99 protein-coding genes, 1 tRNA gene and 2 pseudogenes (1 of these 102 running past the window's edge) are annotated in these 115,343 nt (G+C 51.8%); 45 read left to right on the top strand and 57 right to left on the bottom strand.

The window, feature by feature from the left end; genetic code table 11:
• Positions 1-747: the 5' portion of a fused PTS fructose transporter subunit IIA/HPr protein gene (fruB, locus tag OGY71_RS13735; protein ID WP_003834546.1), read on the bottom strand. 384 nt of this gene lie to the left of the window's left edge; 747 of the gene's 1,131 nt are visible here — the first part of the coding sequence; it begins with the start codon at positions 745-747; its stop codon lies off the left edge, out of view.
• 368 nt (positions 748-1,115) lie between these two features.
• Here fruB and setB point away from each other — a divergent pair, with 368 nt between their 5' ends.
• Positions 1,116-2,297, top strand: a complete 1,182-nt coding sequence (gene setB / locus OGY71_RS13730; RefSeq protein ID WP_003834548.1) for a sugar efflux transporter SetB — start codon at positions 1,116-1,118, stop codon at positions 2,295-2,297.
• On the opposite strand, the gene OGY71_RS13725 is transcribed toward setB, so the two are convergent.
• Positions 2,294-2,548, bottom strand: coding sequence for a YkgJ family cysteine cluster protein (locus tag OGY71_RS13725; RefSeq protein WP_286613409.1), 255 nt, complete (start codon positions 2,546-2,548; stop codon positions 2,294-2,296). The genes setB and OGY71_RS13725 overlap by 4 nt on opposite strands.
• A 157-nt stretch (positions 2,549-2,705) precedes the next feature.
• On the opposite strand from OGY71_RS13725, the gene yeiP reads away from it, so the two are divergent.
• Complete coding sequence (yeiP, locus tag OGY71_RS13720; protein WP_003027452.1) at positions 2,706-3,278, top strand: elongation factor P-like protein YeiP; 573 nt, start codon at positions 2,706-2,708, stop codon at positions 3,276-3,278.
• 55 nt (positions 3,279-3,333) lie between these two features.
• Here the strand turns inward: yeiP and torD are convergent, their stop codons facing one another.
• Genes torD through torC form a run of 3 tightly spaced genes read right to left on the bottom strand, consistent with a single transcriptional unit; the run spans position 3,334 to position 7,597 of the window.
• Positions 3,334-3,966 (bottom strand): molecular chaperone TorD, encoded by a 633-nt coding sequence (gene torD / locus OGY71_RS13715; protein ID WP_286613408.1) that lies wholly within the window; start codon positions 3,964-3,966, stop codon positions 3,334-3,336.
• Positions 3,956-6,454: a trimethylamine-N-oxide reductase TorA gene (gene torA, locus OGY71_RS13710; RefSeq protein ID WP_063940529.1), complete on the bottom strand. Its 2,499-nt coding sequence runs from the start codon at positions 6,452-6,454 to the stop codon at positions 3,956-3,958. The genes torD and torA overlap by 11 nt, the downstream gene beginning before the upstream one ends.
• Before the next feature lie 9 nt (positions 6,455-6,463).
• Positions 6,464-7,597: a pentaheme c-type cytochrome TorC gene (torC, locus tag OGY71_RS13705; protein WP_149335138.1), complete on the bottom strand. Its 1,134-nt coding sequence runs from the start codon at positions 7,595-7,597 to the stop codon at positions 6,464-6,466.
• Positions 7,598-7,762: 165 nt separating this feature from the next.
• Between torC and pdxR the strand changes: the two genes are divergently transcribed.
• Entirely contained in the window at positions 7,763-9,235 is a 1,473-nt protein-coding gene (pdxR, locus tag OGY71_RS13700; RefSeq protein ID WP_286613407.1) for a MocR-like pyridoxine biosynthesis transcription factor PdxR, read from the top strand.
• A 45-nt stretch (positions 9,236-9,280) separates the two neighbouring features.
• Here the strand turns inward: pdxR and uxuA are convergent, their stop codons facing one another.
• Positions 9,281-10,471, bottom strand: a complete 1,191-nt coding sequence (gene uxuA, locus OGY71_RS13695) for a mannonate dehydratase (protein WP_063940532.1) — start codon at positions 10,469-10,471, stop codon at positions 9,281-9,283.
• Positions 10,472-10,673: 202 nt separating this feature from the next.
• On the opposite strand from uxuA, the gene OGY71_RS13690 reads away from it, so the two are divergent.
• The 9 genes from OGY71_RS13690 (at position 10,674) to yejF (ending at position 22,329) form a co-directional block, all read left to right on the top strand.
• Positions 10,674-12,140, top strand: coding sequence for a mannitol dehydrogenase family protein (locus OGY71_RS13690; RefSeq protein WP_286613406.1), 1,467 nt, complete (start codon positions 10,674-10,676; stop codon positions 12,138-12,140).
• 119 nt (positions 12,141-12,259) lie between these two features.
• Positions 12,260-13,246, top strand: coding sequence for a CobW family GTP-binding protein (locus tag OGY71_RS13685; protein WP_003834563.1), 987 nt, complete (start codon positions 12,260-12,262; stop codon positions 13,244-13,246).
• 33 nt (positions 13,247-13,279) lie between these two features.
• Positions 13,280-13,993, top strand: a complete 714-nt coding sequence (locus OGY71_RS13680) for a phosphatase PAP2 family protein (protein ID WP_063940535.1) — start codon at positions 13,280-13,282, stop codon at positions 13,991-13,993.
• A gap of 413 nt (positions 13,994-14,406) precedes the next feature.
• Positions 14,407-14,976 carry a bifunctional murein DD-endopeptidase/murein LD-carboxypeptidase gene (gene mepS, locus OGY71_RS13675; RefSeq protein WP_003834567.1) on the top strand — a complete coding sequence of 190 codons (570 nt, stop codon included), beginning with the start codon at positions 14,407-14,409 and terminating at the stop codon, positions 14,974-14,976.
• A 167-nt stretch (positions 14,977-15,143) separates the two neighbouring features.
• Positions 15,144-16,703 carry a cyclic di-GMP phosphodiesterase gene (locus OGY71_RS13670; protein ID WP_032934501.1) on the top strand — a complete coding sequence of 520 codons (1,560 nt, stop codon included), beginning with the start codon at positions 15,144-15,146 and terminating at the stop codon, positions 16,701-16,703.
• A 100-nt stretch (positions 16,704-16,803) separates the two neighbouring features.
• Positions 16,804-18,618 (top strand): extracellular solute-binding protein, encoded by a 1,815-nt coding sequence (locus tag OGY71_RS13665; RefSeq protein ID WP_063940537.1) that lies wholly within the window; start codon positions 16,804-16,806, stop codon positions 18,616-18,618.
• Positions 18,619-19,713: a microcin C ABC transporter permease YejB gene (locus OGY71_RS13660; protein WP_286613405.1), complete on the top strand. Its 1,095-nt coding sequence runs from the start codon at positions 18,619-18,621 to the stop codon at positions 19,711-19,713.
• Entirely contained in the window at positions 19,713-20,738 is a 1,026-nt protein-coding gene (locus OGY71_RS13655) for an ABC transporter permease (RefSeq protein WP_003834577.1), read from the top strand. Before OGY71_RS13660 ends, OGY71_RS13655 begins: the two co-directional genes overlap by 1 nt.
• A gap of 1 nt (position 20,739) precedes the next feature.
• On the top strand, positions 20,740-22,329 hold the full coding sequence (gene yejF, locus OGY71_RS13650) for a microcin C ABC transporter ATP-binding protein YejF (RefSeq protein ID WP_003834579.1): 1,590 nt from the start codon (positions 20,740-20,742) through the stop codon (positions 22,327-22,329).
• Positions 22,330-22,332: 3 nt separating this feature from the next.
• Here the strand turns inward: yejF and OGY71_RS13645 are convergent, their stop codons facing one another.
• From OGY71_RS13645 to rsuA, 3 genes are all read right to left on the bottom strand, one after another.
• Positions 22,333-22,677: a YejG family protein gene (locus OGY71_RS13645; protein WP_085951589.1), complete on the bottom strand. Its 345-nt coding sequence runs from the start codon at positions 22,675-22,677 to the stop codon at positions 22,333-22,335.
• 333 nt (positions 22,678-23,010) lie between these two features.
• Entirely contained in the window at positions 23,011-24,201 is a 1,191-nt protein-coding gene (locus OGY71_RS13640) for a Bcr/CflA family multidrug efflux MFS transporter (protein ID WP_003834584.1), read from the bottom strand.
• Positions 24,202-24,216: 15 nt separating this feature from the next.
• A complete protein-coding gene (rsuA, locus tag OGY71_RS13635; protein WP_003834586.1) occupies positions 24,217-24,924 on the bottom strand; it encodes a 16S rRNA pseudouridine(516) synthase RsuA in 708 nt (235 codons plus the stop codon).
• Between the two features lie 151 nt (positions 24,925-25,075).
• Between rsuA and radD the strand changes: the two genes are divergently transcribed.
• Both radD and rplY read left to right on the top strand, forming a co-directional pair.
• Entirely contained in the window at positions 25,076-26,836 is a 1,761-nt protein-coding gene (gene radD / locus OGY71_RS13630) for a DNA repair helicase RadD (RefSeq protein WP_286613404.1), read from the top strand.
• Positions 26,837-26,960: 124 nt separating this feature from the next.
• Positions 26,961-27,245: a 50S ribosomal protein L25 gene (gene rplY / locus OGY71_RS13625; protein WP_003027502.1), complete on the top strand. Its 285-nt coding sequence runs from the start codon at positions 26,961-26,963 to the stop codon at positions 27,243-27,245.
• Positions 27,246-27,364: 119 nt separating this feature from the next.
• Here rplY and yejK read toward each other — a convergent pair whose 3' ends face one another.
• Positions 27,365-28,372 carry a nucleoid-associated protein YejK gene (gene yejK / locus OGY71_RS13620; protein WP_149335132.1) on the bottom strand — a complete coding sequence of 336 codons (1,008 nt, stop codon included), beginning with the start codon at positions 28,370-28,372 and terminating at the stop codon, positions 27,365-27,367.
• Positions 28,373-28,506: 134 nt separating this feature from the next.
• Here yejK and OGY71_RS13615 point away from each other — a divergent pair, with 134 nt between their 5' ends.
• The 7 genes from OGY71_RS13615 (at position 28,507) to narP (ending at position 33,916) form a co-directional block, all read left to right on the top strand.
• On the top strand, positions 28,507-28,734 hold the full coding sequence (locus tag OGY71_RS13615; protein ID WP_003027506.1) for a YejL family protein: 228 nt from the start codon (positions 28,507-28,509) through the stop codon (positions 28,732-28,734).
• Positions 28,735-28,765: 31 nt separating this feature from the next.
• Complete coding sequence (gene yejM, locus OGY71_RS13610) at positions 28,766-30,526, top strand: LPS biosynthesis-modulating metalloenzyme YejM (protein WP_286613403.1); 1,761 nt, start codon at positions 28,766-28,768, stop codon at positions 30,524-30,526.
• Between the two features lie 74 nt (positions 30,527-30,600).
• Positions 30,601-30,677: transfer RNA gene (locus OGY71_RS13605), tRNA-Pro, on the top strand.
• 721 nt (positions 30,678-31,398) lie between these two features.
• On the top strand, positions 31,399-31,962 hold the full coding sequence (locus tag OGY71_RS13600) for a hypothetical protein (protein WP_003834597.1): 564 nt from the start codon (positions 31,399-31,401) through the stop codon (positions 31,960-31,962).
• Positions 31,959-32,291: a putative T6SS immunity periplasmic lipoprotein gene (locus OGY71_RS13595; protein WP_003834599.1), complete on the top strand. Its 333-nt coding sequence runs from the start codon at positions 31,959-31,961 to the stop codon at positions 32,289-32,291. The genes OGY71_RS13600 and OGY71_RS13595 overlap by 4 nt, the downstream gene beginning before the upstream one ends.
• Before the next feature lie 2 nt (positions 32,292-32,293).
• Positions 32,294-32,791, top strand: coding sequence for an Hcp family type VI secretion system effector (locus OGY71_RS13590; RefSeq protein WP_286613402.1), 498 nt, complete (start codon positions 32,294-32,296; stop codon positions 32,789-32,791).
• A 477-nt stretch (positions 32,792-33,268) separates the two neighbouring features.
• Entirely contained in the window at positions 33,269-33,916 is a 648-nt protein-coding gene (gene narP, locus OGY71_RS13585) for a nitrate/nitrite response regulator protein NarP (protein ID WP_003834605.1), read from the top strand.
• Between the two features lie 96 nt (positions 33,917-34,012).
• Here narP and OGY71_RS13580 read toward each other — a convergent pair whose 3' ends face one another.
• The 15 genes from OGY71_RS13580 to napF form a co-directional block, all read right to left on the bottom strand.
• Complete coding sequence (locus tag OGY71_RS13580) at positions 34,013-35,062, bottom strand: cytochrome c-type biogenesis protein CcmH (RefSeq protein WP_149335131.1); 1,050 nt, start codon at positions 35,060-35,062, stop codon at positions 34,013-34,015.
• The gene (dsbE, locus tag OGY71_RS13575) at positions 35,059-35,616 is read right to left on the bottom strand and encodes a thiol:disulfide interchange protein DsbE (protein ID WP_286613401.1); all 558 of its coding nucleotides are present in this window, start codon (positions 35,614-35,616) and stop codon (positions 35,059-35,061) included. The genes OGY71_RS13580 and dsbE overlap by 4 nt, the downstream gene beginning before the upstream one ends.
• Positions 35,613-37,568 (bottom strand): heme lyase CcmF/NrfE family subunit, encoded by a 1,956-nt coding sequence (locus tag OGY71_RS13570; protein WP_008785295.1) that lies wholly within the window; start codon positions 37,566-37,568, stop codon positions 35,613-35,615. Before OGY71_RS13570 ends, dsbE begins: the two co-directional genes overlap by 4 nt.
• Positions 37,565-38,044 carry a cytochrome c maturation protein CcmE gene (gene ccmE / locus OGY71_RS13565; RefSeq protein ID WP_003834619.1) on the bottom strand — a complete coding sequence of 160 codons (480 nt, stop codon included), beginning with the start codon at positions 38,042-38,044 and terminating at the stop codon, positions 37,565-37,567. The genes OGY71_RS13570 and ccmE overlap by 4 nt, the downstream gene beginning before the upstream one ends.
• Positions 38,041-38,253 (bottom strand): heme exporter protein CcmD, encoded by a 213-nt coding sequence (gene ccmD / locus OGY71_RS13560; protein WP_003834621.1) that lies wholly within the window; start codon positions 38,251-38,253, stop codon positions 38,041-38,043. Before ccmD ends, ccmE begins: the two co-directional genes overlap by 4 nt.
• Complete coding sequence (locus OGY71_RS13555) at positions 38,250-38,987, bottom strand: heme ABC transporter permease (protein WP_003027538.1); 738 nt, start codon at positions 38,985-38,987, stop codon at positions 38,250-38,252. The genes ccmD and OGY71_RS13555 overlap by 4 nt, the downstream gene beginning before the upstream one ends.
• 76 nt (positions 38,988-39,063) lie before the next feature.
• Positions 39,064-39,723 carry a heme exporter protein CcmB gene (ccmB, locus tag OGY71_RS13550; protein ID WP_003027542.1) on the bottom strand — a complete coding sequence of 220 codons (660 nt, stop codon included), beginning with the start codon at positions 39,721-39,723 and terminating at the stop codon, positions 39,064-39,066.
• A complete protein-coding gene (ccmA, locus tag OGY71_RS13545) occupies positions 39,720-40,340 on the bottom strand; it encodes a cytochrome c biogenesis heme-transporting ATPase CcmA (protein ID WP_003834625.1) in 621 nt (206 codons plus the stop codon). Before ccmA ends, ccmB begins: the two co-directional genes overlap by 4 nt.
• A gap of 20 nt (positions 40,341-40,360) precedes the next feature.
• Positions 40,361-40,963, bottom strand: coding sequence for a cytochrome c-type protein NapC (gene napC, locus OGY71_RS13540; RefSeq protein ID WP_003027548.1), 603 nt, complete (start codon positions 40,961-40,963; stop codon positions 40,361-40,363).
• Between the two features lie 9 nt (positions 40,964-40,972).
• Positions 40,973-41,422 carry a nitrate reductase cytochrome c-type subunit gene (gene napB / locus OGY71_RS13535; RefSeq protein ID WP_003834627.1) on the bottom strand — a complete coding sequence of 150 codons (450 nt, stop codon included), beginning with the start codon at positions 41,420-41,422 and terminating at the stop codon, positions 40,973-40,975.
• A complete protein-coding gene (gene napH / locus OGY71_RS13530; RefSeq protein WP_003027552.1) occupies positions 41,419-42,282 on the bottom strand; it encodes a quinol dehydrogenase ferredoxin subunit NapH in 864 nt (287 codons plus the stop codon). Before napH ends, napB begins: the two co-directional genes overlap by 4 nt.
• The gene (gene napG / locus OGY71_RS13525) at positions 42,269-42,964 is read right to left on the bottom strand and encodes a ferredoxin-type protein NapG (protein WP_003834629.1); all 696 of its coding nucleotides are present in this window, start codon (positions 42,962-42,964) and stop codon (positions 42,269-42,271) included. The genes napH and napG overlap by 14 nt, the downstream gene beginning before the upstream one ends.
• A gap of 6 nt (positions 42,965-42,970) precedes the next feature.
• Complete coding sequence (napA, locus tag OGY71_RS13520; protein ID WP_003834631.1) at positions 42,971-45,457, bottom strand: nitrate reductase catalytic subunit NapA; 2,487 nt, start codon at positions 45,455-45,457, stop codon at positions 42,971-42,973.
• Positions 45,454-45,717 carry a chaperone NapD gene (gene napD, locus OGY71_RS13515; RefSeq protein ID WP_003027560.1) on the bottom strand — a complete coding sequence of 88 codons (264 nt, stop codon included), beginning with the start codon at positions 45,715-45,717 and terminating at the stop codon, positions 45,454-45,456. Before napD ends, napA begins: the two co-directional genes overlap by 4 nt.
• Positions 45,707-46,198, bottom strand: a complete 492-nt coding sequence (gene napF, locus OGY71_RS13510) for a ferredoxin-type protein NapF (RefSeq protein ID WP_003834634.1) — start codon at positions 46,196-46,198, stop codon at positions 45,707-45,709. Before napF ends, napD begins: the two co-directional genes overlap by 11 nt.
• Before the next feature lie 413 nt (positions 46,199-46,611).
• Here napF and eco point away from each other — a divergent pair, with 413 nt between their 5' ends.
• Positions 46,612-47,109, top strand: a complete 498-nt coding sequence (eco, locus tag OGY71_RS13505; RefSeq protein WP_032934607.1) for a serine protease inhibitor ecotin — start codon at positions 46,612-46,614, stop codon at positions 47,107-47,109.
• Positions 47,110-47,205: 96 nt separating this feature from the next.
• Here eco and mqo read toward each other — a convergent pair whose 3' ends face one another.
• The gene (mqo, locus tag OGY71_RS13500) at positions 47,206-48,867 is read right to left on the bottom strand and encodes a malate dehydrogenase (quinone) (RefSeq protein ID WP_003834639.1); all 1,662 of its coding nucleotides are present in this window, start codon (positions 48,865-48,867) and stop codon (positions 47,206-47,208) included.
• Between the two features lie 278 nt (positions 48,868-49,145).
• Here mqo and OGY71_RS13495 point away from each other — a divergent pair, with 278 nt between their 5' ends.
• Complete coding sequence (locus OGY71_RS13495; RefSeq protein ID WP_191222346.1) at positions 49,146-50,393, top strand: SulP family inorganic anion transporter; 1,248 nt, start codon at positions 49,146-49,148, stop codon at positions 50,391-50,393.
• On the opposite strand, the gene mgtE is transcribed toward OGY71_RS13495, so the two are convergent.
• The 6 genes from mgtE to OGY71_RS13465 form a co-directional block, all read right to left on the bottom strand.
• Complete coding sequence (gene mgtE, locus OGY71_RS13490) at positions 50,356-51,792, bottom strand: magnesium transporter (RefSeq protein WP_125112618.1); 1,437 nt, start codon at positions 51,790-51,792, stop codon at positions 50,356-50,358. The genes OGY71_RS13495 and mgtE overlap by 38 nt on opposite strands.
• 105 nt (positions 51,793-51,897) lie before the next feature.
• Positions 51,898-53,541, bottom strand: coding sequence for a multidrug ABC transporter permease/ATP-binding protein (locus OGY71_RS13485; RefSeq protein WP_003834645.1), 1,644 nt, complete (start codon positions 53,539-53,541; stop codon positions 51,898-51,900).
• Between the two features lie 75 nt (positions 53,542-53,616).
• Positions 53,617-54,267 (bottom strand): DNA oxidative demethylase AlkB, encoded by a 651-nt coding sequence (gene alkB / locus OGY71_RS13480; protein WP_003834647.1) that lies wholly within the window; start codon positions 54,265-54,267, stop codon positions 53,617-53,619.
• Positions 54,267-55,331 (bottom strand): bifunctional DNA-binding transcriptional regulator/O6-methylguanine-DNA methyltransferase Ada, encoded by a 1,065-nt coding sequence (gene ada, locus OGY71_RS13475; protein WP_063940546.1) that lies wholly within the window; start codon positions 55,329-55,331, stop codon positions 54,267-54,269. Before ada ends, alkB begins: the two co-directional genes overlap by 1 nt.
• Positions 55,332-55,410: 79 nt before the next feature.
• Positions 55,411-56,463, bottom strand: coding sequence for an FAD:protein FMN transferase ApbE (gene apbE, locus OGY71_RS13470; RefSeq protein WP_155848034.1), 1,053 nt, complete (start codon positions 56,461-56,463; stop codon positions 55,411-55,413).
• A 115-nt stretch (positions 56,464-56,578) separates the two neighbouring features.
• A complete protein-coding gene (locus tag OGY71_RS13465; protein ID WP_003834654.1) occupies positions 56,579-57,703 on the bottom strand; it encodes a porin OmpC in 1,125 nt (374 codons plus the stop codon).
• Between the two features lie 737 nt (positions 57,704-58,440).
• On the opposite strand from OGY71_RS13465, the gene rcsD reads away from it, so the two are divergent.
• Positions 58,441-61,110, top strand: coding sequence for a phosphotransferase RcsD (rcsD, locus tag OGY71_RS13460; protein ID WP_003834657.1), 2,670 nt, complete (start codon positions 58,441-58,443; stop codon positions 61,108-61,110).
• A 16-nt stretch (positions 61,111-61,126) separates the two neighbouring features.
• Positions 61,127-61,777, top strand: a complete 651-nt coding sequence (rcsB, locus tag OGY71_RS13455; protein WP_003027592.1) for a response regulator transcription factor RcsB — start codon at positions 61,127-61,129, stop codon at positions 61,775-61,777.
• 118 nt (positions 61,778-61,895) lie between these two features.
• Here the strand turns inward: rcsB and rcsC are convergent, their stop codons facing one another.
• Together rcsC and gyrA are read right to left on the bottom strand one after the other, a co-directional pair.
• Positions 61,896-64,742 (bottom strand): two-component system sensor histidine kinase RcsC, encoded by a 2,847-nt coding sequence (gene rcsC / locus OGY71_RS13450; protein ID WP_003834660.1) that lies wholly within the window; start codon positions 64,740-64,742, stop codon positions 61,896-61,898.
• A 121-nt stretch (positions 64,743-64,863) separates the two neighbouring features.
• Complete coding sequence (gene gyrA / locus OGY71_RS13445) at positions 64,864-67,503, bottom strand: DNA topoisomerase (ATP-hydrolyzing) subunit A (RefSeq protein ID WP_003834662.1); 2,640 nt, start codon at positions 67,501-67,503, stop codon at positions 64,864-64,866.
• A gap of 158 nt (positions 67,504-67,661) precedes the next feature.
• Between gyrA and ubiG the strand changes: the two genes are divergently transcribed.
• The 4 genes from ubiG (at position 67,662) to yfaE (ending at position 72,590) form a co-directional block, all read left to right on the top strand.
• Positions 67,662-68,390 carry a bifunctional 2-polyprenyl-6-hydroxyphenol methylase/3-demethylubiquinol 3-O-methyltransferase UbiG gene (gene ubiG / locus OGY71_RS13440; protein WP_008785314.1) on the top strand — a complete coding sequence of 243 codons (729 nt, stop codon included), beginning with the start codon at positions 67,662-67,664 and terminating at the stop codon, positions 68,388-68,390.
• A 419-nt stretch (positions 68,391-68,809) separates the two neighbouring features.
• Positions 68,810-71,095, top strand: a complete 2,286-nt coding sequence (nrdA, locus tag OGY71_RS13435) for a class 1a ribonucleoside-diphosphate reductase subunit alpha (RefSeq protein ID WP_286613400.1) — start codon at positions 68,810-68,812, stop codon at positions 71,093-71,095.
• 110 nt (positions 71,096-71,205) lie between these two features.
• Entirely contained in the window at positions 71,206-72,336 is a 1,131-nt protein-coding gene (gene nrdB / locus OGY71_RS13430) for a class Ia ribonucleoside-diphosphate reductase subunit beta (protein WP_003834668.1), read from the top strand.
• A complete protein-coding gene (gene yfaE / locus OGY71_RS13425; RefSeq protein WP_003027609.1) occupies positions 72,336-72,590 on the top strand; it encodes a ferredoxin-like diferric-tyrosyl radical cofactor maintenance protein YfaE in 255 nt (84 codons plus the stop codon). Before nrdB ends, yfaE begins: the two co-directional genes overlap by 1 nt.
• Before the next feature lie 3 nt (positions 72,591-72,593).
• Here yfaE and OGY71_RS13420 read toward each other — a convergent pair whose 3' ends face one another.
• Positions 72,594-73,784 (bottom strand): MFS transporter, encoded by a 1,191-nt coding sequence (locus OGY71_RS13420; protein ID WP_286613399.1) that lies wholly within the window; start codon positions 73,782-73,784, stop codon positions 72,594-72,596.
• Between the two features lie 160 nt (positions 73,785-73,944).
• Here OGY71_RS13420 and OGY71_RS13415 point away from each other — a divergent pair, with 160 nt between their 5' ends.
• Complete coding sequence (locus OGY71_RS13415) at positions 73,945-74,823, top strand: LysR family transcriptional regulator (protein WP_008785317.1); 879 nt, start codon at positions 73,945-73,947, stop codon at positions 74,821-74,823.
• Positions 74,824-74,883: 60 nt separating this feature from the next.
• Here the strand turns inward: OGY71_RS13415 and glpQ are convergent, their stop codons facing one another.
• Both glpQ and glpT read right to left on the bottom strand, forming a co-directional pair.
• Positions 74,884-75,951, bottom strand: a complete 1,068-nt coding sequence (glpQ, locus tag OGY71_RS13410; protein ID WP_003834675.1) for a glycerophosphodiester phosphodiesterase — start codon at positions 75,949-75,951, stop codon at positions 74,884-74,886.
• Positions 75,952-75,954: 3 nt separating this feature from the next.
• Entirely contained in the window at positions 75,955-77,313 is a 1,359-nt protein-coding gene (gene glpT, locus OGY71_RS13405; RefSeq protein WP_003834677.1) for a glycerol-3-phosphate transporter, read from the bottom strand.
• 270 nt (positions 77,314-77,583) lie between these two features.
• On the opposite strand from glpT, the gene glpA reads away from it, so the two are divergent.
• The 4 genes from glpA (at position 77,584) to OGY71_RS13385 (ending at position 82,761) form a co-directional block, all read left to right on the top strand.
• The gene (gene glpA / locus OGY71_RS13400; RefSeq protein ID WP_286613398.1) at positions 77,584-79,212 is read left to right on the top strand and encodes an anaerobic glycerol-3-phosphate dehydrogenase subunit A; all 1,629 of its coding nucleotides are present in this window, start codon (positions 77,584-77,586) and stop codon (positions 79,210-79,212) included.
• Positions 79,202-80,461, top strand: a complete 1,260-nt coding sequence (gene glpB, locus OGY71_RS13395; RefSeq protein WP_003834683.1) for a glycerol-3-phosphate dehydrogenase subunit GlpB — start codon at positions 79,202-79,204, stop codon at positions 80,459-80,461. The genes glpA and glpB overlap by 11 nt, the downstream gene beginning before the upstream one ends.
• Complete coding sequence (glpC, locus tag OGY71_RS13390) at positions 80,458-81,648, top strand: anaerobic glycerol-3-phosphate dehydrogenase subunit GlpC (RefSeq protein WP_048224697.1); 1,191 nt, start codon at positions 80,458-80,460, stop codon at positions 81,646-81,648. Before glpB ends, glpC begins: the two co-directional genes overlap by 4 nt.
• A gap of 183 nt (positions 81,649-81,831) precedes the next feature.
• Positions 81,832-82,761: an Rpn family recombination-promoting nuclease/putative transposase gene (locus tag OGY71_RS13385; RefSeq protein WP_286613397.1), complete on the top strand. Its 930-nt coding sequence runs from the start codon at positions 81,832-81,834 to the stop codon at positions 82,759-82,761.
• 38 nt (positions 82,762-82,799) lie between these two features.
• Here the strand turns inward: OGY71_RS13385 and OGY71_RS13380 are convergent, their stop codons facing one another.
• Positions 82,800-83,996 (bottom strand): nicotinamide mononucleotide deamidase-related protein YfaY, encoded by a 1,197-nt coding sequence (locus OGY71_RS13380; protein ID WP_286613396.1) that lies wholly within the window; start codon positions 83,994-83,996, stop codon positions 82,800-82,802.
• A gap of 79 nt (positions 83,997-84,075) precedes the next feature.
• Positions 84,076-84,618, bottom strand: a complete 543-nt coding sequence (locus OGY71_RS13375) for a YfaZ family protein (RefSeq protein WP_003834693.1) — start codon at positions 84,616-84,618, stop codon at positions 84,076-84,078.
• A 317-nt stretch (positions 84,619-84,935) separates the two neighbouring features.
• Here OGY71_RS13375 and nudI point away from each other — a divergent pair.
• From nudI to arsC, 6 genes and pseudogenes are all read left to right on the top strand, one after another.
• Positions 84,936-85,082 (top strand): annotated as a pseudogene (gene nudI / locus OGY71_RS13370) (nucleoside triphosphatase NudI); the annotation flags it as partial.
• 262 nt (positions 85,083-85,344) lie between these two features.
• Positions 85,345-85,698 carry an As(III)-sensing metalloregulatory transcriptional repressor ArsR gene (gene arsR / locus OGY71_RS13365; protein ID WP_025376942.1) on the top strand — a complete coding sequence of 118 codons (354 nt, stop codon included), beginning with the start codon at positions 85,345-85,347 and terminating at the stop codon, positions 85,696-85,698.
• 47 nt (positions 85,699-85,745) lie between these two features.
• Positions 85,746-86,108 carry an arsenite efflux transporter metallochaperone ArsD gene (gene arsD / locus OGY71_RS13360; protein WP_049015829.1) on the top strand — a complete coding sequence of 121 codons (363 nt, stop codon included), beginning with the start codon at positions 85,746-85,748 and terminating at the stop codon, positions 86,106-86,108.
• 16 nt (positions 86,109-86,124) lie between these two features.
• Positions 86,125-87,876, top strand: a complete 1,752-nt coding sequence (gene arsA / locus OGY71_RS13355; protein WP_031591994.1) for an arsenical pump-driving ATPase — start codon at positions 86,125-86,127, stop codon at positions 87,874-87,876.
• A 46-nt stretch (positions 87,877-87,922) separates the two neighbouring features.
• Positions 87,923-89,212: an arsenic transporter gene (locus OGY71_RS13350; protein WP_031591992.1), complete on the top strand. Its 1,290-nt coding sequence runs from the start codon at positions 87,923-87,925 to the stop codon at positions 89,210-89,212.
• 12 nt (positions 89,213-89,224) lie between these two features.
• Complete coding sequence (gene arsC, locus OGY71_RS13345; RefSeq protein WP_031591991.1) at positions 89,225-89,650, top strand: glutaredoxin-dependent arsenate reductase; 426 nt, start codon at positions 89,225-89,227, stop codon at positions 89,648-89,650.
• A gap of 159 nt (positions 89,651-89,809) precedes the next feature.
• Here arsC and OGY71_RS13340 read toward each other — a convergent pair.
• The 10 genes and pseudogenes from OGY71_RS13340 to pcoA form a co-directional block, all read right to left on the bottom strand.
• Positions 89,810-91,347 (bottom strand): annotated as a pseudogene (locus tag OGY71_RS13340) (IS66-like element ISKpn24 family transposase).
• A gap of 48 nt (positions 91,348-91,395) precedes the next feature.
• Positions 91,396-91,743 carry an IS66 family insertion sequence element accessory protein TnpB gene (gene tnpB, locus OGY71_RS13335; protein WP_021563201.1) on the bottom strand — a complete coding sequence of 116 codons (348 nt, stop codon included), beginning with the start codon at positions 91,741-91,743 and terminating at the stop codon, positions 91,396-91,398.
• The gene (gene tnpA, locus OGY71_RS13330; protein WP_003031976.1) at positions 91,740-92,144 is read right to left on the bottom strand and encodes an IS66-like element accessory protein TnpA; all 405 of its coding nucleotides are present in this window, start codon (positions 92,142-92,144) and stop codon (positions 91,740-91,742) included. The genes tnpB and tnpA overlap by 4 nt, the downstream gene beginning before the upstream one ends.
• Positions 92,145-92,373: 229 nt before the next feature.
• The gene (pcoE, locus tag OGY71_RS13325; RefSeq protein ID WP_004388336.1) at positions 92,374-92,808 is read right to left on the bottom strand and encodes a copper resistance system metallochaperone PcoE; all 435 of its coding nucleotides are present in this window, start codon (positions 92,806-92,808) and stop codon (positions 92,374-92,376) included.
• A 215-nt stretch (positions 92,809-93,023) separates the two neighbouring features.
• Positions 93,024-94,424 carry a copper resistance membrane spanning protein PcoS gene (pcoS, locus tag OGY71_RS13320; RefSeq protein ID WP_286613395.1) on the bottom strand — a complete coding sequence of 467 codons (1,401 nt, stop codon included), beginning with the start codon at positions 94,422-94,424 and terminating at the stop codon, positions 93,024-93,026.
• Positions 94,421-95,101, bottom strand: a complete 681-nt coding sequence (gene pcoR, locus OGY71_RS13315) for a copper response regulator transcription factor PcoR (RefSeq protein WP_001188930.1) — start codon at positions 95,099-95,101, stop codon at positions 94,421-94,423. Before pcoR ends, pcoS begins: the two co-directional genes overlap by 4 nt.
• A 54-nt stretch (positions 95,102-95,155) precedes the next feature.
• Positions 95,156-96,034, bottom strand: coding sequence for a copper resistance inner membrane protein PcoD (gene pcoD, locus OGY71_RS13310; protein WP_229692861.1), 879 nt, complete (start codon positions 96,032-96,034; stop codon positions 95,156-95,158).
• Between the two features lie 55 nt (positions 96,035-96,089).
• Positions 96,090-96,470 carry a copper resistance system metallochaperone PcoC gene (gene pcoC, locus OGY71_RS13305; RefSeq protein ID WP_000025662.1) on the bottom strand — a complete coding sequence of 127 codons (381 nt, stop codon included), beginning with the start codon at positions 96,468-96,470 and terminating at the stop codon, positions 96,090-96,092.
• A gap of 39 nt (positions 96,471-96,509) precedes the next feature.
• A complete protein-coding gene (gene pcoB, locus OGY71_RS13300; protein ID WP_001378118.1) occupies positions 96,510-97,400 on the bottom strand; it encodes a copper resistance outer membrane transporter PcoB in 891 nt (296 codons plus the stop codon).
• Positions 97,401-97,405: 5 nt separating this feature from the next.
• Positions 97,406-99,223, bottom strand: a complete 1,818-nt coding sequence (gene pcoA, locus OGY71_RS13295) for a multicopper oxidase PcoA (protein WP_000925242.1) — start codon at positions 99,221-99,223, stop codon at positions 97,406-97,408.
• Between the two features lie 234 nt (positions 99,224-99,457).
• On the opposite strand from pcoA, the gene OGY71_RS13290 reads away from it, so the two are divergent.
• Together OGY71_RS13290 and OGY71_RS13285 are read left to right on the top strand one after the other, a co-directional pair.
• A complete protein-coding gene (locus OGY71_RS13290; RefSeq protein ID WP_126957221.1) occupies positions 99,458-99,907 on the top strand; it encodes a PcoE/SilE family metal-binding protein in 450 nt (149 codons plus the stop codon).
• A gap of 288 nt (positions 99,908-100,195) precedes the next feature.
• Entirely contained in the window at positions 100,196-100,933 is a 738-nt protein-coding gene (locus OGY71_RS13285; protein ID WP_004388332.1) for a peptidoglycan DD-metalloendopeptidase family protein, read from the top strand.
• Between the two features lie 33 nt (positions 100,934-100,966).
• Here the strand turns inward: OGY71_RS13285 and OGY71_RS13280 are convergent, their stop codons facing one another.
• The 7 genes from OGY71_RS13280 to silC form a co-directional block, all read right to left on the bottom strand.
• Positions 100,967-101,164: a DUF2933 domain-containing protein gene (locus OGY71_RS13280; protein ID WP_004388331.1), complete on the bottom strand. Its 198-nt coding sequence runs from the start codon at positions 101,162-101,164 to the stop codon at positions 100,967-100,969.
• 40 nt (positions 101,165-101,204) lie between these two features.
• Positions 101,205-103,652, bottom strand: coding sequence for an Ag(+)-translocating P-type ATPase SilP (silP, locus tag OGY71_RS13275; RefSeq protein WP_286613394.1), 2,448 nt, complete (start codon positions 103,650-103,652; stop codon positions 101,205-101,207).
• A gap of 126 nt (positions 103,653-103,778) precedes the next feature.
• A complete protein-coding gene (locus OGY71_RS13270) occupies positions 103,779-104,219 on the bottom strand; it encodes a DUF411 domain-containing protein (RefSeq protein WP_126957225.1) in 441 nt (146 codons plus the stop codon).
• Positions 104,220-104,305: 86 nt separating this feature from the next.
• Positions 104,306-107,452 carry a Cu(+)/Ag(+) efflux RND transporter permease subunit SilA gene (gene silA / locus OGY71_RS13265; protein WP_000574029.1) on the bottom strand — a complete coding sequence of 1,049 codons (3,147 nt, stop codon included), beginning with the start codon at positions 107,450-107,452 and terminating at the stop codon, positions 104,306-104,308.
• A gap of 10 nt (positions 107,453-107,462) precedes the next feature.
• Entirely contained in the window at positions 107,463-108,755 is a 1,293-nt protein-coding gene (silB, locus tag OGY71_RS13260; protein ID WP_000157620.1) for a Cu(+)/Ag(+) efflux RND transporter periplasmic adaptor subunit SilB, read from the bottom strand.
• Positions 108,756-108,868: 113 nt separating this feature from the next.
• Positions 108,869-109,222 (bottom strand): cation efflux system protein CusF, encoded by a 354-nt coding sequence (gene cusF, locus OGY71_RS13255; RefSeq protein ID WP_008786772.1) that lies wholly within the window; start codon positions 109,220-109,222, stop codon positions 108,869-108,871.
• 28 nt (positions 109,223-109,250) lie between these two features.
• Entirely contained in the window at positions 109,251-110,636 is a 1,386-nt protein-coding gene (gene silC, locus OGY71_RS13250) for a Cu(+)/Ag(+) efflux RND transporter outer membrane channel SilC (RefSeq protein WP_126957227.1), read from the bottom strand.
• A 189-nt stretch (positions 110,637-110,825) separates the two neighbouring features.
• Between silC and silR the strand changes: the two genes are divergently transcribed.
• From silR to silE, 3 genes are all read left to right on the top strand, one after another.
• Positions 110,826-111,506 (top strand): copper/silver response regulator transcription factor SilR, encoded by a 681-nt coding sequence (gene silR / locus OGY71_RS13245; protein WP_038633715.1) that lies wholly within the window; start codon positions 110,826-110,828, stop codon positions 111,504-111,506.
• Positions 111,499-112,974, top strand: a complete 1,476-nt coding sequence (silS, locus tag OGY71_RS13240; RefSeq protein WP_032433718.1) for a copper/silver sensor histidine kinase SilS — start codon at positions 111,499-111,501, stop codon at positions 112,972-112,974. Before silR ends, silS begins: the two co-directional genes overlap by 8 nt.
• 250 nt (positions 112,975-113,224) lie before the next feature.
• A complete protein-coding gene (gene silE, locus OGY71_RS13235; protein ID WP_000790483.1) occupies positions 113,225-113,656 on the top strand; it encodes a silver-binding protein SilE in 432 nt (143 codons plus the stop codon).
• A gap of 495 nt (positions 113,657-114,151) precedes the next feature.
• Here silE and OGY71_RS13230 read toward each other — a convergent pair.
• Positions 114,152-115,272, bottom strand: a protein-coding gene (locus tag OGY71_RS13230; protein ID WP_136754148.1) for an IS3-like element ISSen4 family transposase whose coding sequence is annotated in 2 segments (ribosomal slippage) — positions 114,152-115,014 and positions 115,014-115,272 — 1,122 coding nt in all. Because the reading frame shifts where the segments join, the coding sequence is not laid out codon by codon here.
• Positions 115,273-115,343: the final 71 nt, after the last annotated feature.

Here is a 115,343-nt window from a genome sequence, read left to right as displayed (position 1 = left end):
CTTCAGTACCGCAACCGGTTGATCGTCATTCATGGCGACGGTCACCAGCAAGGCTGCCGCTTCACCTTGTACATCGAACGCTGTTGCTGCACGACTAACCGCAACGGCGCTACGCACGTTACCTTCAGCACAGTCATTCAGCCAGATCCCCTGACCGAGATTCATCGGTTGCTCATTGATTGCTCTGGCCACAAAGGTGGCGTCAACCGCACCGACTTCTTTCAGCCGTGCCGCGTTGAGTGCCTGCAGCGTCACCAGCGAGTTGGCCACGACATCCAGCGACAGCGTTTCGTTATCAAGCTTCAGCTGTTCACTTTGCTTTTCACCCATCAGCAGCGCACGCAGTTCTTCCGCCGTGGTCGCAGATTTCAGCTGTTCAGCGACGGAGTCATCGCTCAGCACGTGTGTCAGCTGACGCAGTAAACCGAGGTGTTCATCAGAACTTGCGGCGATGCCGATTGCCACATAAGCAACCTGCCCTTCGCCCCAGGTCACGCCCTGCGGAAACTGAAATACCTGCACACCGGTTTTCAGTACCTGATCGCGCGTGTCCGTCGTACCGTGAGGAATCGCAATACCGTTGCCGAGGAACGTGGACGTCTGTTGTTCGCGCGCCAGCATGCCATCGACGTAGCCTTCCGCGACGTTACCCGCCTGCACTAAGGCAGCGGCAACCTGGCGAATAGCCTCTTCTTTATTCCCGGCCTGTTCGCCCGGGTGAATATCCTGAACAGATAACTGGAACATGATTCTCCTCTCCCGCTGAATTGAAACGATTCAGCCAACATGAGAAAAAAGGCGTCACCCGACTCCATCAGTTAAGGCAAGATGACGCTGAAACGTTTCAAGAAGTCTTGCTCTTTTTTCTTCAGCACACAAGTAAAGTTGACAAATTACTTGCTGAATTTAGAGATAACGCACATTTTCTCTGCGGAGGAGAAAAAATTGCTGACGCAAAAACGCCGTCAGCTTGTCAGATTCAGCAACGTCAGCAAGCAGCATTCTTTGACTGAAATGCTATTTTGATTTTTGATGCCGATTTTGATTTGGCTCCCTGTTTATTTTCTGACAAGCGGCGTAAACTCCGCGTCTCTTCACATCATTGATATCAAAACATGCATAACACCCCCGTAGCCGCCACACCCAAGGCGTTTGATTTAACGTCTTCGGCGTTCCTGCTTGTCGCATTTCTGACGGGTATCGCCGGTGCGTTGCAGACGCCAACGCTCAGCCTTTTTCTGACGGATGAAGTCCACGCCCGTCCCGGCATGGTCGGGTTCTTTTTTACCGGTAGCGCTGTGATCGGTATTCTGGTAAGTCAGTTTCTGGCCGGACGTTCAGATAGAAAAGGCGATCGCAAGAACCTGATTGTGTTTTGCTGCGTGCTGGGGATGCTGGCCTGCGTGCTGTTCGCCTGGAACCGTAATTATTTTATCTTGCTGTTTGTCGGGGTATTCCTCAGCAGCTTTGGATCGACCGCCAACCCGCAAATGTTTGCTCTCGCCCGTGAACACGCCGACCGCACAGGTCGGGAAGCCGTCATGTTCAGCTCAATATTACGTGCGCAGGTTTCGCTGGCCTGGGTAATTGGCCCGCCGCTGGCCTACGCGCTGGCCATGGGATTCAGCTTTACGGTGATGTATCTCAGCGCGGCGGTGGCGTTTGTTGTCTGCGGCGTAATGGTCTGGCTGTTTTTACCCTCAATGAGTAAAAACGTGCCTCTCGCGACAGGCGCAGTTGAGGCCCCGCGCCGCAATCGACGCGACACGTTGCTGCTGTTTGTTATCTGCACATTAATGTGGGGAACCAATAGTCTCTATATCATTAATATGCCGCTGTTTATCATCAACGAACTGCATCTGCCGGAAAAACTGGCGGGCATCATGATGGGCACCGCAGCCGGACTGGAAATCCCAACCATGCTGATTGCTGGCTATTTTGCAAAGCGTCTGGGTAAACGTCTGTTGATGAGAATTGCCGTCGTTGCCGGATTCTTCTTTTATGCCGGCATGCTGCTGGCTCACTCTCCGGCGATATTGCTTGGCTTACAGCTGCTGAACGCGATTTACATCGGTATTCTCGGCGGGATTGGCATGCTCTATTTCCAGGACCTGATGCCGGGACAGGCAGGTTCAGCCACCACCCTCTATACGAATACCATTCGCGTGGGCTGGATTATTGCCGGATCGCTGGCAGGGATTGCCGCTGAAATTTGGAACTATCACGCGGTGTTCTGGTTTGCACTGGTGATGATCGTCGCCACCGTCGCGTGCCTGGCGCGCATCAAGGACGTTTAAGGCGCGGTTAGCGCTTCAAGCTCGATGAGATAAACCATGGCCTGGTGCGTCGTCCGCCCGCACATTTCCGCACTGGGCTGTAAACCGCCGCACACCTTTGGTCGTAGCGGCGACGCAAAAATTTTGCAACGCAGGGATTCATCCAACTGAACGCAGGGCGTATTAGCGGGCTTGCCATCAGCCATACCGGGGATGGGACTGGAGATTGAAGGCGCGGTGCAGCATGCACCACAATCCGGACGGCATTCCATACAGTACTCTCTTTATCGTAAACCATCGGATTGTGCGGGAAGGGCACAGTACCACCTTTTTTGCACCAGCAAAAGCATGAATTCCGCTTGCCTGAATGCCCCGGCGCGAGTAGTTTTACGCGATATTTTAGACACTCCTCACTACAGGATTTTTTCGATGCCAAGAGCGAACGAAATTAAAAAAGGTATGGTACTGAACTACAACGGCAAACTGCTGATTGTAAAAGATATCGATATTCAATCACCGTCTGCACGTGGTGCTGCCACGCTGTACAAAATGCGTTTTTCTGATGTGCGTACCGGTCTGAAAGTTGAAGAGCGCTTCAAAGGTGACGATATCGTGGATACCGTCACTCTGAGCCGTCGTGGCGTTGATTTCTCCTACGTCGATGGCAACGAATACATCTTTATGGATAAAGAAGACTATACCCCGTATACCTTCACCAAAGACCAGATTGAAGAAGAGCTGCTGTTCATGCCGGAAGGCGGTATGCCGGACATGCAGGTACTGACCTGGGACGGCCAACTGCTGGCGCTTGAACTGCCGCAGACTGTAGACCTGGAAATCGTTGAAACCTCACCGGGTATTAAAGGCGCTTCAGCGAGCGCGCGCAACAAGCCAGCAACCCTGAGCACCGGTCTGGTGATCCAGGTTCCTGAGTACCTAAGTGCGGGTGAAAAAATCCGTATTCATATCGAAGAACGTCGCTATATGGGCCGTGCAGATTAATTTTCTGCTGCGCAGTGACGGCAAGGGACAGCGCAGGCTGTCCCTTTTTTCATTTTCAGCGCTGGCTGCTGAGATAAAAATCATCCATCAACAATGACTCCAGATACTGTTCATCCTCTTGCATAAAACGCACTATCAGATTAACCGCCTGAGGATAAAACCCCTCGTTATCCCGCACCAGACAAGCGTCGCGAAATAACGGTGCCCAGCACAGAATATGATGATGCAAAAAGTAGTATTGCGCCGATAGCCTCTCCTCTTTAGCAACCATCCTCGCCATTAATGCCAACTGCACGGCAATATGATCGGAGGGCTCATTCTCTCTCGCTGCCAGACCTTGCTCAATCAGCAACACATTCATTTGCCGACGTTCTTCTGCCGCTGTCGTGTGTGGATAGTGCCCTGCATAGGGAGAAACACTAGCCGGCGGGGCCAGCAGAAACAGCGAGGCAAAATCTGCTGCCAGCTCCAGCTGTCGGGAGTCGCGCCGCAAAACCCGGCCCAGGCTACGCTCAAAACGTTTAACCTCGGCAGACACTCCAGGAACCGCCACCAGTGAGGCAATCCAAGCCTGGCTATCGCCGTTTTCCAGACTGGCGAGCTGTTTTTCATCCAGCTCCCGAAATAACAGTTGCGAAAACCACTGGTACACAGCTGCCCGCTGCTGATGAATTTGCTTATGCTGCACTGGTCCCCTCCTCTTTCACAATCTGCGGACCACCGAAAGCCGTCACTTGCGGGGCTTTCTGCTGATAACGCTCGACCTCCACCAGCACGGTATGCGCTGAAGGCCCCTGGGCCAATTGTGAAGTACCTATATCCGCGCTCAGCACGTTCGGGTCGCCATAGGTGCATAATGTCCCGGCTTTCCCTCCTTCCTGCGGGGAATACCATGCGCCTTCATGAATACGAATCACGCCAGGGGAAAAATCCGGACTGACAACCACGCCAGCCAGTACCTGACCACGAGCGTTATAAACGCGGGCGATATCACCGGCTTTTAAGCCACGAGCGGTGGCATCCTGTTCACTGATATAAAGCGGCTCTCTTCCGGCAACCGCATAGGTGTTGCGAAACGCCTCGCTAGAGCACAGTTGGGAATGCAGACGTTTATCCGGATGGCAGGATTGCAAATGCAGCGGGTATTTATCTTTTTTGCCACTATGGGTACGCTCAAAGGGTTCCATCCACACCGGATGCCCCGGACAATCCTCATAGGCAAAGCCCGCGATGGTTTTGCTGTAGATTTCAATCAGACCTGACGGCGTTCCCAGCGGATTCAGGTCTGGCTGGTCGCGAAACTCACCGTGCCGTACCCACGGCTGACCCGGCGGATATTCAATATATCCGTCACCCTGCCAGAACGTTGTGAAATCCGGTAATGAGACACCGAGCGACGCTCCCATCTTCACGCCTTCATCATAAAGCACCTGTATCCACTGCATTTCATCACGGTTTTCACGGTACACCGCTTCCTTGTCAAAGCGCTTACACAGCCCGGCAAACACATCAAAATCATGTCGCGCTTCATATTGCGGTTTGACGATCTGGTGCAACGCCATCAACCCTTTATTCGAATGCGTACCGAACTGCTCAATATCATTACGTTCAAAGCGGGTGGTAACGGGCAGGACGATATCGGCGAATCGGCACGACGCGGTCCATTGATGATCCAACACCACCACGGTTTCCAGCTTCTTCCACGCGTCGATCATGCGATTCCTGTCCTGCTGCGCATGAAATGGATTTGCCGCACTGTAGATCGCCATTTTGATGTCAGGCCATGTTAACGTCTCGCCGTTAAAGGCAACTTTTTTGCCCGGCTCAAGCAGGCAGTCAACGATACGTGAAGTGGGGATATGCTCCGATGCGCCGCGAAAATCCGCGTTGTACTTTGCCTGCGGGGGATTCGTGATCCCTCCCAGTCCAGAGAGCACAGGCCCGGCGGATGTTACCGTACCTCCACCGTTGTAGTGCCAGCCAAATCCTACCCCGCCGCCGGGCAAACCAATTTGACCGACCATGCTGGCCAGCACCACCAGCATCCACGGATACTGCTCACCATGGTGCATGCGTTGTACGCACCAACCGCCCATAAACTGTGTCCTGCCTTTCACCAACAGGCGGGCGAAGTCTCGGATCTGCTCTGCCGTCAGGCCGCAGATTTCTGCCGCCCATTCGGCATTTTTCGGCTGTTTATCGGCTTCGCCCAGCAGATACGGCAAAAACTGCTCAAAGCCGACGGTGTAATCGGTAATAAACGCCGTGTCGTACAATTTTTCTTCGTACAAGGTATGCGCCAGCGCCAGCATTAACGCCACATCGGTTTGTGGCCGCAACGCCAACTGCTCGCAGCCAAGAAAGTTTTGCGACTTGCTACGCACCGGATCAACACTGATAACGCGCATCTTACCCTGCGCTACCGCCTCTTTAATCTGCTGCCAGTAGCCAAACGCATCGTGATCGGGAACCAAAAACTCGATCTGCAGGTTCTTGATCGGATCGCAGCCCCACAGCACGATGGTATTGCTGTTTTCAATCACCAGCGGAAGCGACGTCTGCTGCTCATAAACTTCCAGCGAACCAATCACATGCGGTAAAATGACTTGTGCCGCTGCCGCAGAATAGTCGCCGACGGTTGTCACATAGCTACCATGCAGGCCAAGTCCCCGGTCCATCGCCCCGCCCGCTTTATGGTATTTGCCCACCATCTGCCAATCGGCAAGCCCGGTAAATACGCCTGATGAGCCATAGGTTTTTTGCACCCGCTCCAGCTCTTCGTAAAACAAATCCAGCGCCTGATCCCAACTAACCCGCACAAAACGGTTATCTCCGCGCTGGCTGCGATCCGACTTCTCACGCTTACGCAACCAGTCCAGACGCACCATTGGGTAGCGCACCCGCGACGGGTTGTAAACCACTTCACGCACCGCGTTCAGCATATCGCAGGGGTATTTGTCATGTTTGAACGGACGGGTTTCGGTCCACTCACCGTTGACCACTTTGGCTTCAAAAGCGCCATAGTGCGAACCAGATTGGATCCACTGTTCGGGATTTTCCCCCGCCGCCCACACTTTTGATATCAGCGGATTAGGCGCCAGTGCGCTGGCAGCCCCCACCGCCAGCATTCCGTTGAGAAAACGGCGGCGGGACGGATTAAAGTCATGAATATCCATACATTATCCTTACTTTTTGTTGGTTTCAGACACATCGCTGGCGTGGGTCTGGAGGTATTTCAACAACGTACGTTCCTCCACCGGATTAAGCCGGTAATAGGTCGACATGGCTTTCAGTCCGGCGATCCAGCCGTTAGCGGTATATCGGGTTGTAGGAGGAGTGCTATGACAGGCGCTACAGGTGGATTGCAGCATTTGATCTGAGTACTCCCAGATTGGCGCGAGCGTGTTGATAAAGTCCTGATCGGTGGTCCAGGCGGTGACGCTCACCTGCTGCCATTCCTGATGTGAGTCAGGATCGACCTGAGTTTGTAGCACTTTTACGTTCACCATCAGGGGCTCATCGAGAACGGCGGAGAAAACGCGTTTCCCCATATACTGGGTGATCACCCGTCCGCGTCCTTTGCTTTCACGCCAGCCCGTGATTTCGAGCTGCACGTTACGGCCTTCTTTTTTCAGCACCTTGACCTCGGTGGCGGGAAATAACAGCGCCTTCCCGACCGGACTCTCTGCCGTTGCCGCCAGTGATTTTTCGCTTAATGAGAACAGCGTGGTCGCATCCGTTGGCGTATCTCCTTGACGCTGTAGTTGCTTATAGCGATCGCGAAAACCGCTGCTCATATCGGGTTTGTGATGGGCAATTCCTTTGTGACAATCGATACAGTTACTGTCTTTTGCTGCCGCTGCGGTCATTTGCGCCGCCGCATTTGCCGATTGCTTGCCATGATCCATTGCCTCATAGCTATGGCAGGATTTACACGCCGCTGAATTATTCGCGCTCATGCGCGCCCACTCCCGCTGGGCCAGCTCCGGGCGTTTGGCAGCAAACTTTTCAGGAGTATCGATAGAAGGAGAAATAAAGGTGTGATAGAGGTCGTTTAAGGCTTCAGTTTTACGAATAAGCGTTGGAATAACGCCCGGTGGAATATGACAATCCTTACACTCAGCCCGCACGCCAGATGCGTTGCGAAAATGCACGCTGGTTTTATATTCCTCTCCAGCCGTGCGCATCGAGTGACACGATAAACAAAATTCGGTGGTACTGGTGTAATGAACGCCTTGCCACGTTCCCCAAATAGCCAGGGCCATTGCCACCGCCCCAGCCAATACGCACCACAATGCGTTCTTTCTTATCCACGACATGCTTGCCTCCATTTTTTTAATAGCGACACGCTAAGGGATAATAAAAACCAAAAATAGAGACAGCGATAGCAAGTTATAGGAACAGCCACTACTCCATGAGGTGTATCAAATAGTAAAAACGAGAAATTCGTAATATAGTGGCCATATATTAATAAGGAATTCCTCATGCTTACATTAACGCTCAATAGAGAACTCCGCACTCCGCTGCAATTGCAAATTTTTCAATTTTATTTCCAAGCTATTCAGCGGGGAGATTTGCTTTGTGGCGATAAGCTTCCCTCTATTCGCGAGCAGGCTCAGGTATTGAACGTAGCCAAAATAACGGTAGTGATGGCCTATGATAAGCTTATGGCTGCAGGGTTAATCAAGAGCCGACACGGCATTGGCTATGAAGTGATATTCACAACGCCTGTACGTATAACACCAACGCTTGTGCCCGTTACCCAGGGTTCTCCGCCCACAAAACCTAAAGCTGCCGGGGTCTCTACCGATGTTTACGCCGAGCCTGGACGAGAGTGCTACTGCCGGATGGGCGTCCCCGATCCCAACGCTTTTCCCTGGTCAAGCTGGCGGAAATGGAATAATGCTCCAAGCATACTTAAAGAACAATTATTTACCCGATATCATTCACCAAATGGATTATTTTCATTGCGTGAGCAATTGGTCAGATACCTTAATTTATCCCGCGGAATTAATACCCGAGCAGAGAACATCATCATTACCAACGGGATTCAGGAGGGATTATCACTGCTCAGCCAAATATTTATTATTCATCATGCTGTCAGTCAGCAAAAAAAGTGCCATATTGTGACCGAATCCCCTTGTTATTCTGGCGCATGGCATCTTTTTAATTATTACGGTGCAGACATTACGTCAATCGCCGTAGATAACCACGGGCTGCAAACAGATAATTTACCCGAGTATGAAACCCAGCTTTGTTATGTTACTCCAGCGCATCAGTATCCGATGGGAAGTGTACTTTCGCTGGAGCGCCGTCAGTCATTATTAACGTGGGCGCAACGCGTCGGCGCTTACATCATTGAAGATGATTACGATGCCGTTTTTACCTATGGGGAAAATCCCCTTCCCGCGCTGAAAGCCATGGATTATCACAACCGGGTTATCTACATGGGGACATTTTCTAAAACGCTGGGGCCAGGCGCACGGCTTGGCTATCTTATTTGCCCTGATGAACTGCTTCCGGCGGTACAGAATATGAAAGCGCTCAATAACAACGGCAGTCAGTGGTTGTTGCAGCAATTTTTAGCCGAACTGATGCAAAATCAGGTGTTTTATACGCATCTCAGCAAGCTGGCCTGCAGCTATGCGACGCGCCTCGCCCTGTTACGCGATGGCCTTTCCACTCTGTTTCCCGAAGGGAAAATCGCTGGCGCAACGGCAGGTCTGCACCTCTCGTTACGCATTGCCAGACATACCGAATTCATCGCCAAGCTGCAACAAAGCTGCCTGTTGGCCGGGATCCGTTTCGACACTCTGCCGGATATAGAAAATGGATCAGAAGCCACATGGCGCAAAGAGAACAGCGATGCTGTTATGTTTTTTGGATTTGGTGGATTGCAGATACAGCAGATCAATAAAGTGCTGACAGTGCTGGAGCAGGCGCTTGCGCAGCCTTGATGAATAACAGGGATCGCGCCTGTCGCGCAATCCCTGTGGTTAGACTTACAGCAGGTCGCGGAACTGCGTTTGTTTCAGCGCCAGCTCAACGCCGCGGACTTCTGCCAGGCCTTTCAGGCGACCAATCGCAGAGTAGCCTGGGTTGGTTTTCTTATGCAGATCGTCAAGCATCTGGTGTCCATGATCCGGACGCATCGGGATAGGACGCAGGTCGCCCGCCTTTTTACGCCGCTGCTCTTCGCTCAAAATGGCAGCCACCACCGATACCATATCCACATCGCCCTGCAGGTGCGCACCTTCATGGAAGGTTTTCGGGTTATCTTCACGACAGGTTGAGCGCAAGTGTGTGAAGTGGATTCGATCGCCAAAGGTTTCGATCATTTTCACCAGATCGTTATCAGCGCGCACGCCGTAAGAACCGGTGCACATGGTAAAACCGTTATTAATGCTATCGACCGTTTCTTTCAGCCACTGCATATCTTCGATAGTCGAAACGATACGCGGCAGGCCGAGGATCGGGCGCGGCGGATCGTCAGGATGCACGGCCAGACGCACGCCGACTTCTTCTGCCACTGGCACAATCGCCCGCAGGAATACCGCCATATTATCGCGCAGATCGTCCTTGCTGATGCCGTCATATTCAGCGAGACGCGCACGGAACTGATCCAGCGTATAGCCCTCTTCTGCACCTGGCAGCCCAGCAATGATATTGCGGGTCAGCTTTTCAATTTCTGCATCACTCATGGCATTGAAGTAGTCCAGCGCCTGGCGTTGTTCTTCGGCGGTATAATCCGCTTCAGCTCCCGGGCGTTGCAGAATGTGAAGTTCGAAGGCCGCAAAAGCAATCTGGTCAAAACGCAGCGCTTTGGAACCATCCGGCAGCTGATATTCGAGGTCGGTACGCGTCCAGTCGAGGATCGGCATGAAGTTATAGCACACCGTATCGATACCACAGGTCGCCAGATTACGGATACTCTGCTGATAGTTGGCAATCCACGTTTGAAATTGACCTGAACGCGTTTTGATATCTTCGTGGACAGGGATACTTTCCACCACCGACCAGGTCAGCCCTTTTTCAGCCAGAATGGCCTGACGCTGTTGAATTTCTTCTACCGGCCACACTTCACCGTTAGGAATATGGTGCAAGGCGGTCACAACACCCGTTGCGCCAGCCTGACGCACATCATCAAGCGATACCGGATCGTTAGGTCCGTACCAACGCCAGGTTTGTTCCATTGTTTCACCTCACAAGTTGTTATACCAAATTAAATCATCTTAATGACGACTACCATACAGGCATCCGTCAACTGATCAACACATTGCCGATGATTGGTTGATCAAGCTCACATTCCCCGGATAAATGAGGCACACCAATTCAATTTGTTGTCATATAACTTTATACTGCCATTGTTAATTTATGGTTAATCAGGTGTGTTAAATGAAAACTATTGCCTCAGCGCCACTGGCGGAAAATGTCATGATCCCGCAATACGACCGCCAGCAATTAAAAACGCGGATTGTGCATTTTGGTTTCGGTGCTTTTCACCGCGCCCATCAGGCGTTACTAACCGACAGGGTGCTGAATGCGCAGGGTGGAGACTGGGGTATTTGTGAGATCAGTCTGTTCAGCGGCGATCGACTGATGAGCCAACTGCGCGAACAGGATCATTTATTTACCGTGCTGGAAAAAGGGGCCAACGGCAACCAGCCAATTGTTATCGGCGCCGTCAACGAATGTCTCAACGCCAGGCTGGATTCGCTGGCGGCCATTATCGAAAAATTCTGCGAACCTCAGGTGGCTATTGTCTCGCTAACCATCACAGAAAAAGGCTACTGCATCGATCCGGCGACAGGCTCGTTAGACCTCAGTAATCCACGTATTGCTCACGATCTGCAAACACCGACTGAACCGCACTCTGCCCCCGGAATTATTGTTGAAGCCCTACACCGCCGACGTGAACGCGGGCTACACCCGTTTACCGTCCTCTCTTGCGATAACATCCCGGACAATGGTCATGTGGTAAAAAACGCCGTCCTTGGAATGGCGGAGAAACGTTCACCAGAACTGGCAACCTGGATTCAGGAACATGTCAGTTTCCCAGGCACCATGGTCGACCGCATTGTCCCTGCCGCCACTGAAGAGTCACTGGCCGAAATTGCCCGCGAGCTGGGGGTTGCCGATCCTTGCGCAATCAGCTGCGAACCGTTTATCCAGTGGGTGATTGAAGATAATTTTGTGTGTGGCCGCCCACAATGGGAAACGGCGGGCGTCCAGATGGTCGAAAATGTGTTGCCGTGGGAACAAATGAAACTGCGGATGCTGAACGGCAGTCATTCGTTTCTTGCTTATCTCGGCTATCTGGCCGGGTTTCAGCACATCAGTGACTGTATGCAGGACAGCGCTTTTCGTGAAGCCGCTTACCGCCTGATGCTCAACGAACAGGCACCTACGCTGCAAATTACCGATGTGGATTTAGACCAGTATGCCCTAAGCCTGTTGGAGCGTTTTGCCAACCCAGCGTTGAAACATAAAACCTGGCAAATCGCGATGGACGGTAGCCAGAAATTACCCCAGCGCATGTTGGAAGGGATCCGCGTACATTTAGCCCGCCAAAGTGAGTGGCCACTGCTGGCGCTCGGCGTCGCAGGCTGGATGCGTTATGTGAGCGGCGTGGATGATTCAGGCACCGCTATTGATGTTCGTGACCCGTTGAGTGAGAAAATTGCCGCTCTGGTTAAACAGAGCACAGAGTCAGAACGCGTCAACGCCCTGCTTTCGCTGCGCGAGATTTTCGCCACCGATCTCGTACAGAATCCGCAGTTTGTCGCGGCCATTCAGCAGGCCTGGCAACGCATTGCCCAATACGGTGCGCATCAGGCTGTCATTGAGACGTTAAAAAGTTAACGATTTCTGCCATTAAGCAGGACGAAGCGCCTCTTCGTCCTCTCCCCCCTTCTCTTTTTCCCCGTTTTTCGCCAGGATTGTTAAATGCCATTACGGTAATTTATGATTCTGGAGTAAATGTGACTAAAACCAATCTCATCACCGGTTTTCTCGGCAGTGGCAAAACCACCTCTATTCTTCATTTATTGGCAAACAAAGATCCTGCTGAGAAGTGGGCCGTGCTGGTTAATGAGTTTGGCGAAGTTGGCATTGATGGCGCGTTGCTGGCCGACAGCGGTGCGCTGCTAAAAGAGATCCCCGGCGGCTGTATGTGCTGTGTTAACGGCCTGCCAATGCAGGTTGGCCTCAATACGCTGCTGCGTCAGGGAAAACCCGACCGTCTGCTGATTGAACCCACTGGCCTCGGGCATCCCAAACAGATTCTGGATTTACTCACTGCACCGGTTTATGAGCCGTGGATCGATCTGCGCGCAACCCTCTGTATCCTTGATCCTCGCCTGTTACTGGATGAGAAAAGCGTCGCCAATGACAATTTCCGCGATCAGCTGGCCGCCGCTGATATCATTGTTGCCAACAAAACCGACCGTGCCACGACGGAAAGCGAAAACGCCCTGCAAAGCTGGTGGCAACACTACGGCGGTAATCGCCAGTTAGTTCATGCCGACCATGGGCAAATTGACGGACAGCTACTGGATTTGCCCCGACTAAACCTGGCGGAGCTTCCTGCAAGCGCGGAGCACGCCCATAGCCATGCCAACAAAAAGGGGCTGGCAGCGTTGAGCTTACCCGCACAGCAGCGCTGGCGTCGTAGCCTGAACAGCGGTCAGGGCCATCAGGCCTGCGGTTGGATTTTTGACGCCGATACAGTGTTCGATACCATCGGTCTGCTGGAATGGTCGCGTCTTGCTCCTGTTGGACGCGTAAAGGGGGTAATGCGTATTAAAGAAGGACTGGTACGCATTAACCGCCAGGGAGACGACTGGCATATAGAGACGCAAAACGTCGCACCACCCGATAGCCGTATTGAACTCATCGCCGATACCGAGACCGACTGGAATGCGTTACAGAGCGCGTTGTTGAGACTTCGTTTAGACGCTAGCGCGTAAGGTTGCCTTCGTTTTTAGCAATGGTAAACGACGATGAAAACCCGATACCCTTCAATCCTCCTGCTAAATATTGCGGGCCTGGCACTGTTTATGTCCTGGTATATTCCAGTCGGGCATGGGTTATGGTCTTCACTGGATACGGGCGTTTTCCGCTTCTTTAATCATAAACTGGTGGAAAGCCCACTGTTCTTATGGGTTGTTGCTATTACCAATAATCGGGCATTTGATGGCTGCTCATTGCTGGCTATGGGCGCATTGATGCTGCACTTTTGGCTCAAAGAGACGTCGGAAGGTCGCCGACGTATTGTGGCTATCGGTTTGGTTATGCTGCTCACCGCAGTGGTATTAAATCAGCTGGGCCAGGCGCTTATTCCCGTTAAACGCGCCAGCCCGACCCTGATGCTGGATAATATTTATCGCGTCAGCGAACTGCTGCATATTCCGACCAAAGATGCGTCGAGAGACAGTTTTCCTGGCGATCACGGCATGATGCTGCTTATTTTTTCCGCATTTATGCTGCGTTATTTCGGAAAAGTCGCAGGAATAATCGGCCTTATTATTGCTGTGGTTTTTGCCTTTCCACGCGTAATGATTGGCGCTCACTGGCTCACTGATATCGTGGTTGGTTCCATGACGGTGGTCTTGATTGGCCTTCCCTGGTGGCTAATGACGCCATTAAGTGACCGATTAGTCACTCTGTTCGTGAATTATCTCCCCGGCAAAAACAAACAATTTTTAAACAAATAACGCAGAGTAATTAACATCATCAGGGATACTTCTGATTCCCTGATGATGCCGGGCAATATTTCATCATTCTGATTGTCATTCCCCTGTCATCTTATTCATGTTTAAAATGAGTAGGTTGCGTATTTTTTACCCTGATTGTTCTTAATTTAGACAATGCCGTTTATTCACTTTCTGTATCAATTTTTCTTATAAGAAATCACGTAAAATCACTCGCATTGGCCGGAACGATCGGGTAATCTCGAACTCGTTTTGCCTCGCGGGATAATTATTCCCTTTCAGAATAAATTTGTGCGTTCTGCCACAGATTTGACCTTAAGGAATTGTCTCATCGTGCGATGGTAATTAGTCTCGTCACGTTTGGCATTTTTTATAACGATATTTATCGTTAAGGACTTCAAGGGAAAACAAACAAAATGGTCAAATCTCAACCGATTTTGAGATATATCTTGCGGGGCATACCCGCGATAGCAGTTGCGGTTCTGCTTTCTGCATGTAGCACAACGAACACCGCCAAGAATATGCATTCTGAGACGCATGCTGTGGGCAATGGAGATAACTCTTCACTGCAAGCCTCTCAGGATGAATTTGAAAATATGGTACGTAATATCGATGTTAAATCACGTATTATGGACCAGTATGCTGACTGGAAAGGCGTGCGTTACCGCCTTGGCGGCAGCACCAAAAAAGGTATTGATTGCTCAAGCTTCGTGCAGCGTACATTCCGCGAGCAATTTGGTTTAGAGCTTCCGCGCTCAACCTATGAACAGCAGGAAACGGGAAAATCCGTTTCGCGCACTAATCTGCGCACAGGCGATCTGGTTCTGTTCCGTGCTGGCTCTACCGGCCGTCACGTCGGTATTTATATCGGTAACAACCAGTTTGTACATGCCTCGACCAGCAGTGGCGTTATCATTTCCAGCATGAACGAGCCTTACTGGAAAAAACGCTACAACGAAGCTCGCCGGGTTCTGAGCCGCAGTTAGTTTCGTTTGGCAGCTATCCCTTGGCTATCCTGATGAGACATTCCAAAAGCACTGCTTCGGCGGTGCTTTTTTGTTTCACCCTGCGACTAAGAAAAATCTCACAACATGAGTCATTTCAGGTTATATTCATACAGAGTAAGCGGTTAAATCAGGTAAAATAAGGATCTATGTTCAGACGCTCTTCTTCATCCGGTCGGAAAATCCTGCTTTCCTGTATGTTAACGGGGCTTATCGTCGCAATACTCGTGAGTACCCTGCAGTTTTTCGTCACCTGGCATAAACGAGAAGTTAAGTACGACACGCTCCTTGCCGATATCCAGAATTACGTCAGCAGCTACTTCACCGACCTCAAAACCACCACCGATGCCCTTCAGCCGCTGGTTGCCAACAGTTGCCAACAAGTCAGCGCTAAACTGACCTCCAGTGCAGCCTTTAGCCTGAACGTTCGCGCTTTCTTACTGGTAAAAGACGGCATCGCTTTCTGCTCTTCCGCAACAGGTTCCATGTTCACTCCGATTTTAGATTTGATCCCGAACCTCGATATCAGCAGAAATATTGATGTGGAATTACTTCCCGGTACGCCCATGATGCCGGACAAACCAGCGATCATGATTTGGCACCGAAACGCGTCGTTCAATGATAGCGGCGTATTTACCTCACTGAATATCAATCTGGCGCCTTACCTACTCTATACCGCCCGGCAGGATGATTTTGACGGTATTGCTATTATCGTCGGTAATACCGCAATTTCGACATTCTCATCGCGAATCATCGATGTCTCCGCTCTTCCTCATACCTCCTGGCGGCAGGCCACTCTTGAAGGGATCCCGCTTAAAATTCGCTTATACGCACAAGAGTGGAACTATACCGACGTCTGGTATTCTATTTTGTTGGGATGTATGGCCGGGATTATTGCCTCCCTTCTCCTCTGGTACTACATCTACAGCATCCGTTTACGCCCAGGCAAAGATATCCTCAACGCCATCAAACATAACCAGTTTTATGTGGTGTACCAGCCCGTCGTAGAGATGCAAACGCTGGAAGTGAAAGGCGTCGAGGTCCTGTTACGTTGGAATCACCCAACAACGGGCGAGATCCCACCGGATGCCTTTATTCATTACGCTGAATCACAGAAAATGATCGTCCCACTGACTCAGCATCTCTTTAAGTTGATCGCCCAGGATGCCCCGACACTGCAAAAAGTGTTACCCGCTGGGGCAAAATTAGGGATCAATATCGCGCCATCGCATCTGCATGGCGAGACGTTTAAAGACGACATTCGCCACCTACAGGCCTCGCTTCCCGCAAACTATTTTCAGATAGTACTGGAAATCACAGAACGAGATATGCTCAATCAGCACGAGGCCACAAAGCTATTTGAATGGCTGCATTCCGCAGGTTTTGAAATTGCGATTGATGATTTTGGCACCGGCCATAGCGCGCTTATTTATCTGGAACGCTTTACCGTTGACTACCTGAAAATCGATCGCGGATTTATTAACGCCATTGGGACGGAAACACTGACTTCTCCGGTACTGGACGCCGTGTTGACACTTTCTAAACGTCTTAATATGCTGACGGTTGCGGAAGGAGTAGAAACTCCTGAGCAAGCCCGTTGGCTGCGCGATCGTGGGGTGCATTTTTTCCAGGGGTACTGGATTAGCCGACCATTACAGCTTGCTGATTTTGTGCGTTGGATGGCACAGCCCAATAAGCCTACGTGGTGATCGCAGTATGCGATTCATATACTCTCACTCGCCGCTACATCCCTTATCTTTCAGGCATGATGCCCGTCGGGTTGTGGCAGGAAAAGGAAATCGCTTTTATATGATCCCTCGCGTACTGCTACTGTTTATTACCCTCATCGGGTTTAGCGCCCAGGCGCAATCCATCAAAGAAAGCTATGCTTTTGCCGTACTGGGTGAGCCGAAGTACGCATTTAACTTTAATCACTTCGATTATGTTAATCCCGCAGCCCCTAAAGGTGGTCAAATCACCCTGTCCGCCATTGGCACATTTGACAACTTCAACCGCTATGCGATGCGCGGTAACCCCGGCGCACGTACCGAAACGCTTTACGATACGCTGTTTACCACCTCTGACGATGAACCTGGTAGCTATTACCCGCTCATTGCCGACAGCGCACGCTATGCTGACGACTATTCCTGGGTAGAAATTGCCATTAATCCACGCGCGCGTTTTCACGATGGCTCACCCATTACCGCCCGCGACGTCGCATTCACCTTCCACAAATTTATGACTGAAGGCGTGCCGCAGTTTCGTCTGGTCTACAAGGGAACAACGGTAAAAGCCATCGCGCCATTAACCGTACGCATTGAATTAGCCAAACCGGGTAAAGAGGACATGCTCAGCCTGTTTTCATTACCCGTGATGCCAGAGAAGTACTGGAAAGATCATAAGCTCAGCGATCCCTTATCATCGCCACCGCTCGCCAGCGGCCCTTATCGCATTACCAAATGGAAGATGGGCCAGTATATTGTCTATTCGCGCGTCAAAGATTATTGGGCCGCTAATCTGCCCGTCAATCGTGGACGCTGGAACTTTGATACCATCCGCTACGACTACTATCTGGATGATAACGTCGCCTTTGAAGCGTTTAAGGCCGGTGCGTTTGATCTGCGCCTTGAAAATGATGCCAAAAACTGGGCGACGCGTTATACCGGGAAAAATTTCGCGAATCATTACATCATCAAAGATGAGCAAAAAAACGAGTCCGCGCAGGATACCCGCTGGCTGGCATTTAATATTCAGCGTCCGGTATTCAGCGACCGACGGGTGCGGGAAGCCATCACGCTGGCCTTTGATTTTGAATGGATGAATAAAGCGCTGTTCTATAACGCCTGGAGCCGGACCAACAGCTATTTTCAGAATACCGAATATGCCGCGACAAAATACCCCGACGCGGATGAGTTGGTGATACTCGCGCCCTTGAAAAAGGATCTCCCCCCTGAGGTCTTTAGCCAAATCTATCAGCCGCCAAAATCAAAAGGCGATGGCTACGATCGCGACAATCTGTTGAAAGCCGATACCTTACTGGAACAGGCCGGGTGGGTACTAAAGGGTCAGCAGCGCGTAAATAGCGCCAACGGTAAGCCCCTGAGCTTTGAACTGTTGCTCCCGGCAGGCAGCAACAGTCAATGGGTGCTGCCGTTCCAGCACAACCTGCAACGCTTAGGTATTACCATGAATATCCGCCAGGTGGATAACTCACAAATCACGAACCGCCTGCGCAGTCGCGACTATGACATGATGCCGAGGTTGTATCGTGCGATGCCGTGGCCGAGTTCGGACCTGCAAATTCTGTGGGCCTCTCAATATATTGATTCCAGCTACAACGCCCCCGGCGTACAAAGCCCGGTGATTGATAAACTGATCGACCAAATCATCGCGGCGCAAGGCGATAAAGCCAAATTGATCCCACTGGGCCGGGTGCTGGACAGGGTATTAACCTGGAACTACTACATGTTGCCTATGTGGTTTATGGCAGAGGATCGCATTGCATGGTGGGATAAATTTTCACATCCTGCTATTCGCCCAATTTATACTATTGGCCTCGACAACTGGTGGTATGACGTCAACAAAGCGGCGAAGCTGCCCGCAGCCAGGCGGCAGGGAGAATAAATGGGCGCTTATCTGATTCGACGTCTGCTGCTGGTGATCCCAACGCTTTGGGCCATCATCACCATCAACTTTTTTATCGTGCAGATAGCCCCCGGCGGTCCAGTTGAACAGGCCGTCGCCGCCATTGAGTTCGGGCAAAGCGGGGCATTACCCGGCGCGGGTAGCGAAGGCGTTCGTGCCAGCCACGCGCAAACCGGCGTGGGTAACATCAGCGACAGTAATTATCGAGGCGGCCGGGGTCTGGACCCGGAAGTGATCGCCGAAATCACTCGCCGCTATGGGTTCGATAAGCCCATTCATGAGCGTTACTTCAAAATGCTCTGGGATTACATTCGTTTCGATTTCGGTGACAGCCTGTTTCGTAGCGCCTCGGTGCTGACGCTTATCAAAGACAGCCTGCCTGTTTCCGTCACGCTGGGGCTGTGGAGTACGCTCATCATCTACCTGGTGTCGATACCGCTTGGGATCCGCAAAGCGGTGCATAACGGCAGCCGGTTTGATGTCTGGAGCAGCGCATTTATTATTATCGGCTATGCCATACCGGCCTTTCTGTTTGCCATTTTGCTGATCGTCTTTTTTGCCGGGGGAAGCTACTACGACCTGTTCCCGCTTCGCGGGCTGGTATCCGCCAATTTTGACTCCCTGCCCTGGTATCAGAAAGTAACCGACTACCTTTGGCATATTACCCTGCCGGTGCTGGCGACGGTGGTTGGTGGGTTTGCCGCGCTGACTATGTTGACCAAGAACTCATTTCTGGATGAGGTGCGCAAACAATATGTCGTCACCGCACGCGCTAAAGGGGTCAGCGAGAAAAATATTCTGTGGAAACATGTGTTTCGCAACGCCATGTTGCTGGTGATCGCCGGCTTCCCGGCAACGTTTATCAGCATGTTTTTTACCGGCTCACTGCTGATTGAAGTGATGTTCTCACTTAACGGCCTGGGATTGCTGGGTTATGAATCCACCGTATCACGCGACTACCCGGTAATGTTTGGCACGCTTTATATCTTCACCCTGATCGGTCTGCTGCTGAATATCTTCAGCGACATCAGCTATACGCTGGTCGATCCTCGTATTGATTTTGAGGGACGCTAATGTCGCGATTAAGCCCCGTCAATCAGGCCCGCTGGGCGCGCTTTCGCCACAACCGTCGCGGCTACTGGTCGCTGTGGATTTTTCTGGTGCTGTTCGGCCTTAGCCTGTGTTCAGAACTGATTGCCAATGATAAGCCGCTACTGGTGCGCTACGACAATAGCTGGTATTTCCCCCTGTTCAAAAACTACAGTGAAAGCGACTTCGGCGGACCGCTGGCGACTCAGGCTGATTATCAGGACCCGTGGCTACAACAGCGCCTGGAAAACCAGGGCTGGATCCTGTGGGCACCAATACGCTTTGGGGCCACCAGCATTAACTTTGCCACCGATAAGCCCTTCCCTTCCCCGCCTTCCGCACAAAACTGGCTGGGAACAGACGCTAACGGCGGTGATGTACTGGCACGCATCCTCTACGGCACACGTATTTCTGTCTTGTTTGGTCTAATGCTCACCCTCTGTTCGAGCGTGATGGGCATTATGGCTGGCGCAATTCAGGGCTATTATGGCGGCAAGGTGGATCTGTGGGGGCAACGATTCATTGAAGTTTGGTCAGGAATGCCAACGCTGTTTCTCATCATTCTATTGTCGAGTGTGGTCCAGCCTAACTTCTGGTGGCTGCTGGGCATTACCGTATTGTTTGGTTGGATGAGCCTGGTTGGCGTGGTGCGCGCGGAATTTTTACGTACCCGAAACTTTGATTACATTCGAGCCGCTCAAGCGCTAGGCGTAAGCGATCGCAGTATTATTCTGCGTCATATGCTGCCCAACGCGATGGTCGCGGCCCTGACTTTTTTACCGTTTATTTTATGCGCCTCGATAACTACTCTGACCTCACTGGATTTTCTTGGGTTCGGTTTACCGCTTGGCTCGCCATCACTGGGAGAACTCCTGTTGCAGGGTAAAAACAACCTGCAGGCACCGTGGCTTGGCATCACCGCGTTCATCTCCGTTGCCCTGCTACTATCGCTACTGATCTTTATTGGTGAAGCGGTACGCGATGCGTTTGATCCCAACAAGGCGATTTAAAATGACACAACCTCTGTTAGCCATTGAGAATTTATCGGTAGGTTTTCGTCAACAAGAGACCGTGCGCACCGTAGTCAATGCCCTCTCACTACGGGTTGATGCCGGACAAACGCTGGCGCTGGTGGGTGAATCTGGCTCGGGTAAAAGCGTGACCGCGCTTTCTATCCTACGGTTGTTACCGTCCCCTCCGGTAGTTTACCCTTCCGGGGACATCCGTTTTCATGGTGAATCATTACTTCACGCCAACGAGCAGACGCTTCGCGGCGTACGGGGGAATAAAATCGCCATGATTTTCCAGGAGCCGATGGTGTCACTGAACCCGCTCCACAATCTGGAAAAACAGCTTTATGAAGTGCTGTCGCTGCATAGGGGAATGCGTCGGGAGGCGGCGCGGGCAGAAATCCTGACCTGCCTGGATCGCGTTGGCATCCGTCAGGCAGCCAAACGTCTCGCAGATTACCCGCACCAGCTGTCCGGCGGTGAACGCCAGCGCGTGATGATCGCCATGGCGTTGCTAACACGACCGGAGTTGCTTATTGCCGATGAACCGACCACCGCGCTGGACGTTTCCGTCCAGGCACAGATCCTGCAACTGCTGAGAGAACTACAGCGCGAGCTGAACATGGGATTACTGTTCATCACCCACAACCTGAGCATTGTGAAAAAGCTGGCCGATACCGTGGCGGTCATGCAAAACGGCCAGTGCGTTGAGCAAAATCGAGCAGCACAACTGTTGGCTGCTCCAACGCATCCCTACACGCAGAAATTGTTAAACAGCGAACCTTCCGGCGATCCGGTGCCTGTACCTGCTGGGCAAGCTCCGCTGCTGGAGGTAGAAAAACTCCGCGTCGCCTTTCCTATCCGCAAAGGCATCCTGAAACGCGTGGTGGACCACAACGTCGTCGTTAACGACGTCAGTTTTTCCCTCCGGCCCGGTGAAACGCTGGGGCTGGTTGGAGAGTCAGGCTCCGGAAAAAGCACTACCGGACTGGCGCTTCTGCGGCTAATCACCTCGCAGGGAAGCATTGTGTTCGATGGTCTGGCACTGCATACCTTAAATCGACGCCAGCTGTTGCCGGTCCGTCACCGTATTCAGGTGGTATTTCAGGATCCCAACTCCTCGCTAAACCCACGCCTGAGCGTGCTACAGATTATCGAGGAGGGGTTGCGCGTTCATCAGCCTACCCTGTCAGCCGAACAACGCGAGGCACAGGTGAAAGCGGTGATGGAGGAAGTGGGATTGGATAGCGAAACGCGACATCGTTATCCTGCGGAGTTTTCTGGCGGACAACGCCAACGCATTGCTATTGCCAGAGCATTGATTCTCAAACCTTCCCTGATCATTCTGGATGAACCAACATCGTCGCTCGACAGGACCGTACAGGCGCAAATCCTGACGTTGTTAAAGTCTTTACAGGAAAAGCATCGGCTAGCTTATATTTTTATCAGCCATGATTTGCACGTAGTACGCGCGTTATGCCATCAGGTTATTGTGCTACGTCAGGGAGAGGTCGTGGAGCAAGGGCAATGCGAGCACGTATTTAACGCGCCACAGCAAGCCTATACGCGTCAGCTGCTCGCGCTAAGCTGACGCTCAAAAAGGATTGTTGTTTGAAAACGGTTCTGCGATAGCCACGCCGAAGTTTTTCAGTCTGCAGGTCGCGGCAAATTCGTCCTGGCGATTCACAAACAGGCACGGCTCCCCTTCACATTCCAGTACGGAACAAGGAACCTCGATATCACTGAGGGCCTGGCTGAGCTTATGCATGACTGACCACGCGCTGTCACCATCAGGGCTGAGCAATTTGAGTGCCACCAGGCTGTTCTCATTACTCTGACCGTTTTGCGGAATCGGTTCAACTTTCGAACCTGCGAAACCCACCGACCAACGATAGCTCTGCGGCAGACGATGAACGATTGAGAGTTGTAATGTCATCACTTTCTTTCCCTGGAAGCACAATCACTTCACAATTATTTTACATCAATATTAACACATCATTGACAATACGTCTTTAGACAGTTGGTAAACGTTTACATCCAGTACTTATGCTGCTTACAGAACCCAGTAATTAAATTTATTCAACGGTTCTGGCATATTTCCGGGCTATATGTACTCGTTTCTGCGATCTAACTCAACCTTTTTAACTACAATGATGTGACTTTTTACATAAATTGATTTTACATAAAATAAACATAAGCAGGGAAAATGATAGATTTGCGGTTGATGTACATCAACTCTGGAGACCTTATGGCCCCCAGGTTGTGTAATAGATCACCGTTTTTGAGCGCGACTGGCGTAAAGATAGAAGAGAATTGAGCAGGTAGCGCAAAATGCGATCGACCATATCATTGGCCAGGCCGAGTTAAAGGTCGCCAGAGACAACAGGGCCCCGACAATGGCGCCAATGCCGAAGCGGAATGTCCCAGCCAGCGATGACGCCGTTCCCGCCATATGCGGAAATTCATCCAGGATAACCGCCATAGCGTTTGATGACACCATCGATACACAGCCAACAAACGCCGCAACGCCAACGACCAGAGCCCAGAACCCCAGCCCAAACAGTGCGCTAAAAACCATCCATCCCGCCATCACGAACTGGATCCACAGACCAGTACGGAACATATTCAATGCCCCAACCCGACGCACAAAGCGGCTGTTGATGATAGTCATCACGAACAGGAATACGATGTTAAGTGCGAAGTAATAACCGAAATGCTGCGGTGAAACGTGGTTAATCTCAATGTAAACAAAGGGTCCGGCGCTCAGAAACGAGAACATCCCGGCAAAGCTGAACCCGCTGGCCAGCATATAGCTCAGCACTCGTTTATGACGAAACAGCGAGGCAAAGTTGCCAATAGTGGTACGCAGGCGAAACGGCTGGCGACGCTCTACAGGCAGGGTCTCTTTGATTAGCGTAAAGATCATCACCGACGCCAGAACAGCCGCCATGGCGAGGATCCAAAAGATATAGTGCCAGCTAAGCCATACCAGCACCCAACCACCCACGATAGGTGCCAACAAAGGCGCAATTGTGGTCACCAACATGACGAATGACATCATGCGCGAGAACTCTTCCTTCGGATAGATATCGCGCATCAGGGCGTTGATAACCACGCTCGCCGCCGCGGCAGCCAGACCGTGGAAGAAACGCATCACGATCAGTTGATCGATAGTTTGCGCCAGGGCGCAGGCCACTGCCGCCGCCGCAAACACCAGCGTTCCGCCCAGAATCACCGGCTTGCGCCCAATGCTGTCAGCCATTGGGCCATAGAGCAACTGCCCCACTGCAAACCCCAGAATATAGGTACTGAGGGTCATCTGCGCGCTACCCGCAGGCACACCAAACTGTTCTGAGATAACAGGTAGCGCCGGAAGATACATATCAATCGACAACGGCATCAGCATGGCTAACAAGCCAAGGATAAAGACTATGGCAATTGACGAGTTCTGCCGGGTGGTCACATTTAGCTCCTGAAATTAACGCGGGGTTAAGTTAACGCTGGCGATTTCTTCTTCGGTCAATGGACGGTATTCACCCGGCTCCAGATCGTCATCAAGCCTGATGTCACCAATTCGTTCACGGTGCAGTTCCACAACGTGGTTACCCACCGCGGCAAACATACGTTTTACCTGATGATAGCGCCCTTCGCTGATGGTCAATCGCACCTGAGTTGGCGTAATGACCTCCAGAACAGCCGGTTTGGTCAGGTCTTTTTCATTATGCAACTGTACGCCACGGGCAAACTGCTCGGCGGTATCGTCTGCCACTGGCGACTCCAGCGTCACCAGATAGGTTTTCTCACAATGGTGACGAGGAGAGGTGATACGATGCGACCACTGTCCGTCATCGGTCATCAGTACCAGTCCGGTGGTGTCGATATCCAGACGCCCTGCCGCATGCAGTTTGTAGGCAACCGGTTCATCAAGGAAATAGAGCACCGTCGGATGATCCGGGTCATCCGTTGAGCAAACATAACCCTGAGGCTTATTCAGCATAAAATAGCGCGGGCCATTTTGTTGAACGAGGGAATTACCGTCATATTCGACGTCGTGTTCTGGTAGCAGCTTAAAGGCACTGTTTTTAACGATTTCACCGTCAACGGTAACGCGGTTAGCACGGATCTCACGCCCGGCAATAGCGCGGCTGACGCCGAGTTGCTGAGCGATAAATTTATCAAGTCGCATGAGTGTGATTTTTGCCTGTAAAAATACGAGAAGCGGGTTTACGCCCGAAAAGTGGGACTGTTATCCGCCCAGTATAGCGGTGTTACACCATCCCTCAAGGGAAATGATTCATGGCATACTATACATTGTTGCTGTTTACCTTAATGAGCTCATGATTTTTACTCTTCGCCCGTACCAAAAAGAAGCCGTGGACGCCACGCTCAACCATTTTCGCCACCACCGCACGCCAGCGGTTATCGTCCTGCCAACCGGCGCGGGCAAAAGTCTGGTGATTGCAGAACTGGCCCGCGTAGCACGTGGTCGCGTACTGGTACTGGCGCACGTCAAAGAACTGGTCGCACAAAACCATGCCAAATATTGTGCACTGGGGCTGGAAGCCGATATTTTTGCCGCAGGCCTGAAGCGTAAAGAGAGCCACGGGAAAGTAGTCTTTGGCAGCGTACAGTCGGTAGCGCGTAATCTGGACGCCTTTCAGGGTGAATTCTCCCTGCTGATCGTCGATGAATGTCATCGTATTGGCGATGATGAAGAGAGTCAGTATCAGCAAATCCTCACTCACCTGACTAAAGTAAATCCCCACTTACGTCTGCTCGGGCTTACCGCCACACCTTTTCGTTTGGGTAAGGGCTGGATATATCATTTTCATTATCATGGAATGGTGCGCGGCGATGAAAAAGCGCTGTTTCGCGACTGCATTTATGAATTACCGCTGCGCTACATGATTAAACACGGCTACCTGACGCCGCCAGAACGCCTCGACATGCCGGTCGTGCAGTATGACTTTAGCCGCCTGCAGGCACAGAGTAACGGCCTGTTTAGCGAAGCGGATCTGAATCAGGAGCTGAAAAAGCAGCAGCGAATAACGCCGCATATCATCAGCCAGATTATCGAGTTTGCCCAAACCCGCAAAGGGGTGATGATTTTCGCCGCCACCGTTGAGCACGCCAAAGAAATTCTGGGCCTGCTGCCCGCTGACGACGCCGCGCTAATCACTGGAGATACGCCAGGCGCTGAGCGCGACGTGCTGATTGAAGAGTTCAAAGCCCAGCGCTTTCGCTATCTGGTGAATGTGTCGGTCCTGACCACCGGCTTCGATGCCCCGCACGTCGACCTTATCGCTATTCTGCGCCCAACAGAGTCAGTTAGCCTTTACCAACAAATTGTCGGTCGTGGGTTGCGCCTTGCACCGGGTAAAACCGACTGTCTGATCCTCGATTATGCCGGCAACCCGCACGATTTGTACGCACCGGAAGTGGGTGCTCCGAAAGGAAAAAGCGACAACGTTCCGGTACAGGTGTTCTGTCCTGCCTGCGGATTTGCAAACACCTTCTGGGGCAAAACCACGGCAGACGGCACGCTGATTGAACATTTTGGCCGCCGCTGCCAGGGATGGTTTGAAGATGATGACGGCCATCGCGAACAGTGCGATTTTCGTTTCCGTTTTAAAAACTGCCCACAGTGCAACGCGGAAAATGACATCGCCGCCCGCCGTTGTCGGGAGTGCGACGCGGTGCTGGTTGACCCGGATGACATGCTGAAAGCCGCGCTCAGGCTCAAAGATGCGCTGGTCCTGCGCTGTAGCGGTATGGTGTTACAAAACGGGCAGGATGATAAAGGCGAATGGCTGATAATCACCTATTACGATGAAGATGGCGCTGACGTCAGCGAACGCTTTCGCCTGCACACTCCCGCGCAGCGTACGGCCTTCGAACAACTGTTTATTCGCCCGCACACCCGAACACCCGGTATACCCTTACGCTGGATAACCGCCGCCGATATCCTCAATCAGCAGGCGTTGTTACGGCATCCTGATTTCGTGGTGGCGCGTATGAAAGGTCAGTACTGGCAGGTCCGTGAAAAGGTCTTCGATTATGAAGGACGCTTTCGTCGGGCACATGAATTACGCGGTTAATCGTACTTTTGATTGATGTACCAGCCGTTTGAGTATAGAATCTCGCCCGCTTTTGCATACGCAAAGCAGATCACTTACCTGTTGCTGGGTCGCCTGTAGCAGGAATTATTAAAGAGAGATTTAAATGTTTACTATCAACGCTGAAGTACGTAAAGAGCAGGGTAAGGGTGCGAGCCGCCGCCTGCGTGCCGCTAACAAGTTCCCGGCAATCATCTACGGTGGCGCAGAAGCCCCGATTGCTATCGAACTGGATCACGATGCAGTTATGAACATGCAAGCTAAAGCTGAATTCTACAGCGAAGTTCTGACCATCGTTGTTGACGGTAAAGAAGTTAAAGTTAAAGCTCAGGCTGTACAGCGTCACCCGTTCAAGCCGAAGCTGTCTCACATCGACTTCGTTCGCGCGTAATCGCCAACAAGTTGAAGAAAAACCCCGCCTTGGCGGGGTTTTTTTATGGGATTTTGTTGGCGGTAAAGATGAAGCACGCTTGCCGGATAAGGCGTTTCCGCTCCATCCAGCAAACGGTTTTATTTCCCGCCCGACGTGCGGCGCTGCAGCTGGTCGCGCAGGTTCGGCGGCGTACCTTTGATGGTCAACGTATCTGTAGCCGGATCCCAGAAAATACGCTCACCCAATAACATAGCCTCGAAGTTAATGGTTAACCCACCGCCGCTGCCGGCAAATTTGGTTAACTGACGCAGCGTACTGCGATCCGCAGGGAAGCTCTCTTCCAGCTCGTAACCTTTATCAGCGGTAAATTCGCTGAAGCTAACTTCACTGACGCCGGAAAGCTCTTTAGACAGCGACTCCAGTTCGATCTCTTCACCAGCCTGCAGCTGCTCGTTACAGTAGCTATACACCTGCTGACGCACGTTCTGGCGTTCGGCTTTATCGAGTTGCGCCTCGGCAGTAAAGTCATCGACCGCCTGCAGCAGGCCACGGTTTTGCGCTTTGGCATTCAGACCTTCGCTGGCACCGAGGAAGTCCATAAAGAAATCGGCGACTTTGCGCCCTACCCGCCCTTTCAGGAACGTCAGATAGCGCGTGGACTCCGGGTTGGTTTCCCACTCGGTTAAATCAATGCGCGCCACGATGTCCGCATGATTGATATCCAGATAGTGCGTCGGATTGATATCCAGATTTTCATTGACGCGCATACTGCTTAAATTGTTCAGCACAGCAACTAACAGATACTCTACCGCCAGATAGCGATAATGGCAGAACAGAACAATACCACCGTCGGCAAAAGGATATTTCGCCAGTTCGTCCCGCAAGCGTCCGGTCGCGGCACGACTAAATGCCAGAAAATCCTCTTCACCCTGACGCTGTAAACGCAGCGTTTGCGCCAGTTCACTCTCTTCGCTAAACAGGCCATAGGCTTTATTCTTGGCGCTATACACCCGATGCAACTCAGCCATCATATCGACAACCGTCGCTGTCGGTTCCAGTAATGAATCGCGCAAGACCAGCTCAAGGTTCTGCTCGTCACGTTTGATAAGCTGGTGCAGGGCAATCTGGTTGATATCCAGACTCATGATAAACTCTCCTTTTAGACCGGGCGGTATTCAACCACCTGCCGGGCAGTGACGCAATAGAAGATAAAAAAGCAGAAAAAAAACTGTCTGTACGGTAATATGTTGCCCTTTCATGAACAGACTGATTTCGATTTATGCCACAAATTTCCCGCTATAGTGACGAACACGTTGAACAACTGCTGAATGAGATGCTCAACGTACTGGAAAAACATAAGGCGCCGACCGACCTTTCCCTGATGGTACTGGGAAATATGGTGACTAACCTTATCAATACAAGCATCGCACCGGCCCAGCGCCAGGCGATTGCCAACTCTTTTGCCCGCGCATTGCAGTCTTCGGTAAACGACGACCAAGCGCATTAAGAGCCTGCTCCGGGGAAACGAACAACAGTTTATGGTAACTCATCGTCAGCGCTACCGTGAGAAAGTCTCCCAGATGGTTAGCTGGGGGCACTGGTTTGCCTTGTTCAACATTCTGTTGGCCATGGTTCTCGGTAGCCGTTACCTGTTTGTCGCCGACTGGCCGACAACCCTTGCAGGTCGTGTATATTCCTACCTGAGCGTTGTCGGGCATTTTAGCTTTCTGGTGTTTGCCACCTATCTGCTAATCCTGTTTCCCCTGACGTTTATCGTCATGTCCCAGAGACTGATGCGATTCTTATCGGCTATTCTGGCGACGGCTGGCATGACGCTGTTGTTAATCGACAGCGAGGTTTTCACCCGCTTCCACCTGCACCTCAACCCGATCGTCTGGGAACTGGTCATTAACCCTGACCAGAACGAAGCGGCGCGTGACTGGCAACTGTTGTTTATCAGCGTGCCGGTTATCCTGTTAATAGAAATGTTGTTTGCGACCTGGAGCTGGCAAAAGCTGCGCAGCCTGACGCGTCGTCGCCATTTCGCCAAACCGTTAGCGGCATTCTTTTTCGTTTCTTTTATCGCCTCGCATGTGGTGTATATCTGGGCTGATGCCAATTTCTATCGCCCGATTACCATGCAGCGCGCAAACCTGCCACTCTCTTACCCGATGACGGCGCGTAAGTTTCTGGAAAAACATGGCCTGCTGGATGCGCAAGAGTATCAGCGTCGCCTGATCGAACAGGGCAATCCGGAAGCGGTTTCCGTGCAGTACCCGCTCAGCGAACTGCACTATCGCGATATGGGCACCGGCCAGAACGTTCTGCTGATCACCGTAGACGGCCTGAACTACTCACGCTTTGAAAAGCAGATGCCTGCGCTGGCTGAGTTCGCCGGGCAGAATATCTCCTTTACGCGTCACATGAGCTCAGGCAACACCACGGATAACGGAATCTTTGGCCTGTTCTACGGCGTTTCGCCAAGCTACATGGACGGCATTTTATCGACCCGAACGCCTGCGGCGCTGATCTCTGCACTGAACCAGCAGGGTTATCAGTTAGGGCTATTCTCCTCGGATGGCTTTACCAGCCCGCTTTATCGTCAGGCGCTGCTGTCAGATTTCTCCATGCCGAGCGTGCAAACGCAATCAGACGAACAAACCGCAAGCCAATGGATTAACTGGCTGGGACGCTACGCGCAGGAAGATAATCGCTGGTTCTCCTGGGTCTCCTTTAACGGGACAAACCTTAATGACAGTAACCAGAAGAACTTTGCCAAACGCTACGCCAGCGCCGCTCAGGATGTGGATGCCAATATTAACCGTGTTCTTAGCGCCCTGCGCGACTCGGGTAAACTGGACAACACGGTGGTGATTATTACCGCTGGTAGAGGCGTGCCGCTGACGCAGGAAGAGAACAACTTTGCCTGGTCGCGCGGTCATCTGCAGGTTCCTCTGGTTATTCACTGGCCGGGAACACCTGCCCAGCGCATCAATAGCCTGACCGATCATACAGACCTGATGACGACGCTGATGCAGCGCCTGCTGCATGTCAGCACGCCGGCTAACGAATACTCGCAGGGGCAGGATTTGTTCAATGCAACCCGTCGTCATTACTGGGTGACCGCCGCTGACGGCAGCACGATGGCAGTGACCACACCAGAGATGACGCTGGTACTGAACAACAACGGTAATTACCAGACCTATGATTTACGTGGCGAGAAAATTAAAGATCAGAAACCGCAGCTCAGCCTGCTGCTACAGGTTCTGACGGATGAGAAACGATTTATTGCTAACTGATTAATTATAAATCAGTTAGTGAGGCATCCTCTTGCATTCGTAGCGGAAAGCAGTAGTATTAGCAGCCATAGCGTCGGCACGTAGCGCAGCCTGGTAGCGCACCGTCATGGGGTGTCGGGGGTCGGAGGTTCAAATCCTCTCGTGCCGACCAAAAATCCCAGAAAAAACCAACCCTTGTGGTTGGTTTTTTTATGCCTGTTTTCTGAACGGGGATTAATCGGGGAAAAATCCCCAACGCAAAGCGTCGACTTCGCGGTAACATTTCAGCTATACACATCACCGGGAAGTCATCAACCTCGTTTATGAAAACGGAATTTTGATGGTCTGCCCGGTGCAAAAGATATCCTGAAGCAATGCTATTGTCAGAGAAAACGAATTTAAGAAACTCATCCTTTTGTTGCTTTTTCTGAAACAGTTGAGCTTCCCTTTCCACATCGCCATCATCTACCTATAGCTTACCCATTTCTGATATCGTAGACAATTTCCCCACAATGGTCTTCAACCACAGACCACTTCGTATTAGCAACGTCAAATTTACAAAGTTGCTAAAGTAGCCAACCATCGACTTAGCAAAGGCTGCTATTTTTGATTTACCATCACTTATCGTTTTCTGTCCAGCCAAATACACCGCATACAGAACGCTTCCCAAATGGAATGAAGCCAAGAAAGTTTTAAAGTCACATAGGCCCCAGCCCAATCATAATACCCTGCATTCACTTTGTAATGACAAGGCTGATTTATTCAGAAACCAGATGATTTATAGTAATTTAATTTTAAAGAATTCAGAATTTATCCCGGAAAGAAATATTCCCTATGCTTTAGGGTAGGAGTACGATTAGCGCATAAAACAATACAAATAATATGGATATGCTATGCCCGTTGACTGGACAATAAACCCCACGTCGGGAACTCCCATAGTCCCCGGAGGGGTCAGGCAACTTACAATAGGAGAGATTGCACTAGCCAGGACGCTGTTTGGTGGAAGTATTATCTATAGCAAGGTGTGGGTACACCTTGAAAGCTATCTCCCCTTCAATATGCAACCCATAAATGTTGCCATGACGCCAAACGGTGAACTTTGGTTTAGAGAGGGAACTTATTCACCTGATTTCTCTTTGGAACGTGACATACAGAAAAAACACAGATTCATGCATGAGATGGTTCACGCCTGGCAAGCACAGAAGGGAATGTTTGTTAGAACCAGAGGTTTGTTCTCTCGTTTCGCTGATTACAGTTACAGTTTAGATAAGGCTGATTTTCTTCATTACGGATTAGAACAGCAAGCATCAATAGCCAGTGATTATTGGTTACTTCTCACATATGGATTTAATAGTGGCACCTCATATTTATCTGTATACAGAGATTACAATCCTAATGAATCAGTTTATTCTTTAATATCAAAATATAAAGCTGTTATGAAAGGATTTCCAGGATGAAAAAGTCAACCATTGTCCCCTTAATATTTCTTCTGTCGGGCTGCCCCGGTGGAGGTGTACCAGTTTCACAGCAACGTAGTGTTTTTAAACAAGGCGATACTATTTGCTTCACTGTAAATAAAACAGATATTTTAGAGCGTTATAGTATCTACTATTCGCCTGACAGAAAATATACGGTTATTAAAGCAGATGATGGAATCTCTCTAAAATATCCTGACACTTGTTTTAAAATTAAATTAAAGAACGGATATATATATAATATATCTTATTCTCTCAATAATAAAAGCTATTCAGATTCATTCTTTATAGATAACGATGGAAACTATTAATCATGTCATTACCAGCTTATTTATTTTTATATGATGAAAACGGAATGCAGATTCCGGGAGATTGTTCATCTTTAGGCCGTGAAGGTGCCATAGAAGTCATGAATAGTAGTTACGGTGTTAGACAGCCTGTTGATAGCAACACTGGCAGCATGACAGGCTGCAGGCAGCATAATCCCGTAATTGTGCATAAGCAACTTGATAAAGTCAGCCCTTATCTGGCTGTAGCTGTTTGTGAAGGGAAGAGACTGCAAAAGGCAGTCATTAAATATTATGAGACTATAGAGGCAGGGATCGAAGTAGAGATTTATAATATTAATCTGGAAGATGTCGTTATATCCTCTGTAGATTTTACACATGTCTACTATCCCGGTAGTTCATCCCCTAATATGCATGAGGTAGTAGGTTTTAGATTCCGTGACATTGAATGGAATTATGTTAGAGGAAATATTAAACACAATGATGTCTGGATTAAATCAGTAAAGAAAGAACAGCAGCAATAAATAAAGGGGTATCACGCGCCCTCTATTTCATCAATAAATTTTAAACTCAACAATATCAGAACGTGGGTAACTTTTTTGTACCTGAGTACCCATTTCTGATGAAGAACGACGGCTGATGTGTAAAGACGTACGGGTCGATCCTCAATGCTCCAGATTGTTACACGTTGGTTCTCAATAAGGCGCTGTAACTATACATTACTGACAGAACCGTAACCGTATACAGGATCGACCGATTGCAGATACTGAAAAGTTATGCCATAGCCTGATCCCATTTTCCACCCACCCCCAGCACCCTCCCGGCTTCTTACCGTTCTTGAGCATCACATTGTCCAGGTATCCCCTCTCTCTTCAGCACAGGTTTTACTACTTACCCATGCATAAATTGGGGTAAAATTTATCTTCTCATCAGCGCGATGAATCTGGACGATTGATGCGCTGAAAACAATAATGATACTAATAAAAGCTCAGGAGAATAGTATGCCTGAAGTAACGCCTTTTCGGGTGCTGATTGTCGACGACCACCCGCTCATGCGGCGGGGAATTAGTCAATTATTGCAACTGGATCCCGCATTTGACGTAGTCGCTGAAGCTGGCGACGGCGCAAGTGCTATCGATCTGGCAAACCGTCTGGACCTTGATGTGATCCTGCTGGATCTCAATATGAAAGGTATGAGCGGGCTGGACACCCTGAATGCGCTGCGTCGGGACGGCGTCACCGCGCAAATTATTATTCTTACCGTATCGGATGCCGCCAGCGATGTGTACGCCTTAATTGATGCCGGCGCGGATGGTTATTTACTGAAAGATAGCGATCCTGAAGTCTTGCTGGAAGCCATTCGTAACGGCGCCAAGGGGGGTAAAGCGTTTAGCGCTCGCGTTAGCGAATATCTGCGCGAACGTGACCTGTTTGGCGCACAAGAAGATCCGTTCAGCATTCTCACCGAACGCGAGCTGGATGTATTGCATGAACTTGCTCAGGGGCTGTCGAACAAACAGATTGCATCAGTGCTGAATATTTCTGAACAGACGGTGAAGGTGCATATTCGCAACCTGCTGCGCAAACTCAATGTGCGTTCTCGCGTTGCTGCCACCATCCTGTTTTTGCAAACGCGCGGCATGCAGTAATCAATGAGATGCCGGATGACGACGCAGCAGCGTCATATCCGGCCTACAAAGCTCGCACAGGCCCGAAAGCAGCACGCCTTCGGGTAATCTGGACTCTTACTTCTCCTGCGGCGTTAGCTGCTCCATCGCCTGCTTAATGCTGCGTTCTATCACCGCCCGACGGGTATCATTGGCCGGTAATAATTTCAGCATCATCTCCCACGCCGCAACCGCCTCACCAAAGCGCTGCTGTTCAAAAGCGTTAAATGCGTACATGCTGAGAACCCGCACGTTGGCATGCTCGCCGCGCACCAGCTGGCGTAACAGCTCCCCGCCCCTGCGATTATCGTCAGGATCGGATGAACGGGTCAGTGCTTCCGCATAACCCAGCGCCGCATCGCTGTTTTTAGGATCCAGTCGATATGCATTGGCATAGGCTTCAGTGGCCGTACTGGCATTACCGAGTACCATGCCAATACGGCCAAGCATGATCCAACCTTCAACGTTTGTAGGATCGGCTTGTAAACGCGTGCGCAGCCCCAGCGCCAGACGTGTCATATCCTCTTCATTGAGCGGGGCAGCTTTCGGATCCAATGCGCGTTCCAGCAGCGCCGGAGCCTGAGCAGTGGCCTGATGCCAGACCTGAACCTGCTTATAGCTGCCGGTTTCATAATAGCTCACCGCGCCAACGATCAGCGCCACCACGATGCCGGGCACAAACAACCCAAATCCACCGCGCTTGCCATCCGGGATAACGTCATCAGGAAACTCTTCCAGCCTCACCCGGACTCGTCGGCGAGTACGGGCAAAAATAATCCAGCCGCCCAAACCAATCGCTACTACCGGCATCACCCACAAAAGCACTGTAAGCGGCGTCAACGGCGGATCGTAGGTGACGAAGTTGCCGTAGCGCGCCACCATATAATCAACAATTTCTTTCTGGCTTTTCCCTTCCTGCATCAGTTCGTACACTTTCTGGCGCAGGTCGGTGGCAATCATCGAGTTAGAATCGGCGATACTGTTGTTCTGACATTTAGGACAGCGCAGCTGTTCGGTAAGCTGACGGAATTGCTGCTCCTGCGCTTCATCCTTAAACTGCATCACATCGATGGTCGCCAGCGCAGATCCCGAGATAACCAGCATCAGCAGGCCCAGTAAAAATCTCATTGCGCAGCCTCCTTACTGTACTTATCCCACAACGGTTTGATCTCGCTCTCCCACACTCTGGCATTTAAATCACCGGCATGGCGATAGCGAATAATACCTTTACCGTCGATCAGGAACGTCTCCGGCGCGCCGTACACGCCAAGATCCAGACCGAGCATACCGTCACCGTCAAACAGGCTTAATGAGTAAGGATTGCCCAGCTCTTTCAGCCAGACAATGGCTTTCTGACGATCGTCTTTATAGTTCAGACCCACCACCCGCACGCCTTGTGCAGACAGCTGGTTCAGATACTGATGTTCGGCGCGACAGGTCGGACACCAGGTCGCCCAGACGTTCAGCAATACCGGTTTGCCCTGGGTCAGCACATCGACCTGATAATGCTGACCTGGATTCTCCAGCGACTCCAGGCGGAATGTCGGAACGGGTTTGCCGATCAACGCCGATTCCAGATTCGTGGGATCGTCCCCCTGAGCGTTACGCGCCAGCTGCCACAGCAGCGCCGCCGCAATGATCAGAAAAATAATAAACGGAATTAACAGTGCGTTGCGCTTCATACAGCCTCCGACGCATTTTTTTGCACCGCGGCGCGAGGACGCGCGCGCTGACGATAGCGTGGATCAAACAGGCAGAACAATCCGCCCAGCGCCATCAGCAATCCTCCGGCCCAAATCCAGCGAATAAACGGTTTGTAGTACAGACGCACAGCCCATGCGCCGTTATCCAGTTCTTCACCCAGCGCGGCATACAGATCGCGCGTGAACCCGCCGTCAATTGCCGCTTCAGTCATCATCGAGCTGGTGCTGTTATAGAAGCGTTTTTCCGCATGCAGCGTGGCTTCCGGTTTACCATCTCTGGTAACACCAATAATGGCGACACCGCCCCGGTAGTTAGGTCCGGTAATATCTTTCACTTCGCGGAACGTGAACTGATAGTTATGGATACTGACGCTATCACCCGCTTTCATGCGGACATCGCGTTCAACGCTGTAGTTCTGGCTGAAGGCAATACCGACAATAGTAATCGCCAGCCCAACGTGGCCCGACACCATACCCCAATAGCTTGGTGTTAACTTCGTTCCGCGGGAAACACGCAGGAATGCTTCGGACATCGCCAGCACGAATATCCAGCATGCCATCGCCAGCCCTACCACCGTCATAGCGGCAATGCGATCCTCAAACAACCACGGCAACAGCAGCGACAGAACAAGCGTGGTGACAAACGCGATAATCAGTAACGTTTTCAGTTTACGTGGTCGGTCACGGCCCCAGCGCACTAATGGCCCAATTCCCAGCAACAGCGCGAACGGCGCCATCAGCCAGGTAAACATGGTGTTGAAGAACGGTTCGCCAATCGAAATACTGCCCAGACCCAGTTGTTTGTGCACCAGCGGCAGCAGCGTGCCCAAGAGCACCACCAGCATGGCGGCAATCAGCAGAACGTTGTTGCCCAACAGCAGAGATTCACGCGACCACAGCGCGTTGTTTACCCGTGAACGGACCTTGTGACCGCGCACCGCAAACAGCAGCAGGGAGCCGCCAATCACCAATACCATAAAGGCCAGAATAAACATCCCGCGCGACGGATCGGAGGCGAAAGCATGCACCGATACCAACACGCCGGAGCGCACCAGGAAAGTACCTAACAGGCAAAGCGAGAATGCGCAGATTGAAAGCAGCAGCGTCCAGGCTTTAAAGCTGGCACGCTGTTCGGTTACCGACAGCGAGTGCATCAGCGCCGTTCCCACCAGCCATGGCATAAATGAGGCGTTCTCAACCGGATCCCAGAACCACCAACCGCCCCAGCCCAGCTCGTAATAAGCCCATGCCGAACCGAGCACAATACCCAGCGTCAGGAACACCCACGCCGCCAGCGTCCACGGACGCGAAAAACGGGCGAAAGTACTGTCCAGTCGTCCGCTCATCAGCGCAGCAATCGCAAACGCGAAGGCTACCGAGAAGCCGACATACCCCATGTACAGCAACGGCGGATGGAAAATCAGCCCTGGATCCTGCAACAGCGGGTTCAGGTCGCGCCCTTCAATAGGGAAGTTGGGCAACGTACGGGCAAACGGGTTGGAGGTAAAAAGAATAAACAGCAGAAAGCCAACGCTTACCATCCCCATCACCGCCAGCACGCGGGCAACGATGTCCAGCGGCATACGCTGGCTGAATGCCGCAACGGCGAACGTCCAGCCGCTCATCAGCAGCACCCATAGCAACAGCGAGCCTTCATGAGCCCCCCAGGTTGCTGCCACCCGATACCAGACCGGAAGCTGGGTATTGGAGTTACTGGCTACATAGGTGACGGTAAAGTCATTAACCACGAAGGCGTTGACCAGAATCAGGAACGCCCCCATCACGCAGATAAACAGAACCCAGGCAAAAGGCCGCGCGGAGGCCATCATTCGCACGTCGCCGCGCGCTACGCCCCACAGCGGATAGACCGACAGTAGTAACGCCACGCCTAGCGCAAGGCACAACAGCGCATTGCCAATTTCAGGCATCATGACGTTTTATCCTTATAAACACTTTCCGGGCGACGATGGTTTTCCTGCATCGCTTTTTCGACTTCCGGCGGGGTGTAATTCTCATCATGTTTGGCAAGAACCTCTTTGGCCTGCACATGATTTCCCTCGTCCAGTTCGCCCTGAACAACAACACCCTGCCCTTCGCGGAACAGATCCGGCAGAATGCCTTCGTAGGTGACATCAACCACACCTTCGGCGTCATAGATACTGAAATTCACCTTCAACGACTGCGGATCACGCTTTACGCTACCGGGCATCACCATTCCGCCCACGCGCAGGCGCTGACCGACTTCGGGCATCTGCTGCGTTTCGCGCTTACCGTAGAGTATCTCTCCCGGCGTATAGAACAGGTCAATATTAGAACGCAGCGCATAAAGCACCAGCGTAATGGTCAACGCCAGACCCGCCAGTACCGCACAGGCTATCCATAACCGATTTTTACGTCGAATATTCACGCCGCCTCCCGTTGCACTTGCGCCGCACGCATACGCGCTTCTCTCGCCCGCTGCTGCGCCACACCGCGTAAAATTGCGCGATGTTGTAACGCGGAATGCAGTACCAGCACCACCAGCGGGATAATGCTCATCGCTACGGCAAGCCAGACATACAAGGCGTAGCCGCCCATCGCGAAAAAATCACTCCATGATGCAAATGCAGGGGTCATTGGCGGCCTCTTTTTAAGATCAGTTCGCTCACCCACGGGCGGCGTTTTTCCATCATCAAAATCAGGTTACGCATGCGCATCAGCGCCAGCGTGACAAACAGTAACAGGTAGCCGACGATCGCCAGACGCAGCGGCGTACGCATCGCCGGATCGATGCTTTGCTGCATGCGGGTAGAACCCTGATGCAGCGTATTCCACCACTCAACCGAGTAGTGGATAATCGGTAAGTTGACCACGCCAATCAGCACCAGAATACCGGCGGCACGACCTGCCAGACGGCGGTCGTCAAAGGCATGCCACAGCGCAATGGCGCCCACGTAGAGAAACAGCAGCACCAGTTCAGAGGTGAGTCGGGCATCCCAGACCCACCAGGTTCCCCACATCGGTTTGCCCCATGCGGAGCCGGTCACCAGCGCAATAAAGGTAAACACTGCACCAATCGGCGCCATCGCAGCCAGCGCCAGATTGGCCATTTTCATCTGCCAGACCAGGCCGATAAACGCGGCAACAGCCATCGAGGCATAAATGCCCATCGACCAGATTGCCGCCGGAACGTGCAGATAAATAATGCGATAGCTCTGCCCCTGCTGATAATCCGCAGGCGCAAAACCAAACCCCCAGACCCATCCCGTTATCAGTACCACCGCGCTGGCAATCGCCAGCCACGGGATAAACCAGCCACAGATCTGATAGAGCCGAGGGGGCATCGCCAATTGATGAAGTGTTTTCCACATAGTTCAGTCACCAGACTCCATAAATTAAAATCCGTTGTGCCAGAGCGCCTTGCCCGGCCTACACATCTAATTCTCGTTACTGCACGCTTATCCGTAACGCAGCGGCTGTGGCAAACGGGCTTAACGTGGCGCTGCCGACCAGCAACGCCCCCAGAATTGCCATGTACCCTTCAACCGGTAAGTGCATAGAAGCCGCATCCATCGCGGCGGTTGCAAAAATCAGTAAGGGTATGGTGAGCGGGAGCACCAGCACGCTTAACAACACGCCGCCGCGCTTTAAGCCCACCGTCAACCCCACACCCGGCGCACCGAGGAAGCCCAGCGTCGGCGTGCCGAGTAACAACGTCAGCGCCATAATTTTCCAGCCGTACATATCCATGCCCAGCAGCAGCGCCACCAACGGCGAGAGGATCAACAGTGGCAGGCCGGTCACGACCCAGTGCGCCATCACTTTCGCCAGCACCACGGCCGGTAGCGGTAACGGCAGCAGCATCAGTTGCTCAAGGCTGCCGTCCTGCAGATCATCACGAAACAGGCGTTCCAGCGCCAGCAATGATGCCAGCAGCGCCGCAACCCAAATGATGCCCGGCGCAATGCGCGCCAGTAGCTGCGGCTCCGGCCCAATGCTCAGGGGGAACAGCGTAATAACAATCAGGAAGAACCATAAAGGATTGGCGATTTCCGCACTATGACGAAACGCAACTCGCAGTTCTAAACGGAAGATTCGCCACATCATTGCGTTACCCTCTCGCTGGTCAGCGCAATACGTCGCACTTTATCGGTTTCGACATTGAGCGGTTGGTGGGTGGTGAGAATAACAATACCACCCTGCTCTGTATGCTGCGCCATACGCTGAGTCAGTCGTTCAACGCCGTTCACATCAATGGCGGTAAAGGGTTCATCGAGGATCCACAGCCGGGCGCGGGTCAGCCACAAACGGGCCAGCGCCACACGCCGCTGTTGTCCGGCGGAGAGCTGGTTCACCGGGATATCTTCATATCCGGCAAGTCCCGCCTGCGCCAGCGCAGCCAGACACTGTGCAATGTCGCCGTCATGATGGAAGAAACGCAGGTTCTCCAACGCCGAAAGCCGGGTTTTTATCCCCGGCTGATGTCCGATCCACAGCAGTTGCTGATGGTAGTTGTCCCGCACGTGATGCAGCGGCTGCTCTTGCCAGCAAACCTCCCCTGCATCGGGACGCGCCAGCCCGGTAAGCAACCGCAGCAGAGTAGTTTTCCCTGCGCCGTTGCTGCCGGTAATTTGTACCCATTCCCCTGCGTTGACGCGAAATGACAGATTGCTGAACAGTATTCTGTCATCCCGCTCGCAAAGTAATTCTCTGGCTTCAAGCATACCTGGTTATCTACATCCTGTTAAAAGCCCGGTTTGACTTCGCGCATATCAGGCAGTTTGTGCGCTATCCCTTTATGACAGTCAATACAGGTTTGCCCGTCTTTCACGGCCTGGTCGTGCATTTTGGCCGCAACGCCTTTCTGGGCGGTTAAATCCATAAACTCGAAGTTGTGACAGTTTCGGCACTCTTGCGAATTATTATCTTTCATACGCCGCCACTCATTTTGCGCCATCGTCAGACGATGATCTTCAAATTTCTGCGGTGTATCTATCAGCCCCAGTGCTTTCGCGTACAGCTCTTTACTGGCCTTGATCTTACGAATCATTTTCGGGCCCCACTCATGCGGGACGTGGCAATCAGGGCAAGTCGCTCGCACACCACTGCGGTTGTTGTAGTGTACGGTTTCCATGTATTCCTGGTATACCGTATTGCGCATTTCGTGACAGCTAATGCAGAACTCTTCTGTATTGGCCTTTTCCATACCGGTATTAAAGCCGCCCCAGAAAATAATGCCGCCCACAAAGCCGATTAACAACAGCGTGCCGAGCGCCAGACGGCTGGGGCGACGCCACCATTGCCAGACGCGCTTAATCCAGCCTGGTTTACGGTTAGAATTTTCCATAATGACCTCTTATTTCCCGTAACCTTTCGAGGGGGTGAAGGTATTTTCAACAATCGGCGCGGCGTCAGCCTGCGGAACGTGACATTGCAGGCAGAAATAACGACGCGGCGCAACTTCAGCCAATACCTTACCGTCGCTGTCCATAAAGTGCGTCGGACTGATTCGCGGCGCACCGGTAGTGCGATAGCTTTCCACACCGTGGCATTGCAGGCAGCGGTTAGTGTTAGTCGTCACCTGATACCCTTCAACGCTATGCGGAACCATCGGCGGCTGATTCACATAGTTCAGCGGCATGCGCTCTTGCTCTTTCGGCATGCGAATCGCCCCTTCCTGTGTTCCTGAGACTTCCGGTGACTGGCTCAGATCCACTCCATTTGCAGCCCAAACGGCCCCACTGACGACCAGGGCAAGCAGGGCCGTCCATTGACACAGCGTCTTAATCAGGTCATGGCTTTTCATGATTTCGCTCCCGAACTCCATCGTGTTGTTATTGTAAAAACATCCTCAGAACAGACATCCACGCAACGACCGCAGGCCATGCAATCGCGGCTGGTTACCTGCACCGGACTTTGCTCATCCAGCACCGGCGCACGTAGCACATGCGGTTCCGGGCAAACATGAAAACAATCCATACAGCGGTTACATCTGTTACGTTCTTTTGCCGAAACGGTTAATGCCCCTTTGCTTCCCACCACGCTATACAGCGCACCCAGTGGGCAAAGATGCCCGCACCAGCCATGCTCAACGACCAGTAAATCAAATAAAAACAGCGCGAGGATCAGCAGCGCTCCGCTACCGAATCCCATTACCAGGCTCCGTCCAAGCAGAGAGACTGGATTTATCCACTCCCACAACAGCGTACCGGTCAGGGCGGAACCGACCAGGATAACCACCAGCAGGACGTACCGTATATGGCGCGGCAGGGTTGCGGACTGATTCAGGTCAAACCTTCTGCGCAACCAACTGGCTAAATCGGTAACCGGGTTCATGGGACAAACCCAACTGCAAAACAGTCGCTTACCGGCCAGGGCATACAGCACCGTGATGATAGCCGCCCCCGTTAACGCCACCGTCGCCGGCAGATGCCCGCTGGCCAGGCTTTGCAGAGTAATCAGCGGATCGGTGAACGGGATAGCGTCCAGCAACAGGCTGCTACTGTAGTTGCCATGCAGGATCCACACGCCAAGCCATGGGCCGCTGAGGAACATCGCCAGTATCAGAAATTGACTCAAACGACGCAGCAGCAGCCAGCGATGACTCTTCCACCATCCTTTTTTTGCCTGCGCTTCACGCCCGGCATCACGTTTACGATTTGCCATTGTTCCCCTCCAGCCAACCGAAGCGGTAATGGTGTCCTAACTCCCCTTTCGCCAGCGACAGCGGCAGCACTTTTATTGCTGGCTGTTCCAGTACGCAGACTTTTTCGCATTTCCCACAGCCGGTACAGGCATCGCTGTGCACGGTCGGAATAAACCGCGCATGCTTGCCGGTACGCATGTTGCGGTCCAGCTCCAGGGTGATCGCCTCATCGATTTTCGGGCACTCGCGATAGCAAACGTCGCAGCGTAATCCCTGATAGTTGAGACAGTTTTCGTGATCCAGCAGTACCGCCAGCCCCATACGCGAATCGTCAATGGATTCAATTTCCCTGTCCAACGCGCCGCTCGGGCAGACTTTGGCACACGGAATGTCCTCACACATTTCGCAGGGAATATCACGGGCGACAAAATACGGCGTACCGGCCGCCAGCCCGGAGGCCAACGTTGCCAGTTTCAGCGTGTCATACGGACACGCCTGAACGCACTGACCGCAACGTACGCAGGCGCTGGCGAATGCCTCCTCGCTCAGTGCACCTGGCGGGCGCAACCGCACGCCGGTTGCGCGTGCGGTTTGTTGTTGCAACCCCAGCGCCACGCCAACGACGGCCAGCCCGCCCGCTGCGCGAACCATATCGCGCAGAAAGCGGCGGCGGCCATTTTGGGGTTTTGCTGACCGGGACATAACGCGTTACACCTTCGCCAGTTTCACGGCGCACTTCTTGAAATCCGTCTCTTTGGAGAGCGGATCCGTCGCATCCAGCGTCAGGTTGTTCACCAGCTGTGCGGCGTCGAAGAACGGCATGTACACCAGCCCCTGCGGCGGACGGTTACGACCGCGTGTTTCAACAATCGAAATCACTTCACCACGACGGGAAACCACTTTGACCTTATCGCCACGGCGCAGATCGCGTGCTTTTGCATCCAGCGGGTGGATAAACAGCACGGCTTCCGGGAAAGCACGGTGTAGTTCAGGCACACGACGCGTCATACTGCCGGTATGCCAGTGTTCCAGCACACGTCCGGTAGACAGCCACAGGTCATATTCTTTATCCGGCGCTTCAGCAGCAGGCTCAAATGGCAGCGCGAAGATAACCGCTTTACCGTCCGGTTTTCCGTAGAACTTGTAGCTTTCACCTGCTTTCACGTAAGGGTCGTTGCCTTCGCTGTAGCGCCACTGGGTCTCTTTACCCTCAACGACCGGCCAGCGTAAACCGCGCGCTTTGTGGTAATCGTCAAATGGCGCAAGGTCGTGCCCGTGGCCGCGGCCAAACCAGGCGTACTCTTCGAACAACCCTTTTTGCAGGTAAAAGCCCAGCTCGCGGGATTCATCGTTCAGTTGATCCTCAGCCAGTTCAGTCACTGGGAATTTCGTTACTGCTGGCGTAGCAAACAGTACGTCATACAGCGTTTTGCCACGCAGTTCCGGTTTTTGTGCCAGCAGCTCTTCCGGCCACACTTCTTCTGTTTTGAAGCGACGAGAAAATTGCACCAGTTGCCACAGATCCGATTTCGATTCGCCCGGCGCTTTAATTTGCTGACGCCAGAACTGCGTACGGCGTTCAGCGTTCCCGTAGGCGCCTTCTTTCTCTACCCACATCGCGGTCGGCAGGATCAGGTCAGCCGACAGGGCGCTGATCGTCGGGTACGGATCGGAGACGATGATGAAGTTACGCGGATCGCGCCAGCCCGGCATACGCTCTTCGTTGATGTTCGGACCGGCCTGCATGTTGTTAGTACACATCGCCCAGTAGACATTGAGCTTGCCATCTTTCAGCGCGCGGTCTTGCGCCACGGCGTGCAGACCAACTTTTGCCGGAATGGTCCCTGACGGAATATTCCAGTGCTTCTCACAGATATCGCGGTGTTTTTCGTTCGTTACCACCATGTCCGCAGGCAGACGGTGGGAGAACGTACCGACTTCACGCGCGGTGCCGCACGCTGAAGGCTGGCCGGTCAGAGAGAACGGGCCGCAGCCTGGCTGGGAGATTTTGCCAGTCAGCAAGTGCAGGTTATAGACCAGGTTGTTGGCCCACACGCCGCGGGTGTGCTGGTTAAAGCCCATCGTCCAGTAGGAGATGACTTTTTTCTTCGGATCGGCATACAGCTGCGCCAGCTGTTCCAGCTGATCTTTCGGCACACCGGTCATTTCGGCGGTTTTATCCAGCGTGTACTCAGCAACGAAGGCTTTGTAATCCTCAAAGCTCATCGGTTCAGAAGCATCGGATCCCGGGTTTTTCGCCGCTTTTTCCAGCGGATGGGTTGGACGCAGACCGTAGCCGATGTCCGTCACGCCTTTACGCAGGTTAACGTGCTTGCTAAAGAAATCCTGGTTAATCGCATTGTTTTGAATGATGTAGTTCGCGATGTAGTTGAGGATCACCAGATCGGTTTGCGGTGTGAAGACCATACCGTTATCCGCCAGCTCAAAGCTGCGGTGCTGGAAGGTGGAGAGAACCGCGACGTTAACATTAGGATCGGACAGACGACGGTTGGTGATGCGCGACCACAGGATCGGGTGCATCTCCGCCATATTCGCGCCCCACAAGACGAAGGCATCCGCATGTTCGATATCGTCATAGCAGCCCATCGGTTCATCCATACCGAAGGTACGCATAAAACCGACTACCGCTGAGGCCATGCAGTGACGTGCGTTCGGGTCGATGTTATTGGAACGGAAACCCGCTTTAAACAATTTGGCAGCGGCATAACCTTCCCAAATCGTCCACTGGCCAGAGCCGAACATACCGATAGACTCAGGGCCTTTCTCTTTCATCGACGTTTTGAATTTCTCTTCCATCACGTCAAAGGCCTGGTCCCAGCTAATCGGGGTGAACTCGCCTTCTTTGTGATACTTGCCGTCTTTCATGCGCAGCATCGGCTGCGTTAAACGGTCTTTTCCGTACATGATTTTCGGCAGGAAGTAACCTTTGATGCAGTTGAGCCCACGGTTAACCGGCGCATCCGGATCGCCCTGGCATGCCACAACACGCCCTTGCTGCGTTCCGACCAATACGCCACAGCCCGTCCCGCAAAAACGGCACGGGGCTTTGTCCCATTTAATGGCTTCTTGCTGACCGACTACCGCGCGGGCAACGCCCGGCACGCTTAACCCGGCAGCCGCCGCAGCGGCCGCAACGGCGTTAGCTTTCATAAAGCTACGACGACTGAGTTTCATGGTGTTTCCTCACCTTGCTCATCCTGCTGGTGATAAACCAGCGACACCGCCAGTACGCCCGCAACGTTGCGTACTGACTCAATTGTTTTCATTAGCGTTTCACTTTGCTCAGCTTCCACCACCACAATCAACTGACCACTTTCCACATCGCTGAGTGCAACTTCGCAACCGGGAAAGGAACGCAACTGCGTGGCGATATCGTTGATATGCTGGCTTTTGGCCTGAACGACCAGGCTGCAGACCTGCCAGTTATTGTCCATGGTTGTACTCCGCGTTAATGGCTGATACCGGGCAGATAGCGACACAGGCGCCACATCCGTTACAGTCCTGATTGTCGAGCTGCGGCTGATAAATGCCGGACAGCGTGGGACGAAAGGTTATTGCCATGGGCTCACAGCTATCCTGACAGCGGTGACATTCAACTGACTGATGTGCGAGACAGTTTTCCCCAATCGTAAAATTCAGATCCCATGCCCTGGTGTGGCGCGGAAGAAAAAGTGATTCGGGACAGGCTTCTGCGCAGGCATAGCAAAAGCTGCACTCGCCGTGTTTGAAATTTACGCTCGGGTAACCACCCTGGCCTCGCTGCAGGATGTCGGTTTCGCACGCCTGGATGCAGACGTCACAACGGAGGCAATGAGCCAGAAAGTGAGAGTCTTCCTTGCTCCACGGCGGACGGATCCCTGCGCTGGCGTTTCGCCAACTGCCTGTCAACATACCTCGACGGGATAAATCAACCATGACATTGTCCTTCCATAATGACGCCCTCCCTCGGCGGGTTGAACGACATAAAAAACTGCACTATTTATGAGTAGTTATTTTTAGCCGTAAGATATTTCAGGATGTGTTAGAGGTGCATACCCCAATTGGGGTAAATGCTGTTGCCGGATCAAAGGAGTGTTGAGTTGGCGGGAAAAAATGCGCTTTTGCTCACATTTCAATGAGTTATATAACCATGTATATAACGAATTATTCAAAAAGACAAAGATCTCGATATTAGGATAATTCCTGGAATATATCGCTACCTTGATAGTAAACCTCTATCTAATACACTTTAAATATAAGCAAATCCAGATTAATAGATTATCCAAATATGTTAACCTGCTACAGACTCGTTCATAAGACAGAAGAAAGGAAACACTGTGAACAATAAGATGAAGACAATTGTCCCTGCCGTACTTTTCGCCGCCTTTGCCAGCACCTCTGCATGGGCTGCCAGTAACGAAACCGCCGCTCAGCCGCTGGAAAAAGTCGCCCCTTATCCCAAGGCGGAAAAGGGTATGAAGCGCCAGGTTATCCAGCTTACCCCTGAGAAAGATGAATCTACTCTGAAAGTAGAACTGCTGATCGGACAAACGCTGGAAGTTGACTGTAACCAACACCGCCTGGGCGGAGAACTGGACAGCAAAACGCTGGAAGGTTGGGGATATGACTACTATGTCTTTGACAAAGTTACGTCTCCGGTTTCAACCATGATGGCCTGCCCGGACGGTAAGAAAGAGAAGAAATTCATTACTGCGCATCTGGGTGATGACGGCATGTTGCGTTACAACAGCAAGCTGCCGATTGTGGTCTATACCCCGGAAAACGTGGACGTTAAATACCGTATCTGGAAAGCGGAAGACAAAATTCAGGACGCAGTCGCGCGCTAAGTGAGAATGTGCCGGATGGCGGCGTACCGCCTTATCCGGCCTACAGACGCATGAACCATGCCGGATAAGCGCAGCAGCGCCATCCGGCATTTTATTTTACAGCGCGATATCCGCGACGGCTTTCTGTTCAGGCTGCGGTTGTGCCTGAGGTTTCAGCTGTGGTTTCGGCGCTTCATCAGCAACCTGCGGCTTGTCATATTTCAGACCCAGAACCTCACTGGTGTACTGCAGCTCTTGTTCCGTAGCCTCAACGTTACCGTTCAGCTTAGTACCATAAGACGGAATAATGGTTTTCAGCTTCGCCTGCCACTCGGGGCTGGCTACTTTATCTTTAAACACTTTTTCCATCAGATGCAGCATAATCGGTGCCGCGGTTGATGCGCCCGGAGAAGCTCCCAGCAGCGCAGCAATCGTGCCTTCTTTATCGCTGACGACTTCAGTGCCCAGACGCAGCACGCCGCCCTTCTCCGCATCGCTTTTGATGATCTGCACACGCTGGCCGGCCTGCCATAAACGCCAGTCTTCTTTTTTCGCCTGCGGATAGTACTCTTGCAGCGCAGCAAAACGGTCGTCGTCGCTGAGCATCACCTGGCTCACCAGATATTTCACCAGATCGAAGTTATCCAGACCCACGTTGACCATCGGCATAAAGTTTGAGGTGGTGGTCGAGCTGAGCAGATCCCACAATGAACCGTTTTTCAGGAACTTGGTGGAGAATGTCGCGAATGGCCCAAACAGCACAACGCGCTTGCCATCAAGGATACGGGTATCGATATGCGGTACGGACATCGGCGGCGCGCCAACGGAGGCCTGGCCGTACACTTTCGCCAGGTGGCGATTGACCACATCCGGGTTTTCTGCAACCAGGAACTGCCCGCCAACCGGGAATCCGGCATAGCCTTTCGCTTCCGGAATGTCGGTTTCCTGCAACAGCTTCAGCGCAGCGCCACCGGCACCGATAAAGACAAACTTCGCCTTGATATCATGTTCCGCTTCGTTATTTTTCAGATCGGCGACTGTGACAGTCCAGCTATTGTCGGCATTACGCTTAAAGCCACGAACTTCAGTGCTCAACTGCAGTGCAAAGTTGGGCTTTTTCTGCAATGAGGTAATCAGTTGGCGGGTGATTTCGCCGTAGTTCACGTCAGTACCAATCTCGGTACGCGTTGCTGCGACTTTCTGCTGCGGATCGCGACCTTCCATGACCAGCGGCGCCCACTCTTTGATCTGCGCGTGGTCTTCGGAATAGCGCATACCACGGAACAGCGTGCTCTGCTGCAGTGCGGTGTAACGGGCACGCAGGAAGTTCACGTTCTCGTCACCCCAGACAAAACTCATGTGCGGAACGGTGGTGATAAACGAGCGTGGTTCATGCATTACGCCATTATTGACCTGATAGGCCCAAAACTGGCGGGAAATCTGGAAGGCTTCGTTAATTTCGACTGCCTTTTCAATGCTGATGCTACCGTCGGCCTTTTTAGGCGTGTAGTTCAGCTCCATCAGTGCGGAGTGGCCGGTTCCGGCGTTATTCCAGCCGTTTGAGCTTTCCTGCGCTACACCATCCAGTCGCTCAACCATAGTCATTGACCATTGCGGCTCCAGCTCCTGTAAATAGGTTCCCAGCGTGGCGCTCATGATGCCGCCGCCAATCAACAGTACATCCGTTTCCTGCTCTTCCGCCGCTTTCGCTTTTGCCGCCATCGAGACAACATTCAGCCCAACGGCCATGGTGAAGAGCATGGCAGTCACTTTTTTCATAATGTTAATGCCTTACTTTTAGTATCGCTTTTTTGCTTTTAATGCAGGTGAAAATCGAGCGGCACCAACGGTAACACTTAAGTAAAAATAATTAAATAAAGTTTATAAATTATATTTAATTTTTAAAAATGTTATTAATACGTTGATAGTTTATGCGGTTATTGACAATCATTTCTGGAAACCGGTCCATCTGACGGGTACTATGCTGCGCTTTGCTATTCACCGCACGGATGCCTGTCGGTCTGCTGTATCAGGCCATTTTTGACCTGAGTGTAACTATGTCTGCAACTCAACATTCTTCTGCCGCAGTCGCTGAACACGCGACCCGTGCCGTGCTCCGCCAACCCCGTCTGCTGGTTCGCGAAACGCTGGCCGGTGTGGTAACCGCCCTGGCGCTGATCCCGGAAGTGATCTCGTTTTCCGTGATCGCAGGCGTTGATCCTAAAGTCAGTCTGATCGCCTCCGTCGTACTGTGCCTGGCGATGTCTTTTTTAGGCGGTCGTCCCGCAATGGTTACCGCCGCTGCAGGATCGGTCGCGCTGGTGATTGGTCCGATGGTGCATCAACACGGCGTGCAATACATCCTGCCTGCAGTGGTGCTGGCCGGGATGATTCAGATCCTGTTTGGTGTATTGGGAATGGCACGTCTGATGCGATTCATCCCTACGGCCGTGATGACCGGCTTTGTTAACGCGCTGGGTATATTGATTTTCTTTGCCCAGGTCCCGCATTTCTGGGGCAAAAGCCTGCTCATCTGGGGGCTGTTTGTCCTGACGCTGCTGATTGTGCTGTGGGTTCCGCGGTTTATTAAAGCAATTCCCGCACCGCTTATCGCCATCGTGCTGCTAACCGTGTTCACTGTCACCAGCGGGCAACTGTTACCGACCGTCGGTGATGAAGGTTCAATGAGCGGCGGCCTGCCGGGTTTCACCGAGTTGTTGGTTCCGCTCAACCTGCAAACGCTGGCGATTATCTGGCCCTGCGCGCTGAGTATCGCTTTTGTTGGTTTGATGGAGTCGCTGTTAACCGCCCGTCTGGTGGATGACCTGACGATGACGCCGTCGAATAAGAATCGCGAGAGTGCCGGGCTGGGGATAGCCAATATTCTGGCCGGATTTTATGGCGGCATCGCCGGGTGCGCGATGATTGGTCAAACCATCGTTAACGTCGAGATGGGCAAAGGACGCAGCCGCGTCTCGACGGTTGCCGCCGGACTGGTATTGCTCCTGTTAGTCACTGGGTTAAGCGAAGTGATGGCAGAAATACCCATGTCGGTGCTGGCGGGAATTATGGTGATTGTGGCGGTAAAAACCTTCAGCTGGCACAGCATCCAACCCGCCACGCTGACGAAACTCCCCGTCACTGAAACGCTGGTGATGCTGGTGACCGTCGCTGCCACGGTCTCAACCGGCAACCTGGCGATTGGCGTGGTTGCCGGGGTGATGACGATGCTCATTCTGCCGCGTATCGTCAGACGCAAACGGGCGACTACATCAGAAACAGCGTTGCCAGACCGAGAAAAATAAAGAAACCACCAGTATCAGTGATAGCGGTTATCATGACGCTCGAGCCGACCGCCGGGTCGCGCCCGAGCTTCACCATCGTCATCGGAATGATAACCCCCATCAACGCCGCCATCAGTAGATTGAGCATCATCGCCAGAGTCATCACACCACCGAGCGCCATATCATCGTACAGCCACCAGGTAATGCCGCCCATAATCCCGCCCCACACGAGGCCATTGATTAGCGCCACGCCCATCTCGCGCAGGATGAGAAACGTCAGGTTCCCCGGCTGAATATTTTGCAGCGCCAGCGCGCGGACGATCATAGTGATAGTTTGATTCCCGGTATTGCCGCCGATACCCGCCACAATCGGCATCAACGAGGCCAGCGCCACCAGTTGCGAAATCGTATGTTCAAAACCGTCGATCACCCGCGAGGCGATAAAGGCGGTACAGAGGTTAACGGCCAACCACGCCCAGCGGGTTTTTACCGCTTTGGTAACAGGCGCAAAAACGTCCTCTTCGGCGCTTAAGCCCCCCATTCGACGCAGATCGGTGTCGGTTTCTTCATAGACCACATCGACGATCTCATCGATGGTTAAACGGCCCATCAGTTTACCGGAAGGGTCAACCACCGCGGCACTAACCAGGTTGTCGCGTTCGAAGGTACGCGCAGCGTTTTCGGCGATATCTTCAGGAGAAAAGGTGAGCGGGTCATTTTCCATCACCTCGCTGACTTTTCGCTGCACATCATTGAGCAAAATGCAGGTTAGCGTCAGTTCGCCAACCAGCACTTTATTGCGATCGGTCACGAAAAGTTTATCGGTGTTCTCCGGCATTTTCCCCAGCCGCCGCAGGTAGCGTTGCACCACTTCCAGCGTCACGTCCGGACGCACGGTGATGACCTCGAACTCCATGATCGCGCCGACGCTATTCTTCTCATAGTGCAGCACCTGGCGGACGCGCGTCCTCTCCTCTGCCGGTAACGTCGCCAGCAGACGACCGGTAAGGTTACGAGGCAAATGTTGAACAAGGTAAATCTGTTCATCAATATCGAGGTATTGCAGCGCATCCAGCAGCTCGCGGTCGCTCATCTCATCGATCAGGTCGTCCCAGACGTTTTCAGACGCCTCAAGCAAGACGTTACCGCGCTTTTCATTTTCGACCAGTCGCCACAGGGCGTGGCGCTCTTCTGAGGGCAAAGCTTCGAGGGTATCGGCAAGGTCAGGCGGTGGCAGGTGAGCCACCAGCGCCCCTACCTCAGCAATATCGTCGGCTAACGTACCGACGTCATATTGCTCAGCCAGGGTAAGCTTGCCCAACAGCGTTGAAATAATGGCTTTATCAGTGGTCAGCAGCCAGATGAGGCGCGCACGCTCTTCATCACGCAGTCTGGCGCTGTTTTTGTTTATTACGGACATTAATCATAAATCCATGATATGAAATATCATTAATCATGATGCCGATTTATGTAAATAACAATAAACAGTGCCGCCGGGTGGCTAAAAAACCGGCGGCACGAAGGTTCAGGCTGTGCGAGCCACCGCGTCGCGCGAGGCGGCGTCACGTTCATCGCCCAACAGTTCACTCAACTGTCCGTTACGCATTTCCAGCAGACGATCGGCGTGAATAAAATAGTGATCGTCGTGGCTGATGGCGAAAATGGTTTTCCCCATTTCCTGCATCAAAGGCAATAGCACCTGATAGAACTCCCGGCGGAAATGGGGATCCTGATCGGCAGCCCATTCATCCAGCAGAATGATGTCGCGCTCCTCCGCCAGGGCCAGTAGCAGCGCCACGCGTTTCTTCTGCCCTTTCGACAGCTTCAGATTGAGGATACGACCATCGCTCAGCTCCAGCTTATGACCCATCTTCAGATGTTCCAGCCACTTCGCGACCAGCTGCGGATTAGCCTCTTTACCTTCCGGCCCCAGCAGTTTGTCGAACAGCCAGACGTCGGTAAACACGGCAGAGAATAGCTTGCGGTAGTCTTCCGGTTTTTCAACGGCAACGGCCTTACCATCAAGCAATATTTCGCCTGACTGCGGCTGGTATAGACCGGTCAGTAACATCGCCAGCGTAGATTTCCCGCTACCGTTGCCGCCAATCAAGAAGATCAGTTCACCGCGATGAATCGTCAGATTCACCGGCCCTACGGAAAACGCATTATCCTGATAGTGGAAAACCACGTTGCGCAGCTCCAGCGTTTGCCAGTTGGGAAACGCGGTTGGGCGTGGGAATTCGGCCTTAAAAGGTGCCAGTGCGAATTTATTCAGTTTGTTGAACGCCACCTGCGCGGTAAGCAGCGTCGGCAGCGCGCCAACGGCAGAGAGCAGCGGCGTTCGCAGGAATAACAGCGTCAGAGAATAGGTCGCTGCCACGGCGGTATCAGCCCATCCCAGACTGTTAGCCATCCAGAACACCAGGCCAATGGCACCCAGCATCATAATGTTCGACCAGTTAACCGCGCTCAGGTGGAAGGTATCGGCACGGATAATATGGTGGCGATACTCTTTGGCATCCGGGACGTACATCTGATTAAAGATATGCTCGGCGCGCTCGCGGTTAAGCGTCAGCTCTTTGCGCCCTTCCAGCACCGTCTGATAATCGTTGTACAACTTGTCTTCAGTTTCGCGCAAGGTGGCCATGTGTTTATACACCCGCGCCACCAGCACAAATCCGCCCCAGATGGTGATTGCCATCCAGATTGCCGTTACCAGCAGCATTTTGGTCGACAGCATCGCCAGATACGCCGCCGATCCGATGGTCAGGATAATCCCCTGTACCAGTTCAGGCAGACGAACAAAGGCGATGGTGATGTTGCGGATATCACTGGTTAAACCGGCCAGCAACGAGGCGCTGCCAAGCTGTTCAATACGCTCGACGTGAGTATCCAGAATTCGTTTGATAAATTCGCTACGCAGGCGGTAGACAAAGTGGTGACCCAGCGTGGTCAACGCCAGCTGAGAACCGAGGGTGACAACCATCAACAACAGCAGCAGGCCAAGAAACTCCGGTAGCACCATCAGCGTGGTGTCGACCGTTTCGATCAAGCGCTGGTTGATAAACGCAATCAGCCCAATCCCCAACGCGGCGCTGGCGAGGCTGAGCGCCATCACGCTGATAAATGGCCAGCGATACTGCCGCCAGACAAGAAGTAAAAGTTCCATGCACACAACCCGGACAAGTAATAACAGCCCGCAGTTTAAACATCTCTTCGCTGACAGCAATAATAATTCTTATTTTTATTCTTTTTTACCCGCCAGACGAAACGTCAGGTTGTAACGACAGTCTCCGGTTAATGGGTGATACCCTGTTTTAAGCGGCTGGATCCCATGATAAAACAGCCGCGAATTACCGCCCCACACCACGACATCGCCGTGTTCCAGCAGTAAACGCTTTAAAGGGTCATTACGGCGCAAGCCGCCAAATTGAAAGATGGCTGGTAGCCCCAGCGATACAGAGACAATCGGCGCCCGCAGGTCGGGCTCGTCTTTATCCTGATGTAAGGACAGTTTTGCCCCTGGCGTGTAGCGGTTAATCAGGCAGGCATCGGGTTGAAAATCAGCATAGCCCGCCGCCGTCGCCGCCTGTTGGCACAGATCAGCGAACGCATCCGGCAGTGGCGGCCAGTGCGTGCCGGTGAGTGGATCAAACGGAGAATAAAGATAGCCATGCTGATCCGTCGTCCAGCCCAGATGGCCGCAGTTGGTCATCGCCACCGACATTGTATAGCCGCCGGGCGTCACCATCTGGCGAAACGGCGACTGTCTGGCGACAGCCGCTATCGCCTGCAGTAAAGAGGGCGCAGAGTCAAAAGCGAAACGTCGCAGAATAACCGCACCTGACGCCAGCGGCTCCTGCCAGGGTTTCGCATCCGCAAAGAGATCGAGCATTATGTTTCCTCGCCAGTAGTTTCCCGTTGCAGTAACTGCGCCTTGCGCGCAATACCCCATCGGTAGCCCGAAAGTGCGCCATCGCCACGGATCACCCGGTGACACGGAATAACAATCGCCAGTTTGTTGGCCCCACAGGCACTGGCCACCGCGCGCACCGCCTTCGGTTTGCCGATGGCGCTGGCCAGCTGTTGGTAGCTCACTGTTTCGCCGCACGGAATTGTGCGCAGCGCCTGCCACACCTGCTGCTGAAATGCGGTGCCCCGGATATCCAGGGGTAGCGATAGCGACGCGTCACGCGAATTGATCGCGACGATCACTTCGCGCACGCGCTGCTGAAAATTGGCCTCTGCAGGAACATCCTGCGCAGCGGGAAACAGCGCATGAAGATCCGCAACCAACGTAGCGTCATCATCGCCAAGCAAGATCGCGCAGATACCCCGCTCGCTTTCCGCCACCAGACAACGGCCCAGAGCGCAATCTGCGAGGGTATAGCGTACAGAAACGTTGTCGCCACCTTTACGAAATTGCTTTGCCGTCATGCCTAATGCTTGATCGGCTTTGCGGTAGTAGCTGCTGCTGTCGGGGAATCCGGCATTGAGAATCGCCTGTGTAACCGGAACACCTTTCGCCAGGGCATCACGCAGACGGCGAGCACGCCATGATTGTTGCCACACTTTCGGGGTCATGCCCGTCGTGGCTTTGAACAGACGATGCAAGTGATACGGGCTCATTGCCACCTGCTGTGCCAGCTCGTCCAACGTAAGAGGTGACTCTTGCTCCAACAACTGACAGGCGCGGGCAATTTTATCCAGCCGATGCTGTTGCGCGCTGTCTTTATCCGGCTGGCAGCGCTTACAGGGGCGAAACCCGGCATCCTGTGCCTGCTGGGCATCGGCGAAAAAACGGACATTTTTGCGCAGCGCATGTTTTGCCCGACAGGACGGACGGCAGAAAATACCGGTAGTCTGGACGGCAAAAACAAACTGACCATCGGCGTCAACGTCGCGATCCACAACGGACTGCCAACGGTCATCGTCAGTGATGCGTAAACGATTTTTCATTTCGGACTCCTTTGTTAAGCATAGCGCTTAGCCTCAGTGTGTCCCCATCGTCGGGCATAAAAACCCGCAATCTTGCTTTTTAATTATTTTCGCTGACCAGAAAACTATTAAACTGCGGCGACATCCAGGTTTTAAACCCCTCACCCTCTTTCACAATCATATAGACCGCCAGCCCTTCACGACGCACGACTTCTTTGGCCTTTTCCGGGCCGAGCACCATCAATCCTGTATCCCAGCCATCGGCTTCCAGCGCCGTTGGCGCAATCACCGTTACGGATACCAGATTATGTTCGATCGGGCGACCGGTTTGCGGGTCGATAACATGGGAAAGGCGCTTACCGTCCAGCTCATAATAGTTCCGGTAGCTGCCGGAGGTGCTAATGCCATGCCCATTAATGTCGACAATCGCCTGCACCGCGTTTTCACGATCGGTGGGTTTCTGGATTGCCACTCGCCACGGATGCCCTTCAGCATTCATTCCCCTGCTGTTCAGCGCACCACCAACGGAAACCAGATAACGGGCGATCCCCTCTTGCTCCATCAATCGAGCCAGATGATCGGCGGCGTATCCTTCGCCAACGGTTGAGAGATCAACATACAGATCCGGCAAGTCTTTTTGCAGGTAGTTCTGATGCGCTTCATTCACGACTTTCAGATGAGAAAGCCCGGTTTGCGCTTTTGCAGCGTCAATTTGCCCCTGGGTGGGAATATGCAACGGCTGCTGATCCGGGCCAAAGCCCCACAGGTTGACTAACGGCCCCACGGTGATATCCATGGCCCCATCGGTTTTTGCACCAATGCGTAGCGCCGAAGTCACGATATCCGCCATAGCGTCATTAACCGGCCACGGCGACAGACTTTTCGACAGGTTAAAGCGCATTAACGCAGAATCGTTTTTATAGGTGGAGAGCAGTTGATCATCGGCATCAAGCTGAGTCTGGATCTTAGCCTGCAGTTCCCTTGCACGTTTGGCATCTACGCCTACCATACTGACCCGCCAGAAAGTGCCCATCGTTTTACCTTCCAGAACCGTGGCAGGAATTGTGGTCTGAGCAGGTTTCGAGGCCTCATCGCACCCGACAAAAAAGATGGTCACAGCCAGCAGTGCTGCGCGATAAAAATTCATTTCCATACGTAATTATCCTCATGCGAACGGGCGCAAGAGTACACCAAAAATCGTTGTTTGTACGGCGGAAAAACGACATTAAAAAAGGCCCCGCAGGGCCTTTTAACGACATGAGCGCAGATTAGAACTGGTAAACCAGACCCAGCGCTACGATGTCATCGGTAGCAATGCCAGCATCACGGGTGAAGTTGTTGTCATCCAGCAGGTTGATTTTGTAATCAACATAGGTAGACATATTTTTGTTGAAGTAGTAGGTTGCGCCAACATCAACATATTTCACGATATCCTGGTCACCGTAGTTGGTGAAACCATTGCTGATGTCTTTACCTTTTGACTGCAGGTAAGCGACGGATGGACGCAGACCGAAATCGAACTGGTACTGTGCCACAACTTCAAAATTCTGTGCTTTATCCGCGAAGCCATATGCAGCAGTCGGGTTGCTACCATTAGAGGTACCGAAACGGGTTGCGTTATAGGACTGGGAGTACTGTGCTGCCAGGTAAACGTTGTTAGCATCGTATTTCAGACCACCGGTATAAACCGTTGCACGGTCACCGCTACCGTACACGCCAACAGCATTCTGATCAGCAGTACGTTTAGACGTCGTGATAGCACCACCGACACCAAAGCCAGCGCCGATATCATAGGTCACAGATCCGCCGTAACCGTCGCCATTCTGGGTCAGCAGGCTACGACCACCTACGTTTTCACCGCTTACGCTGCCGTTTTTACCCTGGTACTGCAGGGCAAAGTTCAGGCCATCAACCAATCCGAAGAAGTCAGTGTTACGGTAGGTCGCATAACCGTTACCACGCTGCTGCATGAAGTTATCAGCACCGTAGGTGTCGCCGCCGAACTCCGGCAGAACGTCGGTCCAGGACGTTACATCATATGTCACGCCATAGTTACGACCGTAGTCGAAAGAACCTGCATCAGCGAATTTAAGACCCGCGAATGCCACACGCGTCCAGGCGTCGTTGCTCGCTTCACTCTGGTTACCCTGAATCTGGTATTCCCACTGGCCGTAACCGGTCAGTTGGTCGTTAACCTGAGTTTCGCCTTTGAAGCCGATACGCATGTAAGTCTTGTCACCATCATCACCTTTGTTGTCGGAGAAATAGTGCAGACCGTCGACTTTACCGTACAGATCTAATTTGTTGCCGTCTTTGTTATAAATTTCAGCCGCATTCGCTGCGCCTGCTACCAGCAGTGCTGGTACCAGGAGGGACAGTACTTTAACTTTCATGTTATTAACCCTCTGTTATATGCCTTTATTGCTTTTTTATGCCACTGCATACTGATTAAGGTCATTAACCAGTCGGCAACTTCATTCTCCGCAAAAACACAGAATAATCCAACACGAATATGATACTAAAACTTTTAAGGTGTTTCATTTATCGGTATAGATGTTTCAAAATATTAATATGAGGGAACTTTTTTAAAATCAAAAAACAGACAAAATAAGCACAAATAATCAAGAATCATTTTAATGATCTTTAAAATCAATGCATTACACAAAAAAATCTTATAGCACTGAATGACAAAACAAAATCTTCACTCGCAACTAAAATAGACCCGCTATCATCATTAACTTTATTTATTACCGTCATTCATTTATGAATGTCTGTTTACCCCTATTTCAGCCGAATGCTCTGCGTTCGGTTTTTTTTTACCCTTTTTTACACAAAACTTACCTTTCCGTGCTACCGATGAAAAACTATAACGACTATTAACTATCTCGGGCGTCACGATCAGATATAAGTTTGATAAATAATTTCTTGTTATTTAATGCTAAATGTATACATTCCGTACAAATATTTGTACCCGCCTTTATCTTCTGTACACCTTTGCATCGTAATGGCTGCAACAAAATCAGGCGCAAAGAATGCAGGCCAGGCGGCGTGGTGTAAGTGTGGTAATTCATACATTACCCTTTATACTGCCCTTTCATCTTTCGCGTCGTTTAACAGGTCATAAACACGAATGAGTCAGTCTGACACAACGGTTTCCACCCGATTCTCCCTGTTGCCAGGAAGTATTACCCGTTTCTTCTTATTACTGATCGTTGTGCTGTTGGTGATGATGGGTGTTATGGTCCAGAGCGCCGTCAACACCTGGTTAAAAGATAAGAGCTATCAGATTGTTGATATTACCCATGCCATTCATAAAAGGGTCGATACCTGGCGATACGTGACCTGGCAAATCTATGACAATATTGCCGCCTCAACCAGTTCGCCGGGTGCAGAAGGGCTGCAGGAAACACGTCTGAAACAAGACGTCTATTATCTTGAGAAGCCGCGCAGAAAGACTGAGGCGCTGATTTTCGGCTCGCATGACAGTTCTACATTGGAAATGACCCAGCGCATTTCAACGTATCTGGACACGTTGTGGGGCGCGGAGAATGTCCCATGGTCAATGTATTACCTGAATGGCCAGGACAACAGCCTGATCCTAATCTCAACGTTACCGCTGAAAGATCTGACCTCTGGTTTTAAAGAATCGACGATTGGGAATATTGTCGATTCCCGGCGCGCTGAGATGCTGCAACAGGCTAATGCGCTAGATGAACGTGAAAGCTTCTCTTCACTGCGCCGTCTGGCCTGGCAGAACGGGCATTACTTCACGCTACGCACGACCTTTAATCAGCCAGGACATCTGGCAACGGTTGTCGCCTTTGACCTGCCGATTAACGACTTGATCCCGCCCGGTATGCCGCTGGACAGTTTCCATCTGGAACCTGATGCCACCTCAACGACCGAGCACCTGAATGAAAAAGAGTCGCCTGACAGCGTCAGCATTAATTTCAACAACAGTAAAATTGAGATCTCTTCGGCGCTAAACTCAACGGATATGCGGCTGGTGTGGCAGGTTCCGTTTGGCTCATTGCTACTCGACACATTGCAAAGCATTCTGCTACCGCTTTTGCTGAACATTGCGTTACTGGCTCTGGCGCTGTTTGGCTATACCACCTTTCGCCACCTCCCTGCCCGTTCCACCCAGGTGGCGCCAAATCTTGCGGCAAATAATGAGTTGCGTGTTCTGCGCGCAATCAATGAAGAGATTGTTTCCCTTCTGCCGCTGGGATTACTGGTACACGATCAGGAAGCAAACCGCACGGTTATCAGCAATAAAATTGCCGACCACCTGCTGCCGCATTTAAATCTGCAAAATATTACCAATATGGCAGAGCAGCATCAGGGAGTGATTCAGGCCACCATCAATAATGAACTGTATGAAATCAGACTGTTTCGCAGCCAGATCTCCCCGAGAACGCAGATCTTTATCATTCGTGACCAGGACCGCGAGGTGCTGGTCAATAAGAAGCTGAAACAAGCGCAGCGGCTGTATGAGAAAAACCAGCAGGCCCGCGCGGCCTTTATGCAGAATATTGGCAACGCGCTGAAAGACCCCGCGAAAACGCTGGCTGCTAATGCCGCCGCGCTCAATACACCAGACAGCCTGAAACTGGCCAATCAGGCCGACGTTCTGGTGCGGATGGTGGATGAAATCCAGCTAGCCAACCTGCTGGAGAACGATGCCTGGAAAGGTGAATCCACACTGTTTTCCGTGCAGGCATTAATTGACGACGTGGTTCCGGAAGTTCTGCCGGCCATTAAGCGTAAAGGGCTGCAGCTACTGATTAAAAATCACCTAAGCGCCCATGACGAACGCCGTGGCGATCGCGATGCCTTGCGCCGTATTTTGCTGCTGTTGATCCAATATGCGGTAACCACCACGCAGATAGGTAAAATCACGCTGGAAGTCGACCAGGATGAGTCAGAGGCTGAACGCCTGACCTTCCGCATTCTGGATACCGGGGAAGGCGTCACATTAAATGAAGTTGATAATCTCCATTTCCCATTCATTAATGACACGCAGGGCGATCGGTATGGCAAAGCCAACCCGCTGACGTTCTGGCTGTGCGATCAGTTAGCCCGCAAGCTTGGCGGACACCTGAATATTAAAGCACGGGAAGAACTTGGAACACGTTACATCGTCCATGTTAAAATGCCGCTGCACGATCAACATGCTGATAGTGAAGAGCGCCTGTTGGATGACGTCTGCGTAATGGTTGATGTCACCTCAAATGACGTACGGAGCATTGTATTACGTCAACTGGAAAACTGGGGAGCAACCTGCATCACGCCCGATGAACGGTTGAATAGTCAAGAATATGATCTCTTTTTAACGGATAATCCGTCTAATCTTACTGCCTCGGGCTTGCTTTTAAGCGATGATGAGTCTGGCGTACGGAAAATTGGCCCCGGTCAGCTGCGCGTCAACTTTAATATGAGCAATGCTATGCAGGAAGCTGTCCTTGAGCTGATTGAAGAGCAGCTGGCACAAGAAGAGTTCCAGGAACTCCCCCTCGGCGGAGATGAAAACGCCGAACTTCATGCCAGTGGTTACTACGCACTCTTTGTAGACACAGTACCGGATGATGTTAAGAGGTTGTATACTGAGGCGGCTATCAGCGATTTCGCTGCATTAGCCCAAACGGCCCATCGCCTGAAAGGCGTGTTTGCCATGCTTAATCTGGTACCCGGCAAGCAGTTATGTGAAGCGCTGGAACATCTTATTCAAGAGAAAGATGCTCCAGGTATAGAAAAATACATCAGCGACATTGACGTTTACGTCAAGAGCTTGCTGTAGCAAGGTAGCCCAATACATGAACACTATGAACGTAATTATTGCCGATGACCACCCGATTGTACTGTTCGGTATTCGTAAATCACTTGAGCAAATCGAGTGGGTAAATGTTGTCGGCGAATTTGAAGACTCCACTGCACTGATCAACAATTTGCCTAAGTTGGATGCGCATGTGTTGATTACCGACCTCTCCATGCCGGGAGATAAATACGGTGATGGGATCACGTTAATTAAATATATCAAGCGTCATTTCCCGAGCCTGTCGATTATCGTTCTGACCATGAACAACAATCCGGCTATCCTGAGCGCGGTACTGGATCTCGATATTGAAGGGATCGTACTGAAGCAAGGTGCGCCAACCGACCTGCCAAAAGCACTGGCCGCGCTGCAGAAAGGTAAGAAATTTACCCCGGAAAGCGTGTCTCGTCTGCTGGAGAAAATCAGCGCCAGCGGCTATGGCGACAAACGTCTGTCACCGAAAGAGAGTGAAGTTCTGCGCTTGTTTGCCGAAGGTTTCCTGGTTACTGAGATCGCCAAAAAGCTCAACCGCAGCATTAAAACCATCAGTAGCCAGAAAAAATCGGCAATGATGAAGCTCGGTGTGGAAAACGATATCGCACTGCTGAATTACCTCTCCTCCGTGACGCTGAGTCCGTCAGACAAAGAATAATTCTTTATCACGTCAAAATGCCTGATGGCGCTGCGTTTATCAGGCCTACGAACACACAGCATCGTGCACGTTTCGTAGGCCGGATAAGACTAACGCCGCCATCCGGCTCTTTTATTCCCTATCCCCGCGTTTTTCTCACTCTTTCCGCATAGACCGCCAGCGTTTGCTTCAATACGTCTAAGGTCACCGGCTTGGACAGACAGCTATCCATACCTGATTCCAGACAACGCTGCTTCTCTTCGGCAAGCGCGTTTGCCGTTACCCCCACAACAGGCAGCGTTAACCCTAGCTGGCGGATACGCTGCGTCAGGCGATAACCATCCATATTTGGCATGTTGACGTCACTCAGCACAATGTCGATATGGTTTTTGCTGAGTACATTGAGCGCATCCACACCGTCATTCGCCGTTTTACACTGATATCCCAACGATCCCAGCTGATCGGCCAGTAAGCGCCGGTTGATAGGGTGATCGTCAACAACCAGGATCATCATGTCATCGTTCGTCGCACCGGCTTTATCCGGGGCTGGCAGCGCCGTGGAGAGATCTTCACTCCCCAGCTCTACACTGTATATATGCGCCAACAGCGCAGGCAGTTCGTGCGGTGACGCCACGCTGTGTACCCATTCTCCAGGCTTTCTTTCCAGCGGAATGCCAATATGGCGGCGGCAGAAAATCACCGCAGCCCGTCCCTGCCACGCCTGTTCCAGCACATCGTCAGCCACCAGCAGGTCATCCGCATCGGGCTGTTGTCCCTCATATCTCAGCACCGTCATCCCGTTACGCGTCAGGCTGGATTCGAGAAAATGGTACAGTGACGCATTACGTACTGCCAGCCAGCAACGCGTGCCAGCCAATCCTTCAACACCCTTTTTCAGCGGATACTGTGCGCCATACAGCGGAATACGTAGCGTAAACTGACTCCCCATTCCCGGCTCGGAATCGACGGAAATATCCCCATCCATCATGCTGATCAGTTTTTCACAAATCGCCAAACCGAGTCCCGTTCCCTGGAAATTACGCTGTACGCCAGTCCCCACCTGGAAGAAAGGATCGAACAACCGAACCACCTCTTTGGCAGGGATCCCTACACCGGTATCACGCACTCGAATGCTCAGGTAGTCGCCGCTGCACTGCACGTGCAGCACAATACAACCGGTATCGGTAAACTTGATTGCGTTACTCAGCAGATTAGAAATCACCTGTTGTAAACGCATCGGATCGCCATTCAGCGCCACAGGCACATCCGGGTCGATAAAGCAGTACAACCCCAACTGCTTGCGGACCACCAGCGGCAAATAGTTAGCCGTAATATGGTTCATGACTTCACGCGGTGAAAACTCTCGCGGCTCAATCTTCAGCTGTTCAGATTCAATTTTTGAGAAGTCGAGAATATCGCTGATAATTTTCAGCAGCAGACTGGAAGAGTTATTCATCGCCGTTACCAGACGATCCACCCCACTCGGTAACTCTTTGGTTTGCAACAAATCAAGGTTACCGATAATGCCATATAGAGGTGTACGTAGCTCATGGCTCACCGTCGCAAGGAACATCGATTTGGACTGGCTGGCCTGTTCCGCCGCCTGCGCCATCTCCTGCAACGACTCTTCCATTTTAACGCGCGCACTGACATCAACCAGGACACAAATTGCCACGTTTTCATTGCGATAGCGCGAGTGCACAAAGCTGATTTGCAGATTGGTATTGTTGCTGGTCAGCACATCAACAAAATTGACCTGTTGGCCGCAAATAATTTGCGTTAACCGCTGACGGTCTTCATGCGTCAGCATGTTCAGATAGGTGTGCGCCAGTTCGTTACTCAGGATGTTAATGCCATCCATCGTGCGCAGAATACAAATACCCACCGGCGCAGAAGCTACGATTTTACGGTTAAACTGCTCATGTTCTTCCAGACGCTGAGCATCGCTTTCCGCTGGAATAAAAATGCGCCGTTCATACATGCGCGTGAGCATAAACAATGCCGCGCCGACCAGCACGTTCAACAAGATAGCGTTCAGGATCATCATGCGGATCCGCTCCAGCACCAGATCGACCGGTACGGAGTACACGATGCTCAGGGAGGACGGAGGCAGATTCTTCTTCAATACCAGCTCGCGGAAACCCGGTGTGTAACCAAACCAGGAGCGTTCCTGCATCCAGTGGGGCTCAGCCTTAATATTCCCTTCAGGGCCAGTGAGAGAAATTAGCGCATGCCCATTTTCGTCGAGGATGGTCACGCCCATCGGTAAACTGCCCGGCGTGAAGAAATTCTCCATGCGAATTGGCTGCTCTACGCCCAACAGCGCCTGGAGGCGATTGGCGAGGTAAACCGGCGTCAGCGCATAGAAATACCCTACTCCCGGACGTGGCCCCTGGCTGATCCAGAACAAGTTGTTGCCATTTTCGTCTTGCGTAGCATTACGATACTTAATAATGCGCTCATGCAGCGCCTTCAGGGCCTCGTCACGTTCAACGGGCATATCACGCAAACCGAAATTGGCCATACAGAGGTTGTCGCTGCCGATCAGGAACACTCGATTTAAATCATAGGCGGCGGAAAAGTTGTCGCGCCAGTAGCGCATAAACCATGCCAGTGATTCCAGAGAACCTCGCCAGGCGTTGCCCATGACAGAACAGTCGGAGTCGGCAAACAACGGCTCAAAATTAGGCACGACGGTTTTATCATCTCGCGCCCGCAGCGACATCACACCGTTTTCCGCCGTTAAGCGATTCTCGGCAATATATTTCAGCTCTTTAATGACATCAGATGTGCGCTGAATGTAGCGCTGGGCCTGATCGGAGCTGAGATTAAGCTCCTGATGGATCTCAGACTCTCGCTGGTGCAGCGCATTCACAATGTAGAACACGGAAGCAAACGCAATCAGACACCAGATAACGAGCGCCAACGCTCTGAACAGGTAGCGTGAGACTTTTAGGGTTGAATGAACGGAAGCAAGGTATTTCAAAGGGGCGAAGCTCCGCCTCAGGGCATTAATAGAGTGTGGTTAAGGTAGCGGTAAATGTCTTTTGTCGCAATGCCATTAAAAAAAGGGCCGGATTTCTCCGGCCCTTTTTATAGCGTCTTAATTACTCGTCAGCGTCATCCGCTGCTGCATCGTCATCGCTTTCCGCTTCAGGTGCGATATCCTCGTCACCTTCAGCTGCGCTTCCGTCGATGGAGTCGAGCTCTTCATCATCAACCGGTTCAGCAACGCGTTGCAGACCCACGACGTTTTCGTCTTCCGCAGTACGGATAAGGATCACACCCTGGGTATTACGCCCTACCACGCTGATTTCCGACACGCGAGTACGTACCAGCGTACCTGCGTCGGTGATCATCATGATCTGGTCGGTATCTTCAACCTGCACTGCGCCAACAACGGAACCGTTGCGCTCGGTAACCTTGATGGAGATAACGCCCTGGGTCGCACGAGACTTGGTCGGATACTCTTCCGCCGCCGTACGTTTACCGTAACCGTTCTGAGTAACGGTCAGGATCGCACCTTCACCGCGCGGAACGATCAGCGATACCACGCTATCTTTTTCCGCCAGCTTGATACCGCGTACACCGGTCGCGGTACGACCCATTGCACGGACAGCATCTTCTTTAAAGCGCACTACTTTACCTGCCGCAGAGAACAACATGACTTCGTCACTGCCAGATGTCAGATCTACACCAATCAGTTCGTCGCCTTCGTTCAGGTTAACCGCAATAATACCGGCAGAACGCGGACGGCTGAATTCGGTCAGCGCCGTTTTCTTCACGGTGCCGCTGGCGGTTGCCATGAAGACGTTCACGCCCTCTTCGTACTCACGTACTGGCAGAATTGCGGTAATACGTTCGTTAGCTTCCAGCGGCAGCAGGTTGACGATTGGACGTCCACGCGCGCCACGGCTTGCTTCCGGCAACTGATAGACCTTCATCCAGTACAAACGACCACGGCTGGAGAAGCAGAGGATCGTGTCATGGGTGTTGGCCACCAGCAGGCGGTCAATAAAGTCTTCTTCTTTAATGCGTGCTGCTGATTTACCTTTACCGCCACGACGCTGCGCTTCGTAATCGGTTAACGGCTGATATTTCACGTAGCCCTGATGAGACAAGGTTACGACAACATCTTCCTGGCTAATCAGATCTTCGATGTTGATGTCAGCGCTGTTCGCGGTGATTTCAGTACGACGAGCGTCACCGAATTGTTCACGAATCAGCTCCATCTCTTCACGGATAACTTCCATCAGACGATCGGCGCTGCCCAGAATGTGCAGCAGTTCAGCGATCTGTTCCAGCAGCTCTTTGTATTCGTCGAGCAGTTTTTCGTGCTCAAGGCCAGTCAGTTTCTGCAAACGCAGATCCAGAATCGCCTGGGCCTGCTGTTCAGTCAGGTAGTACTGACCGTCACGCACGCCAAATTCCGGCTCCAGCCATTCAGGACGCGCGGCGTCATCACCGGCACGCTCCAGCATGGCGGAAACGTTGCCCAGTTCCCACGAACGCGCAACCAGCGCAGCTTTCGCTTCAGCCGGGGTCGGCGCGCGGCGGATCAGTTCGATAATCGGATCGATGTTCGCCAGCGCAATCGCCAGCGCTTCAAGGATGTGCGCACGGTCGCGGGCTTTACGCAGTTCAAAGATAGTACGACGGGTAACGACTTCACGGCGGTGACGTACGAACGCGGCAATAATATCTTTCAGGTTCATGATCTTCGGCTGGCCATGGTGCAATGCAACCATGTTGATACCGAAGGAAACCTGCAGTTGGGTCTGGGAATAGAGGTTGTTCAGAACCACTTCCCCGACCGCATCGCGTTTCACTTCAATCACGATGCGCATACCGTCTTTGTCAGACTCGTCACGCAGCGCGCTGATGCCTTCAACGCGTTTATCTTTTACCAGCTCGGCGATTTTCTCAATCAGGCGCGCTTTGTTTACCTGATACGGAATTTCGTGAACGATGATGGTTTCACGACCCGTTTTGGCATCCGCTTCGACTTCCGCGCGTGCGCGAATGTACACTTTACCACGACCGGTACGGTAGGCTTCTTCGATACCACGACGACCGTTGATGATCGCGGCAGTCGGGAAGTCCGGACCCGGAATATGTTCCATCAGCCCTTCAATGCTGATGTCTTCATCGTCAATATATGCCAGACAGCCGTTGATCACTTCGGTCAGGTTGTGCGGCGGAATGTTGGTCGCCATACCTACCGCGATACCGGACGAACCGTTCACCAGCAGGTTAGGAATTTTGGTCGGCATGACGTCAGGAATTTGTTCGGTGCCGTCATAGTTGTCGACGAAATCAACCGTTTCTTTTTCCAGGTCAGCCATCAGCTCATGGGCGATTTTCGACATACGGATTTCCGTATAACGCATCGCCGCTGCGGAGTCGCCATCGACAGAACCAAAGTTACCCTGACCATCTACCAGCATGTAGCGCAAGGAGAATGGCTGCGCCATACGAACAATGGTGTCGTAAACGGCGGTATCACCATGAGGGTGGTATTTACCGATTACGTCACCAACGACACGGGCAGATTTTTTATAGGCTTTATTCCAGTCGTTGCCCAATACGTTCATGGCGTAAAGTACGCGACGGTGAACCGGTTTCAGGCCATCTCGGACGTCCGGCAGCGCACGGCCAACAATGACCGACATCGCATAATCCAGATAGGAGCTCTTCAGCTCTTCCTCAATGTTGACCGGTGTAATTTCTCTCGCAAGGTCGCTCATCTAACCGCTATCCCTCTACTGTATCCCGGATTCAAAGGTCGCAAATTATAACACATCCGTGCAGATTCAGGTAAATGGATTCCCCCTGACAGAGGCTTTATTCATCCCGTCAGGCTGATATACTCATTTGCATCGCAAATTTAGGAGTAGAAGCCCCAATGAATGCCGAAAAACCTCCGGTAGCTCACAACGTTGACCATGAAGAAATTGCCAAGTTTGAAGCAGTCGCGTCACGCTGGTGGGATCTTGAGGGTGAATTTAAGCCGCTGCACCGCATTAACCCACTGCGTCTGGGCTATATTACTGAGCGCTCAGGCGGCCTGTTTGGTAAAAAGGTACTCGACGTCGGATGCGGCGGCGGTATTCTGGCGGAGAGTATGGCGCGCGAAGGCGCCACCGTCACCGGACTGGACATGGGTTTTGAACCGCTGCAGGTAGCGAAACTGCATGCGCTGGAAAGCGGTATCCAGGTAGAGTACGTACAAGAAACCGTCGAAGAGCATGCGGAAAAGCATGCACATCAGTATGACGTTGTCACCTGCATGGAAATGCTGGAGCACGTGCCAGACCCACAGTCAGTGGTCAGAGCTTGCGCCAGGTTGGTCAAACCGGGTGGTGAAGTATTTTTCTCCACGCTTAACCGCAACGGCAAATCCTGGCTGATGGCGGTGGTCGGAGCGGAATATATTCTGCGCATGGTGCCGAAAGGCACGCACGATGTGAAAAAATTTATTAAGCCTGCTGAATTATTAGAGTGGGTTGACCAGACCGTACTGAAAGAGCGCCATATGACCGGCCTGCATTACAACCCCATCACCAACACCTTCAAACTTGGCCCGGGCGTTGATGTGAACTATATGGTACATACCACCGCCAAGGTTGATTAACCGCTCCAGTAGGCCGGATAAAGCGTGCAACGCCGCCATCCGGCATGCTTACTGGAACCATGCCTGATGACGTTTCGCTTATCAGGCCTACAAATCCTGTGCCAGATCATAAGAACTTTCCTTGCCTTAGATGAAGAAATCAGCACTCGATCAAATTTTCTATTTTTTTTCTCAATTATTGACATCCCCGCCAGGCCTTATAAGACGCGCACTTAGCGATTATCACCCTTTTGCAACCTCAATTTAACCTCAAAATCAACTCTTGTGCTGAAAAGAATCCCTACTAGAATACTCACCATATAGCGTCTATTTTATCAAACAACCCCTACATATAGTATTTATCCACAGACTTAGTCACAACATGACTCTGTGGATAATATGGGGGATATTTTTTCTTTCACGGACAGGTAAAAAACCACATGAATCAGAGTCTGCTGGTGACAAAGCGTGATGGTAGTACAGAGCGCATCAATCTCGACAAAATCCACCGAGTTCTGGATTGGGCGGCAGAAGGACTGAATAACGTATCGATTTCTCAGGTCGAGCTGCGCTCCCACATTCAGTTTTATGACGGAATCAAGACCTCCGACATCCATGAAACAATCATCAAAGCAGCCGCCGACCTGATCTCCCGCGAAGCGCCGGATTATCAGTATCTGGCTGCCCGTCTGGCGATTTTCCACCTGCGTAAAAAAGCCTACGGTGAGTTTGAACCGCCAAAGCTGTTCGACCATGTCGTGAAAATGGTTGAAATGGGCAAATACGACAATCATCTGCTGGAAGACTACACGGAAGAAGAGTTCAAGCAGATGGACTCGTTCATCGTACACGACCGTGATATGACCTTCTCCTACGCTGCGGTGAAGCAGTTGGAAGGTAAATATCTGGTGCAAAACCGTGTTACCGGTGAGATCTATGAAAGCGCACAGTTCCTCTACATTCTGGTAGCGGCTTGCCTGTTCTCTAACTATCCGCGTGAAACACGTCTGCAATATGTAAAACGTTTCTACGACGCCGTTTCTACGTTCAAAATCTCGCTGCCGACGCCAATTATGTCCGGCGTGCGTACCCCAACGCGTCAGTTCAGCTCCTGCGTACTGATCGAGTGCGGCGACAGCCTGGACTCCATCAACGCAACCTCCAGCGCAATTGTGAAATACGTTTCTCAGCGTGCCGGTATCGGCATTAACTCTGGTCGCATCCGTGCGCTGGGGAGCCCGATTCGCGGCGGTGAAGCGTTCCACACCGGCTGTATTCCGTTCTACAAGCATTTCCAGACTGCGGTGAAATCCTGCTCTCAGGGGGGCGTACGCGGTGGTGCAGCCACGCTGTTCTACCCAATGTGGCACCTGGAAGTTGAAAGCCTGCTGGTCCTGAAAAACAACCGTGGCGTCGAAGGCAACCGCGTTCGTCACATGGACTATGGCGTACAAATCAACAAGCTGATGTACACCCGTCTGCTGAAAGGCGGCGACATCACCCTGTTTAGCCCGTCCGACGTCCCGGGTCTGTATGACGCGTTCTTCGCCGATCAGGATGAGTTCGAGCGTCTGTACACCCAATATGAAAACGACGACAGCATCCGCAAACAGCGCGTAAAAGCAGTTGAGCTGTTCTCACTGATGATGCAGGAACGTGCCTCGACCGGTCGTATCTACATTCAGAACGTTGACCACTGCAACACCCATAGCCCGTTTGATCCGGTTGTCGCGCCGGTACGCCAGTCCAACCTGTGCCTGGAAATCGCCCTGCCGACCAAACCGCTGACCGACGTTAACGATGAAAACGGCGAAATTGCGCTGTGTACACTGTCCGCATTTAACCTGGGCGCTATCGAAAGTCTGGACGAACTGGAAGAGCTGGCTGTACTGGCGGTACGTGCGCTGGATGCGCTGCTCGATTACCAGGATTATCCGATTCTGGCCGCCAAACGCGGTGCGATGGGTCGTCGTACGCTGGGTATTGGCGTGATCAACTACGCTTACTGGCTGGCGAAAAACGGTAAACGCTACTCTGACGGCAGCGCCAATAACCTGACTCACAAAACCTTTGAAGCGATTCAATATTACCTGCTGAAGGCTTCTAACGAGCTGGCAAAAGAGCAAGGCGCATGCCCATGGTTTAACGAAACCACCTATGCGAAAGGTATTCTGCCGATTGATACCTATAAAAAAGATCTTGATGCTATCGCTAACGAACCGCTGCATATGGACTGGGAACAGCTGCGTGAATCTATCAAGACTCACGGCCTGCGTAACTCCACGCTGTCAGCCCTGATGCCGTCCGAGACCTCTTCACAGATCTCCAACGCCACCAACGGCATTGAACCGCCACGCGGTTACGTGAGCATCAAAGCATCGAAAGATGGGATTCTGCGTCAGGTCGTGCCGGACTACGAACACCTGCACGACGCATACGAACTGCTGTGGGAAATGCCAAACAACGACGGCTATCTGCAGCTGGTAGGCATCATGCAGAAATTTATCGATCAGTCGATTTCCGCCAACACCAACTACGATCCGTCGCGCTTCCCGTCCGGAAAAGTACCGATGCAGCAGTTGCTGAAAGACCTGCTCACCGCCTACAAATTTGGTGTTAAAACGCTGTATTATCAGAACACCCGTGACGGTGCGGAAGACTCTCAGGACGATCTGGTGCCGTCCATTCAGGACGATGGCTGCGAAAGCGGCGCATGTAAGATTTAATCTTTTGCCGGGTGGCGTAGCGCTTACCCGGCCTACAAATTAATTCGCGGTATTGTAGGCCGGATAAGCAAAGCGCATCCGGCAGTACATTCCAGACAGGATTCACATCAATGGCATACACCACTTTTTCACAGACGAAAAATGATCAGCTTCTGGAACCGATGTTCTTCGGCCAGCCGGTGAACGTCGCCCGCTACGATCAGCAAAAATATGACATCTTTGAAAAACTGATCGAAAAGCAGCTCTCTTTCTTCTGGCGTCCGGAAGAAGTCGATGTTTCTCGCGATCGTATCGACTTCCAGGCATTGCCGGAACATGAAAAACATATCTTCATCAGCAACCTGAAGTATCAGACGCTGCTGGACTCCATTCAGGGACGTAGTCCTAACGTCGCGCTGCTGCCGTTAATCTCGATCCCTGAACTGGAAACCTGGGTGGAAACGTGGGCGTTTTCTGAAACGATCCACTCCCGCTCTTACACCCACATCATCCGTAATATTGTTAACGATCCGGCGGTGGTGTTTGACGATATCGTCACCAACGAGCAAATCCAGAAACGCGCAGAAGGCATCTCCAGCTACTACGACGAATTGATCGAGATGACCAGCTACTGGCATTTGCTCGGTGAAGGCACGCATACCGTTAATGGTAAAACGGTTGTCGTAAACCTGCGTGAGCTGAAGAAGAAGCTGTATCTGTGCCTGATGAGCGTGAACGCGCTGGAAGCGATCCGCTTTTATGTCAGCTTCGCCTGCTCTTTCGCCTTCGCCGAACGTGAACTGATGGAAGGCAACGCGAAAATTATTCGTCTGATCGCCCGCGACGAAGCCCTGCACCTGACCGGTACTCAGCATATGCTGAACCTGCTGCGCAGCGGCGTGGACGATCCGGAGATGGCGGAAATTGCCGAAGAGTGCAAACAAGAGTGCTACGACCTGTTCGTACAGGCCGCGCTGCAGGAAAAAGAGTGGGCAGACTATCTGTTCCGTGATGGCTCAATGATTGGCCTGAACAAAGACATTCTGTGCCAGTATGTTGAGTACATCACCAACATCCGTATGCAGGCTGTTGGACTCGATCTGCCATTCCAGACACGTTCTAACCCGATCCCTTGGATCAATACCTGGCTGGTGTCTGACAACGTCCAGGTTGCGCCGCAGGAAGTGGAAGTCAGCTCTTATCTGGTCGGCCAGATCGATGCCGAAGTCGATACTGACGATCTGAGTAACTTCCAGCTCTGATGGGCCGCGTGACTCTGCGCATCTCTGGCACGCAGTTGCTGTGCCAGGATGAACACCCTTCCCTGCTTGCCGCGCTCGAGTCGCACGATGTTGAAGTCGAATATCAGTGTCGTGAAGGCTACTGCGGCTCCTGCCGTACCCGCCTGGTGGCGGGACAGGTTGACTGGATTGCAGAACCGCTGGCCTTCATTCAGCCCGGTGAAATATTGCCGTGCTGTTGCCGGGCAAAAGGCGATATTGAAATAGAGCTGTAGTGTTTAGTGAACTTCATGCGCGGAGACCAGTACCACGTCTCCGCGTTTTTTCATCTGCATGATATACAACGCCCCGGCCAGTACCACCAGCAGCGCCCCCACCAGATAAATCGCCCGATATCCCACACCCTCGACCATCATCCCCATGATAAACGCGCCGATTGCCATTCCTGCATCCATCGCATTGAAAAACAGCGAATTGGCGATACCAATTTTATGGGGTTCCACCGAACTAATAATTTGTGTCTGAAATACGGGTGTGACCGAACCATAACCGATGCCAATTAATCCACCGGAAATAATCATCATAATGCTACCGTTAGTATAGCCAAGCGCCACCAGCCCGACTGTGAAAGCCAGCAAACACGGATAGACCACGTATTTCGGCCCTTTTTTATCACAAACATTGCCGGTAAAGGTTCGACAGATCATCAGGCAAATGGCGTAACACAACAGGAAATTACTGGCGGCGGCCATCAGATCGAGCTCGCGCGCATACAGTGCGAGAAAAGCGGAAACGCCCGCGTAGGAAAAGGTCATGAAAAACGTCACCATCGCGAAAGGCAGTGCGGCGCGATCAAACATTGCCGCAAATCCCAGCTTCGGTTTTGAGCCGTCAGAATGACGGATAACCGGCGGTACGGCGACAATCAATGACAGGATAATACCCAGTACGGCAACCGCGCTACACAGCCAGAATGCTGTGGTAAAAGCTCCCCAGCGTGCCATGTTCAGCCCTACCCACGGCCCCACAACCATTGCCAGTCCCATGGCTAACGAGAAAAAACTGATGCCCTCCCCACGTCGGGAGGCCGGTATCAACCGCGCGGAAATCGTTCCTTTTACCGTGGTAATAACGCCAAATGTTACACCATGAAGCACCCGAATCAACAGCAGTGATTCAATTGAGTGGCAAACAGGATACAGCGCAGTGACCACCAAAAAGGCCAGAGAAGAGAGCACCAGAATTGTTTTATTCGAATATTTTCCTACCCATTGTCCCGCAAACGGGCGCACAACAATTGCGGCCCCCAAAAAGAAGGTGACTAATAATCCGGCCTTATCTGGAGTGGCATGCAGGCGATCCGAAATATAGATCGGTAACAGCGTGAGCAGGACATAAAAAACAAAAAATATAATAAAGCTGATTATCGTTATTGCCCAAAAATCTTTCGTCCACAGTTTTTCTTTCATATTCGACAACCTGTCCAGACGGCGCACGCAGGCAACGCTCAGCTCAACTGAACTACGGACAGGTGCGTCGAAGTGTGATTTTACGGTAGACCGCAAGTATAAACAGGTCCATTATATTAGAGAAATTAATCGTTTTAATATTGTTGATTAGAGGGAACTAATGACACTAACCCAGATCCACGCCCTGCTTGCCGTACTTGAGTACGGTGGATTTACCGAAGCCAGCAAGCGGCTGTACATGACCCAATCCGCCGTTAGCCAGGCAATTTCAGCGCTAGAGGAAGAGCTAGGGGTTGATATTCTTATCCGCGAACGCCGCAAAGACATTCAACTTAGTCCGGCCGGGAGTCGGATCGTTTCGCACCTGCGGACGATCGTGTCTGAAACCAACGCGGTGAAAGAGATTGCCGAGCAGGAGCGACAAAACCCGGCCAGAACCCTGCGTATCGGCTGCTTTCCCAGCGCCTGTGCCTGCATTTTGCCCGGCATCATCCACCACTTCGAACAGCACCACCCGCATATCAAAATTATCCCTTATGAAGAAAACAGCACGGCAATCGTTGATTCCCTGCGCAGTGGGGATATCGATGCGGGATTTGTGCATTTCCCGGTAAATGGCATGTACTGCGTACCGGTGTATCGCGACAAATTTACCGTTGTAGTTCCTGAAAGCCATCCGCTGGCGGCCAATAGCACGATTTCAGTGGAACAACTGGTTGGAGAACCGCTCATTATCAGCAAAGGTCGCTATGAATTAAGCATCATGGCGCTATTTAAAGAGAAGGGGATTGAACCGGTCATTAAATACGAGTTTAACCATCCGGATACCGCGATGAGCTTTATTCGTCAGGGGCTGGGTATAGCATTATTACCGGAATTAACGCTGAAGGCGGTTGGTGGGAAAGTACGCTCAGTCGCGCTGGAACCAACGTTCTATCGACAGATATCCTTACTGGCAAAAGAGCCGCCGGTGGACGGCAGCCCTTTATTTCTCCTGCAGGCATGTATGGAAACGTTGACAGCAGACGGCCTTATCTAGCAGTTAAAACGTTCATCCATTAAGGCCTGTGACCGGAGGTGCATCACAGGCCTTACGCCATCACTCTTTATTCAAGAATTTCACTGCTTTGTCGGGAAAGTCGGTGAACAGCCCGTCAACGCCCGCCTTGTTATAAAGAATGTCATACAGCTGGTTTACGTCAGTGGTGTAATCCGGCAGTTGATCGGCGCGAACGGTATAAGGATGCACCACCATCTTACTCTGATGTGCGTCCTGCACCATGCCAGTTAACGAGATATTGCCCTTCTTCGACTTCTCATCAATCAGCATGTGGTAGTCCGGCCCAATGCCGTCCGCATACTGCGCAACCTGCTTCATGGCACCCGGTTTAAACATCCAGTCGTAGTTGTAATTCACCCAACTGCCGTCCGGCTTTTTCTCCTGGGTTTCATTCCAGTCAGTGTACGCAATCAACTGTACCAGATTGAGATCCATCCCCATCTTCGGTTCCAGTTCATTTTTAATGCGCTTCAACTCTGCAACATCAAAACACTGTAGATAGACCTTGTCGTTCTTGTCGGTATACCCGTACTTTTTCAGTACTTCCAGTGTTTTAGCCGCAATGTCCTTCCCTTCCTGGTGATGGAACCACGGTGCTTTCATTTCCGGGTAAATACCTATGTTTTTACCGGTGGAATGATTTAATCCCTGAACAAACTCAATCTCTTCTTCGAACGTGTGCACGCGGAAATCAGATTTACCCATCGGGAAGCGCCCTGGGTAGGTCTGGACCTTTTTGCCATTTTCGATATCGAAGCCTTCGGTAAATTTCAGCGATTTAATTTCATCCAGCGTAAAGTCGATGGCGTAGTAACGCCCATCTTTACGCGCACGATCCGGAAAACGCTCGGCAACATCGGTGACGCGGTCAAGATAGTGGTCATGCAGGACGACCAGATGGTCATCCTTGGTCATAACCAAATCCTGCTCCAGATAATCCGCACCCTGGGCATAGGCCATCGCTTTTGCTGGCAACGTATGCTCCGGCAGATAACCGCTGGCGCCACGATGCGCAATCACGATTTTATCTGCAGCAACCGCTGCACTGCTGACCACCATACCTGCGAGCATCAGCGCCACGCTGAGGCTTTTCAATGTGGTTTTCATCTATTAGCCCCCGTTACGCTTCAGTTCCATCTCTTCGTGATGGCGTTTTTCGCCAATCATGACGACTACCAGCAGAATAACCGCCAGCACGCTACCGCCAATCATCACCATAAAGCCGCCGTCCCAACCGAAGAAGTCAACGGTGTAGCCAACAATGGCGCTCGCGGCCACAGAACCACCGAGATAACCGAACAGACCGGTAAAGCCAGCCGCCGTTCCCGCCGCTTTTTTCGGTGCCAGTTCCAGCGCGTGCAGACCAATCAACATTACCGGGCCGTAGATCAGGAAGCCGATGATGATCATACAAGCCATATCCACGTTCGGGTTGCCTGCCGGGTTCATCCAGTAAACGATGGTTGCAATAGTTACCAGCGTCATAAAGAACACGCCGGTCGCACCACGGTTACCACGGAAGACTTTATCCGACATCCAGCCGCACAGCAGCGTGCCCGGAATACCCGCATACTCATACAGGAAGTAGGCCCAGGATGACTTGTCCAGTGCGAAATGCTTCACTTCTTTCAGGTAGGTCGGTGACCAGTCCAGGATGCCGTAACGCAGCAGATAAACAAACACGTTAGCGATAGCGATGTACCACAACAGTTTGTTCGGCAGTACGTACTGCATGAAGATCTGCTTCGCAGTCAGCTCTTCTTCCGCTTTCTCGGTGTAATCGTCCGGATAGTCGTTCTTATACTCTTCGATAGGCGGCAGACCACAGGACTGCGGCGTATCACGCATCAGGGCAAAAGCAATCAGCGCGACGACGATCGCACCGAAAGCAGGCATATACAGCGCCGCTTTCCAGTCATTGAACCAGGCCATACCCAGCAGGAACAACAGCGGAGGCAGACCGCCACCCACGTTGTGCGCACAGTTCCAGACGGAAACAATTCCTCCACGCTCTTTCTGCGACCACCAGTGCACCATAGTACGGCCACACGGCGGCCAGCCCATCCCCTGGAACCATCCGCAGAGGAACAGCAGCACAAACATAATAGCAATACTCGATGTCGCCCACGGCACAAAGCCCATGAACAGCATCACTGCGGCGGCCAGAATCAGACCGGCTGGCAGGAAAACGCGCGGATTCGAGCGATCCGAAATGGACCCCATGATGAATTTCGAAAATCCGTAAGCAATGGAGATACCGGACAACGCAAAACCCAGATCGCCACGCGAGAAACCTTGCTCAACCAGATACGGCATCGCAAGGGCAAAGTTCTTACGTACCAGATAGTACGCGGCATAACCAAAGAAAATCCCCAGAAAAATCTGCCAACGTAATCGACGATATGTCGGGTCGATCTCCGCTGCAGGTAAACGCGCCGTGTGTGACGCTGGTTTAAAAATGCTCAACATAGTGTAGCCTCCGTGGCCGTCTTTCATTCGAAGTAAACACTGCAGTTCGTCATTACTACCCTACCGCTCCCAGTGTGGCCGCGATGTTAAGGAAAGATACATAACAAAAATGTGAAACGCAGCACATATTGTTACAGATTTATGACAAATGTTCATAAAGGCGCACGAAATCACGTTTCATTTTCGAATAATGAGCGATTATGCGCGAAATCAAACAATCCATGTTTTTTATGTGGCTAAATGATAAAAAACGAACTGTGAGGAAAAACAATGAAAACTCGCGACTCGCAAACAAGTGACGTGATTATCATTGGTGGAGGAGCAACAGGTGCAGGGATCGCACGTGACTGTGCGCTGCGCGGGTTGCGCGTCATCTTAGTGGAACGCCACGATATCGCCACAGGTGCGACCGGGCGCAACCACGGTCTGCTGCACAGCGGTGCACGCTACGCCGTCACCGACGCTGAATCTGCCCGTGAGTGCATCAGCGAAAACCAAATTCTGAAACGTATCGCCCGCCATTGCGTTGAGCCAACGGACGGTCTGTTTATCACCCTGCCGGAGGATGAGCTGTCCTTCCAGTCCACCTTTATTCGCGCCTGTGAAGAGGCAGGGATTCGCGCAGAAGCGATTGACCCTCAGCAGGCACGTATTATCGAACCTTCTGTGAATCCACAGCTGATTGGTGCAGTAAAAGTACCAGACGGCACGGTCGATCCTTTCCGCTTAACAGCAGCTAACATGCTGGATGCGCGTGAGCATGGCGCGGTTATCTTAACGGCGCATGAAGTGACGGGAATGATCCGCGAAGGCGCAACGGTTTGCGGCGTTAACGTGCGCAATCATCTGACAGGCGAAATGCAGTCCCTGCATGCACCGGTTGTCGTCAACGCCGCTGGGATCTGGGGTCAACGCATTGCGGAATATGCCGATCTGAGCATCCGTATGTTCCCGGCCAAAGGTTCGTTGCTGATTATGGATCATCGCATTAACCAGCATGTCATTAACCGCTGCCGTAAGCCATCTGACGCCGATATTCTGGTGCCTGGCGATACCATTTCACTGATCGGCACCACCTCACAGCACATTGATTACGACGATATCGACAGCAACCGCGTCACCGCAGAAGAGGTCGATATTCTGCTGCGTGAAGGCGAGAAGCTGGCGCCGATTATGGCGAAAACGCGCATTTTACGCGCCTACTCTGGCGTACGCCCGCTGGTGGCTAGCGACGACGACCCAAGCGGTCGTAACGTCAGCCGTGGGATTGTACTGTTCGATCACGCTGAACGTGACGGACTGGACGGATTTATCACCATTACCGGCGGCAAACTGATGACCTACCGCCTGATGGCGGAATGGGCCACCGATGCCGTTTGTCGTAAGCTGGGCAATACCCAGCCTTGCACAACGGCAGACACCGCGCTGCCTGGCTCACAGGAATCTACCGAGCATACGCTTAAACGCGTGATCTCATTGCCTGCGCCACTGCGCGGCTCGGCGGTCTACCGTCACGGCGATCGCACCCCTGCGTGGCTTAGCGAAGGCCGTCAGCACCGCAGTCTGGTCTGCGAATGCGAAGCAGTCACCGCAGGCGAAGTGCAATACGCCGTCGAGAATTTAACCGTCAACAGCCTGCTCGATTTGCGTCGCCGTACCCGTGTTGGAATGGGGACCTGCCAGGGCGAATTGTGTGCCTGCCGCGCCGCAGGTTTACTGCAACGTTTTAATGTCACTACCGCAGCGCAGTCCATTACCCAGCTTTCCGACTTCCTCAATGAACGCTGGAAAGGCGTGCAGCCTATCGCCTGGGGAGATGCGCTGCGCGAAAGCGAATTCACGCGCTGGGTTTATCAAGGGTTGTGTGGTCTGGAAAAGGAGCACCAGGATGAAATTTGATACCGTCATTATCGGCGGCGGCCTCGCCGGACTGCTATGTGGCCTGCAACTGCAAAAAAGCGGACTGCGCTGCACGATTGTTACCCGTGGCCAAAGCGCCCTGCATTTTTCCTCCGGCTCACTGGATTTGCTCAGCAGCTTACCCGATGGTCAACCGGTGACGGATATAGAAGCGGGTTTGAATGCGCTGCGCACTCAGGCACCCACACATCCGTATAGCACCATCGGAACGCAGAACGTTCTGGAACTGGCCCAGCAGGCGCAAAATTTACTGGATGAATGCGGAACGCATTTGCAGGGCAAAGTGCATCAGGCGCATCAACGTGTTACCCCGCTGGGCACCCTGCGCTCAACCTGGTTAAGTTCCCCGGAAGTGCCGGTCTGGCCGCTGTCCGCGCAGCGTATCTGCGTTGTAGGGATTAGCGGGTTACTGGATTTTCAGGCGCATCTCGCCGCAGCGTCATTACGCCAACGCAATCTCAGCGTCGAGACAGCAGAAATCGAGCTACCGGAGCTGGATGTCCTGCGTGATAACCCAACCGAGTTTCGCGCCGTTAATATTGCGCGCCTGCTGGATAACGAAGATAAATGGTCGCTGCTCTATGACGCATTGCTGCCAATGGCAAAAACCTGCGACATGATAATCATGCCAGCCTGCTTTGGCCTGGCAGATGAGCGGCTCTGGCAGTGGCTTAACGAGCGCCTCCCCTGCTCGCTGACACTGTTACCGACCCTACCACCTTCGGTACTGGGCATGCGTTTGCACAACAAATTACAGCGCCAGTTTGTGCGCCAGGGCGGTGTGTGGATGCCGGGTGATGAAGTGAAAAAAATCACCTGTCAGGATGGCGTGGTCAGCGAAATCTGGACCCGAAATCATGCCGATATCCCCTTGCGGCCACGTTTCGCCGTGCTCGCCAGCGGCAGCTTCTTCAGCAGCGGGCTGGTCGCCACGCGTGAGGCAATCCACGAACCAATCCTGGGACTGGATGTACAGCAAACAGCTACCCGCGCCGAGTGGTATCAGCGTGATGTTTTCGATCCACAACCGTGGCAACAGTTTGGCGTAACAACCGATACCGCATTGCGTCCATCACTGGCGGGAAAAACGATAGAGAACATGTATGCCATCGGTTCCGTCCTCGGCGGATTCGACCCTATCGCCCAGGGTTGCGGAGGCGGCGTGTGCGCAGTTAGCGCCTTACATGCCGCGCATCATATTGCGAAACGTGCAGGAGGACAGCAATGAGCGACACACGTTTTGAAAGTTGTATCAAATGTACGGTGTGCACCACCGCCTGCCCGGTAAGCCGCGTCAATCCGAGCTACCCGGGCCCTAAGCAGGCCGGCCCGGACGGTGAACGTCTGCGCCTGAAAGATGGCGCGCTATATGACGACGCGCTGAAATACTGCATCAACTGTAAACGCTGCGAAGTGGCCTGTCCGTCAGACGTGAAAATCGGCGATATCATCCAGCGCGCGCGCGCCAAATACGACACGACGCGCCCATCGTTGCGTAACTTTGTCTTAAGTCATACCGATTTAATGGGCAGCGTATCCACCCCCTTCGCCCCTATAGTGAATACCGCCACCTCATTAAAACCGGTGCGTCAACTGCTGGATTACGCGTTAAAAATCGATCATCGCCGTACGCTGCCGAAGTACTCCTTTGGCACCTTCCGCCGCTGGTATCGCAGCGTTGCCGCACAGCAGGCGCAGTACCAGGATCAGGTCGCCTTTTTCCACGGCTGTTTTGTGAATTACAACCATCCCCAGCTCGGCAAAGACCTGATCAAGGTGTTGAATGCGATGGGAACCGGCGTGCAACTGCTGAGTAAAGAGAAATGCTGCGGCGTACCGCTGATTGCCAACGGTTTTACCGATAAAGCGCGTAAGCAGGCAGTAAGCAACGTGGCCTCACTCAGAGAGGCGATTGATGGCAAAGGCATTCCGGTGATCGCCACCTCATCAACCTGTACCTTTGCGCTACGTGATGAATATCCGGAAGTGCTGGATGTCGACAACTCAGGCCTGCGTGAACACATTGAACTGGCAACCCGCTGGCTATGGCGCAAGCTGGATGAAGGTAAAACGCTGCCGCTGAAAACGCTGCCGCTGAAGGTGGTCTATCACACGCCATGTCACATGGAGAAAATGGGCTGGACGCTCTATACGCTGGAGCTACTGCGACAAATTCCAGGGCTGGAGCTGACGGTGCTGGATTCTCAGTGTTGCGGGATTGCCGGGACTTACGGCTTTAAAAAGGAAAACTATCCGACTTCACAGTCTATTGGCGCACCGTTATTCCGCCAAATTGAAGAAAGCGGCGCTGATATCGTCGTCACCGACTGCGAAACCTGTAAATGGCAGATTGAGATGTCTACAAGCAAAAGCTGCGAACATCCTATCACCCTGCTTGCCAAAGCGTTGGGTTAACTCTGTTGCCCGGTGGCGTTTGCTACCGGGCATTTTTGCGTAGCCCGTTCCGCTTAATTGAATACGTTGCAGTCGGACGTATTTATCTCTGATTCACCCACGCAAAGAACCCATTTCCCACATGCAGTGCATATTAAAAGTAGATACCGTCACGCCATCTTCTCTTTCCGGTGACGGACTACCATGGCTAAATCCACTACATCTACACCGCATGATGCCGTTTTTAAAAAGATAATGTCTTACCCTGAGATGGCTCGGGATTTTCTGGAGATACACCTTCCCATCGCATTACGTGAGATATGTGATTTACAAACGCTGAAGCTGGAGTCCACCAGTTTTATCGAACAAGATCTCCGCGCATACTACTCCGACGTAGTGTGGTCACTAAAAACCCGCGAAGGCCTGGGCTATATTTATTGTGTTATTGAACATCAGAGTACTGCGGTACCGCACATGGCATTTCGCCTGTTGCGATATGCCACCTCGGCGATGCAGCATCATCTTGATGCCGGCAATAAAACGCTGCCGCTGGTGATCCCCATGTTGTTTTATCACGGCCAACAAAGTCCTTATCCCTGGTCACTAAACTGGCTGGATGAATTTGACAATCCACAGCTGGCACGACAGCTTTATTCAGAAGCCTTTCCGCTGGTCGACCTTACCGTAATACCTGACGATGAAATCGCGCAGCATCGTGGGGTTGCGCTGCTTGAGTTGATGCAAAAACATATCCGCGATCGTGATTTAATGGGGTTAGTGGATCGACTGGTCTCGCTATTAGTTACAAGCACGGCTAATGACAGCCAGCTACAAACGCTATTTAATTACCTGCTACGGTACGGCGACGTTTCTCGCGCCAGCGAGTTTATCCGCGAAGTTGCCGAACGATCCCCCCAGCACAAGGAGAAGCTGATGACAATTGCAGAGAGGCTCAGGCAGGAAGGCCACCAAAATGGACTGCAAGAAGGGATACAGCAAGGGTTAGAACAAGGGGTGCAAAAAGGTACGCAAGAAGAAGCCTTACGTATCGCTCACATAATGCTGGAACAAGGTATTGATCGTGATTTAGTTCAGTTAATTACCGGGCTATTGCCTGGCGATACCACCGCATGAGCCAGATTGGGAAGGCATTTAGCCTTCCCAATCAATGATTAAATCGTCAACGACTCAACCACTTCGATCCAGCCGTGTTCGCTAGCGATATCCTGATTGTTAAGCCAGCGGCGCAGCATATTTAGCGCCATCATCGCGCACACTTCCTGACGAATCGCCAGACTGTAGCGATTTGCATTCAGCCGTACGCGCAAGGCGTGTGTCCCATCAGGCGTGGCCAGCGCAAAGTTAATATGTTCGTTTTCGAAAGCCGATATCGCGAGCGCCAATCCAGCATAATGCTTGCTGCGTCGCTCGGTTATCCAATGCGCCGTTTGTGCCAGCGTTTCTTCCTGGGGCGGAACCACTTCACTCGCCAATAACGGAGCATTCGCACGAGAAAGCTGCAATGCCACCAGACCACCGGTGAATTGTTCGCTCAGCGTCAGGCTGTATTGCCGTTCTTGCAACGTGCGGGCGATTTGCGCGGGTAAGCCTTCCGTACCTTCAAAAATCATATTCTGCCCGGCAACCCGCTTAACTTCTGGCCACAGCGCCAGCATCGCTTCCCGTTGGGAATCCGGACCGGTCAGCTTCAGCTCAATAATCGGCATTGAGGAGCGATAGCCCATTGTTACTCCCGGAGGCAACGGGAGCGGATCCAGGCTCTGCGCCAGGTCGCTTTCAGAACGGCCAAATGTGGTTAATCGCAGGCATAACGGGGGTTGAGCCAAAGAGAAACGCTCACGCAAACGAGGCAGGATCTCATGCTCCACCATGACTTTGAATTCTGACGGTACACCCGGTGTAAAGAACATCAGGCAGCGGTTAAGCTTCAGGGCGAACCCACACGCGGTACCCACCGGATTATCGATAAACTCAGCGCTGGCTGGGAGTTCAGCCTGTTTGCGGTTGCTTGGCGCCATCACGCGGCCACGATCGCGGAAATATCGCTCCATCTCGGCCAGCCATGCTTCATGCAACACCAGCCCTTCGTCTTTTGCCGTTGCCGCTGCCAGCGCGCTCAAATCATCGCTGGTAGGTCCCAGACCGCCATTAACGATCAGTACATCGGCGTGTTCGCTACGCTCACGCAAAACGGCGACCAAATCGTTAAGATTGTCACCTACCGTGTTGCGGCGTGTTAGCGGTAAACCCTGATTAAAGAAAAAATCGGCCAGCCAGGCGGCATTAGTGTCAACGATTTGTCCGTGCAACACTTCATCCCCTGTGGATAGCATCTCCACGTTTAACATCGTGTTCTCCTGCTTTTATGATGAAAACACTATAACGCATGGAGGGGGGAAGGCGCGACTGAACGCCGCGCCAGAAATGTTAGAAGCTGGCGTTAACCCCAACGTACGGGCCATCAGCAATCGCGTTATCACGGTTGCCGTCTTTGCCTGCAAGGTTTAGGTAACGATAACCGGCTTCGATGCTCAGCGGACGCATAATGGTCAGACGCGCACCGGCATTCGCTTCTTCATAGCTGTCGATACCGCTGGAAAGTGAATCAGGAGAGTAATAATACTCACCAAACAGACGGAAGCTATCGCCAATCGGCCATTGTAAACCACCACCGACAGCGGCAGCATAGCCTTCATCGCCATCATTTGGATTGGTATAAACACCTTTACCACCAACGGTCGCCATCAGCGGCCCCAGTGGGATATTCAGACCTAAACCCAGCCCGGCAACATCACCGTCGTCATCGTTATGCATCCAGTTACCGCTGACAGCCAGACCGGTGGTCTCAGTGCCCATACCGAATCCCAGGTTGGTGTAGTCTTCACCAGCCTGGCCGCTGATGCTAATCGCGTTCGCCGACGCGGAAACAAACAGCATTCCGGCAAAACCCAACATTAAACTTTTTTTCATTTTCTATCCTTTCCAGCAAGAATCAAAACATAGCCCCAAAACCGATGAATTGTACTGTCAGATGGCGAGGAATCAATGAGCTAAAAAAGCGATGCAATGACATATTGTAACTAAATACTACTCACAAGATTTATTTAAGGTTAAATTCTTGTGCCAATTACACAGTTGGACGTCCCAGAACGTCATTTTCAACAAACATCCTGTTTTCCTTGCCAAAGCGCTCTTAATCACCGATGAAACATTTTTTCTGCCGCTAGCAAAAGGTAAGATGCGTGCATGACGGAATTTTCTCTACTTCCCCAACAAGGACTCGAATGATGCGCCAAAGAACGATTGTATGCCCATTAATTCAAAACGATGGCTGTTATTTACTCTGCAAAATGGCTGATGACCGCGGTGTGTTTCCCGGTCAGTGGGCGCTTTCCGGTGGCGGTGTTGAACCGGGTGAACGTATTGAAGAAGCTGGGGTCCGCTTGGAAAACGGAAAAAATCCCACGCTAAGGTGATTTATTGTTCATTGTATGGTGCTGCCTTACTTATCAGTACCCTATCGTTAAACTTTTTCTTTTCACAACAAAGATGAAATTTTGCCCGTATTGCTCCGACTCCGTTGTTCCTGTTATCTACCAATGAAGAATTAACACTAAACGAATTCGATATAACATATATGTTTTTGACTTCCTGGTTTAGAAGCGCGACACTATTCATTCAACGCAGGAGGTCACGATGTCATCAATTTCACCCCTACAACTCTTTAAAAGCCTGTCCGATGAAACCCGTCTGGGTATCGTCCTTCTCCTCAAAGAGATGGGTGAACTATGCGTATGCGATCTCTGCACGGCGCTGGAACAGTCGCAGCCTAAGATCTCCCGTCATCTGGCAATGCTACGTGAAAGCGGATTGTTGCTGGATCGCAAGAATGGGAAATGGGTTCACTACCGCTTATCTCCGCATATTCCTTCATGGGCTGCTCAGGTTATTGAGCAGGCCTGGTTAAGCCAACAGGACGACGTACAGGCTATCGCCCATAAGCTGGCATCAGCTAACTGCTCTGGTAGCGGCAAGGCTGTCTGCATCTAAAAAATTTGCCTGAACATATATGATTTTTCAAATGTGAGGTGTTCATGATGAAAACGTTAACGGTGTTTGACCCGGCTATGTGTTGCAGTACCGGCGTCTGCGGTACAGATATTGATCAGGTTCTGGTTGATTTTTCTGCGGATGTTCAGTGGCTAAAACAGCGTGAAATTCAGGTTGATCGTTATAACCTGGCACAGCAACCCATGAGCTTTGTACAGAACGAAAAAGCCAAAGCATTCCTTGAGGCATCCGGGGCTGAAGGGCTTCCATTGTTGTTGCTGGACGGCGAAATGGTGATGGCGGGGCGTTATCCGAAACGTGCAGAGCTGGCCCGCTGGTTCGGAATACCGCTGGATAAAGTAGGATTAGCATCTAAAAGCTGCTGCGGTGGTAATACTTCTTGTTGCTGAAATGTCAGGAGGACATATGAAATTCTTACAGAATATCCCACCTTACCTGTTTTTTACCGGTAAAGGGGGCGTCGGTAAAACCTCTATTTCCTGTGCCACCGCTATCAGCCTGGCGGAACAAGGCAAGCGGGTTTTGCTTGTCAGCACCGATCCGGCTTCAAACGTAGGCCAGGTGTTCAGCCAGACTATTGGCAATACCATTCTGCCGGTGGCCTCTGTACCGGGTCTTTCAGCGCTGGAAATTGATCCTCAGGCCGCCGCCCAGGAATATCGGGCCAGAATCGTTGATCCTATCAAAGGCATTCTGCCGGATGATGTCGTTAACAGTATTAACGAACAGCTCTCTGGTGCATGTACCACCGAAATTGCAGCTTTTGATGAATTTACCGGTCTGTTGACTGACGCATCATTATTGACCCGCTTTGACCATATTATCTTTGATACCGCGCCAACCGGTCACACTATTCGTCTTCTCCAGTTGCCCGGTGCGTGGAGTAGCTTCATTGAGAGCAATCCTGATGGTGCTTCCTGTCTTGGCCCGATGGCAGGGCTGGAGAAACAGCGTGAGCAGTATTCACACGCCGTCCAGGCATTGTCTGATCCGGATCGTACGAGGCTGGTTTTAGTGGCTCGACTGCAAAAATCAACGCTTCAGGAAGTCGCCCGTACTCATGATGAGCTTGCGGCGATAGGTCTCAAAAATCAGTATCTGGTCATCAACGGCGTGTTACCTGAGACAGAAGCAGTCAACGATACTCTGGCGGCTGCAATATGGGGCCGGGAGCAGGAGGCGCTGGCAAGTCTTCCCGCTGGTCTGGACGCTCTCCCTACTGACACATTATTCCTTCAACCAGTGAATATGGTCGGTGTGTCTGCTTTAAGGGGACTTCTCACCTCCCAACCTGAGACGGCTTCATTTGCTGAAGTGTCCGCCCTGCAAAAACCAGCGATATCGTCGTTGTCTGCTCTGGTTGATGAGATTGCCCTTAATGAACACGGCCTGATTATGCTGATGGGTAAAGGTGGCGTGGGTAAAACAACCATGGCTGCGGCCATTGCAGTCAGACTGGCCGAAATGGGATTTGATGTGCATCTCACGACGTCAGATCCTGCTGCACACCTGAGCACAACCCTCAATGGAAGCCTCAATAACCTGCAGGTCAGCAGAATCGACCCTCATGATGAAACAGAACGTTATCGCCAGCATGTCCTTGAAACGAAAGGACGTGACCTGGATGAAGCAGGGAAACATCTGCTGGAAGAGGATTTACGCTCTCCGTGTACCGAAGAGATTGCTGTGTTCCAGGCCTTCTCACGGGTGATCCGTGAAGCGGGTAAACGGTTTGTCGTCATGGATACGGCACCGACAGGACATACATTGTTGCTGCTTGATGCTACCGGGGCATATCACCGGGAGATAGCAAAGAAAATGGGAGATAAAGGCCATTTCTCTACGCCAATGATGCAGCTTCAGGATCCGGAAAGAACAAAAGTATTACTGGTCACTCTGCCGGAAACGACCCCCGTTCTTGAGGCTGCAAATTTACAAGCCGATCTTGAACGTGCCGGGATTCATCCATGGGGCTGGATTATCAATAACAGTCTTTCCATCGCTGAAACCCGTTCACCGCTGCTTCGTCAGCGCTCGCAGCAGGAACTGCCTCAAATCGAGGCTGTAAAGAACCAGCATGCTACCCGTGTTGCACTGGTTCCTGTTCTTGCGGCAGAGCCAACCGGTATAGACAAACTCAAACAGCTCGCAGGTTAATTTTTACTATATACAGGGCAGTCATGCTGCCCTGTCAGGAGGTTTTATGTTACTGGCAGGAGCAATTTTCATCCTGACCATCGTGTTGGTTATCTGGCAGCCGAAGGGGTTAGGGATTGGCTGGAGCGCCATATTTGGCGCAATACTGGCACTCATATCTGGTGTAGTACACATTACCGACATTCTGGTGGTATGGAATATCGTCTGGAACGCCACAGCAACCTTTATTGCCGTGATTATCATCAGTTTGCTGCTGGATGAGTCTGGCTTTTTTGAATGGGCAGCATTGCATGTTTCCCGCTGGGGAAATGGCCGGGGTCGCCTGCTGTTTACTTATATCGTTCTGCTCGGTGCTGCGGTAGCAGCGCTATTTGCCAATGATGGTGCAGCTCTCATCCTGACGCCGATCGTTATTGCCATGTTGCTGGCTCTGGGATTCAGTAAAAGCGCTACGCTGGCATTTGTAATGGCTGCAGGGTTTATTGCCGATACCGCCAGCCTGCCGCTGATTGTGTCGAACCTGGTCAATATTGTTTCTGCTGACTTCTTCCATCTGGGATTCACGGAATATGCCTCCGTGATGGTGCCTGTGGATATTGCCGCCATTATTGCCACGCTGGTGATGCTGCATCTGTTTTTCCGCAAAGATATCCCACCGACCTATGATCTGAACCGACTGAAAGAACCGGCTCTTGCTATCAAAGACCCGGCGACGTTCAGAACTGGCTGGATTGTATTAATCCTTCTGCTGGTAGGTTTTTTTGTGCTTGAGCCGCTGGGTATTCCTGTCAGCGCTATTGCGGCTGTGGGTGCTGCTATCCTCTTTTTCGTGGCTAAAAAAGGTCATGCCATTAACACCGGTAAAGTCCTGCGTGGTGCACCGTGGCAGATTGTGATTTTCTCACTGGGAATGTATCTGGTTGTTTATGGGTTGCGTAATGCCGGGCTGACAGAATACCTCTCTGGCGTATTGAATTTATTTGCAGACAAAGGACTTTGGGCTGCCACATTTGGCACGGGATTCCTGACAGCATTCCTGTCATCCATCATGAACAACATGCCTACTGTATTGATTGGCGCATTGTCGATCGATGGCAGCACCGCATCGGGTGTCATCAAAGAAGCAATGATTTATGCCAATGTCATCGGTTGCGATCTGGGACCTAAAATTACGCCTATTGGTAGCCTGGCAACGCTACTCTGGCTGCATGTACTTTCACAGAAGAACATGACAATCACCTGGGGATACTATTTCCGCACCGGGATTATCATGACTCTGCCTGTGCTGTTTGTAACGCTGGCCGCGCTGGCGCTACGTCTCTCTTTCACTTTGTAATGAGATACTGATATGAGCAACATTACCATTTATCACAACCCAGCCTGCGGCACCTCTCGCAACACGCTTGAGATGATCCGTAACAGCGGTACAGAGCCGACCGTTATTCATTATCTTGAGACACCACCATCACGCGATGAACTGGTTAAACTTATTGCGGATATGGGGATCACAGTACGAGCGCTGCTGCGTAAGAATGTCGAGCCTTTTGAAGCATTAGGGCTGGCGGAAGATCGCTTTACTGACGATCAGTTAATCGACTTTATGTTACAGCATCCTATTCTGATTAACCGCCCGATTGTGGTGACGCCACTGGGGACCCGGCTGTGTCGTCCTTCAGAAGTGGTGCTGGATATTCTTCCGGATGCACAAAAACACGCGTTCACCAAAGAAGATGGTGAAAAAGTCGTTGATGATGCAGGTAAACGACTGAAATAAATCCTAAGGGGCATTTGCCCCTTTATATTTTACTTTGCCAGCCACCCTTGATGATGCTTTCCATAGCGACATTATTCTGCTTTTTATGAGTCACGTGCAAAAAGGAATGATGCCTGCACAGGGTAAGCGTGCAGCGAGAACCGTATTGACGGGGATGTGTTATTCAGTTGGCAGTGCTACGCGCCAGGGGAGTAGTTCGCTGACCCGGTTTATCGGCCAGTCAGCTATAACATCAAGCACATGGCGAAGGTAGCTTTCTGGCTCCACTCCGTTCAGTTTGCATGTCCCGATCAGGCTGTACAGCAGCGCTCCCCGCTCCCTCCATGATCCGAACCGAAGAACAGGTAGTTTTTGCGGCCCAGGCTGACCATCCGTAGCGCATTCTCAGCTATGTTGTTATCTGCCTCGGCCCAGCCGTCGTCAGTATAGTAAGCCAGCGCCGGCCACTGGTTCAGTACGTACGTGAACGCTTTCGCCAGTTCTGAGTGTCGCGACAGCGTTTTCACCTTTTCACGCAGCCAGCTTTCCAGGGATTTCAGCCGCGGTTTAGCTTTTTGCTGACGTTCTGCAAGGCGTCGCTTCGCCGGCATCCCCCTTATTTCCGCCTCGATGGCATATAACTCACCGATCCGTTTCAGGGCTTCCTCCGTCAGCGCTGACGGGGTGCGAACGTGCACATCGTGGATCTTGCGGCGGGCATGAGCCCAGCAGGCAGCTTCCGTTATCTGTCCATTGCGGTACAGTTCGTTGAACCCGGCGTACGCATCCGCCTGCAGAACACCGCTGAAGCCAGCGAGATGGCTCTGCGGGTGGATACCTTTTCTGTCCGGGCTGTAAGCGAACCACACTGCCGGCGCCAGCTCTGACCCGGCGTTACGGTCGTCACGAACGTACGTCCACAACCGCCCGGTCTTCGTTTTCTTATTACCTGGCAACAGCACCGGGACAGGCGTGTCATCAGCATGGAGCTTACCGTCAGTCAGCACATAGTCCTGAAGCGCCCCTTCCAGCGGTGACAGTAGCCGGCAACACGCATCCACCCAGCCCGACAGCAGTGAGCGGCTCAGCTCCACACCCTGGCGGCCGTATATTTCAGACTGGCGGTACAGCGGGGTGTGCTCTGCATACTTTGAACTCAGCACGCGGGCCAGCAGCCCCGGTCCTGCGATACCCCGCTCGATGGGCCGTGAAGGCGCGGGGGCCTGCACGATGGCATCGCACTGAGTACAGGCATGCTTTTCACGTACTGTCCGGATAACCCGGAAGGCGCTGCGCATCAGCTCCAGCTGTTCGGCGGCATCTTCACCCAGGTAACTCAGCGCACCACCACATTCCGGGCAGCATGACGCTGCCGGCAGCAGCCGTTTTTCGTCACGGGGAAGTGATTCAGGGAACGGTTTGCGGGTACGGGTCTGCCGCAGCGGGCGCTGCACGGCCGGGTCATCCACCCGGCCGGTAAGGGTATCGCTTTCTTTCTGCAACTGCTTAAGGTCGGCTTCCATCTTCGCGATACGGCGGGAGACTTTTTCGGAGCGGCTGCCGAAGTTCATCCGGCGCAGCTTATCCAGTTGCGCCTGCAGGTGATCTATTTCGCGTTCACGCTCGTTCAGCTTTTCCAGAAGGGCACGGTTCAGCGCCTCCTGTTCGGCAAGGAGACGTTTCAGTTCATCGATATCGTCAGGAAGTAAGCTGTTCATACCGGGTATATTACCAGGCTCATTCAGCGTCGACCAGGATAAAGAGGCCTACAACATAGTCAGTGACGTAAGCAGTCTTTTAGGCTGCCGCCAGTCGATACCTTCAAGGAGCATCGCCAGCTGTGCCGGTGTGAGGAACACTTTGCCATCCCGGGCTGACGGCCAGGCGAAGCGGCCGCGCTCCAGCCGTTTGGTCAGCAGACACAGTCCATCGCCGGTAGACCAGAGGAGCTTTACCTGACTGCCATTACGCCCACGGAAGATAAAAACGTGACCTGACATCGGATCGTCTTTCAGCATCGTCTGCACCTTTGCCGCCAGGCCGTTGAAGCCGTTTCTCATATCGGTGATGCCAGCGACCAGCCAGATCTTTGTCCCTGATGGTAATGGGATCAACGTTTGAGCTCCCGTATCAGCAGGTTCAGGATATTTTCGCTGATGGCACCATTCAGACGGAGTGATCCGTGCCGGAACGTCACTTCACAGCTGATATTGAGTGATTCAGGTGCCGCAGCAGCTACAGGTTGTGACCGGGGGGAGGTTGCAGGGACAACATCTTCGGCATCAAGTGTTATCGGGAGCAGCTCAGGCACGTTGTTTTCTGTTGTTGAAGGAGGACGTAGTTTTCCTTCGCGCCAGTACTGGCGCCACTTGAACAGCAAATTATCGTTGATCCCATGCTCACGAGCGAGTTGCGCTACGGAGATCTCTGGTCGATGCGAGAGTTCAACCATTTTGATTTTGAACTCAACGGGATAATTAGGGCTTTTTTTACGCACTGCGGTTAATGATTTCATGGATAGCGTCCACCATATTTGGTGTCCATTATCCTCTCAGGAATTTCAGGATCTGCCAGACGGTGCTGAGACGACGCTTACAGTTATCTGGCGTTACGTGACAGTGTTGGTCAGATACTTCCACCTCTTCAGAGTTAAAGTTTGATATATGGGAAAAAAACGCTCCCGGACGGGAGCGTAAGCCAGTGACTTCGGCGTCAAATGAGGGTCTAACAAGTGGAGCTGCGGGTTAATTCTGGGTGATCTGGCTGCGATGCTTTTCAGCCTGCTGCTGATGAATAACGGAAGATTGACCATTATTCGCCTTCTCATGCACAACAGCGGCTTTCTCATGCTCGTTCATTTCGGAAAATGATTTTGCTGTTTCGTTAGAAGCTGCTGGCTTGGATTTCATCATTTTTTTATGCATTTCAGCCATGTCCTGATGGGCAGCAGAATTGCCGTTTTGCATCATTTCATGGGACATTGCGGCCTGATCGTGACCGCTCATATCCATCATTTTCATGCTCTCCCCCTGAACTGCACTTTTTTCAGCGGATGATTGCATCTGATGGGCAGGCGCCTGGGCATTATTTACCTGGTCATGCATGTTCATTGTCTCTGCAGCCCAGGCAGATGAAGCGACAGCCATCATGGCAATAAAGGATACAAGGATCTTTTTCATGGTTGGGTCTCCGGTGTTTTCATACCCGAACAATCAATGCTTATAACAGAGAAAGCATTTGATCTCAGGGCTGGTTGATCATCACGCCAGGAACCGGGCGATTGAATTATCACGCTGTCCTGATTTATGGCTGATTATAAAAAACCGCCTCTGTTTATCGCGTGACTGAACGATGACATTTTTGTCACCTTCCGGGTTTCTCCTGAATAACGGTATTAATCCATTAACAGACGCACACTGAACACAATTTCCCGCCCCTGCTGTTCTGCTGACAGCTCGCCGCCGTGAGCATGAATGATCGACCTTGTAATTGATAATCCCAGCCCCGCGCCTTCCGTGTTGTAGAACCTTGATGAGTCTGCGCGATAGAACCGGTCAAACAAACGTTCCAGATTAGCGGGAACCTGGCCGGACATCGTATTCGTAATCATCACGTTCACACAGTCACTGTCACGCTCAAGGTGTATCGCTGTACAGGTGTTATCGGGAGAATACTTGATTGCATTGGAAAGCAGGTTACTGAAAGCACGTCGGAGCATATCGCTGTCTCCGGCAACAACGCCCTCTCCTTCAACCGTGATTGTCTTTCCTGTTTCGTCTGCCAGGGGCTCGAACAACTCACGTAATTCATTCAGTTCGGCTGCCAGATCCACATCATGTTTATCCAGCCGCAGCAGACCATGCTCTGAACGTGCCAGAAAAAGCATGTCACTGGTCATTCGTGACAACCTTTTCAGTTCTTCCAGGTTAGCGAATAAAATTTCGCGGTAATGCGAAACATCCCTTTCCTTAGCCAGTGCAAACTGCGTCTGCATCATCAGATTACTGACTGGTGTGCGCAGCTCATGCGCGATGTCAGACGAGAAATCTGACAGTTTCCGGAATGCCCCCTCCAGGCGATCAAACATATTATTGAACTCCTGCATGGTCTCAGAGATTTCCGGCGGAGCCAGATCGGGATTTAGACGCTGATCCAGGCTGTGTACAGTCATGGAGGAAGCCAGACTGGTCATTTCCCGTAACGGTTTCAGACCAATACGTGTGGTCAGCCAGCCCAGAAAAACAGAAATAAAGACCAGACCGATATTGAACCAGAACAGCCAGGTACTGAGTTTGTCCATCAACAGGGTGTGATACCCAGTATCCGTGGCAACCGTAATGATGACATGTTTGCTTTTACCCTGTTCCGGCGTCACGGCAACCCGCCGCGAGATACTGCGGTACACGGTGTTATTTTCTTCCGTCTGGATCATATAGTCGAGAATATCACCCGACTTATTAAGCAGGACCGCTGGAACAACAGAATTTTTGGCATAGAGTTCAACAATTTTTTCATTTTCCATGTTTTTTATAGAAATGAATAAACCATTGTGCCCTACCATCGCATCGTTTATTTTTTCTGATAATGACTTAATATCCGTTTTGTTCCGGAACGTCTCTGTTTTAAGAAACTCTTCGGTGAGCTGAAGTTTACCTGTCAGAAAATCGCGGTCCTGATTATCGAAATAGCCATTAAGGGTGCTAATCAGGATAAAACTTGATAACCACCATACCGTAAGCATCACCGCAGAAAAAATCAGGCTCATGCGTGTGGTCAGGGAAATTTTGAACCTCACTCTTCTCTGATCTCCAGGACATATCCGGCACCGCGAACGGTATGGATCAGTTTTGGCTCAAAGTCATCATCAATTTTACTTCTCAGACGTCTCACGGCGACATCAATCACATTCGTATCACTGTCAAAATTCATGTTCCAGACCAGGGACGAGATAAGACTCCTGGGTAACACTTCTCCGGTGCGTTGCAGCAGCAACTCAAGCAGAACGTATTCTTTACCGGTGAGATGGATCTTCTTCCCCGAACGGATCACGGTCCGGCGCACCATATCAACGGTCATATCGGCGATGGTGCAGACTGTTGCGGCCTGCGAGCGTGCCCGGCGCAGTAGGGTTCTTACACGTGCAACCAGCTCCGTAAAATCAAAGGGCTTAATCAGGTAGTCATCTGCGCCAAGCTCCAGTCCTTTCACTTTGTCCCGCACGTTGTCCTTTGCGGTTAAAAACAGGACCGGTTCTTCGTGCCCGGACTCCCTCAGTGCGCTGATGATTTGCCACCCGTCGAGGAAAGGCAGCATCACGTCCAGTATTATCAAATCATACTGTCCCTTCGACGCGGCCCCGAGACCATCGCGGCCATTATTAAAGAGATCGGCCTGATAGCCTTCCTCAACCAGTCCCTGCTGCAGGTAACGACCTGTTTTTTGTTCGTCTTCAACGATTAAAATACGCTGCATGGTCAACTCGCTGATATGAAAGTAAAAATCTCACGCATGAGCTTTGGCTGTCCCCTAGCTGACCTGAGACGGAGCAAGCATTCCGAGCCACGCTACGGCGCCCAGAATGATAATCGCAACAACGAATTCTGTCAGGATGCTGTTTCGCATCAGGGCAACGCTGCGATCATAATTCCCTTCCCTGACCATAACTTCAAGCCGGGGACCCAGGTGAAACCGGTTTGCTGCAGCCAGAAGAAGCATCAGAACAAACAGAGCCGTCTTGGCAAGCAATATCCTCCCCCAGGAACTGTTGAATAAGGGAGTTAAGTTACCCTCAGCAATATACAGATAGTTGACCAGCGCACTCAGGATCAGGGCTACAACAATCACCGTTCCTGCCGTGGCAAATTTTGCCAGGGAGTCAGATATCACAATGACGCTCTGTGCATTATGCTCGTTTCTGCGCATCAGCAGGATAGCAAATGCAACCAGAGCACCTGTCCAGGCACCTGCAGCGCCGAGATGGGTCAGATCGCTCAGTAAATGGAGATAGTAATGCAGACCGTCATGCATAACGGCGTGTCCTCCCCAGGCAAGTGTAGCCAGCGCCACGCCCCCACTCATCGTCATCAGCAGGCAGGACAATACTCTCTTATTAGTGTAAAGGAACAAAGCACCGAGTGTGGTAAACAGGGCACAGAGCCTGACAATCCAGCTAATACCCACATCAGTTTCTTCTATCACCATCTCGATAACATGGATGGATAATTCTCTGAGGTCAGTTACTCCACTCATGGCATTAGATACCAGGAGCATATTAATGCCAGTAAGAATGATGCCTGTAACAACAGCAAAGGTTATAAACGACCTGAAATTAGTCAGGTTATAGGTTTCATGTCTGACACCACTTATTCCATATATCTGAAAAAATGGCAATCCAAATATTACCATCAAATCCAGATAAAGAAGAAAACGAATAACAATCATAATCAGGTCGTTCATAATATTACTTCACTGTAAAGGTGTAATTACCGGTAATAGGGTGCGTATCTGAAGAAACCGCGCGCCAGTCAACACGATAAGTGCCAGCGGGTAAAGGCTCTCGCGGAATAATGACCATCGATTTAGGGTCAGCGCCTGGCGCCACTTTTGCCGCGACCGGCATCGGAGAATGAGATGACATGCCTTTCATACCCGTCATCGTTAATTTTGCACCTGAGAATTTCACGGTCAGATTTTCCGAGAAATTAAGCTGAATCTTTTCCGGGGCCGCTACGGCTGAATCAGCCTGTGGCACAGAGCTTTTTAATTCCGGATGGGCCATAGCAGAGAAAGCAACGCCCATAACGAGGCCACCTGTAAGAATGGCTTTATTTAAAATCGACATTTTATTTACCTGTTTAGTTGAGTGTTTTATATCAGTGCGTTAAAACCAGATTCTGGCTCCCGCCAGGAATACTACCTGATGGTCTTTCTCACCTTCTCTTTTCGCCATATCGGATGTTTTCCCGTAAAGTTGATTCCAGGAAACGCCTATATAGGGTGCAAACTCACGGCGTATTTCATAGCGCAGCCGGAGCCCCAGCTCTGTGTCAGTCAGTCCCCTGCCGCGACCCCGCGATTCATCATCCTGACTGTAGAAATTCACCTCATAGGATGGCTGGAGTATGAGCCGGTTAGTCAGTAAAACGTCGTATTCTCCTCCCAGACGAAGGGCTGCTTTTCCGCCATTACTGACAAAACCCGTAATTTCAGACTCAAAATTATAGAGTGCCAGCCCCTGAAAACCGACAGCAGCCCAGGTCCGGGCAGAAGCAGGTCTGAAATCCTGCCTGACACCCGCAACCAAATCCCACCATGGGCCAACCGCATGTCCCCAGAGTAACTGCGCTTCAGCCGCCTCCGTTTCCCCATTGCTTCGTTCACCTTCACTCTTTAGCCAAATCCGATCTGTGTCGCCTCCAATCCAGCTGTTAACACTCCAGCTGAAATTGTTGGTGTTATCCGACCGTTGCCATTCCAGTTGATCCAGCAGAACCAGATAATTAATCGCACTGTCGTGAATCGCATGCCCCTGTAAATTGCCGAATGCAGCCTTCCGGTCGGCATCGGTAACAGGCGGAATTGGCGTTCTGCTCTCAGTTACAATGGGCTCCATTGACGTCATCTCAGTGAAATTCTCATCTGCTGGCATCTGCATGGCAGACATGTCGTGCCCGGCGTGGGGATCTGCAGAGACGGAGCCCGCCGCAATAGAAAGCTGTGAGGTAAACAAACCGGCGACCAGAACAGGTATGGCCTTCAAATTTCTCTTCATTCGCATCATTCCTCCACCCGGACTTCACGAAACATTCCCATTTCCATGTGATAGAGCAAATGGCAGTGATACGCCCAGCGGCCAAGCGCATCTGCTGTCACTCTGTAACTGCGTTTTGTACCAGGGGGAACATCTATTGTGTGTTTACGAACCATGAAATTACCGTTTTCATCTTCCAGATCGCTCCACATACCATGCAGGTGAATGGGGTGAGTCATCATGGTATCGTTGATCAGCGTGATCCTGAGCCGCTCACCGTATTTCAGCAGCACCGGTGCGGCATCTGAAAACTTGATTCCGTTAAATGACCAGGCAAACTTTTCCATGTGGCCGGTTAAATGCAGTTCTATGGTACGGCCAGGTTCACGTCCGTCAGGATCCTCAAAGCGGCTTTTCAAATCCGCGTACGTGAGAACCTTTCTTCCGTTATTTCGAAGACCAATACCCGGATCATTTAATTTCGGAGAGACGCTCATCGCCTGCATATCAACCAGTGGGTTATCCGTTTCTGACGCAGGATGACTTTGCATACCCGGCATTCCGGCCATCCGGGAATGATCCATACCGGCCATGCTGCTGTGATCCATGGGCGCGGAGGATGTCCCGCTATCCGGAAGGTCAGCACCGTCCATAGACATCATCTCTCCGCTGTTATCCATGCCTCCCATCTGGCTGTGGTCCATTCCTGCCATATCATGTCCCATTCCCCCCATACCCATATCTTCCATGGTCAACAGAGGACGGGGATCGAGGGGGGGAACGGCAGCACTTAACCCCTCTCTCGTGGCCAGTGTCCCTCGAGCGTAACCGGTCCTGTCCATGGATTGTGCGAAGATGGTATAGGCCTCACCCTGAGGCTCCACAATGACATCATAGGTTTCGGCAACGGCAATCCTGAATTCGTCAACGGTAACCGGGTTTACATACTGGCCATCTGCAGCCACGACCGTCATTTTCAGCCCGGGGATACGGATATCGAAATAGGTCATTGCCGAGCCGTTGATAAACCGTAAGCGTATCTTTTCACCGGGACGGAACAGTCCGGTCCAGTTTTTCAGCGGGGCCTGCCCGTTCATGAGATAGGTGTAGGTGTAGCCACTGACATCCGCGAGGTCAGTCGGATTCATTTTCATTTCAGCCCACATTTTCCGATCGGCAATGGTGGCTGACAGCCCCCTGGTATTCACGTCGCGGAAAAAAGAGCCAACGGTTGGTTTATTGAAATTGTAGTAATCCGACTGTTTTTTTAATTTTTTCAGCAGGCTGTGAGGATTTTCATCGGTCCAGTCAGACAACATGACCACATGCTCACGATCGTAAGCAAACGGTTCTGGCTCCCTGGCATCGATGATAATGGCACCGTATACCCCCTCCTGTTCCTGCAGACCGGAATGGCTGTGGTACCAGTAAGTCCCGTTCTGCTTAACCTTAAAGGTGTAAACGTAGGTATCATCAGGCTCTATGCCCATAAAACTCAGCCCCGGAACACCATCCATATTGGCCGGAAGAATAATGCCGTGCCAGTGAATGGACGTCTGTTCATTAAGACGGTTTTTGACCTTCAGGGTAATGGTGTCACCTTCTTTCCAGCGAAGAACGGGCCCCGGCAGGCCTCCATTGATTGTTTTGGCCTGACGCTCACTGCCCGTGATATTGACGGCCGTTTCACCAATGGTCAGGTCAAACTGAGTACCCTGCAGGGATGCGGCAACTGGCAGGCTCAGACTGGAACGCGCATTGAAACTCCATACGCCAAGACTTCCGGCTACGCCAGAGAGGGTTAACCCCTTCAGGAAAGTTCGTCGAGACGTTTTCAACAGCATGCGCATTCCCTTATTTAAAGTATGGTTACTGACAGAATTCGAGAACCGATTTAAATTAAATTACTGGTTCATCCACTTACAATGAAATGAATCTAGCACACCTTAAGAAACAAATTCATTACAATCGTGTAATGTACATAGCTGTATTACATTTACGTCATCTTCCCCACAGGTTGATTATTTTTATATATGATCATAAGGACATCTTTTATGTACCTCAGAAGGTAATTACACATGAATATATTAATCACGACCACTGCGTTTACAGCTTTATTTTGTGGGGCAGCTTTTGCTCAGTCCAGTGATATTGCCCATGAAGCACATCGATTTGTTAATAATGCCTCAGCCGTCAGTCATGTGAATTCCTCGACGCATGAAAATTTACCGGACAGGGTTAATAAAAACAACACGCCCTCATTCTCTGAAATGAATGAACATGAAAGGGCCATTGTTGCTCATTCATTTATGAACAACAGCGCGTCCTATGCGCATCAGAAAATGATTGAGGAACATAAAAAAATGCTGTCCGGCAGTGATGCAAATTCAAAGACCTCGTCTTCTTTTTTTAACGAACTGAATGCCGGAGAAAAAGCCGCTCTCGTGCATGAGCAGGTCAATAATGCCGGTGCGGAAGCACATCAGACGCAGGCAAGAAAGCTTCGCGGGCTGTATTCGACCAGGTAACTGCAGGCGGGTTAGTGCTTAGCGTCAGGTGCGCAGCAGGGCTTTACTGACGGGTTACGTAGCAGGACATGAGCCCCATATTGCTCTGCCGTAACCTGTTTCAGTCCCGTTAATCATCACCGTCGGGCTGGTCATACAGTTCCCAGAGCTTCAGGAGCAAACGGGAAACAAGATATGTTACAAAAATGACGACCATCAACGGTGCTCCCGATTAACTGACAGATGACACGCCTCCTGAAAACCCCTAGCATACGCCGCAGTGTTCATGCTAACGGCGAATTCCAGTAAATGTATTCTACCGATGTCGTAAAAGAAAATGCCTACCTTTCAGCCACCCGCTCGGGGCTGGAATCGAACGAGATCGCTACTCTTCAGCGCTCCTTGCCTTCCCGGTTTAATCTGCGGCATTTGAAAAAAAATGAATCATTAAAACTCGTACTGCAAAAGAAAGCGGGAAAATCACGTGTCGTGGCCTATAAATTTACGTCCGGTTCATTTAATTACACGGCGTATCGTATATCAGATAAAAAGTTCTATAACCTTTCCGATACTTCCGGGAAAGGCAGTCTCGATTATCCGTTACCGGCCACAGCAAGACTCAGTTCGCCTTTCAATCCTGCAAGACTTAACCCGGTATCGGGAAAAGTGAGTCCCCATAATGGCATTGATTATTCCATGCCCATGAACACGAAAATAGTCAGCGTCATCGACGGAAAAATCACCCGGGCCGAATACAACAGTACCATGGGATATTTTGTTGAAGTAACGGGAAAAGCCGGTGTTAAAACTCGCTATCTCCACCTCAATAAAATACTCGTTACTAAAGGGGCCAGGGTTACCCGGGGAGACGCTATTGCGTTATCCGGTAACAGCGGACGTTCATCCGGTCCTCATCTGCATTACGAGCTGGTCATCAATAACAATCCTGTTAACTCACTGGCGTTCCGGACGGCGGCACCCGCTGATAACAAACTCGAACAGCATGCCTTTGCGCATGCCAGAGACTACGAACGATACCTGGACTGATAACGGGACCGCGACGCGGTCCCGTCTGCCGGATTAATTTTTTTTATCGTTTTCACTTCCGTGATGTTGATGATCTCCATGCCCCCCGTGACCGTGGAAAAGATGCATGAGCGGACAAAGCAGCAGTAACAGATATGGCCAGTAGCCTGCCACATGTGACCAGTGTTCGCGCAGGAGAGCAAATGCCGCAATCGCGGCGACAGCAATAAGCGCATAGGTGGTACTTTTCATACCGGACTCCTTCTGTTCGTAACTGACCCTTCACTCAGGGTTATTTCCCGAGCCTGACACTTTTCAGACGCAACGCATTCACAATGACGCTGACGGAGGAAAGAGCCATGGCCGCCGCCGCAATAACTGGCGACAGCAGTATTCCATACACAGGATAAAGCAGACCTGCAGCCACAGGCACGCCAAGTGCGTTGTAGATAAATGCAAAAAACAGATTCTGTCGGATATTTTTCATGGTGATTTCTGACAGATGACGGGCCCTGTTCAGTATCATCAAGTCGCCTTTGAGAAGGGTGACTCCGGCACTTTCAATTGCCACATCTGTACCCGTTCCCATGGCTATACCCACGTCAGCCGCTGCCAGCGCCGGGGCATCATTCACACCGTCTCCGGCCATCGCAACCACATGGCCAGACGCTTTCAGTCGGGTTATCACTGCTTTTTTGCCATCCGGCAGAATTCCGGCTTCAACCTCATCTATTCCCTGTTTCCGTGCGACTGCTTCAGCAGTAAGCTGGTTATCCCCGGTGAGCATAACAATGCGGATCCCCGCCTGACGCAAAGCTTTAAGCGCATCCGGCGTGGTTGTTTTCACGGGATCCGAGATAGCTATCAGGCCTGCAAGGTCCCCGTCTGTGGCCACATAGATAACGGTAGCGCCTTCCATCCGCAACGTATCCGCAACGGCCTTTTGATTATCAATAACGATACTGTTTTCCTGCATAGCCAGTTCATTACCAATAACAACCCGTTGACCTTCGACATCGCCTGAGACACCTTTACCCGACGGTGCATCGAAATGAGTGACTGCGGGTATTGCGATCCCCTTTTCCTGTGCTGCTTTAACTACTGCCATACCCAGCGGATGCTGCGAGCCTTTTTCCACTGCGGCTGTTACACGCAAAAGAGATGTTTCCCCACCCGGATTGAGACTGATAATCCCTGTCACCGTAGGCGAACCTTCCGTGAGCGTGCCTGTTTTGTCGACAACCAGCGTGTCCACTTTTTCAAGACGCTCAAGGGCTTCGGCATTCCTGATTAACACCCCGGCCTGGGCTCCTTTGCCCACCCCCACCATTATCGACATCGGCGTGGCCAGCCCCAGCGCGCAGGGACAGGCAATAATCAGGACCGACACAGCCGCAATGAGACCGTGCGCCATCCTGGGCTCGGGCCCCCAGACAGACCAGATCACGAAAGCAACAACCGCGATAAGTATCACCAGAGGAACAAACCAGCCTGAAACGCTGTCAGCCATTCTCTGGATGGGGGCACGCGAACGCTGTGCATCAGCGACCATCTGAACAATTCGTGAGAGCATTGTTTCATCACCGACTTTCTCTGCACGGATGATGAGACTCCCTGTCTGATTAATGGTCCCCCCGATGACAGGGTCACCCTCCGTTTTGGTAACCGGCATAGATTCCCCGGTCACCATCGATTCATCAACGGTTGTTTTGCCTTCGATCACAATACCGTCGACCGGAATACTCTCTCCTGGTCTGATGCGGAGCTTATCGCCAGGCAGAACATCTTCCGCATTAATATCCGTTTCATGACCGTCATGATCCAGCCGCCTGGCGGTTTTGGGGGCAAGATTCAGTAGTGCAGTAATGGCACCTGAGGTTTGTTCCCGTGCCCGCAGCTCAAGAACCTGTCCCAGCAGAACAAGCACCGTAATAACTGCTGCGGCTTCAAAATAAACGGCCACCAGGCCATCCATGTTTCTGAACGATGCAGGAAACCAGGAGGGGAAGACGGTTGCAATGACGCTGTACACCCAGGCTACGCCGGTGCCCATTGCAACAAGGGTAAACATATTCAGGGAGCGGTTACGTAACGACATTCCGGCCCGGGCGAAGAATGGCCAGCCACACCACAACACGACAGGAGAGGCCAGAAGCAGCTGCAGCCATGTGTTGTACTGTGGCGGTACTGTATTCCTCAAGGCGGGAAACAGATGAGATCCCATTTCGAGTACCAGAACCGGAAACGCCAGCAACAACCCCAGCCAGAAGCGTCTTGTCATGTCGCGAAGTTCATCACTTGGCCCCGTGGATGCCGTAGCTACGAGCGGCTCCAGTGCCATTCCACAGACAGGACAGCTTCCGGGACCACTGCGGCGTATCTCCGGGTGCATCGGACATGTCCACACACCTTCAGAATTCTCTTTCTCCGCCTGGTGGTGAGGCTGTTTTATCTGATCAGGGCTGACTTCGTGATGATCGTGGTGATGGTGATGGGAATGTTCACTGGCATCTTCGGTAAGATAACGATCGGGATGGGCTTTAAATTTACTCTCACAGCTGGCGGAGCAGAAATAAAGTTGATGGTCCTGGTATCGAATGCTGCTGTGCGCCCTGTCGGGCAGGATGGCCATCCCGCACACGGGATCTCTCACCTTATGCAATACGTGGCCCTCGTCCGGGGATAATGTCTGCTCAGAAGCAGTCTGGTTGTTGTGTTGCACTGCATTGTCATTTTTCACAGTAACTCTCCTTATGCATACCGAAGCATCTTCTGTCTTCAGGGTATGTCATGGATGCGATTACCACGAATATCGCCGGCACAGGAGTGCCTGCTACCGGCGTCCCGTTATCAGCCGTTCCGCTGACTATTCGATTCGCTGGAAGACTTTTTTACTTTCATCCGGTGAGAATGCGATAACATCGTAAGCCTCTTTTCGGGCTCCCATCTCCATTCCAGGACTTCCTGCTGGCATACCGGGGGTGGCGAGACCGTATATACCCGAACCAGACTGCATTGCCTTATGTATCGTTGTCGCAGGCACATGGCCTTCAATGATCAAATTACCGGCAACCGCGGTATGACAACTTCGTAGTCCTGCAGGAATAGCATGCTTTTCTTTCAGGGCTGACAGCGCCTGATCATTCATGACGTGAGTTCGTACTTCAAACCCGTCTTTTTCCATCGCCTTGCCCCACAGGGAACAACAGCCACAGTTTTCAGATTTGTACATATCAATCACTTTTTCACTCGCCATTGCGGGCAGTGAAAGGCCGAGAGCCAGGGCCACCAGGACCACTTTTTTCATACTCACCTCTGTATATTATCGATATAACCCCTGACGTCAGGATGAATCAGTACAGAAGGGCACCCACAGAGGATGCCCTTACAGGGTTATGACACGCTTTTTTTATGTCTGCGCAGCCAGATTAATTTGTAGGCGGCAGGAATTATGAACAGGGACAGCAGCGGAGCCGTGATCATCCCACCAATCATGGGTGCCGCGATACGGCTCATGACTTCTGAACCTGCACCGGTTCCCCAGAGTATTGGCAGCAGACCCGCAATGATCACCGCCACGGTCATGGCTTTCGGCCGGACACGCAGCACGGCACCATGATAGAGGGCTTCATCAAGACCTTCCGGTGTGAACGTCTCTTTACGGGACAATTCCGGGTGCGCTTCAATGGCATGACGCAGATACATCAGCATGACCACGCCAAACTCTGCTGCCACCCCGGCCAGAGCGATAAACCCCGTTCCGGTTGCGACAGACATATGGAAGCCCTGCCAGTACAGGAACCATATCCCGCCAACCAGGGCGAACGGCAGGCTCATCAGGATCAGCAGGGCTTCATCAACCCGGCGGAATGCCAGATACAACAGGATGAAGATGATCATCACCGTCATCGGCACCATCAGCTTCAGTTTCTTGTTGGCATGCTCAAGCAGTTCAAACTGTCCGGAGAATGACACGCTGGTACCCGGTCTCAGTTTCACTTTCTGACTGATCGCCGTTTTAATGTCATTAACCACCGACACCATATCCCTGCCGCGCGCGTCAATGTAAATCCAGCTGGCTGGACGGGCATTTTCCGTTTTCAGCATAGTCGGCCCGGAAACGACCTTAATATCCGCAACATCGCCCAGCGTGATCTGCTGCTTCATCGGGGTCAGGATCGGCATCTGTTTCAGGGCCTGCGGGCTGTTCCGGTAATCCTGCGGATAGCGGATATTAATCGGGTACCGGGCCACGCCTTCAACCGTTTCCCCTACCGTCGCGCCGCCGATGGCTGATGAGATGAACAGCTGCACATCGCCCACCGTCATTCCGTAGCGGGAGGCTTTTTCCCGGTTGATATCCACATCAATGTAGCGCCCGCCTTCCAGTCGCTCTGCGAGAGCAGACACTACGCCGGGTACGGTTTTGGCGACCGCTTCGATACTCTGCGCCGTTGCATCGATATCGGACAGAACCGTTCCGGACACCTTGATACCTATCGGGCTTTTGATCCCGGTTGAGAGCATATCAATACGGTTACGGATTGGCGGCACCCAGAGGTTTGCCAGCCCCGGTAAACGGACGGTCCTGTCGAGTTCTTCAATAATCTTGTCAATCGTCATGCCTGGACGCCACTGATCCTCTGGTTTGAGCTGGATCGTGGTTTCAACCATTTCGAGCGGTGCGGAATCCGTGGCGGTCTCTGCTTTACCGGTCTTGCCAAATACAGAGGCCACTTCAGGAACGCTTTTGATTAACTTGTCCGTCGTCTGCAGGAGCGCTGCAGCTTCAGCCGGAGAGACACCCGGCAGGGTCGACGGCATATACAACAGGTCGCCCTCGTTAATCTTCGGCAGAAACTCACCGCCCACCTGGCTCAGCGGCCAGATAACGGTGAAAATGGACAAGGCCGCAACCAGCAGGGTTGTTTTTGGCCAGTGGAGAACCCGCAACAGCAATGGATGATACGCTTTGATCAGTACCCGGTTCAGGGGGTTACTGGTCTCTGCAGGAATTTTCCCCCGGATCCAGAATCCCATCAGAATCGGAATGACGATGATGGCCAGCGCGGCCGCGCCCGCCATGGAGTACGTTTTCGTGAATGCCAGCGGGCCAAACAGACGTCCTTCCTGACCTTCCAGGGTAAAGATAGGAATAAAGGACAGGGTGATGATCAGCAGGCTGATAAACAGTGCGGGTCCCACTTCAACGGAGGCATCGGTAATCACCTTCCAGCGGGTGGCGTTGTCAATCTGCTCACCCGGATGCTGATGATCCCACTCCTCAAGCCGCTTATGCGCATTCTCAATCATCACAATGGCGGCATCCACCATCGCACCGACGGCAATCGCTATCCCTCCCAGCGACATGATATTGGCGTTCAGTCCCTGGAAGTGCATGACGATAAAGGCGATACACAGACCAAGCGGCAGAGAGATAATCGCCACCAGGGCAGAACGTACGTGCCACAGGAACAGGGCACAGACGATGGCCACCACGATAAACTCTTCCAGAAGTTTGGAACTGAGGTTATCAATCGCCCGGTCGATGAGCTGGCTGCGATCGTAGGTGGTCACGATTTCAACGCCTTCCGGCAGGCTGGCCTTCAGCGTCTCAAGTTTATCCCTCACTGCCGTGATAACGTCGCGTGCATTTTTACCCGACCGCAGGATCACCACGCCGCCAGCGACTTCGCCCTGGCCGTTCAGCTCGGCAATACCACGCCGCATTTCAGGCCCGGTCTGCACGCGGGCAACATCCCGCAGATAAACCGGCACGCCGTTCTCGCCTGTTTTCAGGACGATGTTATTAAAATCATCAATGCTCTGAAGATAACCGCTGGCACGGACCATATACTCAGCTTCGGCCATTTCAACGGATGAGCCACCGGCCTCCTGGTTAGACGATTCAAGGGCCTGTTTCACTTCGGGCAGGCTGATACCATACTGAGACAGTTTTACCGGATTGACCTGAATCTGGTACTGTTTCACCACGCCGCCAACCGAAGCGACCTCAGCCACGTTCGGGATGGTTTTCAGCTCAAATTTCAGGAACCAGTCCTGCAGAGAACGCAGTTCTGAAAGGTCGTGTTTTCCGCTGCGATCGACAAGGGCATATTCAAATATCCAGCCCACCCCCGTGGCGTCCGGACCGATTTCAGAACTCACACCGGCGGGCAGTTTTCCCTGTACCTGGTTCAGGTACTCCAGCACGCGGGAACGGGCCCAGTACAGATCGGTGCCGTCTTCAAAAATGACATACACATACGAATCACCGAACTGTGAAAAACCACGCACGGTTTTTGCGCCAGGCACGGACAGCATGGTGGTGGTAAGTGGATAGGTGACCTGGTTTTCTACAATCTGCGGGGCCTGGCCGGGATAGCTGGTTTTGATAATGACCTGCACATCTGACAGGTCAGGCAAGGCATCGACAGGCGTGTTAATAATCGTCCATGTGCCCCAGATGCTGAGAAACAGGGCCCCCATCATGACCAGGAAACGGTTGGCGACAGAGCGCCGGATAATCCATTCAATCATCGTCGTCTCCTCAGTGCCCTGAATGCATATTTACAGGCTGGTCAGACATTGCTGGCATACTGCTTTCTGTTTTTTCAGGGTGGCGCATACGTTCCAGTGCGCCCGTAATATTGGCTTCAGAGTCAATGAGGAACAGGCCACTGACCACCACGGTATCGCCTTCATTCAGGCCGGAGCCGATGCCGGACTGTTGCTGTGACTCATGCAGAACGTGGATCTGTTTCGGCACAAACTTGCCTTCATCATCAACAGTAATCACGCGCTGTTCTTTGCCGGTATCGATAACGGCCTGGCTTGGTATTAGCAGCATCTCCTGGCTTCTGGTATTCAGTTTGAGATAGGCATTCATGCCCGGTTTGAGAAACTCATCCTTATTAGAAACTTGGAGACGGACCTGAAGCGTACGGGTTGTCTGATCCACGCTGGGAAGAATGTTCCATTTTTCGACATGGAATGTTTTATCCGGATAAGCCGGTACCGAAATTTCAAACTGCGACGTATCTTTCAGCAGATAGGCGATAGATTCTGGCACTGCAGCGCTGATCCAGACCGGGTCCATCCCCTGAATCTGAGCCACCACCTTATCTTTCGAAATATTCATGCCGGTGCGCAGGTCAAATGCAGTAATGACACCATCAATAGGTGCTTTAATGGTAAAACGGGTCTGAATGCTCCGGGTAGAACGCAGTCTCTGAATATCCTCTTCCGGCATACCTGCCAGGCGAAGCCGTTCCAGAACGCCTTTAATTTGCGTGGAAGTACCACCGGTGCTGGATAACAGAAGGAATTCACTCTGTGCTTCCACCCAGTCCGGAATGGTAATATCGATAAGTGGCGTCCCCTTCTTCACATGATCGCCAATCGTCATGGGGTAGACTTTTTCGACAAACCCGTCAGAACGCGCCTGCACAATAACAAACTGATACTCGTTATAGCTGACATTAGCCGGGATTGTCTGAGAATAATTCAGCATTCCTCGCGTGACTTTTTGCGTTTTTAATCCCAGATTCTGAACCTGGGTTGGGTCGATACGGATCCCGCCACTGCTTTTATCGCCACTGTCATCAGCATATTTTGGCACCAGGTCCATATCCATAAAGGGCGATTTTCCGGGTTTATCAAATTTGGTATCCGGTTTCATTGGGTCATACCAGAAAAGCACCTTTCGTTCCGGTGCCTTTTGTTCTGTTTTTTCTGTCTTTTGTGCTGAGTTTACATACTGCCAGGCAGTAACCGATATCAGCCCCCCTGCTATGAGGCTGCTGATAATTATTGCAGCATATTTTATCTTTAAAGAAGCCATACAATTTTCCGCTAAAAAATCAAAACACCTGGCATATGCGCCTGACGGTTAACTCACACATATACCTATGTGAATGTACAGGCGCACAGGATGTAATCGCTCCGGACAGCCAATCAGGACTGCGTCACGTTAATGCTTTTAAGTAAAGAAATATTACCCTGCTGAATAAACGAGAAATCGACATGGTTGCCGGTTTTCAGGGCATTGATAGCGTCGTCTGCATTAACAAAAGTGAAGCGCATGGTCATTGCAGGCCAGCCCACCGCAGGGATTGCTTCGTGCGAAATGGTGATCTTTTTACTATTTATATCAATTTCTTTAACGACACCGGTGCCCTTGATAACCTGCTGTACCGAAGCATCACTGGCAGTATTCATATCGCCATGCTGATGTGTTTCAGCATGAAGACCGGCAGAAAACATGACAGAGAAGGCACCAAATAAAACGGCTTTAAGTGAATTACGCATTTTAAATTTCCTGATTAATGAAATAAATTTACTCTACCCAACCGCCACCCAGTGCGGTAAACAGATTAATTTCGTTAACCTGCCGGGAATAGGTAAGATCGAGAATGGTTTGCTGCGTAGCGAAGAGAGAACGCTCTGCATCCAGCACTTCAATGTAACTGACAGCACCACTGGAATATAATCCTCTGGCACGCTGGAGAGTTATCTGAAGTGAATCAAGATAACGCTGCTGTGACTCAAGTTGCTGGCTAAGGCTGTCGCGCAGCGCAAGCGTGTCGGAAACATCCTTAAAGGCTGACTGAATTTTTTGTTCGTAATTAACCACCGACTGTTGCTGGCGAATTTCAGCCAGCTTCAGATTGGCTTTATTCCTGCCAGCATTAAATATAGGAATTTCAATTTTAGGGATAAAATTCCACATTCCACTTCCTGACGTAAACAGGCTGGACAGCTCCGTACTGCTTGCGGAAAGACCACTGGTCAGGGTAATTGAGGGGAAAAAGGCCGCTCGCGCTGCGCCAATATTGGCATCAGCCGCTTTCAGCTGATATTCCGCTTCCATAATATCCGGTCGCTGCAGCAAAATTTGTGAAGACAGATTTGGTGGCAATTTTACTGGGGCTATCTCCCCGCCTTTCATCCCTTTTTCTGACGGAAGTGCGCGGTACGTTCCCAGCACCAGTTGCAGGGCATTGTTTGCCTGAGCCAGATCGCCTTCTCGTTTGGCTATTTCGGCGCGGGTACTTTCGATTTGTCCTCGCGCCTGTTCAAGTGCCAGAACGTTCGTACTCCCGGTCACGAGCTGCTGCTCAACGAAAGCATAGGACTGTTGATAATTTTTCAGCGTTTCCCGCGCAATACGAAGTTGTTCGTACGCCAGTTGCTGGCTGAAATAGCTTTGTGAAACGTTGGATACCAGCAGGATGTGTACGGCCCGACGGGCTTCTTCGCTGGCAAAGTAGTTCTGGCGATCAGCATCACTCATGTTCTTAAGTTTGCCGAAAAAATCGAGCTCATAACTGAACTCCAGACCTGCGCCGTACTCCTGTGTGGTCGGCTTGTCACCTTTCAGACCACCGCTGTATGTGATCCCGGATGAGGCATTCAGCTGGGGATAACGATCTGCATCCGTGACGTTGAACTGGGCCCGGGCCTCTTCAACCTTCAGTGCAGCCATTCTCAAATCACGGTTATTAGTCAGGGCTTCAGTAATCAGCCGGGTGACCTGGGGATCGACAAAAAAGTTACGCCAGCCCGTATCCTGATAGCCATTCACCGCTGGCGTCAGGCTGTTACGGGACAGTGAAAACTGCTGGGGTACCGGTGCTGCCGGACGCTGATATTCAGGCGCCAGAGAGACACAACCAGCCAGAATGAAGATTGTGCTGATGCTGAGTAGTTTTAATTTGAACATATTGCTTCTCGTCCAGGCAGACCTGGTAAATGGTTCAAATGAAGTTCAGAGTATTACCAGGGTTACTTTACAGAATGCACTCTGTTTGTCGGGTGACAGAATAATGACAATGTTGTCATTTTTACGGTAATTCGTTGATTACGATCGTGTGCGCAATAGAATGACATTAGCAGCCAGACGGGGAGCAAGATGAAAATATTGATCGTCGAAGACGAAATTAAAACAGGTGAATATCTCAGCAAAGGGCTTACAGAGGCAGGGTTCGTAGTGGATCACGCTGATAATGGTCTTACCGGATATCATCTCGCCATGACAGCCGAGTATGATTTAGTCATTCTGGACATCATGCTGCCTGATGTGAACGGCTGGGATATCATCCGCATGCTGCGCACTGCCGGAAAGGGTATGCCGGTCTTACTACTGACGGCCCTCGGCACGATCGAACACAGGGTCAAAGGACTGGAACTGGGTGCGGACGATTATCTGGTTAAACCCTTTGCGTTTGCCGAACTGCTGGCCCGGGTGAGAACCCTTCTGAGGCGGGGAAACGCGATGATCACGGAAAGCCAGTTTAGGGTGGCTGATCTCTCGATGGATCTCGTATCCAGAAAAGTCAGTCGCGCCGGAAACCGCATTGTGCTCACCAGTAAAGAGTTCAGCCTGCTGGAATTTTTCATTCGCCATCAGGGCGAGGTTCTTCCCCGTTCCCTGATTGCCTCTCAGGTCTGGGACATGAATTTTGACAGCGACACTAACGCGATTGATGTCGCCGTAAAGCGACTCCGCGCTAAAATAGACAACGATTACGGGACAAAGCTGATCCAGACTGTCCGGGGCGTGGGCTATATGCTGGAGGCCCCGGATGCATAGCAAACCTTCCAGGCGCCCTTTCTCACTCGCCCTGCGGCTGACCTTTTTTATCAGCCTGTCCACGATACTGGCTTTTATCGCCTTCACCTGGTTTATGCTGCATTCTGTTGAAAATCATTTTGCCGAGCAGGATGTCAGCGATCTTCAACAAATCAGCACTACCCTGAACCGTATACTGCAGTCCCCGGTGGATCCGGATGAAAAAAAAGTAAGCAAAATAAAGGAGTCGATTGCCAGCTACCGCAACGTTGCCCTTTTGCTCCTCAATCCCAGGGGGGAAGTGCTCTTTAGTTCAGCGCAGGGGGCGGCACTACACCCGGCCGTGAATTCCGCAGATTTTAGCGAGCACAGCCGCGCACGGGATGTCTTTCTCTGGACGGTGGAGGATCCTGCGAGACCGATGGATACCGGGTCTGAAATGAAGATGGAAACATACCGGATTATCGCCTCCTCTGGCCAGGCGATATTTCAGGGCAAACAGCAGAATTATGTCATGCTGACTGGCCTCTCCATTAATTTCCATCTCCATTACCTCGATGCGCTGAAAAAAAATCTGATTGCGATCGCCGTCGTGATAAGCCTGCTGATTGTTCTGATCATTCGCATCGCTGTCCGTCAGGGGCACCTGCCCCTTCGTAATGTCAGCAATGCCATTAAAAACATCACCTCCGAGAATCTTGATGCGCGGCTGGAACCGACACGCGTTCCCATTGAGCTGGAGCAACTGGTTATCTCGTTCAATCATATGATTGGAAAGATTGAGGACGTCTTTACCCGCCAGGCCAATTTCTCTGCCGATATCGCGCATGAGATCAGAACGCCCATCACCAATCTGGTGACGCAGACTGAAATCGCACTGAGTCAGGATCGAACCCAGAAGGAACTTGAGGATGTCCTCTACTCCAGTCTTGAAGAGTATAACCGGATGACCAAAATGGTCAGCGACATGCTGTTTCTGGCACAGGCGGACAATAACCAGCTTATACCTGACAGGGTCCGTTTTGACCTCAGAGCAGAAGTCATGAAAGTCTTCGAGTTTTTCGAAGCCTGGGCCGAAGAACGCAATATCACGCTCAAATTTAACGGGATGCCCTGCCTGGTTGAGGGAGATCCACAAATGTTCAGAAGAGCGATCAATAATCTGTTATCCAATGCCCTGCGTTATACCCCGGAGGGACAGGCCATCACAGTCTCAATAAGAAAGCAGGAGAGCTTTTTTGACCTTGTGATTGAAAATCCAGGGAAACCGATCCCTGAAGAACATTTATCAAGGCTGTTTGACCGTTTTTATCGGGTGGATCCATCCAGACAACGAAAAGGAGAAGGCAGCGGCATCGGCCTTGCGATTGTGAAGTCAATCGTGGAAGCACATCACGGAAGAGTGCAGGTGGAATCAGACGTACGCTCCACGCGTTTTATCTTATCCGTGCCCAGACTGGAGAAAATGATCCCGGAAACCCAATGCTGAAAATAAAGATGTAAATGACAAAGATGTCATTAGCCTGTCATGCAGCAAACAGAAGCCATTCGATATAATTAGTGCAACTTATCAGGAAGGCTGGATTGCTTCATCAATACCCGGCGTCAGAGTACGCCAGGAAATGAATATCCAGCCCTCTTCCGGAGAAATAAACGCTGCCGAACTTGTTTCAGTTATGGAACTGAAAACACCGGTTGTACTTCCCCGGACATCACTAATTCAGAAATGGAGAGTTATCATGAAAAATATCGTATTAGCATCTTTGCTGGGCTTTGGTTTAATTTCATCGGCCTGGGCCACTGAAACCGTGAATATCCATGATCGCGTCAACAATGCACAGGCTCCTGCTCACCAGATGCAGTCTGCTGCGGCTCCTGTCGGGATCCAGGGGACTGCTCCTCGTATGACCGGTATGGACCAGCATGAACAGGCCATTATTGCTCATGAAACCATGACGAACGGTTCGGCGGATGCGCACCAGAAAATGGTGGAAAGTCATCAGAAGATGATGGGAAATAACACGGTATCCACGACCGTCCCGTCAACGTCTTACGCGGCGATGAATGAGCATGAAAGAGCAGCGGTTGCCCATGAATTCATGAATAACGGGCAATCCGGCCCACATCAGGCCATGGCCGAAGCGCACCGCCGCATGATCAATGCAGGCTGAATGCGACGGTAGTATCCGTGCTGTTACCTTTTCCCTGATAGATTTTCCTGAAACAACGTTGCTACATTTTTGCCCCCCGTCAGGGGGCTTTTTTGTCTGACTCAGCTACACTTAACCGGTACCTGTCTGAAAGGAATTATTATAGGGGTCTGACGCTCAGTGGAACGAAAACTCACGTTAAGCGATTGTGGCTGAGAAAAACCAAAGGATCCGGCGAGGATCCTTTGGTGTGCTGACATGACCAGTTTCTTTTGGGATATTTTTTCCCTGCATGAAGTCCTTTATGTCCTGATCATAATGCCATTAAAAATTCTATGCTATGGCTTCGCTATTTTAGACATTCCCTAACAGCTTTGTCTAAATCCGCCACATAAATTGGGGTAGGATGCCCAGATTTCATTTTCCATACAGTATATCCTCCCTTTGTTGCTTTGCCGCGCAGCTCTGTCTGCTTTCCTTCTGTGATTGACCTGCCCCCACGATTAGATACAACACTCAGTTAGTAACGTCGGAATCTTCATTCTCAGAATGACCCTTTCTCCAGCCCGCTGCAAATTCAGACGGTGTCTGATAATTCAGCGTGGAGTGCGGGCGGCATTCGTTATAATCCTGCCGCCAGTCATTAATAATTTTCCTGGCATGAACGATATCGCTGAACCAGTGCTCATTCAAACATTCATCGCGAAATCGTCCGTTAAAGCTCTCAATAAATCCGTTCTGCGTTGGCTTGCCCGGCTGGATTAAGCGCAACTCAACACCATGCTCAAAGGCCCATTGATCCAGTGCACGGCAAGTGAACTCCGGCCCCTGGTCAGTTCTTATCGTCGCCGGATAGCCTCGAAACAGTGCAATGCTGTCCAGAATACGCGTGACCTGAACGCCTGAAATCCCAAAGGCAACAGTGACCGTCAGGCATTCCTTTGTGAAATCATCGACGCAGGTAAGACACTTGATCCTGCGACCGGTGGAAAGTGCGTCCATGACGAAATCCATCGACCAGGTCAGATTGGGCGCCGCCGGACGGAGCAGCGGCAGACGTTCTGTTGCCAGCCCTTTACGACGTCTTCTGCGTTTTACGCCCAGGCCACTGAGGTGATAAAGCCGGTACACGCGCTTATGATTAACATGAAGCCCTTCACGGCGCAGCAACTGCCAAATACGACGGTAGCCAAAACGCCTGCGCTCCAGTGCCAGCTCAATGATGCGCCCTGATAAATGCGCATCAGCAGCCGGACGGTGAGCCTCATAGCGGCAGGTCGACAGGGATAAACCTGTAAGCCTGCAGGCACGACGTTGCGACAGACCGGTCGCATCACACATCAACATCACGGTTTCCCGCTTCTGGTCTGTCGTCAGTACTTTCGCCCAAGAGCCACCTGAAGCGCCTCTTTATCCAGCATGGCTTCGGCAAGCAGCTTCTTGAGTCTGGTGTTCTCTTCCTCAAGCGACTTCAGGCGCTTAACTTCAGGCACCTCCATACCGCCATACTTCTTACGCCAGGTGTAAAACGTGGCATCGGAAATGGCATGCTTGCGGCAGAGTTCACGGGCGGGTACCCCAGCTTCGGCTTCGCGGAGAATACTGATGATCTGTTCGTCGGAAAAACGCTTCTTCATGGGGATGTCCTCATGTGGCTTATGAAGACATTACTAACATCGGGGTGTACTAATCAACGGGGAGCAGGTCA

The organism is Citrobacter sp. Cpo109 (assembly GCF_030332565.1).
Classification (GTDB): domain Bacteria; phylum Pseudomonadota; class Gammaproteobacteria; order Enterobacterales; family Enterobacteriaceae; genus Citrobacter; species Citrobacter portucalensis.
This window is presented reverse-complemented; position numbering and strand designations above follow the sequence as displayed.

Excerpts from the sequence above, each read along its gene's own strand:
- arsD (WP_049015829.1), top strand. The coding sequence starts at position 85,746 with ATGAAAACGTTAACGGTGTTTGACCCGGCTATGTGTTGCAGTACCGGC.
- mqo (WP_003834639.1), bottom strand. The coding sequence starts at position 48,867 with ATGAAAAAAGTGACTGCCATGCTCTTCACCATGGCCGTTGGGCTGAAT.
- setB (WP_003834548.1), top strand. The coding sequence starts at position 1,116 with ATGCATAACACCCCCGTAGCCGCCACACCCAAGGCGTTTGATTTAACG.
- eco (WP_032934607.1), top strand. The coding sequence starts at position 46,612 with ATGAAGACAATTGTCCCTGCCGTACTTTTCGCCGCCTTTGCCAGCACC.
- napC (WP_003027548.1), bottom strand. The coding sequence starts at position 40,963 with ATGGAAAATTCTAACCGTAAACCAGGCTGGATTAAGCGCGTCTGGCAA.
- yejM (WP_286613403.1), top strand. The coding sequence starts at position 28,766 with ATGGTAACTCATCGTCAGCGCTACCGTGAGAAAGTCTCCCAGATGGTT.
- yejK (WP_149335132.1), bottom strand. The coding sequence starts at position 28,372 with ATGAGTCTGGATATCAACCAGATTGCCCTGCACCAGCTTATCAAACGT.
- mepS (WP_003834567.1), top strand. The coding sequence starts at position 14,407 with ATGGTCAAATCTCAACCGATTTTGAGATATATCTTGCGGGGCATACCC.
- glpB (WP_003834683.1), top strand. The coding sequence starts at position 79,202 with ATGAAATTTGATACCGTCATTATCGGCGGCGGCCTCGCCGGACTGCTA.
- napH (WP_003027552.1), bottom strand. The coding sequence starts at position 42,282 with ATGGCAAATCGTAAACGTGATGCCGGGCGTGAAGCGCAGGCAAAAAAA.
- OGY71_RS13495 (WP_191222346.1), top strand. The coding sequence starts at position 49,146 with ATGTCTGCAACTCAACATTCTTCTGCCGCAGTCGCTGAACACGCGACC.
- yfaE (WP_003027609.1), top strand. The coding sequence starts at position 72,336 with ATGGGCCGCGTGACTCTGCGCATCTCTGGCACGCAGTTGCTGTGCCAG.
- OGY71_RS13385 (WP_286613397.1), top strand. The coding sequence starts at position 81,832 with ATGGCTAAATCCACTACATCTACACCGCATGATGCCGTTTTTAAAAAG.
- OGY71_RS13570 (WP_008785295.1), bottom strand. The coding sequence starts at position 37,568 with ATGATGCCTGAAATTGGCAATGCGCTGTTGTGCCTTGCGCTAGGCGTG.
- narP (WP_003834605.1), top strand. The coding sequence starts at position 33,269 with ATGCCTGAAGTAACGCCTTTTCGGGTGCTGATTGTCGACGACCACCCG.
- rcsB (WP_003027592.1), top strand. The coding sequence starts at position 61,127 with ATGAACACTATGAACGTAATTATTGCCGATGACCACCCGATTGTACTG.
- pcoD (WP_229692861.1), bottom strand. The coding sequence starts at position 96,034 with ATGGTAATATTTGGATTGCCATTTTTTCAGATATATGGAATAAGTGGT.
- alkB (WP_003834647.1), bottom strand. The coding sequence starts at position 54,267 with ATGCTCGATCTCTTTGCGGATGCGAAACCCTGGCAGGAGCCGCTGGCG.
- napG (WP_003834629.1), bottom strand. The coding sequence starts at position 42,964 with ATGTCCCGGTCAGCAAAACCCCAAAATGGCCGCCGCCGCTTTCTGCGC.
- ubiG (WP_008785314.1), top strand. The coding sequence starts at position 67,662 with ATGAATGCCGAAAAACCTCCGGTAGCTCACAACGTTGACCATGAAGAA.
- silR (WP_038633715.1), top strand. The coding sequence starts at position 110,826 with ATGAAAATATTGATCGTCGAAGACGAAATTAAAACAGGTGAATATCTC.
- mgtE (WP_125112618.1), bottom strand. The coding sequence starts at position 51,792 with ATGTCCGTAATAAACAAAAACAGCGCCAGACTGCGTGATGAAGAGCGT.
- OGY71_RS13660 (WP_286613405.1), top strand. The coding sequence starts at position 18,619 with ATGGGCGCTTATCTGATTCGACGTCTGCTGCTGGTGATCCCAACGCTT.
- dsbE (WP_286613401.1), bottom strand. The coding sequence starts at position 35,616 with ATGAAGCGCAACGCACTGTTAATTCCGTTTATTATTTTTCTGATCATT.
- OGY71_RS13465 (WP_003834654.1), bottom strand. The coding sequence starts at position 57,703 with ATGAAAGTTAAAGTACTGTCCCTCCTGGTACCAGCACTGCTGGTAGCA.
- rcsD (WP_003834657.1), top strand. The coding sequence starts at position 58,441 with ATGAGTCAGTCTGACACAACGGTTTCCACCCGATTCTCCCTGTTGCCA.
- napD (WP_003027560.1), bottom strand. The coding sequence starts at position 45,717 with ATGGACAATAACTGGCAGGTCTGCAGCCTGGTCGTTCAGGCCAAAAGC.
- nrdB (WP_003834668.1), top strand. The coding sequence starts at position 71,206 with ATGGCATACACCACTTTTTCACAGACGAAAAATGATCAGCTTCTGGAA.
- yeiP (WP_003027452.1), top strand. The coding sequence starts at position 2,706 with ATGCCAAGAGCGAACGAAATTAAAAAAGGTATGGTACTGAACTACAAC.
- OGY71_RS13270 (WP_126957225.1), bottom strand. The coding sequence starts at position 104,219 with ATGAAAAAAGTGGTCCTGGTGGCCCTGGCTCTCGGCCTTTCACTGCCC.
- OGY71_RS13350 (WP_031591992.1), top strand. The coding sequence starts at position 87,923 with ATGTTACTGGCAGGAGCAATTTTCATCCTGACCATCGTGTTGGTTATC.
- pdxR (WP_286613407.1), top strand. The coding sequence starts at position 7,763 with ATGCTTACATTAACGCTCAATAGAGAACTCCGCACTCCGCTGCAATTG.
- glpQ (WP_003834675.1), bottom strand. The coding sequence starts at position 75,951 with ATGAAAACCACATTGAAAAGCCTCAGCGTGGCGCTGATGCTCGCAGGT.
- pcoA (WP_000925242.1), bottom strand. The coding sequence starts at position 99,223 with ATGCTGTTGAAAACGTCTCGACGAACTTTCCTGAAGGGGTTAACCCTC.
- napF (WP_003834634.1), bottom strand. The coding sequence starts at position 46,198 with ATGGTTGATTTATCCCGTCGAGGTATGTTGACAGGCAGTTGGCGAAAC.
- arsC (WP_031591991.1), top strand. The coding sequence starts at position 89,225 with ATGAGCAACATTACCATTTATCACAACCCAGCCTGCGGCACCTCTCGC.
- OGY71_RS13655 (WP_003834577.1), top strand. The coding sequence starts at position 19,713 with ATGTCGCGATTAAGCCCCGTCAATCAGGCCCGCTGGGCGCGCTTTCGC.
- OGY71_RS13555 (WP_003027538.1), bottom strand. The coding sequence starts at position 38,987 with ATGTGGAAAACACTTCATCAATTGGCGATGCCCCCTCGGCTCTATCAG.
- OGY71_RS13665 (WP_063940537.1), top strand. The coding sequence starts at position 16,804 with ATGATCCCTCGCGTACTGCTACTGTTTATTACCCTCATCGGGTTTAGC.
- napA (WP_003834631.1), bottom strand. The coding sequence starts at position 45,457 with ATGAAACTCAGTCGTCGTAGCTTTATGAAAGCTAACGCCGTTGCGGCC.
- radD (WP_286613404.1), top strand. The coding sequence starts at position 25,076 with ATGATTTTTACTCTTCGCCCGTACCAAAAAGAAGCCGTGGACGCCACG.
- glpT (WP_003834677.1), bottom strand. The coding sequence starts at position 77,313 with ATGTTGAGCATTTTTAAACCAGCGTCACACACGGCGCGTTTACCTGCA.
- silC (WP_126957227.1), bottom strand. The coding sequence starts at position 110,636 with ATGTTCAAATTAAAACTACTCAGCATCAGCACAATCTTCATTCTGGCT.
- OGY71_RS13595 (WP_003834599.1), top strand. The coding sequence starts at position 31,959 with ATGAAAAAGTCAACCATTGTCCCCTTAATATTTCTTCTGTCGGGCTGC.
- OGY71_RS13590 (WP_286613402.1), top strand. The coding sequence starts at position 32,294 with ATGTCATTACCAGCTTATTTATTTTTATATGATGAAAACGGAATGCAG.
- OGY71_RS13690 (WP_286613406.1), top strand. The coding sequence starts at position 10,674 with ATGAAAACTATTGCCTCAGCGCCACTGGCGGAAAATGTCATGATCCCG.
- OGY71_RS13420 (WP_286613399.1), bottom strand. The coding sequence starts at position 73,784 with ATGAAAGAAAAACTGTGGACGAAAGATTTTTGGGCAATAACGATAATC.
- OGY71_RS13280 (WP_004388331.1), bottom strand. The coding sequence starts at position 101,164 with ATGAAAAGTACCACCTATGCGCTTATTGCTGTCGCCGCGATTGCGGCA.
- rsuA (WP_003834586.1), bottom strand. The coding sequence starts at position 24,924 with ATGCGACTTGATAAATTTATCGCTCAGCAACTCGGCGTCAGCCGCGCT.
- tnpA (WP_003031976.1), bottom strand. The coding sequence starts at position 92,144 with ATGAAATCATTAACCGCAGTGCGTAAAAAAAGCCCTAATTATCCCGTT.
- pcoB (WP_001378118.1), bottom strand. The coding sequence starts at position 97,400 with ATGAAGAGAAATTTGAAGGCCATACCTGTTCTGGTCGCCGGTTTGTTT.
- pcoC (WP_000025662.1), bottom strand. The coding sequence starts at position 96,470 with ATGTCGATTTTAAATAAAGCCATTCTTACAGGTGGCCTCGTTATGGGC.
- OGY71_RS13615 (WP_003027506.1), top strand. The coding sequence starts at position 28,507 with ATGCCACAAATTTCCCGCTATAGTGACGAACACGTTGAACAACTGCTG.
- torC (WP_149335138.1), bottom strand. The coding sequence starts at position 7,597 with ATGTCGTGGATAAGAAAGAACGCATTGTGGTGCGTATTGGCTGGGGCG.
- ccmD (WP_003834621.1), bottom strand. The coding sequence starts at position 38,253 with ATGACCCCTGCATTTGCATCATGGAGTGATTTTTTCGCGATGGGCGGC.
- OGY71_RS13680 (WP_063940535.1), top strand. The coding sequence starts at position 13,280 with ATGAAAACCCGATACCCTTCAATCCTCCTGCTAAATATTGCGGGCCTG.
- OGY71_RS13670 (WP_032934501.1), top strand. The coding sequence starts at position 15,144 with ATGTTCAGACGCTCTTCTTCATCCGGTCGGAAAATCCTGCTTTCCTGT.
- OGY71_RS13285 (WP_004388332.1), top strand. The coding sequence starts at position 100,196 with ATGTATTCTACCGATGTCGTAAAAGAAAATGCCTACCTTTCAGCCACC.
- OGY71_RS13415 (WP_008785317.1), top strand. The coding sequence starts at position 73,945 with ATGACACTAACCCAGATCCACGCCCTGCTTGCCGTACTTGAGTACGGT.
- OGY71_RS13375 (WP_003834693.1), bottom strand. The coding sequence starts at position 84,618 with ATGAAAAAAAGTTTAATGTTGGGTTTTGCCGGAATGCTGTTTGTTTCC.
- silB (WP_000157620.1), bottom strand. The coding sequence starts at position 108,755 with ATGGCTTCTTTAAAGATAAAATATGCTGCAATAATTATCAGCAGCCTC.
- arsA (WP_031591994.1), top strand. The coding sequence starts at position 86,125 with ATGAAATTCTTACAGAATATCCCACCTTACCTGTTTTTTACCGGTAAA.
- glpC (WP_048224697.1), top strand. The coding sequence starts at position 80,458 with ATGAGCGACACACGTTTTGAAAGTTGTATCAAATGTACGGTGTGCACC.
- silE (WP_000790483.1), top strand. The coding sequence starts at position 113,225 with ATGAAAAATATCGTATTAGCATCTTTGCTGGGCTTTGGTTTAATTTCA.
- gyrA (WP_003834662.1), bottom strand. The coding sequence starts at position 67,503 with ATGAGCGACCTTGCGAGAGAAATTACACCGGTCAACATTGAGGAAGAG.
- rplY (WP_003027502.1), top strand. The coding sequence starts at position 26,961 with ATGTTTACTATCAACGCTGAAGTACGTAAAGAGCAGGGTAAGGGTGCG.
- OGY71_RS13580 (WP_149335131.1), bottom strand. The coding sequence starts at position 35,062 with ATGAGATTTTTACTGGGCCTGCTGATGCTGGTTATCTCGGGATCTGCG.
- arsR (WP_025376942.1), top strand. The coding sequence starts at position 85,345 with ATGTCATCAATTTCACCCCTACAACTCTTTAAAAGCCTGTCCGATGAA.
- apbE (WP_155848034.1), bottom strand. The coding sequence starts at position 56,463 with ATGGAAATGAATTTTTATCGCGCAGCACTGCTGGCTGTGACCATCTTT.
- ccmA (WP_003834625.1), bottom strand. The coding sequence starts at position 40,340 with ATGCTTGAAGCCAGAGAATTACTTTGCGAGCGGGATGACAGAATACTG.
- uxuA (WP_063940532.1), bottom strand. The coding sequence starts at position 10,471 with ATGGAACAAACCTGGCGTTGGTACGGACCTAACGATCCGGTATCGCTT.
- ccmB (WP_003027542.1), bottom strand. The coding sequence starts at position 39,723 with ATGATGTGGCGAATCTTCCGTTTAGAACTGCGAGTTGCGTTTCGTCAT.
- pcoR (WP_001188930.1), bottom strand. The coding sequence starts at position 95,101 with ATGCAGCGTATTTTAATCGTTGAAGACGAACAAAAAACAGGTCGTTAC.
- napB (WP_003834627.1), bottom strand. The coding sequence starts at position 41,422 with ATGAAAAGCCATGACCTGATTAAGACGCTGTGTCAATGGACGGCCCTG.
- OGY71_RS13725 (WP_286613409.1), bottom strand. The coding sequence starts at position 2,548 with ATGGAATGCCGTCCGGATTGTGGTGCATGCTGCACCGCGCCTTCAATC.
- ada (WP_063940546.1), bottom strand. The coding sequence starts at position 55,331 with ATGAAAAATCGTTTACGCATCACTGACGATGACCGTTGGCAGTCCGTT.
- silS (WP_032433718.1), top strand. The coding sequence starts at position 111,499 with ATGCATAGCAAACCTTCCAGGCGCCCTTTCTCACTCGCCCTGCGGCTG.
- OGY71_RS13485 (WP_003834645.1), bottom strand. The coding sequence starts at position 53,541 with ATGGAACTTTTACTTCTTGTCTGGCGGCAGTATCGCTGGCCATTTATC.
- OGY71_RS13380 (WP_286613396.1), bottom strand. The coding sequence starts at position 83,996 with ATGTTAAACGTGGAGATGCTATCCACAGGGGATGAAGTGTTGCACGGA.
- pcoE (WP_004388336.1), bottom strand. The coding sequence starts at position 92,808 with ATGAAAAAGATCCTTGTATCCTTTATTGCCATGATGGCTGTCGCTTCA.
- OGY71_RS13290 (WP_126957221.1), top strand. The coding sequence starts at position 99,458 with ATGAATATATTAATCACGACCACTGCGTTTACAGCTTTATTTTGTGGG.
- yejF (WP_003834579.1), top strand. The coding sequence starts at position 20,740 with ATGACACAACCTCTGTTAGCCATTGAGAATTTATCGGTAGGTTTTCGT.
- silA (WP_000574029.1), bottom strand. The coding sequence starts at position 107,452 with ATGATTGAATGGATTATCCGGCGCTCTGTCGCCAACCGTTTCCTGGTC.
- nrdA (WP_286613400.1), top strand. The coding sequence starts at position 68,810 with ATGAATCAGAGTCTGCTGGTGACAAAGCGTGATGGTAGTACAGAGCGC.
- torA (WP_063940529.1), bottom strand. The coding sequence starts at position 6,454 with ATGGATATTCATGACTTTAATCCGTCCCGCCGCCGTTTTCTCAACGGA.
- OGY71_RS13600 (WP_003834597.1), top strand. The coding sequence starts at position 31,399 with ATGCCCGTTGACTGGACAATAAACCCCACGTCGGGAACTCCCATAGTC.
- cusF (WP_008786772.1), bottom strand. The coding sequence starts at position 109,222 with ATGCGTAATTCACTTAAAGCCGTTTTATTTGGTGCCTTCTCTGTCATG.
- glpA (WP_286613398.1), top strand. The coding sequence starts at position 77,584 with ATGAAAACTCGCGACTCGCAAACAAGTGACGTGATTATCATTGGTGGA.